This window comes from Bacillus sp. CCNWLW194 (assembly GCF_037120585.1).
Taxonomy (GTDB): domain Bacteria; phylum Bacillota; class Bacilli; order Bacillales; family Bacillaceae_G; genus Bacillus_A; species Bacillus_A basilensis.
The window spans coordinates 57,002-143,490 of the sequence record NZ_JBBBBL010000008.1 but is presented as its reverse complement, the minus strand read 5'-3'; the positions used below and the strand labels follow the sequence as shown (position 1 = coordinate 143,490).

At 33.6% G+C, this 86,489-nt stretch carries 83 protein-coding genes, 5 pseudogenes and 1 other annotated feature (1 of these 89 cut by a window edge); of the genes and pseudogenes, 74 read left to right on the top strand and 14 right to left on the bottom strand.

Annotation, left to right across the window (positions count from 1 at the left end):
- The 19 genes and pseudogenes from V7S50_RS19175 to V7S50_RS19085 all read left to right on the top strand — a co-directional run.
- On the top strand, positions 1 to 2,038 hold a 2,038-nt coding region (locus V7S50_RS19175; protein ID WP_336376434.1), incomplete at its 5' end, for a hypothetical protein.
- A gap of 164 nt (positions 2,039 to 2,202) precedes the next feature.
- A complete protein-coding gene (locus V7S50_RS19170) occupies positions 2,203 to 2,958 on the top strand; it encodes a DUF975 family protein (RefSeq protein ID WP_242251782.1) in 756 nt (251 codons plus the stop codon).
- A gap of 33 nt (positions 2,959 to 2,991) precedes the next feature.
- The gene (locus tag V7S50_RS19165; RefSeq protein WP_063223282.1) at positions 2,992 to 3,429 is read left to right on the top strand and encodes an SseB family protein; all 438 of its coding nucleotides are present in this window, start codon (positions 2,992 to 2,994) and stop codon (positions 3,427 to 3,429) included.
- 56 nt (positions 3,430 to 3,485) lie between these two features.
- A complete protein-coding gene (locus V7S50_RS19160) occupies positions 3,486 to 4,868 on the top strand; it encodes a WXG100 family type VII secretion target (protein ID WP_242251783.1) in 1,383 nt (460 codons plus the stop codon).
- A 19-nt stretch (positions 4,869 to 4,887) separates the two neighbouring features.
- Positions 4,888 to 5,304 (top strand): tetratricopeptide repeat protein, encoded by a 417-nt coding sequence (locus tag V7S50_RS19155; protein WP_242251785.1) that lies wholly within the window; start codon positions 4,888 to 4,890, stop codon positions 5,302 to 5,304.
- Between the two features lie 11 nt (positions 5,305 to 5,315).
- A complete protein-coding gene (locus tag V7S50_RS19150) occupies positions 5,316 to 5,738 on the top strand; it encodes a hypothetical protein (protein ID WP_242251787.1) in 423 nt (140 codons plus the stop codon).
- A 569-nt stretch (positions 5,739 to 6,307) separates the two neighbouring features.
- On the top strand, positions 6,308 to 6,445 hold the full coding sequence (locus tag V7S50_RS19145) for a hypothetical protein (RefSeq protein ID WP_242251789.1): 138 nt from the start codon (positions 6,308 to 6,310) through the stop codon (positions 6,443 to 6,445).
- Positions 6,430 to 7,215, top strand: a pseudogene (locus V7S50_RS19140) (recombinase family protein). The gene V7S50_RS19145 and the pseudogene V7S50_RS19140 overlap by 16 nt, the downstream one beginning before the upstream one ends.
- A gap of 155 nt (positions 7,216 to 7,370) precedes the next feature.
- Positions 7,371 to 8,606, top strand: coding sequence for an IS110 family transposase (locus tag V7S50_RS19135; RefSeq protein WP_242251790.1), 1,236 nt, complete (start codon positions 7,371 to 7,373; stop codon positions 8,604 to 8,606).
- Between the two features lie 107 nt (positions 8,607 to 8,713).
- Positions 8,714 to 9,127 carry a hypothetical protein gene (locus V7S50_RS19130; RefSeq protein ID WP_087095005.1) on the top strand — a complete coding sequence of 138 codons (414 nt, stop codon included), beginning with the start codon at positions 8,714 to 8,716 and terminating at the stop codon, positions 9,125 to 9,127.
- Positions 9,128 to 9,130: 3 nt separating this feature from the next.
- The gene (locus V7S50_RS19125; RefSeq protein ID WP_242251792.1) at positions 9,131 to 9,514 is read left to right on the top strand and encodes an immunity 22 family protein; all 384 of its coding nucleotides are present in this window, start codon (positions 9,131 to 9,133) and stop codon (positions 9,512 to 9,514) included.
- A 455-nt stretch (positions 9,515 to 9,969) separates the two neighbouring features.
- Positions 9,970 to 11,154: a glycerate kinase family protein gene (locus tag V7S50_RS19120; protein ID WP_242251794.1), complete on the top strand. Its 1,185-nt coding sequence runs from the start codon at positions 9,970 to 9,972 to the stop codon at positions 11,152 to 11,154.
- Positions 11,151 to 12,581 carry an SLC13 family permease gene (locus V7S50_RS19115; protein ID WP_242251796.1) on the top strand — a complete coding sequence of 477 codons (1,431 nt, stop codon included), beginning with the start codon at positions 11,151 to 11,153 and terminating at the stop codon, positions 12,579 to 12,581. Before V7S50_RS19120 ends, V7S50_RS19115 begins: the two co-directional genes overlap by 4 nt.
- 127 nt (positions 12,582 to 12,708) lie before the next feature.
- A complete protein-coding gene (locus V7S50_RS19110; protein ID WP_242251798.1) occupies positions 12,709 to 13,392 on the top strand; it encodes a response regulator transcription factor in 684 nt (227 codons plus the stop codon).
- A gap of 3 nt (positions 13,393 to 13,395) precedes the next feature.
- Entirely contained in the window at positions 13,396 to 14,754 is a 1,359-nt protein-coding gene (locus V7S50_RS19105; protein WP_242251800.1) for a sensor histidine kinase, read from the top strand.
- A 19-nt stretch (positions 14,755 to 14,773) separates the two neighbouring features.
- Positions 14,774 to 15,733, top strand: a complete 960-nt coding sequence (locus V7S50_RS19100) for a PepSY domain-containing protein (protein WP_242251802.1) — start codon at positions 14,774 to 14,776, stop codon at positions 15,731 to 15,733.
- Positions 15,734 to 15,841: 108 nt separating this feature from the next.
- Complete coding sequence (locus V7S50_RS19095) at positions 15,842 to 16,231, top strand: PepSY domain-containing protein (RefSeq protein ID WP_242251805.1); 390 nt, start codon at positions 15,842 to 15,844, stop codon at positions 16,229 to 16,231.
- 130 nt (positions 16,232 to 16,361) lie between these two features.
- Positions 16,362 to 16,610 (top strand) — a binding site (T-box leader).
- Between the two features lie 115 nt (positions 16,611 to 16,725).
- Positions 16,726 to 18,066 carry a sodium-dependent transporter gene (locus V7S50_RS19090; protein ID WP_242251806.1) on the top strand — a complete coding sequence of 447 codons (1,341 nt, stop codon included), beginning with the start codon at positions 16,726 to 16,728 and terminating at the stop codon, positions 18,064 to 18,066.
- 36 nt (positions 18,067 to 18,102) lie between these two features.
- The gene (locus V7S50_RS19085) at positions 18,103 to 19,017 is read left to right on the top strand and encodes an alpha/beta fold hydrolase (protein ID WP_242251807.1); all 915 of its coding nucleotides are present in this window, start codon (positions 18,103 to 18,105) and stop codon (positions 19,015 to 19,017) included.
- A 36-nt stretch (positions 19,018 to 19,053) separates the two neighbouring features.
- Here the strand turns inward: V7S50_RS19085 and V7S50_RS19080 are convergent, their stop codons facing one another.
- Entirely contained in the window at positions 19,054 to 19,629 is a 576-nt protein-coding gene (locus V7S50_RS19080) for a nucleotidyltransferase family protein (protein WP_242251808.1), read from the bottom strand.
- Positions 19,630 to 19,653: 24 nt separating this feature from the next.
- The gene (locus V7S50_RS19075) at positions 19,654 to 20,451 is read right to left on the bottom strand and encodes a lipid II flippase Amj family protein (protein WP_063223291.1); all 798 of its coding nucleotides are present in this window, start codon (positions 20,449 to 20,451) and stop codon (positions 19,654 to 19,656) included.
- 192 nt (positions 20,452 to 20,643) lie between these two features.
- Between V7S50_RS19075 and V7S50_RS19070 the strand changes: the two genes are divergently transcribed.
- From V7S50_RS19070 to V7S50_RS19045, 6 genes are all read left to right on the top strand, one after another.
- A complete protein-coding gene (locus V7S50_RS19070) occupies positions 20,644 to 21,309 on the top strand; it encodes an HAD family hydrolase (RefSeq protein ID WP_242251809.1) in 666 nt (221 codons plus the stop codon).
- 207 nt (positions 21,310 to 21,516) lie between these two features.
- Positions 21,517 to 22,956 (top strand): GntP family permease, encoded by a 1,440-nt coding sequence (locus V7S50_RS19065; protein ID WP_242251810.1) that lies wholly within the window; start codon positions 21,517 to 21,519, stop codon positions 22,954 to 22,956.
- Positions 22,957 to 22,995: 39 nt separating this feature from the next.
- Positions 22,996 to 24,198, top strand: coding sequence for an alcohol dehydrogenase EutG (gene eutG / locus V7S50_RS19060; RefSeq protein WP_242251811.1), 1,203 nt, complete (start codon positions 22,996 to 22,998; stop codon positions 24,196 to 24,198).
- A gap of 183 nt (positions 24,199 to 24,381) precedes the next feature.
- On the top strand, positions 24,382 to 25,080 hold the full coding sequence (locus V7S50_RS19055; RefSeq protein WP_060630658.1) for an aspartate/glutamate racemase family protein: 699 nt from the start codon (positions 24,382 to 24,384) through the stop codon (positions 25,078 to 25,080).
- A gap of 87 nt (positions 25,081 to 25,167) precedes the next feature.
- Entirely contained in the window at positions 25,168 to 25,641 is a 474-nt protein-coding gene (locus V7S50_RS19050; RefSeq protein ID WP_063223296.1) for an SAM-dependent methyltransferase, read from the top strand.
- Positions 25,638 to 26,078, top strand: a complete 441-nt coding sequence (locus V7S50_RS19045) for a GNAT family N-acetyltransferase (RefSeq protein WP_242251812.1) — start codon at positions 25,638 to 25,640, stop codon at positions 26,076 to 26,078. Before V7S50_RS19050 ends, V7S50_RS19045 begins: the two co-directional genes overlap by 4 nt.
- Before the next feature lie 56 nt (positions 26,079 to 26,134).
- Here V7S50_RS19045 and V7S50_RS19040 read toward each other — a convergent pair whose 3' ends face one another.
- Complete coding sequence (locus tag V7S50_RS19040; protein ID WP_242251814.1) at positions 26,135 to 26,662, bottom strand: HAD-IIIA family hydrolase; 528 nt, start codon at positions 26,660 to 26,662, stop codon at positions 26,135 to 26,137.
- Positions 26,663 to 26,691: 29 nt separating this feature from the next.
- The gene (locus tag V7S50_RS19035) at positions 26,692 to 27,123 is read right to left on the bottom strand and encodes a GNAT family N-acetyltransferase (RefSeq protein ID WP_242251815.1); all 432 of its coding nucleotides are present in this window, start codon (positions 27,121 to 27,123) and stop codon (positions 26,692 to 26,694) included.
- Between the two features lie 153 nt (positions 27,124 to 27,276).
- On the opposite strand from V7S50_RS19035, the gene V7S50_RS19030 reads away from it, so the two are divergent.
- From V7S50_RS19030 to V7S50_RS19005, 6 genes and pseudogenes are all read left to right on the top strand, one after another.
- Entirely contained in the window at positions 27,277 to 27,987 is a 711-nt protein-coding gene (locus V7S50_RS19030; RefSeq protein ID WP_242251817.1) for an ABC transporter ATP-binding protein, read from the top strand.
- The gene (locus V7S50_RS19025) at positions 27,980 to 29,179 is read left to right on the top strand and encodes an ABC transporter permease (protein ID WP_242251818.1); all 1,200 of its coding nucleotides are present in this window, start codon (positions 27,980 to 27,982) and stop codon (positions 29,177 to 29,179) included. Before V7S50_RS19030 ends, V7S50_RS19025 begins: the two co-directional genes overlap by 8 nt.
- 282 nt (positions 29,180 to 29,461) lie before the next feature.
- Positions 29,462 to 30,049, top strand: a complete 588-nt coding sequence (locus tag V7S50_RS19020; protein ID WP_063223301.1) for a YpjP family protein — start codon at positions 29,462 to 29,464, stop codon at positions 30,047 to 30,049.
- A gap of 105 nt (positions 30,050 to 30,154) precedes the next feature.
- Entirely contained in the window at positions 30,155 to 30,790 is a 636-nt protein-coding gene (locus tag V7S50_RS19015; RefSeq protein WP_242251820.1) for an HAD family hydrolase, read from the top strand.
- A gap of 1 nt (position 30,791) precedes the next feature.
- A pseudogene (locus tag V7S50_RS19010) lies at positions 30,792 to 31,175 on the top strand (VOC family protein).
- Positions 31,176 to 31,186: 11 nt separating this feature from the next.
- Positions 31,187 to 32,119 carry an aminoglycoside phosphotransferase family protein gene (locus tag V7S50_RS19005; RefSeq protein WP_242251822.1) on the top strand — a complete coding sequence of 311 codons (933 nt, stop codon included), beginning with the start codon at positions 31,187 to 31,189 and terminating at the stop codon, positions 32,117 to 32,119.
- A gap of 34 nt (positions 32,120 to 32,153) precedes the next feature.
- Here V7S50_RS19005 and V7S50_RS19000 read toward each other — a convergent pair whose 3' ends face one another.
- On the bottom strand, positions 32,154 to 33,437 hold the full coding sequence (locus V7S50_RS19000) for a S41 family peptidase (RefSeq protein ID WP_242251824.1): 1,284 nt from the start codon (positions 33,435 to 33,437) through the stop codon (positions 32,154 to 32,156).
- A 126-nt stretch (positions 33,438 to 33,563) separates the two neighbouring features.
- Positions 33,564 to 35,021, bottom strand: coding sequence for a serine hydrolase (locus V7S50_RS18995; RefSeq protein ID WP_242251825.1), 1,458 nt, complete (start codon positions 35,019 to 35,021; stop codon positions 33,564 to 33,566).
- Between the two features lie 198 nt (positions 35,022 to 35,219).
- On the opposite strand from V7S50_RS18995, the gene V7S50_RS18990 reads away from it, so the two are divergent.
- The 5 genes from V7S50_RS18990 to V7S50_RS18970 all read left to right on the top strand — a co-directional run bounded on the left by V7S50_RS18990 (position 35,220) and on the right by V7S50_RS18970 (position 40,535).
- Entirely contained in the window at positions 35,220 to 36,176 is a 957-nt protein-coding gene (locus tag V7S50_RS18990; RefSeq protein WP_242251827.1) for a thymidylate synthase, read from the top strand.
- A gap of 19 nt (positions 36,177 to 36,195) precedes the next feature.
- Positions 36,196 to 36,684 carry a dihydrofolate reductase gene (locus tag V7S50_RS18985; protein ID WP_060630671.1) on the top strand — a complete coding sequence of 163 codons (489 nt, stop codon included), beginning with the start codon at positions 36,196 to 36,198 and terminating at the stop codon, positions 36,682 to 36,684.
- Positions 36,685 to 36,841: 157 nt separating this feature from the next.
- Positions 36,842 to 38,827, top strand: a complete 1,986-nt coding sequence (gene pbpC, locus V7S50_RS18980) for a penicillin-binding protein 3 (protein WP_242251828.1) — start codon at positions 36,842 to 36,844, stop codon at positions 38,825 to 38,827.
- A gap of 241 nt (positions 38,828 to 39,068) precedes the next feature.
- Positions 39,069 to 39,704: an FMN-dependent NADH-azoreductase gene (locus V7S50_RS18975; protein ID WP_063223308.1), complete on the top strand. Its 636-nt coding sequence runs from the start codon at positions 39,069 to 39,071 to the stop codon at positions 39,702 to 39,704.
- Positions 39,705 to 39,815: 111 nt separating this feature from the next.
- Entirely contained in the window at positions 39,816 to 40,535 is a 720-nt protein-coding gene (locus tag V7S50_RS18970; RefSeq protein ID WP_242251829.1) for a lysophospholipid acyltransferase family protein, read from the top strand.
- Positions 40,536 to 40,576: 41 nt separating this feature from the next.
- Here the strand turns inward: V7S50_RS18970 and trhA are convergent, their stop codons facing one another.
- Positions 40,577 to 41,233 carry a PAQR family membrane homeostasis protein TrhA gene (gene trhA / locus V7S50_RS18965; protein WP_242251830.1) on the bottom strand — a complete coding sequence of 219 codons (657 nt, stop codon included), beginning with the start codon at positions 41,231 to 41,233 and terminating at the stop codon, positions 40,577 to 40,579.
- 213 nt (positions 41,234 to 41,446) lie between these two features.
- Between trhA and V7S50_RS18960 the strand changes: the two genes are divergently transcribed.
- The 4 genes from V7S50_RS18960 (at position 41,447) to V7S50_RS18945 (ending at position 44,003) form a co-directional block, all read left to right on the top strand.
- Positions 41,447 to 41,632, top strand: coding sequence for a twin-arginine translocase TatA/TatE family subunit (locus V7S50_RS18960; protein ID WP_000492443.1), 186 nt, complete (start codon positions 41,447 to 41,449; stop codon positions 41,630 to 41,632).
- A 42-nt stretch (positions 41,633 to 41,674) separates the two neighbouring features.
- Positions 41,675 to 42,415, top strand: a complete 741-nt coding sequence (tatC, locus tag V7S50_RS18955; protein WP_063223311.1) for a twin-arginine translocase subunit TatC — start codon at positions 41,675 to 41,677, stop codon at positions 42,413 to 42,415.
- A gap of 341 nt (positions 42,416 to 42,756) precedes the next feature.
- A complete protein-coding gene (locus tag V7S50_RS18950; protein ID WP_000629012.1) occupies positions 42,757 to 43,008 on the top strand; it encodes a DUF2535 family protein in 252 nt (83 codons plus the stop codon).
- A 152-nt stretch (positions 43,009 to 43,160) separates the two neighbouring features.
- Positions 43,161 to 44,003, top strand: coding sequence for a DegV family protein (locus V7S50_RS18945; protein ID WP_063223332.1), 843 nt, complete (start codon positions 43,161 to 43,163; stop codon positions 44,001 to 44,003).
- Positions 44,004 to 44,185: 182 nt separating this feature from the next.
- On the opposite strand, the gene V7S50_RS18940 is transcribed toward V7S50_RS18945, so the two are convergent.
- A complete protein-coding gene (locus tag V7S50_RS18940; RefSeq protein WP_242251831.1) occupies positions 44,186 to 45,160 on the bottom strand; it encodes an MBL fold metallo-hydrolase in 975 nt (324 codons plus the stop codon).
- A 335-nt stretch (positions 45,161 to 45,495) separates the two neighbouring features.
- Here V7S50_RS18940 and V7S50_RS18935 point away from each other — a divergent pair, with 335 nt between their 5' ends.
- Positions 45,496 to 46,083: an SCO family protein gene (locus tag V7S50_RS18935; RefSeq protein ID WP_098556191.1), complete on the top strand. Its 588-nt coding sequence runs from the start codon at positions 45,496 to 45,498 to the stop codon at positions 46,081 to 46,083.
- 34 nt (positions 46,084 to 46,117) lie between these two features.
- Here the strand turns inward: V7S50_RS18935 and V7S50_RS18930 are convergent, their stop codons facing one another.
- Positions 46,118 to 46,582: an Hsp20/alpha crystallin family protein gene (locus tag V7S50_RS18930; protein WP_001288083.1), complete on the bottom strand. Its 465-nt coding sequence runs from the start codon at positions 46,580 to 46,582 to the stop codon at positions 46,118 to 46,120.
- 217 nt (positions 46,583 to 46,799) lie between these two features.
- On the opposite strand from V7S50_RS18930, the gene asnB reads away from it, so the two are divergent.
- The 10 genes and pseudogenes from asnB to V7S50_RS18880 all read left to right on the top strand — a co-directional run bounded on the left by asnB (position 46,800) and on the right by V7S50_RS18880 (position 55,196).
- Complete coding sequence (gene asnB, locus V7S50_RS18925) at positions 46,800 to 48,701, top strand: asparagine synthase (glutamine-hydrolyzing) (RefSeq protein ID WP_063223314.1); 1,902 nt, start codon at positions 46,800 to 46,802, stop codon at positions 48,699 to 48,701.
- Positions 48,702 to 48,794: 93 nt separating this feature from the next.
- Entirely contained in the window at positions 48,795 to 49,154 is a 360-nt protein-coding gene (locus V7S50_RS18920) for a GNAT family N-acetyltransferase (protein ID WP_063223315.1), read from the top strand.
- Positions 49,155 to 49,202: 48 nt separating this feature from the next.
- Positions 49,203 to 49,532: a hypothetical protein gene (locus V7S50_RS18915; protein ID WP_242251928.1), complete on the top strand. Its 330-nt coding sequence runs from the start codon at positions 49,203 to 49,205 to the stop codon at positions 49,530 to 49,532.
- 230 nt (positions 49,533 to 49,762) lie between these two features.
- A pseudogene (locus V7S50_RS18910) lies at positions 49,763 to 50,616 on the top strand (phosphatase PAP2 family protein).
- A gap of 135 nt (positions 50,617 to 50,751) precedes the next feature.
- Positions 50,752 to 51,714, top strand: coding sequence for an ABC transporter substrate-binding protein (locus V7S50_RS18905; protein ID WP_242251832.1), 963 nt, complete (start codon positions 50,752 to 50,754; stop codon positions 51,712 to 51,714).
- 131 nt (positions 51,715 to 51,845) lie between these two features.
- The gene (gene dat, locus V7S50_RS18900; RefSeq protein WP_242251833.1) at positions 51,846 to 52,721 is read left to right on the top strand and encodes a D-amino-acid transaminase; all 876 of its coding nucleotides are present in this window, start codon (positions 51,846 to 51,848) and stop codon (positions 52,719 to 52,721) included.
- Positions 52,722 to 52,819: 98 nt separating this feature from the next.
- Positions 52,820 to 53,467: a nitroreductase family protein gene (locus tag V7S50_RS18895; RefSeq protein ID WP_242251834.1), complete on the top strand. Its 648-nt coding sequence runs from the start codon at positions 52,820 to 52,822 to the stop codon at positions 53,465 to 53,467.
- Positions 53,468 to 53,726: 259 nt separating this feature from the next.
- A complete protein-coding gene (locus V7S50_RS18890; RefSeq protein ID WP_242251835.1) occupies positions 53,727 to 54,215 on the top strand; it encodes a hypothetical protein in 489 nt (162 codons plus the stop codon).
- A gap of 66 nt (positions 54,216 to 54,281) precedes the next feature.
- Positions 54,282 to 54,536 carry a hypothetical protein gene (locus V7S50_RS18885; RefSeq protein WP_242251837.1) on the top strand — a complete coding sequence of 85 codons (255 nt, stop codon included), beginning with the start codon at positions 54,282 to 54,284 and terminating at the stop codon, positions 54,534 to 54,536.
- Positions 54,537 to 54,647: 111 nt separating this feature from the next.
- Positions 54,648 to 55,196 (top strand): cysteine hydrolase family protein, encoded by a 549-nt coding sequence (locus V7S50_RS18880; protein ID WP_242251838.1) that lies wholly within the window; start codon positions 54,648 to 54,650, stop codon positions 55,194 to 55,196.
- A gap of 36 nt (positions 55,197 to 55,232) precedes the next feature.
- Here the strand turns inward: V7S50_RS18880 and V7S50_RS18875 are convergent, their stop codons facing one another.
- Positions 55,233 to 55,682, bottom strand: a complete 450-nt coding sequence (locus V7S50_RS18875) for an NUDIX hydrolase (RefSeq protein ID WP_063223323.1) — start codon at positions 55,680 to 55,682, stop codon at positions 55,233 to 55,235.
- Between the two features lie 253 nt (positions 55,683 to 55,935).
- Between V7S50_RS18875 and V7S50_RS18870 the strand changes: the two genes are divergently transcribed.
- The 5 genes from V7S50_RS18870 to adhP all read left to right on the top strand — a co-directional run bounded on the left by V7S50_RS18870 (position 55,936) and on the right by adhP (position 61,174).
- Positions 55,936 to 56,829: a mechanosensitive ion channel family protein gene (locus V7S50_RS18870; RefSeq protein WP_063223324.1), complete on the top strand. Its 894-nt coding sequence runs from the start codon at positions 55,936 to 55,938 to the stop codon at positions 56,827 to 56,829.
- Between the two features lie 179 nt (positions 56,830 to 57,008).
- Positions 57,009 to 58,106, top strand: a complete 1,098-nt coding sequence (locus tag V7S50_RS18865; RefSeq protein WP_180230810.1) for a sensor histidine kinase — start codon at positions 57,009 to 57,011, stop codon at positions 58,104 to 58,106.
- 14 nt (positions 58,107 to 58,120) lie between these two features.
- On the top strand, positions 58,121 to 58,756 hold the full coding sequence (locus V7S50_RS18860) for a response regulator (RefSeq protein WP_242251839.1): 636 nt from the start codon (positions 58,121 to 58,123) through the stop codon (positions 58,754 to 58,756).
- 211 nt (positions 58,757 to 58,967) lie between these two features.
- On the top strand, positions 58,968 to 59,822 hold the full coding sequence (locus V7S50_RS18855) for a MurR/RpiR family transcriptional regulator (RefSeq protein ID WP_242251840.1): 855 nt from the start codon (positions 58,968 to 58,970) through the stop codon (positions 59,820 to 59,822).
- A gap of 314 nt (positions 59,823 to 60,136) precedes the next feature.
- Positions 60,137 to 61,174 (top strand): alcohol dehydrogenase AdhP, encoded by a 1,038-nt coding sequence (gene adhP / locus V7S50_RS18850; protein WP_242251841.1) that lies wholly within the window; start codon positions 60,137 to 60,139, stop codon positions 61,172 to 61,174.
- A gap of 150 nt (positions 61,175 to 61,324) precedes the next feature.
- Here adhP and V7S50_RS18845 read toward each other — a convergent pair whose 3' ends face one another.
- Both V7S50_RS18845 and V7S50_RS18840 read right to left on the bottom strand, forming a co-directional pair.
- Positions 61,325 to 62,344 carry an ABC transporter permease gene (locus V7S50_RS18845; RefSeq protein WP_242251842.1) on the bottom strand — a complete coding sequence of 340 codons (1,020 nt, stop codon included), beginning with the start codon at positions 62,342 to 62,344 and terminating at the stop codon, positions 61,325 to 61,327.
- On the bottom strand, positions 62,341 to 63,243 hold the full coding sequence (locus V7S50_RS18840) for an ABC transporter permease subunit (RefSeq protein WP_063223330.1): 903 nt from the start codon (positions 63,241 to 63,243) through the stop codon (positions 62,341 to 62,343). Before V7S50_RS18840 ends, V7S50_RS18845 begins: the two co-directional genes overlap by 4 nt.
- A gap of 646 nt (positions 63,244 to 63,889) precedes the next feature.
- Here V7S50_RS18840 and V7S50_RS18835 point away from each other — a divergent pair.
- From V7S50_RS18835 to gnd, 4 genes and pseudogenes are all read left to right on the top strand, one after another.
- The gene (locus tag V7S50_RS18835; protein WP_242251843.1) at positions 63,890 to 65,047 is read left to right on the top strand and encodes a serine hydrolase domain-containing protein; all 1,158 of its coding nucleotides are present in this window, start codon (positions 63,890 to 63,892) and stop codon (positions 65,045 to 65,047) included.
- A 153-nt stretch (positions 65,048 to 65,200) separates the two neighbouring features.
- Entirely contained in the window at positions 65,201 to 66,532 is a 1,332-nt protein-coding gene (locus V7S50_RS18830) for an erythromycin esterase family protein (RefSeq protein ID WP_242251844.1), read from the top strand.
- A gap of 386 nt (positions 66,533 to 66,918) precedes the next feature.
- Positions 66,919 to 67,850: pseudogene (locus V7S50_RS18825) on the top strand (gluconokinase); the annotation flags it as partial.
- Between the two features lie 17 nt (positions 67,851 to 67,867).
- On the top strand, positions 67,868 to 68,764 hold the full coding sequence (gene gnd, locus V7S50_RS18820) for a phosphogluconate dehydrogenase (NAD(+)-dependent, decarboxylating) (protein WP_060630697.1): 897 nt from the start codon (positions 67,868 to 67,870) through the stop codon (positions 68,762 to 68,764).
- 71 nt (positions 68,765 to 68,835) lie between these two features.
- Here the strand turns inward: gnd and V7S50_RS18815 are convergent.
- Positions 68,836 to 69,002 (bottom strand): annotated as a pseudogene (locus tag V7S50_RS18815) (DUF2711 family protein); the annotation flags it as partial.
- Between the two features lie 141 nt (positions 69,003 to 69,143).
- Here V7S50_RS18815 and V7S50_RS18810 point away from each other — a divergent pair.
- The 12 genes from V7S50_RS18810 to V7S50_RS18755 all read left to right on the top strand — a co-directional run bounded on the left by V7S50_RS18810 (position 69,144) and on the right by V7S50_RS18755 (position 83,272).
- Positions 69,144 to 70,364: a tetratricopeptide repeat-containing glycosyltransferase gene (locus V7S50_RS18810; RefSeq protein ID WP_060630698.1), complete on the top strand. Its 1,221-nt coding sequence runs from the start codon at positions 69,144 to 69,146 to the stop codon at positions 70,362 to 70,364.
- A 34-nt stretch (positions 70,365 to 70,398) separates the two neighbouring features.
- Positions 70,399 to 71,553 (top strand): glycosyltransferase family 1 protein, encoded by a 1,155-nt coding sequence (locus V7S50_RS18805; protein WP_242251846.1) that lies wholly within the window; start codon positions 70,399 to 70,401, stop codon positions 71,551 to 71,553.
- Positions 71,554 to 71,700: 147 nt separating this feature from the next.
- Positions 71,701 to 72,237: an NADPH-dependent FMN reductase gene (locus tag V7S50_RS18800; RefSeq protein ID WP_016088035.1), complete on the top strand. Its 537-nt coding sequence runs from the start codon at positions 71,701 to 71,703 to the stop codon at positions 72,235 to 72,237.
- A 1-nt stretch (position 72,238) separates the two neighbouring features.
- The gene (locus tag V7S50_RS18795) at positions 72,239 to 73,468 is read left to right on the top strand and encodes an MFS transporter (RefSeq protein ID WP_063223442.1); all 1,230 of its coding nucleotides are present in this window, start codon (positions 72,239 to 72,241) and stop codon (positions 73,466 to 73,468) included.
- 63 nt (positions 73,469 to 73,531) lie between these two features.
- Positions 73,532 to 74,089 carry a YdcF family protein gene (locus V7S50_RS18790; RefSeq protein WP_242251849.1) on the top strand — a complete coding sequence of 186 codons (558 nt, stop codon included), beginning with the start codon at positions 73,532 to 73,534 and terminating at the stop codon, positions 74,087 to 74,089.
- Between the two features lie 102 nt (positions 74,090 to 74,191).
- A complete protein-coding gene (locus V7S50_RS18785; protein WP_063223440.1) occupies positions 74,192 to 75,139 on the top strand; it encodes an ABC transporter ATP-binding protein in 948 nt (315 codons plus the stop codon).
- A 3-nt stretch (positions 75,140 to 75,142) separates the two neighbouring features.
- Entirely contained in the window at positions 75,143 to 76,654 is a 1,512-nt protein-coding gene (locus V7S50_RS18780) for an ABC transporter permease/substrate-binding protein (RefSeq protein ID WP_242251851.1), read from the top strand.
- Between the two features lie 212 nt (positions 76,655 to 76,866).
- Positions 76,867 to 78,294 carry a basic amino acid/polyamine antiporter gene (locus V7S50_RS18775; RefSeq protein WP_242251852.1) on the top strand — a complete coding sequence of 476 codons (1,428 nt, stop codon included), beginning with the start codon at positions 76,867 to 76,869 and terminating at the stop codon, positions 78,292 to 78,294.
- A gap of 76 nt (positions 78,295 to 78,370) precedes the next feature.
- Positions 78,371 to 78,631: a hypothetical protein gene (locus V7S50_RS18770; protein ID WP_063223437.1), complete on the top strand. Its 261-nt coding sequence runs from the start codon at positions 78,371 to 78,373 to the stop codon at positions 78,629 to 78,631.
- A gap of 106 nt (positions 78,632 to 78,737) precedes the next feature.
- The gene (locus V7S50_RS18765; RefSeq protein ID WP_242251853.1) at positions 78,738 to 80,558 is read left to right on the top strand and encodes an AAA family ATPase; all 1,821 of its coding nucleotides are present in this window, start codon (positions 78,738 to 78,740) and stop codon (positions 80,556 to 80,558) included.
- Complete coding sequence (locus V7S50_RS18760) at positions 80,548 to 82,398, top strand: hypothetical protein (protein ID WP_242251929.1); 1,851 nt, start codon at positions 80,548 to 80,550, stop codon at positions 82,396 to 82,398. Before V7S50_RS18765 ends, V7S50_RS18760 begins: the two co-directional genes overlap by 11 nt.
- 277 nt (positions 82,399 to 82,675) lie before the next feature.
- Positions 82,676 to 83,272, top strand: coding sequence for a hypothetical protein (locus V7S50_RS18755; RefSeq protein ID WP_242251854.1), 597 nt, complete (start codon positions 82,676 to 82,678; stop codon positions 83,270 to 83,272).
- A gap of 96 nt (positions 83,273 to 83,368) precedes the next feature.
- Here the strand turns inward: V7S50_RS18755 and racA are convergent, their stop codons facing one another.
- Positions 83,369 to 83,911 carry a chromosome-anchoring protein RacA gene (gene racA, locus V7S50_RS18750; protein WP_063223434.1) on the bottom strand — a complete coding sequence of 181 codons (543 nt, stop codon included), beginning with the start codon at positions 83,909 to 83,911 and terminating at the stop codon, positions 83,369 to 83,371.
- Positions 83,912 to 84,261: 350 nt separating this feature from the next.
- Here racA and V7S50_RS18745 point away from each other — a divergent pair, with 350 nt between their 5' ends.
- Both V7S50_RS18745 and V7S50_RS18740 read left to right on the top strand, forming a co-directional pair.
- Positions 84,262 to 85,617: a hemolysin family protein gene (locus V7S50_RS18745; protein WP_242251855.1), complete on the top strand. Its 1,356-nt coding sequence runs from the start codon at positions 84,262 to 84,264 to the stop codon at positions 85,615 to 85,617.
- A gap of 132 nt (positions 85,618 to 85,749) precedes the next feature.
- Positions 85,750 to 86,489, top strand: partial view of an aldehyde dehydrogenase family protein gene (locus tag V7S50_RS18740; protein ID WP_199677600.1) — the 5' portion only. Its footprint extends 685 nt past the window's final position; only the first 740 of its 1,425 coding nucleotides appear in the window; the start codon lies at positions 85,750 to 85,752; the stop codon falls past the right edge of the window.

Below are 86,489 nucleotides of genomic sequence, written 5' to 3'. Positions count from 1 at the left end.
AAAGCCACCAGAACCAACACACCCAACAATTACAGTATCGCCAAAAACGGGCGATATTTTAGTTGAGTGGTACGCTGGAAATGGAAAATATTACTCATCTGTTTTCTTTAATGATTTTTATACGAGTCAAAAAGAACTAGATGAAAATGCATTAAATAATTTAACGAACTACTATAGTAAAAAGGAAGACTGGACGCTTGTTAGTCAATTGAATACACCATCAAAATCAAAATCGATAGCTGAACATAAGTTAACATTAGATAATGTAGAACAAATTCTTACAAGTGGTAAATATTCAAATGAGAGAGCACTATTCTATTTACGTAATCAAATGAATGTACTAAATGAATCGGTTACTACACCAGAAGAGCTACAAAGATATTTAAGTGAAAATAAGAAGGATTATATTAAATCTGTAGCAGAAAAAGTTTATCAAACAGCAACAGAAGAAAAAAGAGAGTGGTCAAATACAGGGGATGTAGCATCTTTAGAACAAGCATTAAGTAAATTTTATTTAGTTACATCAGTACTTGAAAGCGTAGATCCTGCATTAGTAGAAAAAGCGAATCAAGATGTAGAAGATATTTTCAATAAGCTATTACAAGAAGAATTACAGAACCTTAATATCCAAACATCAGTAGTGATGTCTGCAACTGAGACAAAAGAAAAAGCAAGCGCGGTAAAAGAAAATACTAGTAGTAATGAAGAAAAAGCAGTTACAGAAGAAAATGAGGCAACAAGTATAGCAACTGAGAAAAACCAAAAAGATGCAAAGACTGAAGGTGCCAAAAATAACGAGAAAACAAGTAAAATCGATTCAAGTACTCAAAAAGCACAAGTAAAATCTGAACCATTTAGTCAAGAAATCGATGAAATAGAAACATATTTAAATCCAGCGAATCCACAATATGAAAATGCTTTACTATTAGCAAATAAGTATGTTGACGGGGCAACAGGAGAACAAAAAGAAAAATTAGAGCAGCAATTTAGTGTGGCTGTAGAGGGACTTCGAGGACAAATAAAAGATCCTAAATTTACAGTGGAAGACGCTATAAATAAAGCGAATTTATTAGCAAATACGGCAAGAGTAGAAAAATCTGTTCAAGATGAATCTCATAAGTTATTAATGCCGCTAATGTTTGAAAGAAAAGCAAACGATGCTGCAAATAATGGAGAATATTATACAGCGGTATTAAATATTGCAAATGCAATTCGTACAAAGCACCCATTGGAACGTTCAAGAGAAGAAATGGTGAATTATGCGAATAAATTATGGACAGATACAGAAAATGAATGGAATAAAATGAATGGAACGACAGGATGGCAAAGTGAAGTAGGTAAAACGTTATTACCGTCATACGCATTACTTGCACAGTTAAAAGATATTGATAAAACGATTGGCCAAATTAGCGGTATGAATATGATTGATAATGCATCCAAAAAAATGGAGGGAATTCAACTTATTCAATTAGCAGGTGATGAAGCAAATAAAGAAGGACAAACGAGCCTTTATAATGCTTTACATTATTATGGTCAAGCAGCTTCACGCGGTGTTGTTGACAAAACAGGATTTTCTAATGTTGCTGGTCTTGTAATTAAAGAAGCAAAACAGTTAGAAAAAACGCAATATAAATCAGCGTTAAACAACTATCAAATTTTATATAAAACACCAGGTATCGAAGAATTAGGAATTAAAGATGGGGTAAAAGCGGCAATTGAGTATTTGAGTACATTTGAAGCTGCAAAGGTAAGCGGGAATAAAGATACGATTGAAGATTTAGCTTCAGCAATTGAATTAACTTATCATTCTATGGAACTAGGATATCCAGAAGCAGATGCAAAAGAATGGATGAATACGGTAGCTCTAAAAATGTTTAATAAAGGTGCAGGATATATGTCTGCAACTGATACGAATAATGCATATAAATGTTTTGAATTTTTAAGTCGTGATAAATATGCAAATGCTATTAATGGAGAAATAACGAAACAAGCAAAAGAGAATGTAGAAAAAATTAAAGCTATGAACGTTAAAAAATAATTGGATTTAACATTCGCCATCTTACTTTGCGTAAGATGGCGAAATTATTCCGCATAAGGAGTAAATATTAATGAGTTTAGTAGAAATTTGAATTTTACTAAACTCATTAATTATTCATCATAGTCACGCTATTCGCAATGGAGAATTTGAAAGGTGGAAAAAAGATGATTAGCAATTTAAAAAGGGAAGCATTATCCTCATTGAAAGGCCATTGGGGATTAGGGGTAGGTTCAACGTTTCTTAATTACCTCATTCCCGTAGCAAGTATGTATATCATTGGTATAGTAGTATTTCTAATTTTTGGTTTGTTTATAGACGTTATAGGACCCGAGAACTTTGTATATTATGCATACGGCGAACCTCAAATTAATTTTGGTTTTATTTTATCTCAAATTATTGTATGGGCTATTATTTTTATTCTTTATATTGTTGTACAAAGTGTTATGAGTTACGGCTATTATACAATTACATTACGTTTAGCAAAAAATGAATCTACCACAATAGGTGATTTATTTGCTGGTTTCAATTCAAATAATATATTTAGAGCTATGAAACTAGGTATCTTACAAACAATATTTATTAGCTTATGGAGTCTTTTGTTCATTGTTCCAGGTATTATTAAATTTTTCTCTTATTCTATGGCTTACTACATTATGTTAGAGGATCCAGAATGTACAGCAAGTGAAGCAATTAAAAAAAGTAAAATGATGATGAAAGGACATAAGTTAGATTTATTTATCACTTGGTTAAGTTTCATTGGTTGGTTTATTTTAGGTTCATTGGTGGGAATGTTTACACTAAATCTCCCATACCTTTGGATTTCGCCATATTATACTACTACAGTATCACATTTCTACTTAAATCTAGTGAATAGAACTAATGATTCAAAAGAAGTACCAGTAATCAATATTCAAAAATAACGAATTTAAATTTCGCATAAGGAGTGAAGTTCAATGAGTTTAGTAGAAATTTGTCCATTAGATGAGGCGTTAGTGGAAGCTTTACAGAATGAAGAAAAAAGAGTTCATTTTTATGAGATATTACAGAAATCAAATTTGTACGTTGTTGCTTCTGTAGAGGGAGATACAACTGTAGATGAAGAAGGGAATTTGATTTCAACTGAAAATACACAATTGCAAATTCATTATTTTGAAATGGAAGAAGGATTAATGTTACCACTGTATTCTGATTTGAAACATTTAGAAATGGTTATTCCAGAAGAATGTCCGTATGTTTCTATGAATGCAGTTGAATTATTAAAGACGATAGATTTAGAGGCAAATGTAATATTAAACCCAGGAACAAAATTTCAAAAATTATTTGTAAAGGAAGAAATTGAAGCGATTTGTGATAACAGTATTTTTGATGTTTTTTCTAAAGGGAATAAGTAAAAATTGATGCAGTTCTATTTCTTTTTGGTATAAAATAGAGGAAGGTGGGAGAAGGTTTGGAAATTAAGGTCAAACCTGAACAACTCGAACAAATTGCCAAAAACATATCAGAGATGCAAACACACAGCCAGAACATACAACAAAATCTCAATCAATCTATGTTTAGTATTCAAATGCAATGGCAAGGAGCAACGAGTCAACATTTTTATGGGGAATATATGAGATCAATGAGACTCATGGAATCTTACATACGTAACTTACAAGTTACAGAAAAAGAATTACGGCGTATCGCTCAAAAGTTTCGTCAAGCTGATGAAGAATATCAAAAGAAACAAAATGAAAAATTGAAAGAAGCCCATAAAAAAGAAAAGAAACATGAAAAATCATGGTGGGAAAAGGGAATAGAAGGAGCAGCTGAATTCATCGGAGTAAATGATGCAATTCGTGCAGTTACCGGTAAAGACCCTATTACAGGAAAAGAATTATCAACAAAAGAAAGACTCATCGCCGCAGGATGGACACTCCTAAACTTTGTTCCTGTTGGAAAAGTGGCAAGTCTTGCTGGAAAAGGAATAAAGTATGTCGCTTCTAGCTTTGGGAAGACGATTGTAAAAGCAGGAAAAAGACTAGGCGAAGGCGTAACAATGGTAGCCGGAAAAGCTGGGAAAGCAGCTGTCGATGGTATAAAAACAGCCAGCCACAAAGTAAAAGAGGGTGTAAACTTTGTAGCCTCCACAGCAAAAGGATTTGCCGACAAAATCGGAAGCCTATGGAACAAAGGCGCCACAACCGTAAAAACAACTTTCTTGCAGGGGAATGAAAAAATCCAGCACGCAGTAAAAACATTACTGGAATACAAATGGATCCCAGGTGAGGGAAAAGGCTTCGCCATGGCTGGAGTAGGAAATGTCTCAGGGGGAGGACAGTATTCTCTGAAAGAGGCTTATCAGTATATGGAGAGTAAGGTTGTTAAGGGTACGGGTGAAACTCCTAAAGGTTATTATCAAGATGTAAATGGAAAATGGCACCGACCAGATGGGGGTTACGCAAGTAATAAAGAAGTGGGTTTACCTGAACCAAGTGGCATAACAAAACGCTTGGAATATATGGGGAATACGCCTGGAAAAGGCTCCAAAACGGGTAAAGAAGTAATGGAAAGAATGGAAAATGAAATTCCACCAAAAATCCGTACAACACGTGATGGTGAAATAGAATTTATGGCAAGTGATAATAAATGGTATCCAATAGATCAAGCAGATATGGCTCATTTAACAGATGCAGTTTCATGGTGGAACAGTACAGGTAGATATTATGGAGCGAAGTCCCCAGAAGTTAGAGAATGGATGTTAGACTCCAATAATTATGTATTAGATCATTATAGGTTAAATCGATCCGCAGGTGCAAAGTTAAATGAAACCTACTTGTCACCAAATAAATGATTATTGGGAGGGGTTTATATTGGAACTCAACGATCAAGTGTATGATCGAATTGTAAAATTATGTAACGAGGGAAATGCTTTTATTGAAAAAGGGAAAGATGATAAGGCAATACAGAGTTATATAGCTGCTCTGGATTTGGTTCCGTTGCCGAAGACCGATTGGGAAACAAGTACATGGATTTATACAGCATTAGGAGATACTTATTTTTTAAATCGTGAGTATGAGAAAGCAAAAAGTAATTTATATAATGCACTAAATTGTCCGGATGGTATTTCAAATCCATTTATTTTACTGAGACTTGGAGAGAGTTTATTCGAGTGTGGAGAGCTTGATAAAGCTAAGGAGTATTTGTTAAGAGCTTACATTTTAGAAGGCTATAAACTCTATTATAATGAGGATGAAAAGTATTTTGAATTGATTAAGGATATGATTTGAGGAGGATAAATATGGCTATTTTACAATCACCTATAAAAGAAGAATTTGAAAGTCTTTTGGAAAAAAGTAATGAACAATTTAATAATGGTAACTATAATGGTTCTATTGTGTTATTAGAAGAGGCATGGGATATAATACCTAATCCTAAAGGTATTTATTGTGAAGAGAGTTACCATTTAGTTAAGGATATTATCTCTACTTGTTTTATGGTAAATGATTTAAAAAAAGCAAAGGAGTGGGCAGATAAAATATTTTTAACTGGATTTGCACGTATAGATTCCGGTGACAAGGAATTTATTGCAGGGAAAGTTGCTTTTGAATTAGATGATTTAGAAACCGCAAAAGAATTTTTTAGCATTGCCAATACAAAATCAGAAGGTAGATGTTTTGGGAATCCGAAGAATACTAAGTATCTTAAATTTTTGAAAAGTTAAATGTTTAGCTGCGTAAAAGGAATTTAAAGATAGATTTAGTGACTTATAAAGGTTACAGCATTTGCATACAGGAGTGACAAAGTATTGGCTGTAATTAATTTAAAACATATTATGAAGTGTACAGGAAAATAATAGGCTGTTAGAAAGTACGTACTCCATGATGGTTGTACCATCATAGAGTACTGTGTGCAATGATAGAATAGAAAACGAAGTACGAGCTTAGGCGAGATGGCATTTTACTGTGCGACGTATATAAAGACATGGAATGTATATTAAACTAACAAGCTCGTACAAACTCGTAAGTTTTAACATAATATTTGTCATGACATACAAAAAGTTCCATACGCTTACTATAAAACTTACAAATTTATGTTACTTAAAAACATATGAACTTAAAGCACTTGATTGTCAATTAAAGGCAACAAGTGCTTTTTTGCGTTTTAGTGTAGAAATTTAAAAGAGCGTTATAATTTTATAAGTGCATTAAGTGTTAAATTTTTATTGTTGTTTTATAGACTGTAATGGCTATGTACAGTGTACGACGATAGTAGAGGGAAAAATAAAGGGTTGTGTTATTTTTTGAAGTCATCGTAAAGTACGTTTTAACGGATGAACGTTATGCACATGTTATCCGCAAAAAATGGGTAAACGTTACAGGGATTGTAATTGCTGTAACGGGAGAGGACTCAATATGGAAGAGAAAGTAGTTGGTTATGTACGAGTTTCAACAGAAGGACAAGTACGTGAAGGTTATAGCTTAACGTATTAAGTAGAAGAAATCGAACGTTACTGTATGGAAAATAACTTACAATTGCTTCATGTATATGAAGATAGAGGACTAAGTGGCGCAACTGTTGATGAAAATGGATTAACAGTTGAACGTGAAGGCTTACAAGAACTATTGTCAGATATGGCATATCAACAAGTGAGGCGCGTGATTGTATTAAATACATCTCGGTTATGGCGCTCTGATATGGCAAAAGTATTAATACAACGAGAGCTAAAGAAACATAAGGTTGATGTGAAAGCGATTGAACAACCCAATTATAGTATATACACGCATGACCCAAATGATTTTTTAGTAAATGGCATGTTAGAACTACTAGATCAATATCAACGTCTCGAGATTGCATTGAAGCTGAGTAGAGGCAGAAAGAAGAAAGCGGAACAAGGTGGATATGCGGGTGGCGGTGTGATGTTTGGTTACACAGTCAAGAAAGGACAAAAAGTGTTAGAAGTAGATGCAGAAAAAGCAGTGGTTGTACGTAGACTATTTGAGTTACGACACTTTTTTAGGCAGTGGTCGCTGACTCAATTGGCAGAACGACTGAATGCAGAAGGCTATCGTACAGAGAAAGGGAAACGGTTTACGAAAGTACAAGTGAAACGCATGTTAGACCGGGAGAGCTTTTATCGAGGGATATACACATATGGTCAAATACAGACAAATGGGAAACATTCAGCAATTATTTTATAAACTCACTTAAAAAATTAGCTCATTTTACTATACATACTACTAGAGTGATGAAAATGGATAGGCTTGCGTACCTATGCGCATCGGAAGATGAACGCTCGAACTAAGGTTGCCGACATTTTTATATATGACTAAATCATTGAATAGAGGGATGAGTTATGCATCATAGGCAGAACTATTTGTATGTAGGAGTAGATTTACATAAAGAGCAGCATACGGCTGTTATTATTAATTGTTGGCAAGAGAAACTAGGAGAAATACAATTTGAGAATAAACCATCTGCATTTTCGAAGTTCTTATTAGAAGTAGAGACATATGTGTGTGATGGGATAACTGTTGTATTTGGTTTAGAAGATGTTGGTGGTTACGGAAGAGCGTTAGCGAAATATTTAGTAGATCATGAACGAATAGTGAAAGAAGTAAATCCGGCTTTATCATTTTTAGAACGAAAAAGCCAAGTGATGATACAAAAAAATGATAGTTGGGATGCGGAATGTGTAGCACGCATATTGGTAAACAAATTTAATCAATTGCCAGATGCAAAGCCAAACGATTTATTTTGGTCGATACAACAATTGGTTTCAAGAAGGAATGCATTAGTAAAAGCACAAAGTGCATTAAAGAACCAATTACATATTCAATTAAACCACCATTATCCAAGTTATAAAAAGTTTTTCTCAGAGTTAGATGGAAAAACAGCATTAGCGTTTTGGCAGCAATATCCGTCACCCCCTTGTTTAGAGGGGGCAAATATAAAGCAATTAACAGCTTTTTTATTAGATGTTAGCAACAATACATGTTCAGTAAAGAAAGCAAGCGACATATTAAAACTTGTAAAAGAAGATGGACATACAATGAAGGAGTATCAAGAAACACGAGATTTTTTAGTAAGAAGTATTGTACGGGACATTGAGTTTAAAAAGAAAGAAATGAAATACATCGAGAGAGAATTAAAACAGCTAGTAAATCTACTAGATTATCAATTAGAAACGATGCCGGGAATAGAACTTGTGACGGCATCAGCATTAATAGCTGAAATTGGGGATGTAAGACGATTTCCAAATGCCAATAAATTAGCACGATTTGCGGGGATTGCACCTGTTTACTTTGGTTCTGGTGGGAAAGGTAAGACACATAAAAGTAAACAAGGAAACAGGGCGCTACACGCTTTATTTTATAATTTAGCAGTACAGCAAGTGCAAGTAGCAAAAGGCAGTAAGATGCCACGAAATCCAGTGTTTCATGCGTACTATCAAAAGAAGCTTAAAGAAGGAAAAACAAAAGGACAAGCATTGGTATGTATTATGAGAAGGCTTGTAAACATTGTATATGGCATGATGAAATATAAAACGGCATATGAGTTGCCGATAGTAGAAGAAAAAGAAGTAGTTTAATAAGGTGTACATGGTTTGCTTTTTTATTGTGAGGGTTTAAGATTACAACATAGGGTACGGGTGAAGGTAGTAAGAGTACTAGTGGGAATAGTAAGCATTTAAGTGATGTGAAAATTCCATCAGTAAGAAACAATGAGTTTAATAAATGGTTTGATAATCTATCAGCAAAAGAATTTGAGGAAATGTGGAATAATCCTCAGTTGAGAAGTAAAATAGAAGATAGGATTAGACGCCCAGGAGGATACCATGAGTGGCATCTTGTAGCAAGAACTCCTAAATTTAAGCAGTGGGGAATTAGTATGGATGATATTAAAGAAATGAGGTCTCTGACTAAAGATGTTGAATTTGTAAATCCACCTGGTCGTCATGGAAGAAGAGGCTCGACAAAAGCACATAATGAAATGTTAAAGATTATTGATTCTGCTTCTGACTATGAAAGTTTTGTTAAAGGGCTTAATGAGTGGGCTGAAAATAGAATGAAAAATGGCATTATGGATTTACCAGAAGGTTTGAGGAGGTAAAAAATGAAAAACGATGTTTCTTTATGGTTAGGATGCTTTAGTGATTTTGATGAACTCGAAACGTACACTGAAATAAAATATAATGAAGATGGAGATAGTATTCCCTCTATTTTTGAGAAAGATTTTAAATTAGGTTATTATGATAGGGACTTAGTTGAAAAAGATTGGATTCCTGATGCTGAAGATGACATAGAAAAGCTGTTAGTAGATTTTTCATATGATAATCAATTAATACAACAGTACAATAACATTAAGATAAAGTCTAAATACAATACCATCATTTTAATTTATAATTATGATTATAATAAAGAAGGTAAAATTGTTAACTTCGTAGATAAGACTACCTACAAGTTGGATTTCATTGGTACAGCAGAATATATAGATTAGTGCGAATGAAGTATATTTACAGTGAAAAGAAAAAGAAGTACGAGCTTAGGCAAGATGACATTTTATATGGCGATGAATTTAAATACATGGAATTTATATGAAACTAACGAACTCGTATAAACTCGTAAATTTTAACGTAGTAGTTATCATGATATAAAAAAGTTTTCCTACTGTTACTACAAAACTTACAAAATATAAACTTAAAGCAATTTTGCTTGCTGAGTACAGGAAACGCGAAATCGTACAAGTATTGTCCCGTAATAGAGAAATAAAATTGAATAAAGAGTAAAGGAATGTATCCGTTGCGCTATTCAATAGTGCAACGGATTTTTTGGTTCGCAAAATTCAGCACTTTCTCATCAAATTTTAATGTAAGCTTAATTGTGCTCTCTTTTTTCACCTTTAATATAAGCCGTAGATACGAAAGATATATAAGGTGAAGGGAGAAATAATACATGCGTATTTTAGTTGTACCATCAGGATTTAAAGAAAGTTTAGGGGCGAAGGAAGCTGCTGATGTAATGAAAGAAGGGATTTTAAAAGTTATGCCACTTGCTACTGTAGAGACTTTATCAATGGTTGATGGTGGGGAAGGGTTTACAGAGGCAATTATAAATATTACTGGTGGAAAAATGTATAAAGTACAAGTAACGGGACCTGTTGGAGATGAGATACAATCTTATTTTGGTGTTTTTGAAACGAGAGATGGTGAGCGTACAGCTGTTATTGAAATGGCTGCGGCGGCTGGGTTACGCCTTGTACCAAGAGATTTACGTGATCCTAGAAAAACGACTACTCATGGTGTTGGACAGTTAATCGAATTAGCTTTAAACAAAGGAGTAGATCGTATATTAATAGGTTGTGGTGATTCGGGTACGTCTGATGGAGGTGCTGGTATGGCTGAAGCGTTAGGTGTAAAGTTTTTTAATGAAGATGAGAAGGAAATACAAATTCAAGGTGGCACCTCTTTATTACAAGTTTCAAAAATAGATACGTCACAAGTAGATCCTAGATTAAGACATGTCCAAATTGATGTTGCTTGTAATTGGTTTAATCAATTATGCGGCGAACAGGGAGTAGCTAGAGTGTTCGGTCCGCAAAAAGGTGCTAACGAAGCACAAGTAATAGAACTAGAAAAAGCATTGGAGCGCTATGCTTCTATTATAAAAAAAGATATAGGTATAGATATACATCATACACCAGGAAGTGGTGCATCTGGCGGTCTTGGTGCTGGACTGCAAGCTTTAATAGGGGCAACGCTACATCCGAGATACGACATTATTATGAAGTATATGGATTTAAATAAACTATTGCTAAAGTGTGATCTTGTATTTACCGCGGAAGGAAGTATAGATTTTCAAACACCACGTGGGAAAATTCCAGCTGAGGTGGCTAAATGTGCAAAAAGATATGGATTACCAGTAATAGCGTTAGTAGGGACAGTCGGTAAAGGAGCACGTATTAATTACGATTACGGAATTGATGCATATACAAGCATATTACCAATGCCATCTTCATTAGAAAATGCTTTTTCTAATGCGGAGAAATGGCTTGGTGATTGTACAGAGAGTACGATGCGTACAGTTTTAGTTGGCTATCAAATCGCATCTCGTTTGAATAAAAGTGGGTATGTATCATGATTGAAAAAAATGTAGTGGAATTACATGTGAATAATAATGATACTCCGAAAATTAAGTCATCCTGGGTTCTGCCCATAGCACTTATATTAATGGTAGAAATAGTTCTTTTGCTTCCATCGTCATTAACGCTGGAAGCAAAATGGAGTTTGTTTGGATTTTGTTGCGCAATTATATTATGGACAACAACAACGATAAATTCGGCCTATATTGCACTCGGTTCTGTATTATTTCTAATTATTTCAGGAACAGCAAAGCAAGATCTTTTATTTGATTCGTTAGCTTCAGATGTCATTTGGCTTATGATCGGTTCGTTTATTTTAGGAAGGGCACTTCAAGCTACCGGTTTAGCTGAGAAAATGACGTGCTTTGTTGTAAATCGTGCTCGGAATATTTTGGGCTTGTGCGGGATTTTGACTATGATTATTCAAATACTCGCTTTCTTTATTCCATCAACATCTGGACGCGCAGCGGTTGTATTACCTGTTTTTCAAGCTATATCAAAAGAAATTGGGAGTAGAAGAATTACGAAAGCATTAGCAATTTTAATGCCTACTGTTATTTTAGTTTCAACAAGTTCTACAATTATTGGTGCAGGTTCCCATTTAATTGCCCTAGATATGTTAAAGGAATTTAATAATAAGGATATTACATTTGTAGAGTGGTTAATATGGGGATTTCCATTTGGATTCATAATGAGCTTTATAAGTTGTCGTGTAATATTATTTTTATTTTTAGACAAAGAGGAAGTAAAAACAAAACTAGAACAGAAAAAAGTTAAGTTTGAATTATCGCGAAATGAAAAGTATACAATCAGTATTTTAATAGCGATGGTAGCTTTTTGGTTAACAGAGTGGTTACACGGTTTGGAAATTGCAACAGTAACTATATTAGGAGTGTTTTTATTAACTTTACCAAAACTTGGCGTGATGCAGTGGAAAGAAAGTTTAAAAGGTGTCTCGTGGAATTTAATTTTATTTGTTGGAGCAGCAATTGCATTAGGGAAATCATTAATGGAGAGTGGTGCAGCGCAATGGATTATGCAGAAGTTATTTTCTGTAACAAAATTAATTGATGATCAATCAATTTTCATTGTGCTACTAATAATTGTTCTTCTTTCAGTAACATCACATTTATATATTACATCTCACACTACGAGAGCAGTAATTATCATTCCGCCACTACTATACTTTGCAAGTAGTCTACAATTAAATGAAGTAGCCGTCCTATTTTTAGGTATTGTTGGAATGAATTATTGTTTAACTTTTCCAGTCAGTTCTAAAGCACTACTTTTATTTCAAGAAAGTGATAGAGAAACTTTTCAGCCGCAAGATTTATTAAAATTAAGTAGTTATTTAAGCGTTATTTATATATTTGTAATGGTTATATTTTACTATGTATATTGGCAATGGGTTGGATTGTCACTTTAAAAATCAGGAATATATTTCATTCCTGATTTTTTCATTAAGGAGAAAAGATATTAGGTATTTTTTCTTTTTAAGGAAATTATTACTTGTTATACTGAAATGGTGTAAATATATATTGTAGGAGGTTTTTATGGGAGAAAGGATTTTAATCGTTGAGGATGAAGAAAAAATTGCTCGTGTCGTGCAGTTAGAATTAGAATTTGAAGGATATGAAAGTGAAATTGCAAAAACAGGTACAGAAGCAATGGAAAAGTTCGGCAATGGAAACTGGGATTTAATATTACTTGATGTAATGCTTCCAAATATAAGTGGGTTAGAAGTTCTTCGAAGAATACGTTTAAAAAATGCTGTAATACCTATCATTTTACTAACTGCTCGTGACTCAGTTGTTGACAAAGTGAGTGGTTTAGATCAAGGAGCAAGTGACTATATTACAAAGCCATTTCAAATAGAAGAATTATTAGCGAGGATTCGTGCTTGTTTAAGAATTTCATACGTAATAAAAGAAGAGGAAAATAGTAGTTATCAAATTGCAGATTTATATTTAGATGAGAAAACGAGAGAAGTGAAAAGAGGGAATAATCTAGTTGACTTAACGCCACGTGAATTTAATTTATTACTCTTTTTAATGAAACATGAAAATCAAGTGTTAAATCGTGAGCAAATTGTAACGAATGTTTGGGGATATGATTATTATGGTGATACAAATGTTGTTGATGTGTATATTCGATATTTGCGCAAAAAAGTAGATTGTAATGTGGATGTACCACTTATTCACACTGTTCGAGGTGTTGGGTATGTCTTAAAGGTGTAATGTATGAAAATTAAAAATAAAATATATTTATTCTCAACAGTATGGTTACTACTTATTTTATTAATTATTAATAGTTCAATATATTTTTTGTTTTATAAAGTTACTACGAACGGAGAGTTAGAACGATTGAAACGTGAGGCACTACATATTATTGAAGGAATGAACGCGGATTCAGCAAAAGAAATTGACGCAGTAAATTTGTTGCAACCATACTTACCTTCAAACGGTATGATTAGAATTATTAATGAAAATTCAAAGGTAACGATTAGGCAAGAAGTGGATAGTACAAAACCAATTCCAGTATTAAATACGAAATTTGAAAGAAAAGAATCAGCCGGAGTTTATGAGAAGAACGAGGAGAAATTTGCATATATAAAAATACCAATCATTTGGAATGATGGAAAAATTGTATCGTTAGAAATGACAGAACGTTTAGATAGTTTGCAAGAGAATTTAAAAATGTTAAAAAATGTATTAGTTATTGCGTCACTTTTTGTTTTAATTCCGTCTTTTTTTGCGGGGAGAATGTTAAGTAAACTCATTTTAAAACCTGTAAACTCTTTAATACAAACTATGGAACATATACAGGATAGAGGGATATTCAAAAAAATACCGCTCGAGAAAAAGTCAAAAGATGAATTGTACAAAATGGGAACGACATTTAATAAAATGATTGATTTATTACATCAGAACTTTGAAAAGCAGCAACAGTTCGTTTCAGATGCTTCGCATGAATTAAGAACACCGTTAACAGTTATTGAAAGTTATGCGAAATTATTAAAAAGATGGGGAATGAAAAAACAAGATGTTTTAGAAGAATCTGTAGAAGCGATTTATTCTGAGGCAGTAAGAATGAAAGGTATGACGAATCAAATGCTGCTTCTTGCAAACAGTAGTGCGGAGTGGAATTTGGAGACTAACGCATCAGATTTGGTCCGATTATGTCAGGTGACTGCTGAGCAACTAGAAAAAACATATGCTCGGAATTTTCGTGTTATAACAGAGGAAGAAAAAATTGTTGTAAGTATTGACGAACAAAAAATAAAACAAGTATTAGTAGTTTTATTAGATAATGCAATGAAATACAGTAAAGATTCTATAGATATTATAGTAGGAATACAAAAAGAAAAAGTCTTTTTTTCTATTCAAGATTACGGTATGGGAATTCCTAAGGAAGATATACAGAAAGTGTTTGATCGTTTCTTTCGAGTTGATAAGGCGAGGAGTAGGGAAACTGGGGGGACTGGTTTAGGTTTATCGATTGCCAAACAAATTATTGATGCTCATGAAGGAGATATACAACTTGAAAGTGAAGAAGGAGAATGGACGAAAGTTACAGTAAATTTACCTCATTTTTCATAAAAGGATAGGAGCTTTAAACATGAAAAAGAAATGGAAAATTGCATTGTTAGTTTGCTTTGCGGTTGTAAGTGTAGCGTTTGTATCACAACGTATTGTTTCTAAGCAAGGAGAAACAATATTATCTGAGAAACAAATTCAAAGTATTGTATCTGAACAGTATCCTGGAAAAATTAAAAGTATGAAATTAGTAAATAAAGGGGAACAAGATTTTTATAAGGTAAATCTTTCAAATGAACAAGGCTCATATGAAATAATAGTAGATGCCAAAAATGGAGAGATAAAACGAGCAAAAGAAAAATCATTAAAAAGTAATACAATAACGAAAGAGAAAGCGGAAGAAATGGCGCTACAGAAAGTACAAGGTGAAATTAAACATACTATATTAGAAAAGAGAAAAGAGATAGAAGTGTTTGTAATTACGGTAGAAACAAATGATAAGCAAAGTAAGGTAGTTGAGGTTGAAAAAACAACTGGTCGAATTCAATTGTTAGAGAAACCGATGACAAAAGTTACAGAAGAGCAGGCAAAAGAAATTGCAGTGCAGCAAGTGCCAGGGAATGTAAAGGGAATTAGACTTGAGCAAAAAAATGAAAAAAAAATATATGTAATAGAAATAGAGAAAAGTGCAAATGAGAATGTAATAGTAGAAATTGAAGAAACTACAGGCGCTTTTATTGGTACTTCACAAATACAAAAAGTTATAACAGAAGAACAGGCAAAAGAAGTTGCGTTACAAAAAGTACAAGGTGGATTTATTGAGAAGTTAAGTATAGTTGATATAAATGGTACGGCTACCTACCAAATTATTATAAAAAAACAAACAGAAACGGTTGATGTAAGGGTACATACAATAACAGGAGAAATTATATCAACTACATCGGTAAATAACACTATTCAGCAAAAGGAGTCATTGCAACAACAAGATGACGATGATCAAGAAGAAAGCAACGATGATCAAGATGATGATGACGAAGGATAATCACAACAATAAACGGATTCTCATCAAATTTTAATGTTCCTCACAGATTTCTTTCATTTTAACATTTTAGTATGTAAGTAAGAAAGAAATGAAGAGGAGGAACATGAAATGAAATTATGGATTGGAATCGTAATGGTGCTTTTCATTGCTGGAGGGACAGCATATGGTGTAAATGCAATGGAACATGAAGAAATGCGATATGAAGAGAGAGAAGAAAAAAGTTACGAAAGTAAAGAGCTTAGTCCAGAAATAGCTAAACAAATTGCAATTGAAAAGGTAAATGGAGTTGTAGAGAAAATTGATGTAGAACGTATGGACGATAAGGGCGTATATGAAATAGAGGTAGAAACAAACGAAGATGAGGAAAAAATATATATTAACAAGAAAAATGGAAATATTATAGCGGAAAAGGAATTTGAATTAATAAAAAATGAAAATGAAGATGAAGATGATGACCAAGATGAAGACGATGTGGATCATGATGATCTAGATGATTAATAACATTTCCCGATTGTACAAAGTTACAATGGAACATTCTTTTCGACAAAAAAATAATATATACCTTGACAGTTACTAATATAACAGATATACTTCATATTAATTTCAAAAGAAAATATATTCTAAATATTAAAATGTGTTGAATAGGAGTAGTAAGGTCGTATATTTGTACAGAGAGCTATGGGTTGGTGTGACATAGTCAAATGACATCCTGAACTCGCCTAGGAGCAGTAAGGTGGAACGGAATCACATTCTTAGTAAATCTTAACGGTTAACCTTCGATATTAGGTTTGTAATCAAACGATTACTACTAAGGTGGATTCATAATGGAATCAATAAGGGTGGTACCGCGTTAAGTAAATGGCTTAGCGTCTCTTTATATAGAGACGTTAGGCCATTTTTTTATATTATAGAAATAGAAATGGAGGGTTTATTTGAATTAATTTATAAAATTAATTTATCTATATAAAAGGATGTTATAGGAGGGAAATAAGATGAAACAGACGGAGCAATGGACTTCGAAATTAGGTTTTATAATGGCTGCAGCAGGATCAGCAATTGGACTTGGCGCGATATGGAAGTTTCCTTATATCGCTGGAAAGAGCGGGGGAGGAGCATTCTTTTTAATCTTTATATTATTTACTGTATTAATTGGACTACCACTACTTATAGCTGAATTTATGATTGGACGCAGTACACAAAAACAAGCAGTTGGAGCATTTAAAAGTATTGCACCAAATACAGGGTGGCACTGGATTGGACGCCTTGGCGTTGGAACGTGTTTTATATTACTTTCGTTTTATAGTGTTGTAGGTGGATGGGTATTAATTTATTTATTCAGAGGAGTAACTGGGCAACTTATTACTCCGGGACAGAATTATGGTACATTATTTACTGAAACAATTGGAAATCCCGCTTGGGCGATTATGGGGCATTTCGCTTTTATGTTCATTACGATTTGGGTTGTATCAAAAGGTGTACAAAACGGAATTGAAAAAGCAAGTAAATATATGTTGCCAGCATTGTTTGTTTTATTTGTTGCTCTTATTGTTCGATCACTAACACTTGATAATGCAATGGAAGGTGTGAAGTTTTTCTTACAACCAGACTTCTCAAAGATTACTTCAGAAAGTATTTTATTCGCGATGGGACAATCGTTCTTTGCGATTAGTATCGGGATTTCGATAATGGTTACGTATAGTTCCTATTTAAATAAAAAAGAAAGTTTACCAAAATCAGCAATAACAATTGTTGGATTGAATTTATTTGTTTCATTATTTGCAGGTCTTGCTATTTTTCCAGCTGTATTTTCATTAGGAATGGAGCCAACAGAGGGGCCTGGATTACTATTTATCGTATTACCATCTGTATTTAGTCAAATTCCATTCGGTGGGTTTTTCTTAACAGTATTCCTTGCACTATTTACATTTGCGACATTAACATCAGCATTTTCTTTATTAGAGACTGTTGTTTCAGCATTAGCAAATGGTGAACAAGAAAGAAGAAGAAAATTATCATGGATGATCGGTTTCTGCATTTTCTTAGTAGGTATACCATCAGCGTTATCATTTGGAGTATGGAGTGATATTACGATTTTCGGAAAGAATATATTTGATGCAATAGACTTCTTATCTAGTAATATATTAATGCCACTTGGAGCACTATTTATTAGTATTTTCGTTTCATTCAAAATGGAAAAGAAGGTGCTAGAAGCAGAGTTTTTTGTAGGTGGAAATTATGGAAAGAAAGTATTTACTTGCTGGGCATTTTTACTTCGATTTGTAGCACCGCTCGCAATAATTATTGTCTTTTTAAATGTAATAGGGGTTATTTAACATTGAATGTTATAATATTCAGTAAAAAGGAAGGTGATGATTATAAAGGCACATTTGATAGAAACAGGGAAATATATGAATATTAGAGGGAAAAAGCTATACGTTGAAACGCATGGAAATCCTAAAAAGAATCCAGTCTTATACTTGCATGGTGGACCAGGAGAAAGTTGCTATGATTTTTCATTTCATCAAGCGGAACGTTTAAAAGATTCTCTATATGTAATTATGATTGATCAAAGAGGTGTTTGTCGCTCTGAAGAAATTACTGAGGACGAAGCTTTTGGATTAAAAGATTTGATTGAAGACTGTGAGGGACTAAAAAAAGTATTACAAATTGAGAAGTGGTCTGTAATTGGACATTCTTTCGGTGGATATTTAGCATTGTTATATGCGTCGATATATCCAAGTTCAATAGAGAAAATAATATTTGAAGGACCAACTTTCGATTTTGCATTAACAAGTAGAGCTTTGTTACAAAAGACAGGGGAGTTATTAAAAAAGTATGGAAAAGAAGAAGTAGCAGAAGAGTCCATAGCTTATTCATCTAGCGATGCTAGTTCAGAAGAGTTGCTTGATGCTTATATAAGATTAAGCGAAGAATTAGAAGAAAAAAGAATGGAGATTTACAATAATAAGGAAGATAGGACAGATGAGAGTTTATACAGTGATCAAGAGTGGGAAGTATTTTCAAAACGCTCCAAAATTCATTTTGATAGATTAAAATTAGAAGGAGCATGTCATACGTCATTATTATCTAAAATAAAAGATGTACAGAATCCAATGTTATTAATAGTAGGAAAACATGATGTAGTAACGTGTGAAAAACAAATTGAAATATTTAATAAAGATGCTCGAAACGGCAAGTATATCGTATTTGAAGAGAGCGGTCATTCACCTCATTATGAGGAAGCAGATAGATTCGCAGAAACAGTCATACATTTTTTGAAATGAAGAAAAGGGTGCTTCTCTAAATAAGAAGCATCCTTTCTAAATTTCTGGATATGTGATTGTAATGCTAGGCCACTTACTTTGCCAATTCTTTTTAATAACTCTGTTTTTGTACATATGTAATCGTTCTTTCGATTCAAGAAAATGAGCTGTTGGTCTCACTTGTAAGGAAAGTACATCTTCTATCCCACACGGAGCTGTTAATATAACATTGTTTTTTTCGTCTAATGTAACTCCTAAAGCCGTTGCTGTTTCAGGGAATTTAGAAATAGCATCAACAGAAGAAGAATACGGTGGCATATTATTTACTACATGCATACGAGCTTGATTCTTTACAGACCAAGGGATAGTAGCATCCATATTCATTAATTTCGTTTCTAATGATTGTTCGTATATCTCATCTTCATGTAGACTATCATAATAAATCACATCAACATCAGGCATAGTCGTTTTAGCTTCATAGTTATGTAAAGTATCCCAAATTTTAGAACGAATAAATCCGGCACAAATCCACCAATCAGGTAGTTCTAATGATTTTGCTATTTGTAATACATTCATCATCCATTCGTCGTTTTCTATTAAGCGAACTATATCTTGCTCTGTTTGTATATTCATTAATAAACTCACCTTTCTAGTAAATTAATGTATTAGTTCAATAATCCATAAAATCCAGTAAGCACCTGGTACAAATAGTAGTTGTGCTAATAATGTACCGAAAAGTCTAGAAATCATTAGCCAACCGTACATTTTACTCATAGATTCAGCACCATGCTCTGATTGTAAAGCACGTTCTGTTAAAAGAGCGATGCGTGGATCGAGTAGTACCGTTAATAAAATTGTAGCAAAACCATTTACAAGACCAGAAGCTGTACTTGCGTTTGTTGCATAGTCTGGATTTAGAAAAGAAGCGTAAAGGGCAGCAAGAACACCTGCTGTATAAATAGCAGTAGCAAACATGTTAATAAGCATAATACGTTTTGGAATACCACCGATACGCAGTCTATGAATCATTTCTAACTTTGGAAACCGTACATATTTGTTTGTGTACTTTAATTTTTGAATGTTATTCGTCTTCATCATTCGAATGAATGAACCATCTGTTTCAAAGTTTTGAATGACGTATCCAAATAGTTTTGTCAAAGTTGGATACAGTATAATCGCAAGCAATGTACCAACAGAAGCAGATAATAGAACGAGCCGTATAATATGCTCTAAATCAATAGAAGAATCTAATTTTGCTTCATCGACAATACCACCGATTAAAAAGGCTTGTAGTAAGTTAGATGTTCTTGAAATAAGCAGTACCATTCCTACGACGGATAAGGCAACGGCAATCTTTTTTAAACGTACACCAGCTAATCGAATACTATAAGAGCTAGTTTCAACAGCATGGATGACAATTGTGAAAGCCATTATAAAAATTAATGTAATTGACATTTGTTTCACCAGTTTCTATTAAAATAATTGTAACTTTTTTACTTTATCATATGTATCGTTTTTTGTAACTGAAAGTATGTGACATAGGAAAAGTGATTTTTCAGAAAAAAGATAATGATAGTATAATAGAAGGGGGAATGGGAAAATATGTTATAGGTTACTTATAAAGTAAAATGAGTGGGGGAATGAAACATGTACACAACATTTCTATTTGATTTAGATGGAACATTAACGGATCCGAAAGAAGGGATTATAAATTCAGTATTGTATGCATTAAAAAAGGTTGGCATAGAAGAATTACATATAAGCGAGTTAGATTCATTTATTGGCCCTCCCATTCAGCAATCATTCATAGAGAGATATAATATGAGTGAAGGAGAGGTTGAACGAGCTGTTTTTTATTTCCGTGAATATTTAAAGCAGCGTGGTTTGTTTGAAAATAATGTATATGAAGGTATTCCAGATCTTTTACAACAATTAAAAAGTTCAGCTAATCGTTTATTTGTAGCAACTTCAAAGCCTACAGTATTTGCAAAGCAAGTACTAGAGCACTTTCAATTAACGGATTATTTTGAAGATATTATTGGAAGTAATTTAGATGGTACAAGAATAAAAAAAGAAGAGATTATTGCTCATATTTTACACACAAATGAAGAACTTAATAGAGAAGGGATTGTTATGATTGGAGATAGAAAGCACGATATAATCGGTGCGAACCATAATGGAATTGCTTCAATCGGCGTTTTATATGGCTATGGTAGTGAAACAGAATTGACTGAAGTGGGTGCGACTCATATAGTAAATGATGTAAAAGAACTACATCATTTTTGTTTAGAAAATAGTTTGATAAAGAAGTAAATATAGAGACTGAAAATCCCTTTATAACGTATGACGATGAAATCGTTTTTGTTTAAAGGGATTTTTTATATGTAATCGAATATGTATAATTAGACATTTTTAGCATGAAAAATTTGTATGAATAAGAGGAGTGATGTCAGAATCAAAAGATAGTAGTAGAAGTTTATTAGTAATAGTTTGAATTTTCTGTTTAAAGGAGGGGTATAATTGGAGCTAGTTATTATATTATTAGCACTTAGTTTACTTATGTTTGTAGCATATAGAGGTTTTTCTGTAATTTTATTTGCGCCAATATTTGCGTTATTTGCGGTATTTTTGACAGAACCTAGTTTTGTATTACCTTTCTTTTCGAACATTTTTATGGAGAAAATGGTAGGTTTTATTAAACTATATTTTCCTGTGTTTTTACTTGGAGCAATATTTGGGAAAGTAGTAGAAATGTCAGGGATTGCGGACTCAATTGCAAAGACAATTATAGAGTTAGTTGGTGAAAAACGTACAATATTAGCGATTGTATTAATGGGTGCTATTTTAACGTATAGTGGTGTTAGTGTGTACGTAGTAGTATTTGCTGTATATCCGTTTGCAGCTAAGTTGTTTCGACAAGCGAATATTCCGAAGCGTTTAATTCCTGGAACGATTGTTCTTGGAGCAGTCACGTTTACGATGGATGCGCTACCTGGATCACCACAAATTCAAAACGTAATACCAACAACATTTTTCAAAACAGATATTTATGCTGCACCGGTACTTGGGATTGTAGGAGCAATTTTTGTTCTTACATTAGGTTTACTATATTTAGAGAGTAGACGTAAGAAGGCAAAAGCAGCCGGTGAAGGATATTTTGGTTTTAACGATGGGAATATCGAAATGGCAGCATCTTTGCAAGCAGAACAAAAAGATATGCCGCTACTTAAAAGTATTGAAATTACAAGAACACAGCAAGTAATTGCTTTTATTCCACTTATTTTAGTAGGTGTAATGAATAAAGCTTTTACTATTATGATACCGAAGTGGTATCCGAACGGTTTTGATTTTTCTTCAATTGGTATGAAGACATTTGGAAAAGTAGAATTAAGTGCAGTAGTTGGTATTTGGTCAGTAGAATTGGCACTTATTATAGGTATAGTAACAACGCTATTATTATATTGGAAACGAGTAGTAACAGGGTTTCAAGCTGGATTAAATACAAGTATTGGTGGAGCGCTACTTGCAACGATGAATACAGGAGCTGAGTTTGGATTCGGTGGTGTCATCGCAGCACTTCCAGGCTTTGCGATTATGCGAGATGGCATCTCTGCCACATTCACAAATCCCCTCGTGAATGGAGCAGTCACGACGAATATTTTAGCTGGTATTACAGGCTCTGCATCAGGAGGAATGGGAATCGTTTTAAGTGCAATGGGAGATAAGTTTATTGCAGCAGCTAATCAATTTGATATTCCATTAGAAGTAATGCACCGTATCGTATCAATGGCATCAGGAGGAATGGATACATTGCCACATAACGGGGCTATTATTACTATCCTTACAGTAACGGGATTAACTCATAAACAATCTTATAAAGATATCTTTGCCATCACAGCATTGAAAACGCTTGCTGTATTTTTGGTTATCGCATTCTATACTTCAACAGGAATTTATTAAGATTAGATAATAAATGAATGATAAGAAGGGGTGGAGTACTTGCAAGAAGTTGCTGAGTTTCGTATGCCGAAGTCTGTATTATATGGGAGAAATTCACTTGAAAAACTGGGGGAACAATCAAAGAAATTGGGGAAAAGAGCTTTCATAGTTTCTGATACAATTATGGAGAAATTAGGGTACATTGAAAAGTGTATAAAACAACTAAATGCAAAAGGTATTACTACTATTACATATAATAAAGTGAATGCAGAGCCTACAAATATACACGTGTTAGAAGCATTAACTGTATGTAAAGAAGGAAAATGTGATTTTATTATCGGTCTTGGTGGTGGAAGTTGTATTGATGCTGCGAAAGCAGTTGCGGTGTTATATACAAATGGTGGAGAAGTGGAAGATTATGTTCAAAAGAATTTAGAAATAGACAATGATCCGCTACCACTTATTGCAATTCCAACAACTTCTGGCACTGGATCAGAAGTAACAAGTGTAGCAGTAATAACGAATAAACGAACAGATGTAAAAATGATGATGAAGCATCCAAGTTTTACCCCGCAAGTAGCTATAATTGACCCGATTTTAACACGTTCGGTACCAGCTCATATAACAGCAGCAACAGGGATAGATGCATTATGTCATGCAGTCGAAGCATATATTTCTAAAGTTTCACAATCACTTACAGATGTACTCGCTCTTTCAGCAATTGAAAGTATTATGAAGTATTTACGTATTGCATATGAAGATGGAGAGAATATGGAGGCAAGAGAAGCGATGATGATTGCTTCCTTACAAGCTGGAATTGCATTTTCGAATGCATCTGTTACATTAGTTCATGGAATGTCAAGACCAGTAGGAGCATTATTTCATGTACCACATGGTATATCGAATGCAATACTATTACCTACAGTTTTAGAATATACAAAAGGTAGTGCGGTAAAAAGATTAGCGGAAATTGGCCGCTGTTTAAATAAAGATTTGTATTCAGATTGTGATGAAGAAGTAGCTGACTACACGCTGAGGGAAATAAAAAAACTTTGTTTTGATCTTCGTATTCCAAATTTAAAAGAATATGGAATTTGTGAAGGTGAATTTGAAAAAGCTATTTCTAAAATGGCGTCAGATGCAATTGAAAGTGGTAGCCCAGGAAATAATCCACGAGTACCATCCTATGATGAAATCAAGCAGTTGTATCGAGAATGTTTTCATTATCGATATGAAGATTCTATAAAAACATTGAAGTTTTAATTTCAGAATATTCAATAAAAATTTCCGAGGAAATGAATTTAGAATTAATCTTCATTATTAACATCTTATTTAGTTAAAAACAAGACTTTATATGATAAACGTAAAGTCTTGTTTTATTGTGTATAATGTACATAATAAAATATCATTATTAGTTGTATAAAAATAGTTTAGGTAGGTGTTTGTATGAAAACGATAGGTCTTATTGGTGGGATGAGTTGGGAATCAACTTCTGAATATTACCGAGTCTTAAATGAAGAAATAAAAAGTAGATTAGGTGGGTTACATTCAGCTAAATGTTTAATTAATAGTGTGGATTTTGAAGAGATTGAACGATATCAGTCTAGTGGTGATTGGGATGGTGCAGGAGAAATTCTAGGGAATGCAGCACATTCATTACAAAAGGGAGGAGCAGACTTTATAATTATTTGCACAAATACAATGCATAAAGTAGTTGGAAAAATAAAGGAGTATATTCATATTCCAATCGTACATATTGCTGATGCAACTGCAAAAGAAATTAAAAGAAAAGATATTCAAACAGTTGGTTTGCTTGGAACTAAATATACAATGGAGCAAGATTTCTATAAGTCACGTATTGAAGAGAATCATATAAAAGTAATGGTACCATCAGAAAAGGATAGAGATAAGATAAACGAAGTAATATATACGGAATTGTGTTTAGGAAAGATAACATCTCAATCTAGAGTATATTATAAAAGAGTTATAGAAGAGCTAGTACAAGAAGGAGCACAAGGAATCATATTAGGTTGTACAGAAATAGGATTATTAATAAAGCAGGAAGACGTATCCATTCCGATATTCGACACAACTCATATACATGCAGTTGAAGCAGTTAATTTCGCCTTACAAAATAGAGTATAATTATATTATGTAACCTATTGCGCATGTGTGGAAAACATTCAGAAAATATTTTATAATGTAAGTGGTTACATTTAAGGGGGAATGCGTATGTTTTCAGTTCAACCAATCGCATTTGTACATAATGAAAGAAGGGAAATAAAAGATGATGAGTGGGGAGAAGTAAGATCCTATATTACTTTAACTGAAATGTATACAGAGGAAAGTATACAAGGGATTGAAGATTTTTCTCATATTGAAGTAGTTTTTTATTTTCACAAAGTAACTGATGAACAAATTCAATATGTTGCTAGACATCCTAGAAATAATCATGATTATCCTAAAGTAGGGATTTTTGCACAGCGCGGGAAAAATCGTCCGAATCGCATAGGAGCAACAATTGTAAAGGTAATTAAAAGAGAAGGTAAATCAATCATTGTTGAGGGGTTAGATGCTATTGATGGCACCCCTATATTGGATATAAAGCCAATAATGAAAGAGTTTATGCCGAAAGAAGAAATTCTACAGCCTAAATGGGCAACGGATATAATGAGACAGTATTGGAAGGGGAACGGAGTAAAATGAGAATATATGAGGCAACAATTGCAGATTTAGATGGACTAGCATCAGTTTTTAATAACTATCGTATGTTTTATAGACAAGATTCTGATATAGAAGGAGCAAAAGTATTTTTACAAAATCGAATGGAGAGAAAAGAATCTGTTATTTTCGTGGCAGTTGAAGACGGTGAATATATTGGATTCACGCAATTATATCCATCATTTTCGTCTATTTCGATGAAAGAATTATGGATTTTAAATGATTTATTTGTACAAGCTGCTAAGCGCGGAGCAGGAACAGGAAAAAAATTATTAGAAGCTGCGAAAGAATTTGCCTTAGAAAATGGTGCAAAAGGTGTAAAATTACAAACAGAGATAGACAATCTATCAGCGCAGCGATTATACGCTGAAAATGGATATTTGAGAGATAATCGTTATTTCCATTATGAATTAACGTTTTAAATAATAATAGATTAAAAGAGGCGCTTTCATTTTGAAGGCGTCTCTTTTAATTTGCATTATAGTTGATTTAAAACCCAATTTGTCGCATCTTCAAAGTTTTCTGCAATGTAGTTTGGTTCAATATGTGCCCACTTGTCTCGGTACGTATGTAAAGCGTCGTAGCCAGCGCCTGTTCGTACTAAAATTGTCGTCGCATTCACTTTTGCTCCTGCAACGATATCAGTCCAGCGATCACCAACTACAGCACATTGTGTTAAATCAAGCCCATGTTTTTCCGCTGCTTTAAGAAGCATACCTGTACTTGGTTTCCGGCATTCACAACCATCACCATGTTTATGAGGACATACGTAAATATTATCAAAACCGAAGCCTTCTAATTCTTGTGAAAAATCGGCTATAGTCGCTATTCCATCCGCAATACCTGGTTGATTTGTGAAAGAGAAAATTTTTATATTTTGAGCTTTTAGTTTTTGCAAAGCTGCTTTTGTAAAGGGGAATAAAGTAAAAGATCCAGGGTAATGTATAGTAGTGTCACCGCCAATTGTACCGTCACGATCAATGAAAATTGCTTGAATGTTTGCCATAGTTATAGTCCTTTCCATTAAAAAGTAGTTTAAAAATATTTTACAAATCGATAGCCATTTACTTCATATCCCAATTTTTTATAAAAAGGATGAGCTTCTACTCGTTTTGTTCCACTAACTAGCCATGTGCCAATGCAATTATGCTTCTTTGCTAATTGCTCTGCATAATCCATTAATACTTGTCCAATGCCTTTTCGTCGTATTGTAGAATCAACGCTAATAATTGAAATTTCTCCATACCGAGTTACATCTTCTAAATTTTCACGTATACGAAACCCAAGTAATCCAAATATAGTTTTTTCTTCCTCATAAACATATAAAAAATCAAAAGGGCTCATTTGTACGAATTGTAATCGGTTGTTCATATCTTCATACGAAATAGAGGAACCTTTTAGTTCTGTTGTTAAAGAGCAAAGTGCATCTATATCGTCTATCGTCGCTTCACGAATTTGAAAAGACATATTATCCACTCCCATTAAATGTAATCAAACATTAAGTATTCTGTTAAAAAATATTTATTCCTGCTACGAAAATAAATAATTTATAATGATATATAGATAGTTATATGTTATTCTTTTCCTTGTTTGTATTGGAAATGGAAAGAAGGGGAATGTATGTTAGAAGTAAATATCCGCTCTGCTGGATATGAAATAGGTGAAAAAACAATTCATGATATCGCTTTTTCTATTGAAAAAGGTGAATTAGTTGCTCTTATTGGCGCAAATGGTGCCGGAAAAAGTACGACGATTAAAACAATGCTAGGGTTGCTTGTAAATGTGAATGGTGAAATATCATTCGGTGAAAAGAAAAATCCGTATGCATACGTGCCAGAACATCCAACTTATTATGATTATTTGACGCTCTGGGAACATATTGAATTATTAATGGCTGCTCGAGGAAACGAAGTAGGAAGCTGGGAAAGGAAAGCGGAAGAGTTATTACATCTGTTTCGAATGGATAAGCATAAACATGAGTATTTATCAAAGTTTTCTAAAGGTATGAAACAAAAATCGATGCTTATATTAGCGTTTTTAACAGAACCAGATTTTTATATCATTGACGAACCTTTTATCGGACTAGATCCAGTAGCTACGAAAGAATTTTTAAGTTATTTATATAAAGAAAAAGAACGCGGGGCAGGAATTTTACTTTGTACGCACGTATTAGATACAGCTGAAAGAATTTGCGAAAGATTTTTACTCATTTCGCAAGGAATATTAGTCGCAGATGGACATTTAAAATCTATCCAAACGTTAGCAGAAATGCCGGGTAGTTCATTATTAGACTGTTTTGATGTAATCGTAAGGCGTGAACAGCATGATTAAACAACAATTTTATAAAAGATTGCGCCATGAACTAGGGCGGAAATGGAAATCCATACGTTCTATAACTGATTGGACAGTTGGGCTATATATTATTATTCCAGCACTTATATTTATAGGGATTTATTATCGTTCACTGTGGATAGAAGAACAATCGATGAGAGAGGCGGTTTATTTTGGATTAGGTCTACTGGCATTTTATGTGATTACATATGCAAGAGGAGTTCGTTCATTTTTTAAGCAAGCGGATAGTTTATTTTTAATTTCGTATCCCGCACACATGCAAAAGTTAATCCAGTATGGCATGACATATACGTTTATTCGGATAGCGATAACGAATGTAGTGGTAGTAGTTTCCATGTTACCAGTGTTGATAAAAAGTATTGGAGTGACGAAGGTACAAGTCGTATTATTTTGGCTATTCTTTACTGTATTTCGATTTATGTTGTCGTTGTTAACGAGATTTATTCATGTACGTGTGGGGAAACGATGGCTACTATGGATTATAAAAAATGTTATATTTTCTATAAGTCTATCCTTTTTTGGGGTGAGTCTGTTTCTTATTTATAAAAATCCATTTTATTCTATACTATGTATCGGTCTAGCAGTTTTTCTAATTATCGTATTGATAAAAGAAAAACTAAATTATAAAAATTCATTTTTTAAAGAGGTTGAGAAAGAGAAAGAAGAAATTATGCGCTGGACGAGTGGGATTATGCAAGTTGGTGGTCATGCAGCTAAACCGAGTAGTTCGAATAAAAAACCGTGGATGTTTCCTCGTTCTAAAAAGTTTTTAGGGAAGAAAAACGATTATCGTATTGTTGAATCCTTTTTGAAAGAATTTTTCCGTACAAGTAGTGCACGAATATTTTATATTCAAATTGTATGTATAAGCACAGTAAGTATTATTATGAGTCCGAGGTGGATTGCGGCTATTATTCTCTTATTTGCCTTAGTTGCAATTTCTCGCTATGCACGTGATTATTGGAATGAATTTACGAAAAAAATGTTTCTTCATTTATATTGTGATGAAGGTAAATTACTATTGTTAAGATGGAAGTCAGATCGCTATTTATTACTTCCAGTAATACTTTTGTATGGAATAGTTATACTTTCTCATTTTTATTTATTACCAGCTGTAATTGCTGGGATTATTTTTATAGTATTGATTGTTTGGATTGTATTCTTACCATAGAAAAAGAGCCGGAAAAGGGCTCTTTTTCTAGTCTGTAACACATTGATAAATAAAATATATTAAAACGAGTATACTTGCGGCGGAATACATGACATCTAAAGTCATCTGGTGGCCTCCTCATTGTTGTTGTATTTTATTGTATGAAATCTTACAATTTCATATTCAAGTGAAAAATATGTGAACGTTAACAAAATTGTAAAGTGCAAAAATTACAATCATTTTGTATAATAGAAGAAACAACCGTTATATAAAATATAATGAGTGAAAGGGGAGGGAACATAAATGCCAAATTGGTTTAGAAAAACCTTAGTCGCATTAATTACCGTATTTACATTTGGTTTAGTGACGCCTCCTTCCATATTACTTGATAATGCCAAAGCTGCGGACAAGCCTACGAGCACAGCTGGGCAACCAAATTTGGAGAGCACGTCCTATACATATGAAGAAACGAATGACAGGTTAACCACCGATACTTTTATTACTTATGCGATGCAAGAAGCAGAAAAACAGTCTATGCAAAAGTTTGGTACTAAAATTGGTCCAGTAATTGAAGATGAGTTTAAAGATGTAGTATTACCAAAAATTGAAGAGGCAATTGCTGAACTTGCAAATGATGTACCAGAGGAGTCGTTACAATCATTAGCAATTTCTCAAAGACCGGCTGGTGGAAATAATGAAAAGATTTTTCACGTTTATGATACGAAATCAGGAAATGATTTACTTCGATTTCATGTAAGACGAGATCATCCACCGCAAGATGGTTACTATTTTAATTTCCACTATCATCGTTTTGATGATGGATACTCAGGACATCATGAATTAGGAAATATTTATTGGAATACGAATGTACCACCAAAATGGCTTTCTTAAAAAGAACAAGAGAAAATCTTGTTCTTTTTTATTTTTATAGAAGGGTAAGACAACTATGTTGTTGAATAAGATAGGTTTAGAAAAAGAAGTAAAGGGTGTATGGGAATGCAAAAATATATTGTTTTTGACTTTGATGGCACATTAGTAGATTCACAAAATATATTTGTACCAATTTATAATCAACTTGCTGAAAAGCACGGATATAAAACGGTAAGGGAAGAAGAAATTGAGTATTTACGTAAATTAACGATGCCAGAGAGATGTAAAAAGCTCGATGTACCACTGTATAAACTACCAATTTTAGCGCTGGAGTTTTATAAAATGTACCAACCGGCTATAAAAGACCTCGTTTTATTTCATGGGATGAAGGATGTATTAGATGAACTACATAAAAAAGGCTATGGAATTGCGGTCATATCCTCTAATTCAGAAGAGCATATTCGGGCATTTTTACACAATAATGATATAGAAAATATTCAAGAAGTATATTGCTCTAAAAACTTGTTCGGTAAAGATAAAATGATTAAAAGGTTTTTAAAATCGAAAAAGATAACAGAGAAAGATATGTTATATGTCGGTGATGAACAGCGAGACGTAGCAGCATGTAAAAAGGCTGGGGTGAATGTAATTTGGGTATCTTGGGGATATGATGTCATTGAAACGGTAAAAAAAGATGCGCCAGATTTTATGGTCAATACGCCGATGGAAATTGTCCAAATAGTACAGGGGGCGTATTCTTAATATGAATACACTTCGAGAAGGTATTCATATTATTGAATTTTCGGTAGCAAATTAAGAGGAAGCCATTTCTTTTTATGATATGCTTTTTTCAATAATTTGATGGAGAAAGTTAAATGATGTATATAGTACAGGTGAAAGTAAAATATATTTTAAAGAAGTAGATGGGGAGATTGTAAAGACTTTAGGACCAACACATATTTGTTACCAAGCTATTAAAAGAGAAGGTGTTGATGAGGTAGCAGAGTTTCTTTCTAGTACGAAAGTGAACGTAATACGTGGTCCAATTCAAATGAATCATTATTCGGAAGGGTACTATACGATGGATTTTTATGATCCGAATGGGTTTATTATAGAAATAGCGTATACACCAAATGTAGAAATATAAGGGGAATAAATATGAAGACAATTACAGCAGGGCAAAACAATATAAAAATAATAAAGGATGCAACAAATATTGAAGAAATTTCTAAAGGTTTCTCACCCGATAAGAAATATGTAATTACGAATGCGAATAATGAAAAATATTTATTGCGGACAGGCGATATAAAAGAATATGAAAGAAAGAAAATAGAGTTTCAAATTTTAAATGAAATGCAAAAGCGTAGTGTGCAAGCTCAAAAACCAATTGAAATGGGGGTATTAGCAGAAGATGGCTTATGCTATGGCATTTTTTCATATTTAGAAGGGGAAGATGCGAAGAAGCTATTGCCTACGTATTCACCAAAAGAACAATATGAAATTGGTATAGAGGCAGGAAAAGATTTAGCAAAAATGCATACATATGAAGCTCCTAATGATATACTTCCATGGTATGAAAGAGCAATGAAAAAACATCAAAAATATGTAGAGGCATACAAAACATGCGGAATAAAAATAAAAAATGATGATAAAATCATTAAGTTTATAGATGAAAATGAAATGTATTTACAAAACCGCCCGAATCGATTTCAACACGATGATTTTCATTTAGAAAATATAATTGTAGGGGATGGGAAATATGTAGGTGTTGTTGATTTTAATGGTTATGATTGGGGCGACCCACTCCATGATTTCGTAAAAATTGCACTATTTGCAAGGGACATTAGTATCCCATATGCGATTGGACAAATTACTGGATATTATAACGGAATAATACCTGAGGAGTTCTGGAGATTATATGCGGTGTACGTTGGCATGACGGTTTTCTCTTCAGTTGTCTGGACATTACGAGCAGCACCGCATATGTTAGATGATACGTTAGAACGTCTTACTGTAGTTTTAGAGGATCATAAAGATTTTGAGCTATTAAAGCCCATTTGGTTTCAACCAGAAAAGATTAATATGAAATAGAAAGGTAGGTGTGAGTCACATCTACCTTTATTTTTTACCATTCTTCGTTTTGAAGTAGTTGTAATGCTAACTTTAAATCTACGTCTTCTTGTATATGTTCCGGAGTCCACGAGATATGTATATGTGGTTGAATACCAATTCCGGACATTCCTTCGCCTTTATCTATAATTGAAAGTCGTGAAGTAGGGTAGTAAAGAGCGAATGTATCAGCCCATTCCATTACTGCTAAATTAGAATAATCATTTACACCAGCAGTAGGACGACCTATTACTTTTACTTTCAATGATTTTTTTGCAACTTCTACAAAAGAATCACCGGAACTTCCGCATGTAACATCTGTTAATATAACTACTCTATTAGGTGATTTTCTTCCGTGTATTTTTAATGATTGAAGTTCTTTTGGTAACCCAGAGGTATCAAATGTAACGAATCCTTTTTTATAATTCTTTTTTAAATCTTGAATAAACATATTAGTGAATAATTTGGAAAGTTCGTCTAAAGAATCATAATCTTCCATTTCGATGTCTTTCATACGTAAATGAAAGTTTCGTTCTGTATGATTAAATTGCATTGTATCTGAAGGATCCAAAAGAGAAATTTCTTTGTCTTCAAATAAGTAAGGAAGTAGGTTGAAAAATGCATCATCACTTCCGCCACGATTTAATTGAACATCAATAATTAAGTTTGGAAAAGAATTAAGCTCATTTTTGTGTGAGTCTAATAGTTTATTAATAGCTTCAATATTTGCAAAATCCGTCAAAGTAATTAAGAGTGTATCTTTATTATACTGTTTCAATGAATAAATAGGCGTGTATTCGCTTTGTTTATACTTTTGTAAAGTTATGGTTTTAGTTACTCCATTTTCATCTATAAGTGTACAATTTGATGATTTTAATAAAACATAATCCCATTTTTCACGTTCATATGTATTCTCATTTAAATACTTCTTATATTTTATTAATAGCTCAGGAACTTTCATATTATCTAATGCTAGAATAGACTGTCCCTTTTTCACTCTTATTTCCTGTGAAGTGGATGTAATATATAGGCGGTCTTCGTATCTTTTTACTTGAAAGCCAACACCGTTAAGCGGTTGATTGTTAGAGATCATTTTGAAAAACATATGATTATCTTTAAAGTCTAATAAGTAATCACGTACAATCTCAGTAAATTGTACTGGTGTTAGTTCTCCTTGCTTCTCTAGTTTCTCGATTGTCTGTAAATAAGTAGTAGGATTGTCCCATCCTTTCTTATCTATACAACCTGAATAATCGTGATGAGTAATTGAAACAATTTCTTTAAAAATTCCTATGTACACAGCTTTTCCTCCTGGTAATTTAATTAGTTGAATAATAGAATTCTGTGCCTGTTACGTATTATCCTTTTTTTGATGGGGGATTTAAAAGGAAATAGAGGGAAGTGTTATCATCCCTCTATTTAAAATTTATTTAATTTTCTTAAATGCAAGCGGCTGAGTACTTAACATAGCTGGTACATGTAACTGAAGGGATGGGAATTCACCGTTCACATTCATTTCATATGCAAATAATAGATTCATTTTCATTTGGAATAAGTCAACTTTTGCAGAAAAGATGTCGTAATGATGGTGCCCTAATTGAATGTCCATTTCCATGAATTGTACAAATAATGAATCATCTCGCTTGTATACTTGTAATGTTCCGTATGCCGGATGTTCGAAAGTACCAGTATAATCCTCTAATTTATGAGAAGGTGTAGTTCCTTTTATTTGTTCTGGAATGGATTCAGTTGCTTCTTTCATCATTTCCTTCATTTTTTCAGTATCTTCTACAGCACGTTTATGCCAATCAATGGATTCTAACTCAAGTAGCTCGTCATAAATTTGATTAGCAAGATAAGTAGGAAGTAATGTGCCTCCAGCATTCGTTAAAATGACAAGGCCAATGTTTTCTGTTGGTATGAATGAAACAAGCGCTGAAAATCCATCAATATTACCACCATGATGAATCACCTTATTACCACGATAAGCGCTAATAAACCAACCAAGGCCGTAACTATTTAATGGAGATTCAGGAAGTGATAAAACTGGTTGATCTGGAATGGAATTGTGCGGTGTATACATTTGTTGTAATAATTCAGGAGAAATTAATTCATGCTCTCCAAATTCCCCTTGTTTTAAGTGAAGAAGGACCCAATTGGCCATATCTTCAATTGTAGAATTAATACAACCAGCAGCCCCAACTGTATCGATGTTGCGGAATGGAACTTCTTTTACTTCACCGTTATTTTCGATGTAAGGTAAAGCATAATCATCTGTAGTTTGTGAATCTGTAACAGAGAAGTTTGTATGTCTCATATTTAAAGGTTCTAAAATATGTTCTGTAGCGTATTGCTCCCACGTTTGATTCGTAATGTTTTCTACAATATAACTAATTGTCGCATACATTAAGTTGTTATACAGAAATGATGTGCGGAACGGTGCATCAAGCGGTAAATGTTTTATTTTTTCAACAAGATCTTCTCGAGATAAGGAAGAGCTATACCAAAGAGCCTCATGACGACTTACCCCAGTACGATGAGAAGCTAAATCTCGTCCTGTAACTTGTGAGCTAGCAAGTAGTTCAGATAAAGAGAAGTTTGGTATATAAGACTGGACAGGAGTATCCCAATTAAACTTTTTTTGCTGTGCTAATAAACTTAATGAAAGTGTGCCAAAAGCTTTTGTTGAGGAACCGATTGCGAACCGAGTACTCGGTGTAACAGGCTCTTTTGTCTCTAAATTACGATAGCCGAAACCTTCTGAAATAATAACTTCACCGTCTTTTATAATAGCTACAGCAACTCCAGGAACATTTAAATCCTTCATCATTTTTTCAACTGTCGTTTGTAAAGTAGTCATTACAGGAGTTTCAATTTTAGACATACTTCTAACCTCCAAATATAAATTTTTCCCTACCGCCCTATACTTTCGGTAATAGAAAATGAAAACCTTTTTAATTATGGAAAGTTAATAATTTTGTAAGAATTACTGAAATAAATTTTATTAATCAAGATTATTAAATTTGCTGTTTTTCATGTTATGATAAATTCCATATAAGATTGAAAGAAGGTTTTTCTACATATGAAACATGCTGAAAATGAATACTTAAATTTATGCCGTCATGTAATGGAGCACGGTACGAAGAAAGAAGATCGTACAGGGACAGGAACTGTATCTGTATTTGGTTATCAAATGCGTTTTGATCTAAGTAAAGGTTTTCCTTTATTAACGACAAAGAGAGTGCCGTTTCGCCTTGTAGCAAGTGAATTGCTTTGGTTTATGAAAGGTGATACAAATATTCGCTATTTATTGCAGCATAATAATAACATTTGGAATGAATGGGCATTTAAGAGCTGGGTAGAAAGCGACGAGTATACTGGTCCTGACATGACTGATTTCGGTCTTCGCTCACAACAAGATGAGGAATTTAAAGTGCAGTACGATGAGCAAATGGAATTGTTTAAAAAGAACGTTCTAGAAAATGATGATTTCTCAAATAAATATGGTTATTTAGGTGACGTATACGGAAAGCAGTGGCGTGCTTGGAAAACGACAGCTGGTGAGACGCTTGATCAATTAAAAGATGTAATTGAAATGATTAAAAAAACGCCAGACTCACGTCGCCTAATTGTTTCCGCTTGGAATCCTGAAGATGTACCAAGTATGGCATTACCGCCTTGTCATACGCTATTCCAATTTTATGTAGCAGATGGCAAACTTTCTTGTCAGCTATATCAAAGAAGTGGTGACATATTCCTTGGAATTCCATTTAACATTGCAAGTTATTCATTACTAACACATTTAATTGCACATGAATGTGGTCTTGAAGTGGGTGAATTTGTTCATACAATTGGAGATGCACACATTTATACAAATCATTTTGAGCAAATAGAAAAGCAATTGGCACGTGAACCACGTCCATTCCCGAAACTTACATTAAATCCAGATGTGAAATCTGTGTTCGATTTTGAAATGGAAGACTTAACGATTGAAGGATATGATCCACACCCAGCAATTAAAGCACCGGTTGCAGTGTAATTGTAGAGGAGATGAAAAGATGATAGTTTCATTTATGGTCGCAATGGACGAGAATAGAGTAATTGGTAAAGATAATAATTTACCTTGGCGTTTACCGAGTGAATTACAGTATGTAAAAAAAACAACGATGGGTCATCCGCTTATTATGGGCAGAAAGAACTATGAAGCGATTGGTAGACCACTGCCTGGAAGACGTAATATTATTGTAACTCGTAATGAAGGATATCATGTGGAAGGCTGTGAAGTAGCACATTCTGTAGAAGAAGTGTTTGAGCTATGCAAAAATGAAGAGGAAATTTTTATTTTTGGCGGGGCGCAAATTTATGATCTCTTTTTACCTTACGTAGACAAGTTATATATAACAAAAATCCATCATGCATTTGAAGGAGATACATTCTTCCCAGAAATCGATATGACAAATTGGAAAGAAGTTTTTGTAGAAAAAGGTTTAACAGATGAAAAAAATCCTTATACGTACTATTACCATGTATATGAGAAGCAGCAATAATAATAATAAAGGTTGATGTGAAAATTCACATCAATCTTTTTATTTGTATTCATCAATATGAGTTTATAGATGACATTCGATAGTGCTATAATGAAAGATGCATGTAAAAATGCTAAAATTTTCTAAAGTATTTGTGTAGAAAAAGGAGGAGAATCGATTGAGAAAGATATGGGGGATTCTTTTTCTTTGCTTAACATTCATGTTAGTTGGATGTGGTAAAGAAGAAAAACCACAAGAAGCATTTGATACATATGCAAAAGCATGGAATAAACAAAAATTTGCAGAAATGTATGATCAATTATCAGAAAAGGCAAAAAAAGATATTTCAAAGAAAGAGTTCACTGAGAAATATGAAAAAATTTATTCTGGCATTGAAGTGAAAGATTTAAAAGTAGAAACAGGGGAAGTAAAAGAAGATAAAAAAGATGAAGGTCCTGTCCCTTTTAAAGTAAGCATGGATACAGTGGGTGGTAAAATCACTTTTGGCCATGAAGCAAAAATGGTGAAAGAAAAAGATGGAGATAAAGAATCTTGGAAAGTAGATTGGACTCCTGATTTCATATTCCCAGGCATGACGAAAGATAGTAAAGTGCGCATGCAAACGACGCAACCAAAACGAGGAGAAATATATGACCGTAACGGTAAATATCTTGCGGTAAATGGTAAAGCCTCTGAAATCGGAATGATTCCTGAACAGCTAGGGGATGCTGCTCCGCAAACGAAAGAAACGGTAGCGAAGTTGTTAAATATGTCTGTAGAAGAAATTGATCAAAAACTAGCAGCTAAATGGGTAAAACCAAATTACCTAGTACCAATGGGAATATTGCCTGAAGGAGCAACACAAAATACGTACATAGATTTACCGGGTGTTGCAACAAAACCAGTAAATGTTCGTTCATATCCATTAGGAGAAGCAGCAGCACATCTTACTGGTTATATTGGAAAAGTGAATGCTGAAGATTTAAAAACGCTACAAAAGAAAGGCTATCAAGCTGATGATCCAGTAGGTAAAGCTGGTTTAGAGCAAGTACTGGAAGAAAAGCTACGTGGTAAAAAAGGCGGCCGTGTCTTTGTAGAAGATGCACAAGGAAAAGAAATTAAAAATTTAGCCAAAACAGATGCTGTTGATGGGGAAAATGTAACTTTAACGATTGATAGTGCTGTTCAAGACGAAATTTATAATGAAATGAAAAATGAGGTAGGATCAAGTGCAGCAATTAATCCAAAGACTGGAGAAACACTTGCACTTGTGAGCACGCCAGCGTATAATCCAAATACGATCGCAAGAGGGGCGTCAAAAGCGCAACGTGATGCGGTAAATAGTGATCCGAAGAAACCGATGACGAATCGATTTACACAATTATCAGTTCCAGGATCTGTATTTAAGCCTATTACAGCTGCAATCGGTCTTGAAACGAAAACAATTGATCCAAAAGAAGAGTTGAAAATTGAAGGATTAAAATGGACAAAAGATTCTTCTTGGGGTAATTATTATGTAACGCGTGTAAAAGATGCAAATCCGGTTGATTTTGATAAGGCGATGAAATACTCGGATAATATTTATTTCGCACAAGAAGCTTTGAAAATCGGAAAAGATAAATTTATGAGTGAAGCGAAAAAATTCGGATTCGATGAGAAATTACCAATTGAATATGGATTCCCAGCTTCTAAAATCGCCAATGATGGTATTAAAAATGATATTCAAATGGCAGACACAGGTTATGGACAAGGGCAAGTATTAATGACGCCACTCCATCTAGCATTAACGTACGCACCAATTGTTAATGATGGAAACATACCTTCTCCATACATTATTAAAACAGATAAGCAACCAAAAGTTTGGAAAGAGAATGTCATTTCAAAAGGCAATCAGGATATATTAAAAACTGCTATGACGAAAGTAATTAATGATCCAGATGGTACAGGGAAAATTGCTAAAATTGATGGCATGACTCTTGCTGGGAAAACAGGTACAGCGGAATTAAAAGTATCAAAAGAGACTGAAGGAAAAGAACTAGGTTGGTTCGCTGCATTTGATTTAAATTCACCAGACATGGTCATTACAATGATGATTGAAGATGTAAAAGGTAGAGGTGGAAGTAATATTCCAGCTGAAAAAGTGAAACATGTTTTTCAAAAATAATATGTAATAAAAGGCTATCTCTATAATTTGTAGAGGTAGCCTTTTTGTATGAAAAAATTCTTAATATCTATATAATTAATTTTAAAGAAACAAAATAAATCATTAACTTACGAAAAAAAAGTAGCTATTTTTTATTGACATTAATTAAAACTTTTCGTATTATACTTACATAAGGTAAGTTATTAACTTTTAAAAAAATAATCTTGAATTAAAGGTAAAGAGAGAAAAGGGAGAGAATACAATGACAAAAGTACTATTTATCACAGCAAATCCAAATTCAGCAGAAGGTTCTTTCGGAATGGCAGTAGGAGAAGCTTTCATCGAAGCTTATAAAAACGAGCATCCACAAGACGAAGTTGTAACAGTTGATTTATTCAATACTACTGTACCAGCAATTGATGCAGATGTATTTGCTGCTTGGGGTAAATTTGCAGCAGGTGAAGGATTTGAAACTTTAACTGAAGCTCAACAACAAAAAGTTGCAGCAATGAACACAAACTTAGAAACATTTATGCATGCAGATCGTTATGTATTCGTAACTCCAATGTGGAACTTTAGCTATCCACCAGTAGTAAAAGCATACTTAGATAACTTAGCAATCGCGGGTAAAACATTCAAATATACTGAAAATGGTCCAGTTGGCTTATTAGAAGGTAAAAAAGCACTTCACATTCAAGCTACAGGTGGCGTTTATTCTGAAGGAGCATATGCAGCTGTAGACTTCGGTCGCAATCACTTAAAAACAGTATTAGGATTCATCGGTGTAAACGATACTGAATATATTGCAGTTGAAGGTATGAATGCAAATCCTGAAAAAGCACCAGAAATTAAAGAAGCAGCAATTGCTAATGCTCGTGAATTAGCAAAACGTTTCTAATATAGAATACTTAAAAATGTCCAAACACTTGCTGTTTGGACATTTTTTCTTCTTTTTCCTTCGTTTGTCTAGTATAATGAAGGTCGGAATGATAATAGGTGGGGGTTCTGTATGATTCAAACGTTTTTTAAAATCTTTTATTTAATTTTAATCGTAATAGCGATTACACCGAGAATGTGGCGTCTTAAAAGACAAGTAAATACGATGTCGCCACAAGAAAAAGATAATGCTGTGTACAAAACGACAAATTGGTTTGGTAAGAAAATGGTACGTGTAGCTGGTGGGGCAGTAGAAGTTAAAGGACTTGAAAATGTCCCGAAAGACAAGCCGGTACTAGTTGTAAGTAATCATCAGAGTAATATGGATATCCCTATTTTACTAGGTTACTTAAATAAACCAATTGGATTCGTTTCAAAAGCAGAGATTAAAAAGTTTCCAGTTGTACCAACTTGGATGGAACTTATGAATTGTGTATTTATGGATCGTAGCGATCGTCGTCAATCACTTCAAGCAATTAAAGATGGAATTGAGCTATTAAAGAATGGACATTCTATCGTAATTTTCCCAGAAGGGACAAGAAGTAAGGGTGGCGAAATTGGAGAGTTTAAAGCGGGAAGTTTTCACCTTGCAGTAAAATCTGGTGTAGCAATTTTACCTGTAACATTAGATAGGACATATAAAATGTTTGAAGCGAATGGAAACCGAATGAAACCAGCTCGTGCAACAGTAACAATTTCTAAGCCGATTACACCTGAAGAGTATGCGAATATGGATATTAAAGAGTTAACGAAGCATACACAGGAAGTTATCGCATCACAATTACATAAGTAATAAAAAAGGTTTCAGCTTGATATAAGCTGAAACCTTTTTTATTATGCTGTAGGTAAGACGTAAAAGAGTACGCAGAAGAACATCATCGCACTACCACCTAAGACGAAAAGATGCCAAATGGCATGATTGAAAGGCAACTTTTCCCAAAGGAAGAATATAGCCCCTACAGAATATAAAATTCCGCCCGCTAAAAGTAGTGAAAACCCATGTCCAGTTAGATTTTCATAAAGTGGTTTAATGGCAACGATTATAAGCCATCCCATAATGATATAACATAACGTTGATGCCTTAATAAAGCGACGTACAAAGAAGATTTTGAAGACGATACCCCCGATTGCTAGTGTCCATATAATAGCGAGTAACGTCCAGCCTAATATTCCGCGAAGTGTAATAAGTAAAAAAGGAGTATATGTGCCAGCGATTAATAAGTAAATGGCTGAGTGATCTAGTATAGTAAATAATTTTTCTACTTTTGGATGGTGAATGCTGTGTAGCAATGTTGAAAACAAGTACAGTAAGAACATGCTTACACCATAAACCGTAAATGCAACTACAGCAGATGCGGTACCATGCTTAGAGGCGTGAATAATCAATATAATTAAGGCAGGGATGCTTAAAATGGCACCGATACCATGTGTAATTGCATTTGCAATTTCTTCTTTAACAAACTGCGTCATTCGTGTCATTTTTTCAGTCATAATGCAAATCCTTTCTACTATCATAAAATAATATGTCGTTTCCCTTACCATATCATACACAAGGGCAATAGAAAATGAAATTTGTATAATTGATTATATTTTTGAATTTTTTTGACAAAAGGCAATGGATTTGTTGACGTTTTCAAACTTTTTTGACAAAATAAAATTATGTAATAGTAGGACAAGGAATCTACTAATAAAGGGGATGGAGAAATGTTTTCAAATATTGGCTTTCCAGGGTTAATTTTAATTTTAGTAGCTGTACTCATTTTATTTGGGCCTAAAAAATTGCCGGAGATCGGAAAGGCTTTAGGGGAAACGTTAAAAGAGTTTAAAAAATCAACGAAAGAATTGACAGATGACGCATTTCAAGAGAAGGAAAAGAAGGAGAAAATGTAATGGATTTTCCTTGTAATGGATAAATAAAGTGTGGTGAACGAGATGGAAGATCAAGAAATGAGCGTAGTAGAACACATTGTTGAGCTTCGTAAACGAGTAATATATACAGTCTTATCATTTGTACTATTTTTAATTATTGGATTTACTTTTACGAAGGATATATATTTTTGGCTCGTAAAAGACTTGCCGATGAAGTTAACAGTTCTGGGACCGAGTGATGTATTGTGGATTTTTTTCTCGATTGCTACAGTATTTGCTATCGTTTGTACAATTCCTTTTGCTGCTATACAAATTTGGTTATTTGTAAAACCGGGTTTACATCCAAATGAACAAAAGATGACATTGATGTATATACCAGTATTGTCCATATTATTTATTGCTGGTTTATGTTTTGGATATTTCGTTGTAATGCCGTTTTTATTTCATTTTTTAACTACGATAGGTAACGAAATGTTTAATACGATGTTTACGACAGAAAAGTATTTTCATTTTGTTCTTAATTTAACAGTTCCATTTGCTGTAATTTTTGAATTACCTGTAGTTGTAATGTTTTTAACAAGTATTGGATTGTTGACGGCGGAATTTCTCATAAAAATAAGAAGGTATGCATACGTAGCATTGATTATCATTGCATCGTGTATATCACCTCCTGATTTTTTATCACACAGTTTAGTAGCTGTCCCACTTATTTGTATTTATGAAATTAGTATCGCTCTATCAAAGATTGTTACTAAGCGCAAAAAGAAAAGAGAAGAAATTCAGTCGAAAAGTGCCTCGTTATAAAGGCACTTTTTTTATTTATTTGTTATACTCTAGCTATAAACGTATACAATATATAGAAGAAAAAAATTATAGAATCTCCAAAATTTAGACAAACTTTGCGCTTTTATAAGTTTATACTGAATGTATTAAGTAATTTACGGATAATGAGATTCCTGTCTTAACGGATATTTAGGATGGGGGATGGATTAGGTGGAGATGAATAGAGGATAAATCTTCAAACTATAAGGATTAAAGGGACTGTCTAAGGATACTGTTGTATTCATAGGAGTCTCCACTTTAAACACGTGTTACAGCGTAAAGTAGAGAAAGTTCAAAATCCAATGAAAAAGAGGATTGATATTGTGATTACGAAAAGTTTTTATTTCACTCATTCAACAGGGGATTGTATTAAAATATTTGAAATCCCTGTCCTACAGGCGCAGCATCCATTATCGTTTCTAATTCAGTCTCGTCTTCAATTATTTATTGCAAAAATTCAAAAACAAAAGCACCCAAGATTTTCGTATTCTTTCCGTGAATATTTACAAAATTGTTTGAAGTGGAATGATTATTTAAATGTATATAAAACAAATACTCTTGAAAAAAATGCATGATATAGAGTAGAGACAGGGTTAGAAACTCTGTCTTTTTCGATTTAGATATAAAAATATAATTAATTTGATGAAATTTCGTTCCAAATTGTTGAAAGCAATGGGAATACTAGTATAATAACAGGGAGAGCGTATTGGAAAGGGAAGAATATAATATGCAAAAAATTAAAATTGTAACAGATTCAACGGCAGATTTATCACAAGAGGTAATTGATAAGTATGACATTCATGTTCTACCATTATCAATCTCTGTAAATGGACAAACATATTTAGATCGCGTAGATCTACAACCGGATGAATTTATTGAAGAAATGCTTAAATCAGAGGAACTACCAAAAACATCACAACCAGCAATGGGTACATTTGTAGAAATGTATGACAAGCTAGGTGAAGATGGAAGTGAAGTACTTTCCATTCATATGACAAGTGGAATGAGTGGTACTGTGGCAACTGCAAATAGTGCTGCATCAATGACTGATACAAAAGTAACAGTTGTTGATTCGCAATTTATTACACATGCTTTAGCATATCAAGTAATTGAAGCTGCGAAAATGGCAAATGAAGGACGCTCACTAGAAGAAATTTTAAAACGTGTAGATGAAGTGAGAAAGAATACTCGTTTATATGTAGTAGTAAATACATTGGAGAACTTAGTGAAGGGTGGGCGTATCGGTAAAGGAAAAGCATTTATCGGTTCACTGCTTAATATAAAGCCAATTGCTAGCCTTGAAGATGGTGTTTATAACCCTGTAACGAAAGTGCGTAGCCAAGGCCAAATTGTAAAAACGTTAGCTAAGTTATTTGAGGAAGATACAGCTGGAAAAGTTGTAAAAGCTGTAGCAATTCCACATGCGAAAGCAATTCCTTTAGCTGAAAGTGTAAAAGAGGCGGTTGAAAAAGTGAGTGGGTTTGCTCAATCAGAAATTTTCTATACAACGCCTATTATTAGTACTCATACAGGTCCGGGTGCAATCGGATTTATGTATTTAGCAGAGTAATAAAAAAGCTACTTGAAAATATATTTCAAGTAGCTTTTTTATGTAAATAGAAAGTAAGAAATAAGTAGGGCTATACAGGCACTACCGCTAATGATATAGCGTGTCTGTAAATATTTATTCATAGAAAGCACCCTTTATAATTTTCTATATTATATGTTAGTTATAGAAAATAAGTAGCTCAGTTATACATGTAACGTTTCAATTTTTTCATTCACTTGCGTATCATTTGTTACGCTATTATAAGTGAAAGTTTGACCTAAGAAGAGTACATGCAGTTGCTCCCACGGTAACATACGCAAATTCCAATTATTTCGAAGTCTAGTTATTGCTTCGCGGGGTGTTTCATCGGCGAGTGCAAAAGCTCCGTAATGCATTGGAATAAAATGCGTAGCGTTTAAATCTAAATAAGCTTGCACTGCCTCTTCAGGTGAAACATGAGATACTTTCATAAACCATTCTGGTTCATAAGCACCAATTGGCATAAGAGCAATATCAATGGAAAAGCGTTTACCAATTTCTTTGAAACCTTGGAAATAGCCACTGTCTCCACAAAAATAAATGGTTTCCTCCATATTGTCATTCTTAATAATCCAGCCACCCCAGTGAGAAGTATTCATATCAAATAATGATCTTCTCGTCCAGTGTTGAGCAGGGACGAAGTGAAAGGAAACGTCATCAATAGTCGTACTTTCCCACCATTTATACTCTTCTACATTGTTGAATTTTTTACGAGTAAATAATTTTTTTAGCCCAATGGGTACTAAGTATAATACGTCATCGTTAAGTTGGCGAAGTGTTGAAAAATCTAAATGATCATAATGACCATGTGAAAGAAGGACAATATCAATTTTAGGTAGTTCTTTTATAGAAAGTCCAGGTTCTGTAAGTCTTGGAACTAGCTTTAATTTATTGGCCCATACTGGATCCGTTAATATATTAAGTCCATTCGTTTGGATAAGGAAAGTGGAATGCCCAATCCATGTGACAGTCGTTTTTTCAACATTACTTTGCAAAAATGCACTTTGTTTAACGGGTGATTGTTCTACTAAGAAAGAAAAATCTTTTTTGTTTTGCTTTCGTTCTTTACGCCAGCGTAAAAAAGAGCGAATTGATTTTTTTGTGCTAACATTATCCATATTTTCATAGCGCTTTGCCATGAACATCACCTCATTTAAAATCGTTGTAATTGTATTGTACCGAAATGTTGTTAAGGAATACAGTGTATAACATGGATGAATGTTTAAGTAATTGTAAAAAAATAGGGGTAGGTATTTACAAAAGCACCAATAAAATTAGTTTTGCAACTTCTATGTAGAGAAATAATAGTGAAAAAATATATTTTGTCTAGTAATTCGCTTGAAATAAAGAAGTAACATACGTAAATTCGTACGATTTCGTGAACAAATGTAGTAAACAATTTTCTCGTAGTGTTAACTTTTGTTATGATAAACATAACCTATTTAAATTTAGGATAGAGAAAAGAGGTTTATAAATGAAGCGTTATCAAAAAGTAATTGGTCTTATGGTTGTATTTTGTCTCTTTGTACTTGCTGGATGTAGTGGATCAGGTTCAAAGCTTCGTAAACCATTGAATTGGGATTTAGAAACTTTCCAATTTACAAATCAAGATGGAAAGCCATTTGGCACAAAAGATTTAAAAGGGAAAGTTTGGGTTGCAGATTTTATGTTCACAAACTGTCAAACAGTTTGTCCGCCAATGACTGCTAATATGGCAAAACTGCAAAAGATGGCAAAAGAAGAGAAATTAGACGTTCAGTTTGTTTCGTTTAGTGTAGATCCAGACCTTGATAAGCCGGAGAATTTGAAGGCTTTCATTCAAAAGTTTACAGAGGATACTAGTAACTGGAATTTATTAACGGGCTATTCGTTAGAAGATATTACAAAGTTTTCAAAAGATAATTTCCAATCACTTGTAGATAAACCTGAAAATGGTCAAGTGATACATGGTACGTCATTTTATTTAATTGATCAAAACGGAAAAGTAATGAAAAAGTATAGTGGCATTAGTAATACGCCGTACGAAGACATTATACGTGATATGAAGCGATTAGTGGATTAAAAAGAAGGGTGCAAAGCACCCTTCTTTTTTTACCTTAGTCTATGGATAAAATATCATGTTGCTGTGGAAGTTTTGGTGCTCGAATTTCTAATACGCCATTTTGATACGAAGCTTTCGCTGCTTTTTTATTAATGGAGTACGGTAATTTAATCAATCTTGATGCTTCTGAAATGGAGCGTTCCCGGCGATAATAGTTATGAGATGTTTCTTCTTCAGCTTCTTCTAGTATCTCTTCTTTTACAGAGACTTTTAAGTATTCACTTTGTATTTCAATTTGAATTTGTTCTTTTTGTATACCTGGTAGTTCAGCTGTAACAACGAGTTCTTCACCAACTTCATATAAATCTACAGGGAATGTTAATAAACGGTTTCCTTTTTGGAAAAAATGATTTAAATCAGCGATTACATTACGAAGTGGTGTTTGCTCGAAGAAATCATCAATTTGCTTTAAATAATTGCGAACCGGTGGGCGAGAAGAGTCTTTTTTTTCTTCACTCATGGTATTCCCTCCTAGAAATCAATTTGCAATATCATATGACAAAAGCGGAGAAAGGTGAGTGCCTAGTTTTCATGTTTTCATAAAAAATTGTTAAAAATGTGAAATGGAGTGATTTTTTTATAGTTTTTGGTCGCCATATTCAGTTGATTATGCTAGTATAAATAGGGTTGATATAGTAGTATAGAGACAGAATGAAAACTGAAAGAGGGTAAGAAGTATGTGTGGTTTTGTAGGATGTTTATGTGAAAACCCTAGAGAGTTTTCAGAAGCAGAAAAACATCAATTTGAAAATATGAACACGATGATTTTCCACCGCGGTCCAGATGACGAAGGATATTTTCGTGATGAACATGTACAATTTGGCTTCCGCCGTTTAAGTATCATTGACTTAGAGGCAGGACATCAGCCGCTAACTTATGAAAATGATCGATATGTAATTATTTTTAATGGTGAAATTTACAACTATGTAGAATTACGTGAAATGTTACTTGAAAAAGGTGCAACGTTTGCAACGCAATCTGATACAGAAGTTATCATTGCATTGTATGCACATATGAAAGAAAAATGTGTAGACTATCTTCGTGGTATGTTTGCATTTATGATTTGGGATCGTGAAGAGAAGAAACTTTTCGGTGCACGTGATCACTTCGGTATTAAACCTTTATACATCGCACAACAGGGTGATACTACATTCTTCGCATCTGAGAAGAAAAGTATTATGCATGTGATGGAAGATAAAGGCGTTAATCCAACGTCACTGCAACATTACTTTACGTACCAATATGGTCCAGAGCCAGAAACATTAACAATTGATGTTAACAAAATCGAGCCTGGTCATTATTTCGTAAAAGAAATCGGTAAAGAGATGGAAATCCATCGCTACTGGAAACCTTATTTCAATGCTTCAAGTGCAACGAAAGAGGAGCATATCCAAGCGATTCGTGATGTGCTATATGATTCTGTAAAAGTGCATATGCGTAGTGATGTACCAGTAGGTTCATTCTTATCTGGTGGTATCGATTCATCTATTATCGCTTCTATTGCAAGAGAAATGAATCCGAACCTATTGACATTCTCTGTTGGTTTTGAGCAACGTGGTTTCAGTGAAGTTGATGTTGCGAAAGAAACTGCTGAGAAATTAGGCGTTAAAAACCATAACGTATTCATTTCAGCGAAAGAGTTTATGGATGAGTTCCCAAAAATCATTTGGCATATGGATGATCCTTTAGCAGATCCAGCAGCTGTACCATTGTACTTCGTTGCAAAAGAAGCACGTAAGCATGTAACAGTTGTTCTTTCGGGTGAAGGTGCAGACGAGCTATTTGGTGGATATAACATTTATCGTGAGCCAAACTCACTAAAAATGTTCTCTTACATTCCTAGCCCAGGAAAGAGCGTCCTAAAAGCATTAAGTGGTGCTCTGAAAGAAGGCTTTAAAGGAAAGAGCTTCCTAGAGCGTGGATGTACGCCAATTGAAGAGCGTTACTATGGAAACGCGAAAATCTTCCGTGAAGAAGAGAAAGCGGAATTAATGAAGTATTACAATGAAAGTGTTAACTATATGGATATCACGAAACCATTGTATAACGAAATTAAAGATTATGATGATGTAAGCAAAATGCAGTACATTGACATGTTCACATGGTTACGCGGTGACATTTTATTAAAAGCTGATAAAATGACAATGGCAAACTCATTAGAACTTCGTGTACCGTTCTTAGATAAAGAAGTATTCGATGTTGCATCTAAAATTCCAACTGAATTAAAGATTGCTAACGGAACTACGAAAGCTATTTTACGTGAAGCAGCACGCGGAATCGTTCCAGATCACGTATTAGATCGTAAGAAACTTGGATTCCCAGTACCAATTCGTCACTGGTTAAAAGACGAAATGCATGATTGGGCTATCAATATTATAAACGAGAGTAAAACAGAGCATTTAATCGACAAACAGTATGTATTAAACTTACTGGAAGCACATTGTGCAGATAAAGGCGATTATAGCCGTAAAATTTGGACTGTACTTGCGTTTATGGTATGGCACCAAATTTATGTTGAGCATAAATACGATACGAATAAGTTCCACGAAGAAACGAAACGTGCGTATAGCTTAGTTTAATTAGAAAAACCTTAAGATCGCATATGGTCTTAAGGTTTTTTTCATAAATAGGACGCATTATTGATACAATAATAGTAAAAGGATGGACAACACATGATTACGTTTGAGAAAGTTACTGTAGAAAATGAAAGCGTTGTTAAAGAAATGTTTCGCTCACATAGTTTAAGTGAGAAAGAAGTACAGTATTGTGTGAAAGTCGATGATACATATATTGGTGTAATAGATTATCGTGTTCAAGAGGAGAGTGCGATTCTATCTCAGCTAATTATTCACTTTGATTATCAAAGTTACGGTTATGGAACAAATACGTATTTTACATTTGAAACGATGATGAAAGAAAGAAATGTGAAAGAGATAAAGGTATTACAAACGGAATTAACAGAACAAGCAAAATCTTTCATTGAGAGCTTTGGTTTTAATGAGGAAGATGGAATATATGTGAAGAAAATATAACGATGAGTACTTATGCAGGATAAATATAAGGCAGGTGGATGTATGACGATGACTTCTGGACTTGTATTAATTGGAGTGTGTTTTTTAGCGGCAGAGCTAAGCCATATGTTTATTCGAAAAAGAATGAATAAGAAGAGAAAGCCGTATGAATTACAATATGCGCCTGTGTTTTTCCTTTTATTTTGTATGCTTATTACATTACAAAACATAACGAACTTTCCGCCGCTTTTAAATATTTTTTTAAAGTTCGGTTTGCTGTATAGTACCACTGGAATAGCCCTTTTATTTCTTTTATTTTGCATGCGTTATATTCACTATCAATCGTATATATTTATTTTAAATTGGTTAAAGAAAAATGATAGAAACCGCCTTACATAAGGCGGTTTTTTTATTTGTAATTGTAATGGCTTTGTATATAAAGCTCAAAATTTCATTAAAATTTATAAAAATGATTAGAGGATATAACATATTATCTGTTTTTAGTATGTGGTACTATGTATTCTTAATCTGTAACGTAAATGGGTGTATAAATTTGAAATGTTAATCAACTAGTTTATATTAAGTGCTGACAAATAGTAAAAGGATTTTTTTTGGAGGTATCGTTTTTTATGTATAATATTGATATGTTATTTCTTGAATGGATGACCAGTCTGGAAGAAAGTGTACTTACAACATTTTTTAAACTTATATCCAGTATTGCAAATGAAACGTTGTATTTAGTTGTAATTTCGATTTTATATTGGTGCGTTTCTAAAAGAAAAGCATTTCATATGATTGTTATGCTTTGTTTCTCTGGATATATAGGGATAATGGCAAAAGAATTTATGAAAATCCCAAGACCGTATACATATGACGGAATTCAAGCTTTATATGAAAAATCAGTCGCAAGTTATTCTTTTCCAAGTACGCACGTCCAGTTAGCGACAACATTTTGGGGCTCATTCATGATTTTATGTAAAAAGAGAATCATTTGGATCATTGGAATTATTTTTATTATATTTATTGCTACTTCTCGTCTATATTTACGTGTACATTGGCTCAGTGATATAATAGGTGCCGTTTTAATTAGTGTCATAGTTGTTTATTTATATACGAAAGTAACAGTGGAATTAAGTGATAGGAAATTTATATTGTTACAACGAATTGTATTGGTAGTTTCACTTATTATGTATTTTTTGACGGACCAAATAGATAATTTTAAATTGCTAGGAGTTTTGACAGGTTCTACAATTGGTATCATGCTAGAAAATCATTTTATTAAAATGAATGAAACTAATAATTTAAAAATACAAGTGTCAAAAACAGTATTGGGTCTTAGTATCTTGTTAATGGTACAGCTCCTATTAAAAAAGTAATACCTGATATGTATTATTTACGTTATGTATTGACTGGAATGACAATTACTTTCTTATGTCCACTTATTTTTCACATGTTACGGTTAAATAATATGAGCAGTAAATAAGTGCAAAATATTTTGAATAAAAATGAGGTCTAAATTATATATTGAAAAAGTTTTCTGATATATCTATTGACAATGTATGAGATATACATTACTCTTTAAAAAGTAAATGATAATCAATTTCAACTAGGAGGACTTATGATACGCACTAAAAATATGCTTATATTTTGCATTATGCTACTAACAATCATAATCGCAGGGTGTAGTAAAGAAGAAAAGAAAGAAAATGATACATCAGCTAAAGCAAAAGATTCATATACGATAAAGCATGCAATGGGCGAAACGACAGTAAATGGTACGCCAAAAAGAGTTGTTGTTTTAACAAATGAGGGCGCTGAGGCACTTTTAACTGTTGGAGTAACACCAGTTGGAACGACAAAACCAAGAGCTGGCGATAAATGGTATCCTCATGTAGCGAAAGAGTTAAAAAATACGAAAGTAGTAGGAACTGAGCGTGACATTAATTTAGAAGCAGTAATGAAGCTTCAGCCGGATTTAATTATCGGAAATAAAATGCGTCACGAAAAAATATACGAGCAGTTAAAAGAAATCGCGCCAACAGTATATGCTGAAACATTACGCGGTGATTGGAAAGAAAACTTTACACTTTATACAAAAGCTGTAAATAAAGAAAAAGAAGGACAAAATGCTCTTAATGATTATAAAAAGCGTATTGCAGGAATAAAAGAACAATTAGGCGATAAAATTAATTCTAAAGTTTCAATTATTCGCTTCGTCCCTGGTGATGTTCGTATATATCAAAAAAATTCATTCTCAGGCGTTGTATTAAATGATATTGGATTTAAACGGCCACCATTACAAGATAAAGATGAATTTGCAATTAAAGGAATTACAAAAGAGCAAATTCCAAATATGGACGGGGACTATTTATTCTATTTCACATCGGATAAAGATGCGGATAAAAATAATGAAGGAAACACGTTAGCGAAAGAATGGACAGAAGATCCACTATTTAAGCAGTTACAGGCTTCTAAAGATAATAAAGTATTCCAAGTAGATGAAGTGATTTGGAATACAGCAGGTGGTATTGTAGCTGCAAACCTTATGTTAGATGATATTGAAAAATATTTTCTGAAGTAAATGAATAATCGAGTGCATCACTTTAAATGGGTGATGTACTTTTTTATTTATAAAAATACAGAAAATTCCTTCTTTTGAGTGTGGATAAGTTGTACAATTAAAACAATCATGGAATAAAGGAGTGGGAATAAATGAAAGCTACTCATAAAGATTGGATTTTGTTTAACGGGAGAATTGTAAATACGAAGGAAGAACAACCGATGATTCCATTAGAGGAGAGAGGCTTTCAATTTGGTGACGGTATATACGAGGTATTTAGACTATATGATGGGAAACCACATCTATTAGATTTACATTTGGAACGATTCTTTCATTCTATGGAAGAAATAAAATTAATTCCACCGTTTACGAAGGAAGAGTTGGTGGAAGAGTTACATCAAATGATTGAAAAAAATCAATTTCAAGAAGATGGGAATGTATATTTGCAAATATCAAGAGGGGCTCAACCACGTAATCATGTATATGAGTCAGACTTACAACCGACATATTTTGCAAATCTTGTTTCGTTTCCAAGACCAGTTGCTTCAATGGAAGCGGGAATCAAGGTAACAGTAGAAGAAGATATAAGATGGAAGTTTTGCCATATAAAATCATTAAATCTTCTTCCTAATATCATGATTAAAAATAAAATAAATGAACAAGGCTATCAAGAAGCGATATTAGTACGAGATGGAATTGTAACGGAAGGGTGTCATTCAAATTTCTTTATGGTGAAAAATAATAAATTGATTACACATCCGGCTGACAATTTCATTCTACACGGCATTACACGTCACTACGTTATTACATTAGCGAAAGAGTTACATATTGAAGTAGAAGAAAGAGAATTTTCACTTCAAGAAGTATATGAGGCCGATGAGTGCTTCTTCACAGCGACACCACTTGAAATATTCCCAGTCGTTCAAATTGGTGACGAGCAGTTCGGAAACGGCGAAAGAGGGCCAATTACAAAGAGACTCCAAGTTGCATATGAAGAAAGTATTAGTTTGTTTAAAGTTACGAACTAATATCATGAAAAAAAGCTGGTATTCCTCCAGCTTTTTTTCATGATATAATTCAAGCATAGGACAAGATTTGAAAACGCTGTAAAAAGGGGATTTAATGTATGAATTATGAAGATTTTAAAGAAGTAATTCACGGTAGACGAAGTGTTAGAAAGTTCACAGAACAAGAAATATCCGCTAGTGATATAAAAGAAATTATTGATTGTGCTCGTTATGCACCGAGTGATACGAACTCACAAACTTGGGAGTTCTTGGTCATTATGAATCGAGAAAAAATTAAAGAAATTGAACAAATGACATGGGATGCATTACATAAACTTGCGGCAAAAGCTGCAGAAAACGGAGAAGAGAAAGCAGGGAAATTACTTACACGTTCTTTCGGACCATATGCAACAGCTTTCTCGGAGGCACCAGTATTAATCGTATGTTTGGCAACGCCATATGAATCAAAGTTTCGTGAAAAGATATTTGATCCAATTGCTTTTGTTCCAAATTCAGTTTGGGAAGAAGAAGGAATTAAGAGTAGCTGTTTAGCGGCACAAAACTTAATGTTGGCTGCACATGCGAAGGGGCTTGGTACTTGCCCAATGACAGGACCTGTATTATTAGCTCAAGATGAACTACGACAATATTTACAAATTGAGTCTGAAAAACAAATAAATATGGTTATTTCACTCGGTTTTCCGAAGGATAAACCGAAGAAACTTCCAAGAAAAGAAGTAGATGAGATTACAACGTTTGTTTTTTAAAGCCTAAAATAAAAAGACATTGAATAAACAATGTCTTTTTATTTTGGACAGGTATGTAATTAATCTGTTAGGTTAAAATGATAGATAAGAGGGAATTACTATTTATTTCATAAAAAAAATTAATGTTCTATTAAGGAAAGTATGATACATTAATCGTGAGCAAGATTCTATTTGTTCATGAAAGTGTTAAAAGTAGTCTTAAAATTTAAAAGTTATTTTTGTATAATAAATTATAATGAAATGACAGGGGGGATGAATTTTGAAAAAATTCATAATCACTGGATTGTCTGTATTGTTATTAGTTGGTTGTGGTGCTCCAAAGGAAAAAGAGGGTACACAATCAAAGCCGGAAGAACAAGTTGTAAACGCAAGTAATGAGAATATAGTTGTATTTCCTGAAGGAGCAGTGCCAGTTGGAGAAGGAAAAGTGAAAGTTATTACTCCAGATGGTACTTCTGAGAATGGTAATATACCAACTGTATTCATTAAAAAGGATACTTTAATTCAACACGTTGAATTAGAGCTTTCTAATTTTCAAAATGATAAAGAAACATTCGTATTTGTAGATCAAGTATTTGCAGATAAGCATCAAGTAACTAGTACAACACAGACAACAGTACAATTAAAAGAAAAGACGCTTGAAACAGGTAGTCATACAATTACTGCAGTTCAGTATGAAAATAATGACCCGAAAGGAAAGGTTATTAGTTTTAATCAAGCAACATTTGAGACAAAACCTGCATCTTAATAAGTGTAAAAAGTACATTACTCCAAACAGTAGTGTGCTTTTTTGTTTGGATTAGAGTGTGCAATAGTGAATAACTTGTTTCGTTTTCAAATACGATTAAATAGGAAGAAATCACTTATTACTACTATGCCAGAGAAAGAGGTTGAAGATGTGAATCGGTGTATTCGTATCGTCTTGATTAGTATGGTGATGACAGTATTTTGGTTTACGATACAAGAGGTTATTCAAGTTACGCTCAATTATCAAATTCATGACTTATTAATAGGAGCTCTTTGTTTTACCATTGTGTATCTATTATATGATAAACTCGGACTAAGGTAATTTTCAGAAGAAAAATGTAGGTATTTCATTTGAAATGTCGAATAGTACATACGATGTCGTAATAACAAATTTTCTATTGTTTACTGTGAAACAGGAGAAGGAGAGATAGTAATGAAACGAGCTCTTATAAATATTGATTATACATATGATTTTGTAGCGGAAAACGGTGCTTTAACTTGCGGAAAACCAGGCCAAGAAATTGAAAAAGAAATTGTACATATAACGAAGCATTATATTGAAAATGGAGATTACGTTGTCTTTGCTATTGATAAACATGAAGAGAATGATGTATATCATCCTGAATCAAAATTATTCCCGCCTCATAATATAGCAGGTACAAATGGAAGAGATTTGTTTGGTGAATTACAAGATGTATACGAAACATATAAAAATGATGAGAATGTATATTACATGGATAAAACACGATATAGTGCATTTGCAGGAACAGACTTAGAGATGAAGTTAAGAGAAAGAGGAATTGAAGAGGTTCACCTTGTAGGGGTATGTACTGATATTTGTGTTCTTCATACAGCAGTAGATGCATATAATAAAGGATTTAAAATTGTAGTTTATGAAAAGGCGGTTGCATCTTTTAATGCGCAAGGGCATGAATATGCACTTGGACATTTTAAATCTTGTTTAAACGCAGAAGTGAAGTGAAAAAAGAGGCCGTTAAAAAAGGTCTCTTTTTTACTTTTAAATAGAAACGACATTTTGCTCGATTAGTTTTTTTAGGAACGGACTTATTTTTTCTGGTAACGCATTTATATCAAAAAATTGTACATGTAATGATTCAATTCCATCAGCTTTTAACGTACCGCCTGTAAGGTCTTTGCAAAGATATGCGATCGTTATAGGGTAAAATTCATCCCCGTTCGGTAATTTCACAAAAAATTCTTTTCCAGAAAATACGCTTATTAACTGTAAAGTTCCTATTTCAATCCCTGTTTCTTCGAGCACTTCTCGTCTTCCTGCTTCCTCTGTTGATTCACCTAGTTCAACGAATCCACCAGGGACACCCCAAATTCCATTTCGTCTTTGTTGAAGTAATATTTGTCCTTGTTCATTGAAAACAGCTACAGCAACTCCTGCTAGATTGAGTGGTCTTGATCCAATAACTTCTCTTAGTTCTTCGATATAGCCCATTGTTAGTAACCTCCGCGAATTAAAATATTTTCAAATGAACTATTCGGCGCGGTATTATTATTTCCTTTTTTGTTGATGGAAGTATTGCGGTCATAAAATAAAGTCGTTTATAAAAAATTCTATTGCAATCTCCCTTTAGATTATGAAAAAGGGTATATTTATAGGAGGATGTGTAACAAGTTTTAAGGAAATCAAAAAGTATTACAATAAATCAGTTTTGTATGAAATTTTTATTAGTTAAGGAAGTGGATGGATGAGTTTATTAACGTATACTGAAGAATTTTTTAATTATGTACGGGAGTTTTTGCTTTTAAGATTTTTACTATTTGCTTTAGTTCTGATCATTATTTCTTTTGTAATAAATCGCATTATTGATTGGTTTTTTAGGAAATCAAGCTTTTTTGATGAAGAGGTAGAGCAAACGATTCAAAGTGTGATTCGATCTATTTTTAGATATATTATTATCATCAGTCTAATCATATATTTAATTAGCCAATTTGTAGATATAAAAAGTATCATTGCAGGTGCAGGGATAGCAGGGGTTGTTATCGGTTTTGCTGCACAACAGATGTTGAAAGATGTTATATTAGGCTTTGCGAGATTAGCGGACAAAGAGTTTCGTGTTGGCGATTTTGTTACTTTTAACGGAACAAACTCAGGAACGATTGAGGAAATTAGTATTCGTTTTATGCAAATTCGTGAATGGTCAGGAAAACTCCTTACCATACCACATGGAGAGATTAGAACGATACAAAATTTTAATAAAGGATGGATGCGAGTAATTGAACGGATTACGGTAAGTTATCAGGAAGATCCTACAAGAGTAAAGGAATTGTTAGAAGAAGTTTGTGTTAATTGTAATGAAAAATTGGCTCCAAGTCTTTATAAAGTAGATGATGAAGCTGTTGAACCATTTAAATATGTTGGTGTTACAGATTTAAACCCGAATCTGAAATACGTTGGATATGAATTTTGTATTACAGGTTTAATAAAGCCAGAAGATTATTTTGAAACTTCTAGACAAGTAAGATTTGAATTAATGTCTATGTTCCATAAGAATCAAGTACAAATGCCAGCAGCCAATATGGTTGTTACTACTGAAAGTTTACAGCATATCCACAGTGGGCAATCTTTATCGGACAGCTAAAGTAGAACAGTTTGTTAAAAAAATTCTGCTTCCAACATTGTATAGAATAAAAATAATAAAATGATTTGATATAAAGAAAGAGCTGAAGGAATTCAGTTCTTTCTTTATTTGTAGAATTTAGAAATTTCTTAATGTTATAATGGTAGTTGGTGATGAAAATGAACTTTGAAGAAAAAGAGATGCATCGTTTAGAAGCATTAAAAGCAATTGCTGAATTATTAAATGAAGCAACAGATTTACAAGACATGTTAGAAAAAGTGTTACATACATTGTTACAAGTTATGAATTTACAAACAGGGTGGATCTTTTTTATTGATGAAAGTGGAAAGCACCGTATGCTTGTAGATCAAAACTTACCACCAGCTCTTACGTGGCAAGAGAAAAAGCCGATGTGTGAAGGAGACTGCTGGTGTGTAGAGCGTTTTGTAAATGGCAGATTGGAAAAAGCGACAAATATTATTGAATGTAAGCGAATAGAGGATGCGATTGAATGTAATTGGGGAGATACCGAAGATGTTACGCATCATGCGACAATTCCTCTTAGATCTGGATCGGAGAAGTTTGGTCTATTAAATGTCGCCTCTCCTCAAAAAACACATTTTTCAGAGGAAGAATTAGCATTATTAGAATCGATTGCATTTCAAATAGGAACGACAATACAACGTATTCAGTTAGTGGAAAAAGAACGTAAATACGTAGTGGTAGCTGAAAGAAATCGACTTGCACGTGATTTACATGATTCAGTAAAACAATTGTTATTTTCTATTATGCTAACAGCAAAAGGTACTCTAAATATGACACAAGATAGAGACTTGCAAGAGATGTTGAGCTATATTGGAGAATTATCACAGGAAGCATTACAAGAGATGACACTTTTGATTTGGCAATTAAGACCGGAAGGATTAGAGAAAGGTTTAGCAGAAGCAATTAAAAATTACGGAAAGTTGTTAGGGGTTCACGTGGAAGTTCGAATTGATGGAATGGTTTCAATTGGAGATGAAATAGAAGAAGTTTTATGGCGTATTAGTCAAGAAGCAATACATAATTGTAAAAAACATGCTTCATGTGAAAAGGTAAATGTTCTTTTGAAAATAGAAAATAATCAGCTGTATTTTTACATAGAGGATAACGGAATAGGATTTATACAAGATCACGTAAGAGAGTCAGCGCTCGGCTTAAAAAGTATGAAGGAACGTATTCAGTTAATGAGGGGATCATTTCAAATAAAAACTGAGCTGAAAAAGGGTACGAAAATTGAAATTCAATTGCCGGTTTGAAGGGGAGAAGAAGGTTGAAAATTAAATTACTACTAGTTGAGGATCATCATATCGTTCGAAGAGGACTTGTATTCTTTTTGAAAACGAGAGAAGAATTTGAAATAGTTGGGGAAGCAGAAAATGGTGAAGAGGCATTAACATTTGTCCGAACGGAAAGACCAGATGTAGTATTAATGGATCTATCAATGCCGAAGATGGATGGTATTGAAGCAACAAAACGAATAAAACAATATGATGAAACAATAAAGATACTTATATTAAGTAGTTTTTCAGAGCAAGATTATGTTTTACCAGCACTAGAAGCTGGAGCAGATGGTTATCAATTAAAAGAAGTGCAACCTGAACAACTTGTTACTTCTATTATTGCAGTACACCAAGGAAATACGAATTTTCATCCGAAAGTAACACCAGCACTATTAGGACGGTCAGCAGTTAAGAAGGAAAAAGAAAACCATTTTTCGATGTTAACGAAAAGAGAGCAAGAGGTACTTCGTGAAATTGCGAAAGGAAGAAGTAATAAGGAAATTGCAGCAGAGCTTCATATTACAGAACAAACTGTGAAAACACATGTTTCAAATGTTTTAGCTAAATTGGAAGTAGATGATCGTACGCAAGCTGCATTGTACGCAGTGAAACACGGGGAGAAATAATAAGTGTGAATAATTGTGTCACATATTATGAAACAATACATAGGAACAATTAAAAGTTTATTGTAAAGCTGAATAAAGGTTTTTCTTCTTTCAATAATTAGGTACAATAAAGTGAAACTTTAATTAGTGGAGGGTCTATTCCCGCTAATTATTAGCTCACACCAATTGGGTTTTTACTGGATAAAGCTACGATGGAAGGGGACGATATACTATGCCTGGAACAAGAAGTGGAATTGGAAAGATTCAGGCTTCGTTAAACGGTTTGTCACCGAAATTGCGAAGTATTGCCGAACATATTTTGAAACATCCACAAGATGTTGTACATAAATCTATTACTGAATTAGCAGAAGTTACGAATAGTTCCGAAGCTACGATATTCCGCTTATGTAAACACCTTGGTTTGCAAGGATTTCAAGATTTAAAGATTACATTAGCTCGTGAAATTGTACATACACCGATGCAAAATATTCATGAAGAAGTATCAGCAGAAGATAGTATGGTAACTGTTGCTAAAAAAGTTTTTCATTCGCATATTACAGGACTGCAAGATACATTACATTTGTTAAATGACACAGCATTAGAGCAAGCTGTAAAAGCTTTGCAAGAAGCAAATCGAATCGAGTTTTATGGAAATGGTGGCTCTGGTATTATTGCGATGGATGCGTATCATAAGTTTATGAGGACGGGTATTTCATGTATCGCTCATACTGATTCGCATTTTCAAATTATGGGAGCAGGTTTACTCTCGAAAAATTCAGTTGTTATCGGTATTTCTCATTCTGGTAGCAATAAAGGGTTACTTGAAGCATTAGAAATAGCGAGAGCAAGAGGAGCTAAAATTATTGCGATTACGAGCTATCAGAAATCGGCATTAAGTCAACTTGCTGATATAACGCTCTATACTTCAACACGTGAGACAGAATTCCGCACAGAAGCAAGTTCATCAAGATTAGCACAGTTAAGTTTGTTAGATATTTTATACGTTGGTTTATCGTTACAACGCCAAGAAGAAACATTGCAAAATTTACAAAGTATACGTGAAACAATTTCGATGAAACGAATATAAGAAAAGCTCTTCAAATGAAGGGCTTTTTTTTATTGGTAAATAGTTTGCTGATTTATTTTCTTGTAGAAATATGTGACTTACTTATAGGCAGTGATAGACTCTCATTTTTAAAAATATAAAATAAAAACCGACTTATGCAATAATTCAAATATTGTTCATAATTTCACAATTTGTTTATGAAGTGTCATGTTATGATAAACATGTAATGATGATTGAACACTTAAATTTGGCACGATGATTAGCCAAACTAGTGAAGACAGAAGTTGTGAGATGAACTCATAAAAAATTCTAAAACACTAAAGGGGAGATCACATATGAAAGCGGTAGTAGTTAATAAAAATAGAAAAGCAAATATTGAAGTTATTGAAAAGAAATTACGCTCGTTACACTCAGGTGAAGCACTAGTAGATGTAGAGTATTGTGGGGTTTGTCATACTGATTTACACGTTGCAAATCATGATTTTGGAAACACAGATGGCCGTATTCTTGGTCATGAGGGTGTAGGTATTGTGACGAAAATTGCTGATGATGTTACGTCACTAAAGATAGGAGACCGTGTAAGTATTGCATGGATGTTCCAATCTTGTGGACGTTGTGAATATTGCGTGACTGGTAGAGAAACATTTTGCCGCGAAGTTAAGAATGCTGGTTATTCAGTAGATGGTGGTATGGCTGAGCAATGTATTGTTACAGCTGATTATGCGGTGAAAGTACCAGAAGGATTAGATCCTGCTCAAGCATCATCAATCACATGTGCGGGCGTAACTACATATAAAGCAATAAAAGTATCAGATATTAAACCTGGTCAATCTATCGTAATCTATGGTTGTGGTGGATTAGGTAACTTAGCTATCCAATATGCTAAAAATGTATTTGGTGCAAAGGTAATCGCAGTAGATATTAATGATGATAAACTAGCCTTAGCAAAAGAGTTTGGTGCTGATATGACTATCAATCCAATTTCTCAAGGTCCTGCTGATAAGATTATTCAAGAGGAGTTTGGTGGTGCTTATGCTGCTGTAGTAACAGCTGTTTCAAAAGTAGCCTTCAATTCAGCAGTTGACGCAGTACGTGCTTGTGGTAAAGTCGTTGCAGTAGGTTTACCAGTAGAAACTATGGATTTGAACATTCCGCGTCTTGTACTAGACGGAATTGAAGTGGTTGGCTCTCTAGTCGGTACTCGTAAGGATCTAGAAGAGGCATTTATGTTCGGGGCAGAAGGGAAAGTAGTGCCGGTTGTTCAAACTTGTTCTTTAGATAAAGTACAAAATGTATTCGAAGAAATGGAACAAGGTAGAATTCAAGGGCGTATGGTAATAGATTTTAAACAGCATAATTGTGATTGCAAATAATTCACTTTAAATATAAAAAGTATGAGTCTAACAAAGTACATGTAAAAAAGTTAGACTGCATAAAAAGATGACCCCTGTATTCAATAGGGATCATCTTTTTTATATTCTACTGATATCAATGCCAATTCATACTTGATTAATGAGACATGATTAAAGGTTCACTTTATTTGCAAACGAAAAAGAATCTTTATGTTTAACAAATTTCTTTTGATCTGGAACGGATTGAATTGCTACAGTTTGCGAATCTCTTGCTTTCAGTGTATCTTGAATCCCGATTGTCATAAGCTTAATAAATAGAATCGTAATAAAGAATGAAGAGAGAGTATAAAAAATAATCCACCATGAAAGATTCATTTCAGTACGATTTAATCCAATAAGGCCTGCCCAATCATTAGATAGAGAAACAGGTTTAAGCACTCCGTCATAGAGTTCACGCATTTGTATCCCGCCAATTACAATGTTAAGCAACGCTAAATGGATAACGAGTATGAGTGTTTGGACGATATGTTCCATAAATAATACAAATAAGCGGTCAAGTAATAAGACTCGTAAGTGTTTTTTGATAATATGAAAACGGCTAGCACCCAGTAATTTTGAACTTAAGATGTAATCTCGTTTCATAAATTCATCAACCTCTGATGATATATATAAAGAAAGTGTAGGCAGAGCGACGAAAATAAGTACGAGTACTTGATAAAACGTAAATGAAATATTTGGATCTAACCCATCAGCATTTGATATGATTACAATATTAACGGGCGTGATGAGTATGAATGCGATAAATAGAGTTGGAATATAATAAAAAACTTCGGAGCATGCCTGGAAAAATCTCTTGAGTTTTGGAGCAAATAAACTTAAGAGGATTCCTATACATGTTCCACATAAAATTCGAAAGAAGCTAATTGCGACGGCTAATAAAATAGTGAATTTTGCTCCTTCTACAATTTGTAAGAAAACAGACTCTCCAAAACGATCAGATCCAAAAGGCGGAATTAACGATGGCGGAAAGGGGGCCTTTCCAAGTAATTCGTTATTGTCATTGTAAAGTAACTGAGGAGGTTTTGGGATGTTATCTTTAAAGAACCAACTATAAATAAAACTAGCTGAAATAAGTATGAATAGATAAGTAAAGCCGACTAAAAAGCGTTTTGATTTCCAAATAGATTTCATAATGCTACTCCTTTCAATTGCTTTTGCCATCTACTCATCATGAATGAGATTATTTGGAAAATGGCATAAAACGGTACAATAATCATAACAAGTATGATAAATGCAGCTGGAGGTGAAACAAACGCCTTATTAAATAAAAATTGAATAATGCCTTCCATATTAAAAACAAATTCTAAAATGAATAAATTAGAAAGTAAGAAAACAAAAATCGTTTTTAAATGGTGGAAGAAGTGGATAGATATATTTTTGAATAAATGAATGCATAGTATATAACTTGATGAAAGGCCTTTTCCATAGGCAACCTCTACATAATCTTTTCCATGTTCTTCTTTTATGTATAACACCATCATCCGAAACATTTGTAATGTAGGTAAGACTGCTAAAGATAAAATAGGGAGTAAATAAGCTCGATTTTCATTAAAAGAAATAATGGTGACAGGAGATTCCCCAAATTTCTTAAGTACCCATATGAAAAATATTTGCAAACAAATCATCATCATCATATCAGGGACAGCTTCTAATATGAACACAATTCGGTTTATCCATTTTTTTATATAATCTTTTGCTAAAAAATAAAAAAATGCCATGCTAGATGATAGAAAGAGCGCAAGTAAAAAGGCTAAAAATAATACAGTAAATGAATATAGGTAAGGTTCTAAAACAGTTGGGAATAAGGGTGTTTTTTTGAAACTACCAAATTTCGGGTCTGATCCTATAACCACTAATGATTCAGGGGAGAAAACATCTTTTAACATAGTAACAATCTGATTAAAAAAAAGAATTGGTTGAAAGGTAAATCCATTTTGAGTGATAAATAAATAAGGTAAATTTAATAATAATAAGAGTGATAAGAGAATTGATGAAAGCTTTATTGTGAATTGAGATATTTTATTTAACATTAAATCCCTCCGACATCTTTTTACAACATTATACAATAAATTCCTTGTTATTGTTTCTTATTTTTCTGAAAAATAAGAAATTAATTAAGTTTTATAATTATAATACGTAATTATATGGTTAAAAGGTTATAGTAAGGAGCCGATTCCTATGTCTATTAAGAAAAATGCGCAGTATTTCCATTTTCGAGGCATTTACTTTTCTTCAGTTGATTGGCATTTGGTGCTATTCCATTGCTATTAAGTTAATAGAACTAAGTTTTCTTAAAATAATAACCACCGAAATATAGAAGTAGTTTTGAACGTAAGGAATTTGTAAGAAAGGAGTAAGAAAAAAGAGATTTTCAATGTGTATGATCAAAATATAGAGAAGAACGAGAGGGGGGAATAGTTACTATATATTTTTATAAAAAACAAATTAATAAAACTCTATGGAAGAAAAGAAGAAATTATAGATGTTAACAGACATCTGAAGAAGAGGGATTAATCATTTATTAGGTCAGAGAGTTGCTTGTAGAAATAATTGATCTATAGATGATTGCAAATTCAGTGTTGACTTTTATCATTGGGAGAGTTGATAGCTATGTGGTTAGCATATGACATACCTATCAACCATCAATACAATTTAAATAGAGGAGAGGAATGCTTTATGAAAACACGCAGTAAAATTACATGTGCAAGTCTAGCGCTTTTAATAGCTGGAAGTTCCCTGTTATATATAACACCAAACTCAATTGTAAAAGCAGAACCCACGCAAAATGTATCTAGTTCGTTACAAACAAGTACGCAAAGCGATCGTACTTCCGTTAAGAAAGCAATACGGGATGCACTACAACTTGGATATCCGGGAATACTCGCTAACATTTCTAAGGGTGGTAAAACTTGGAGTTATACCGCTGGGGTAGCAGATGTGAGAACCAAGAAACCAATGAAAGCAGATTTTCGCTTTCGTATTGGCAGTGTAACGAAAACGTTCATTGCAACAGTTCTACTTCAATTATCTGGAGAAAATCGTTTGAATCTAGACGACTCCATTGAAAAATGGTTGCCTGGTGTCATTCAAGGAAACGGATATGATGGTAACCAGATTACGATCCGGCAAATATTGAATCATACAAGTGGTATTGCTGACTATATGAATTCAAAAGACTTCGATATTATGGATACAAAAAAATCGTATACGGCTGAAGAATTTGTAAAGATGGGGATTTCACTTCCCCCAGACTTTGCCCCAGGAAAGGGTTGGTCTTATTCAAACACAGGATACGTATTACTGGGGATCCTTATTGAAAAAGTAACTGGCAACAGCTATGCAGAAGAGGTTGAAAAACGGATTATTGAACCGCTTGATTTGTCAAATACATTTCTACCTGGTAATTCAAGCGTGATTCCAGGCACCAAGCATGCCCGTGGCTATATTCAACTAGACGGAGCAAGTGAGCTAAAAGACGTTACGTATATTAACCCAGGTAGCTCGGATGGAGATATGATTTCTACTGCTGACGATTTAAATAAATTCTTCTCATACTTACTCAGTGGTAAATTGCTGAAGGAACAGCAGCTAAATCAAATGCTTACTACAGTTCCTACAGATAGAGAAGGAACGGGATATGGTCTTGGAATCGTTGAATTTAAGCTTCCGAACAGTGTCTCGGTATGGGGACATAGAGGTAGCGTTCTAGGGTTTTCCACTTTTGTTGGTGGAACACTTGGAGGCAAGCATACATTGGCCGTCAATTTGAACAGCTTTAACTTTAGTAATCCTGATCCTTTTAAAAGTATTTTACTTGCTGAATTTAGGAAGTAGGCAAAAAGGAGAAATGGATAAGTTTTGTCATAGTTTTATAGTTTAAAACATACCATTTTGGTGGAAAAAACAACTTACTCTAAAAAAATTTAATACTCGTAATTAAGTATAAAAGAACGCTATCGTTTTAAGTAAATATTTCAGGAGGGTTTTATGAAAAAGAAAATGATTACTGCACTTGGTGTTTCTGCTATAATACTGACTAATTTTGTAGGAAGTACTTATGCAGACTCGAAAACAGGAGTTTCTGTTACAGCTCCCTACAATAAAAATCAAATAGCGGAATGGTTAGAAATGCACGCGAAGCCTTTAAAAACAACGAATCCAAATGCATCTTTTAATGATTTAAAACCACTTAAGAATATGGTAGGTTCAGCTTCAATTGTAGGTTTAGGTGAAGCTACGCATGGGGCTCATGAAGTTTTTACGATGAAAAACCGTATTGTGAATTATTTAGTATCTGAAAAGGGCTTTACCAACCTAGTTTTAGAAGAGGGGTGGGACAGAGCTTTAGAACTTGATCGATATGTTCTTACTGGTAAGGGAAATCCAAGCCAACATCTATCACCTGTATTTAAGACGAAAGAAATGTTAGATTTACTTGATTGGATTCGGCAATATAATGCTAATCCAAAACATAAATCTAAAGTGCGTATCATCGGGATGGACATTCAATCAGTAAACGAGAATGTTTATAATAATATAATAGAATATGTTAAAAGAACCAATTCAAAACTTGTGCCGAGGGTAGAAGAGAAGATAAAAGGTCTTATTCCTGTAACAAAGGATATGAGTACTTTTGAAAGCCTTACGAAAGAAGAAAAAGAAAAGTATATTTCAGATGCTAAACAAATTAGTGCTTTATTAGAGGAAAATAAAAGTTATTTAAATGGGAAATCTAAAGAGTTCGCATGGATAAAACAAAATGCTCGTATTATTGAACAGTTTACTACAATGTTAGCGTCACCTCCTGATAAACCATCTGATTTATATTTGAAACATGATATTGCAATGTATGAAAATGCGAAGTGGACTGAAGAACATTTAGGAAAAACCATTGTATGGGGGCATAATGGACACGTTTCGAAAACAAATATGCTTCCTTTTGTATACCCTAAAGTAGCTGGGCAGTATTTAGCAGAGTATTATGGAAAACAGTACGTATCTATTGGAACGTCAGTTTATGAAGGACAATACAATGTCAAGAATAGCGATGGTGAATTTGGCCCATATGGAATATTAAAATCGGATGATCCAAACAGTTATAACTACATCTTTGGACAAGTTAAAAAAGATCAATTTTTTATTGATTTACGTAAGGCAAACGGCGTGACAAAAACTTGGTTAAACGAACAACATCCAATTTTCGCTGGAGTAACTACCGAAGGGCCTGATATACCAAAAACTGTTGATATATCATTAGGTAAAGCGTTTGATATACTTGTTCAAATTCAAAAAGTGAGTCCATCTCAACTACATCAATAAATTTAGAATAATATACCTTAATGAAAAAATACGCTATTCTTTCTATAGAATCATAGGAAAGGATAGCGTTTTTGTATCTGATCTATTACAACAATTTGGTTAAGGAATGTAAAACTTTTTATCTCCTAATACCTTATGAAATCTTATTAAAAATGTTAGTTTTGTACAACGAACCACATACCCATCAAGCTAAAGAACTAGTTACCCAAAAACTAGAAAAAGAGTGTGTTTCAAAATTATGTAAATGAAAGGGAATTAGGGGATTTATTTTTCGTTACGAAAAAAATTTTCTTTTTAAAACTTGATTAAAGAAAAATATTTTATACACTAATTCATGTAAACAGTTTACTAGATCGTATTTTGCTAGAAACGAAGGGAAGATTCGCATGGAAACAAGGGGGAGAGTAATCGGGATTGATATCGGTACCACAAGTACAAAAACGGTTGTGTTCACAGAAAAAGGAAAAGCCGTTGCATCACATGCAGTTGATTATCCAATTATTCAACCGAACGTCGGATGGGCTGAGCAAGATCCTGATGTAATATGTGCCGCTGTCTATAAAACTGTAAGCGTTGCCATCGAAAAGGGTAATGTATTACCAGAAGATATTTCTTCAATCGGTATTAGTACAGCAATGCACGCATTAATTGCAGTAGATGAAAATGGTGCGCCGTTAACGCGCTCTATTATTTGGGCAGATAATCGTAGTACGAAACAAGCAGAAAAATTATTACAACATATGAATGGACATGAAATTTATAAACGTAAGGTACACCAATTCATCCAATGTCTCCACTATCTAAGTTGTTATGGATGAAAGAAGAGGAACCAGAATTATATAAAAGTGCTTATAAATTTATTTCTATTAAAGAGTATGTTATTTACCAATTATTTTCACGCTACGTAGTTGATTATTCCATTGCTTCTGCTACAGGGTTATTCAATTTAGAAACGTTAAATTGGGATGTTGATGTGTTGGGAATGTTAAATATTTCTACAGAACAATTATCAACTCCAGTACCAACTACATATATTTTATCGGGTATGAAACCGGAATTAGCACAAAAGATGGGGATTCGTAAAGATACTCCAGTTGTTATTGGTGCAAGTGATGGAGTTCTTGCGAATGTAGGCGTTGGTGCAATATCGCCTGGCTCAGCTGCAATTACGATTGGAACAAGTGGTGCAGTTCGAACGATTTCATCAAGTGTTAATACAGACGAAAAAGGAAGAACGTTTTGTTATGCATTAACAGACGAGCATTGGGTGATCGGCGGACCAACGAATAACGGCGGAATATTATTGAGATTGTATAGAATGGGAGATTGATTAATATGAAACTAGGTTTAATTGGATTAGGAAAAATGGGATTCCCATTAGCGGAACATTTATATGAAGACAAGCATGAAGTAGTTGTATATGACGTAAATAAAGAGCTTGTTGAAAAGGCAGGAAAACTAGGAATTACTGCACGTCATACATTAAAAGAAATGATTGCTGAACTAGAAGCTCCTCGTACAATTTGGGTAATGGTACCTGCTGGAGAAGTTGTAGAGTCAGTACTAAAAGATGTATATCCATTATTAGAGGAAGGCGATATCGTTATTGAAGGCGGAAATTCATTCTATAAAGATACGTTACGCCGTGCAGAAGAAGCGAAAAGCTTTGGTTTACATTACGTAGATATCGGAACATCTGGTGGTGTAGAAGGAGCGAGATACGGTGCTTGCTTAATGGTTGGTGGAGAAAAAGAAATTTATGATCAATTAGAACCTTTATTTAAAGATTTAGCGGTAGAAAATGGGTATTCTTATGCAGGCCGCGTTGGTAGTGGGCATTTCTTAAAAATGGTACATAACGGTATTGAGTACGGCATGATGCAAGCAATCGCTGAAGGGTTTGAAGTGTTAGATAAAAGTGATTTTGATTTCAATTATGAAGATGTTGCAAAAGTATGGGCGAACGGATCAGTTATCCGTGGCTGGTTAATGGACTTAACTGAAAAAGCATTTGCAGAAGATCCGAAACTAGATGGCATTAAAGGTGTAATGAACTCTTCAGGAGAAGGGAAATGGACTGTTGAAACGGCACTTGAACTTCAAGCAGCGGCACCGGTAATCGCGATGTCACTATTTATGCGCTACCGTTCTCAAGAAGATGATACATTCCATGGAAAAGTAGTTTCAGCACTACGTAATCAGTTCGGCGGACATGAAGTTGTAAAAAAATAAGGATGTTTTTGAAAAGAAACTTGTGCATAAGCGCAAGTTTCTTTTTTAGAGCTTAAGAAATCACTAATTTTAAAATAGCAATCAGTCATTGTTTTTTATTACAAATGACAGCTTCAACGTTCATCGATTGAACAATGTATTCTATATTTTCGTCTTTAACTAATAATAAAGTTGTAAAGGATTCATACATACTCATAAATGCTTAATCCTTGTTTTCGTTAGTAATAATTAACTCATTCTAGCTAATGTCTCAATATAAAAATAAGAATAAATAAAATGAAGTTTTCATAAATAGTAAAAGGATGCTTATGTCATCAGTGTAGCTATGAAATGGTGTTACATATGAAAAGAGCGTGTTAATAAAATATGAGGTGGTTAAATGGGAAATGAGCAAGTGAAGAATGTAGGGGAAGAAAAAAAATTATGTCTTTGTATGATTGTTAAAAATGAGTCTAGAATTATGGAAAGATGTTTAAATGCTACAAAATCAATTGTAGATTTTGTTTCTATTTGTGATACTGGATCAACTGATAATACACCTGAAATTATTGAAAATTGGTGTGAAGAAAATGAAATTCCTGGAACAGTTCATCATGAACCATTTAAAAACTTTGGTTATAATAGAAGTTTAGCTGTTTCATTAGCACAAAAAACATATCCAGAAGCAGATTATTTATTAATATTAGATGCAGATATGATATTAGAAGTTGATCCTGAGTTTGATAAGACTAGTTTAACGGAAGACCATTATCTTACACTGCAATATGATATTCATATTAAATATTGGCTTACACGGCTTTTAAAAGCTTCTTTACCATGGAAATCTGTCGGTGTTACTCATGAGTATTGGGATATAGATCGTTCCAAAGTTGGAGCGAATTACAATACGAGAGTAGCTAGGCTAGAGACGCTTGTCGTTAATGATCCTGGGGATGGCGGTAGTAAAGCTGATAAATTTGAAAGAGATGAGAGGTTGTTGTTACAAGGAATAAACGATCCAGAAACAACGCCAGACTTGCATATAAGATATTTATTTTATTTAGCCCAAACTTATTTTCATTTAAGTCAATTTGAAGATTCAATTAAATGGTATAAAAAACGAGTGGAAGCAGGCGGATGGGTTGAAGAGGTATTCTACTCGTTATTGAGAATAGGATTTTGTTATGAACAATTAGCGAACCGTTCAGCAAATAAACAACATGAAGTAACAGAAGCGGATGAAAAAGAAAATGCTAAGAAGCAAGAAGAACAATATACAGCATTAGCTGTTCTTTATTTTCAAAAGGCGTGGGAATATAGACCAACTAGGGCTGAGCCGTTATATCAACTTGCAAGAATGTATCGATTAAAATCTCAAAGCAATATTGCTTTGATGTATGCCCTGCAGGGAAAGGAAGTGCCTTTTCCGAAAGATGATCTTCTATTTGTAGATTATCATGTGTATGATTACTTATTTGATTATGAGATTTCTATAAATGCTTTTTATATACCACATAAAAAACATTTAGGTGCAGTATCACAAAAATATTTAGAATCGAAAAAAGAAGAGTTACCATTGCATATAGCAAATATGGTGGAAAGTAATGCGAAATTTTATTAAATACAATTTCGGTTAAAGGAGTAGTGGAGTAATCATGGAATTAATACGATGGGCGCTAGAACTAGGGGAATCGGTGCATGGAAATACGTATGAAGAATTGATGCCACTACTAGATTACTATTATGATCGTGATCATTTAAAAGCGTATTGTATCGCAAATCTTCTTTTAGACATGGACGTAGCAGATGAACATCGGCAAAGAATTGAATTAAGAAGGTGCATTGCTGCTTATTATGCTGGATTATATAAAGTAGCAAAAAAACATGCAAATGAGCTTTTACTGAAATATCCGGATGTGGATTTATATAAAAATAATTTAAGGTTAATGGAAGCATATTTGAATAAAGGATATGATTATTGTCTGTTTATATGCCCAAAGACGTATGGGAGCTTCATAGATGTCGCGCGAGCTTTGAAATGGCGATTAGAGCAGGAGGGAAATACAGCAATCATATCAGAAACAATACTAGAAAATGTGAAAAATACAATTGTTTTTGGAGCGCATACATATGCACATAACCCGAATCTACTTCCGAAAAATGCAATTATTTATAATCTAGAACAGCTATATGAAGGAAGCCCTTATGCGCACCCACTTTATTTAATGTTATTAAAAGATAAAGAAATTTGGGATTATAGTAAACAAAATATAGAATGGTTAAAACAAAAGGGAGTAGGAAAAGAAATAAAACATGTAGGAATGAACTATGCACCAACTTTAGAAATAAAAAAAGATGTATTTGAAGATGAGATTACGGAAGACATTGATATACTGTTTATAGGTGCTCTTAATCCGAGGCGGCAAGCTATTTTGGATCAATTAAAAGCAGTTGCACCCAATTTAAATATTGTTTTTAAAAATAATGCTTGGGGAATTGCTAGAAATGAGCTAATTGCTAGGTCTAAAATTATTTTAAATATTCATTTTTACCTATCAGGAATTCTTGAGACACCACGTGTTTCTTATGCAGTGGCAAATAAGAAGTTTATTATTTCGGAAAATAGTAATCCCGAAGACGAGATAGAGTGGCCAGGAATTGTATTTACTTCGTACGAAAAAATGATAGACAATATAATGAAATATGTAGCCTTACCAGAAGAACGTATCAAATTAGCAGAAAAAGCGTATAACCATTTTGAAGCTAAAGGTAGTATAGGCATACTGAGTCCTAAAGGGGAGAAAAAATAATTGTGAAGAACTCATACTTTCGTATGAGTTCTTTTTTTTCTTCTATCATACTATTTTATCAAGATAGTTCCCTCTTTATAGTGTGTTTTGTATAGAAATTTCTGATAATATATAAGTGTAACTTGAAAACAAAGGGGAGAAATAATGATGAAACTAGTTGTTATTAACGGTACACCAAGAAAATTCGGTAGAACTCGCGTGGTAGCAAAATATATTGCAGATCAATTTGAAGGGGAATTATATGATTTAGCGATAGAAGAGTTACCGTTATATAACGGGGAAGAATCACAACGCGAATTAGAAGCGGTAAAAAAATTAAAGGCGTTAGTGAAAGCTGCTGATGGGGTAGTATTATGTACACCAGAATATCATAATGCGATGAGCGGCGCGCTGAAAAATTCATTAGATTACTTAAGTAGTAGTGAATTTGTTCATAAACCTGTCGCATTACTTGCGGTTGCAGGAGGCGGTAAAGGTGGAATTAACGCATTAAACAGTATGCGCACTGTTGCTAGAGGGGTATATGCAAATGCAATACCAAAACAAGTGGTGCTTGATGGACTTCATGTACAAGACGGTGAACTCGGAGAAGATGCAAAACCATTAATTCATGATTTAGTTAAAGAATTAAAAGCATATATGAGTGTATATAAAGAGGTGAAAAAGCAACTAGGAGTTGAGTGATATGTCATCTCTATATAAAGATTCACGCTTGTATTTCATTCTGGGGGCCAATAGTCTATCAGCTATTGGTTCCGGAATTGTAATGATAACGATTCCGTGGTTGTTAATTAAAGAAAGTGGAGGGGAGACAACGTTTGGCTATGTTTCCATCATCTCAACTCTAATTATGTTTTTATTAACGCCATTTATCGGGCAAAGTATTGATCGCTTCTCAAGAAAATCTTTATTGTTATGTAACGAAGGAATCGGGATAGCCGTAATCGGAATAATGGTTATATGGGGATTTGCGGGGCAATCCTATCATTCTATTCACTATATTCTTATTTATATAGCAGGGTCTTTTTACTATTTGTTATTTTATCCTACAATTTTTGCATTTAACCAAGAAATTTTTCAAGCAGAACATTATAAAAGTTTAAGTGGGACGATGGAAATACAAGGACAGTTAACACAAGTTATTTCAGGAGCAGCCGCGAGCTTCCTAATTGAAATTGTGTCTTTGAAGTGGATTTTGTTAGTAGATATGTTTACTTTTGTAGGAGCACTTTTCCTGTTCTTATGTATACCATACGTAAAGAAAAAGGAAGTAAAAAAGAAAGTAACATTTAAGAAGCAATTGTTCGAAGGAATTCACTTTATGAAAAAACGTCCCAAGCTCTTTTGGTTCTTACTGGCCACTTATATGCCGTTTATCGGTGTCATGATGGCAAATTATTTAATACCAGTTTATATTTCGGATATACTCAAAGCCAATGCCTCTGTATATGCAATAGAGGGCATGATGTATGGTGTCGGAGCGGTTGTTGCAGGGATCTGTATTCCACTTATAATGAAATATGTGAAAACAGAAGTTTCAATCGTTATGACGATGTTCATTTATGTAATTTCAATTACCGTAATGATTATTGAACCTTCCGTAATTTTGTTATATGGACTTGCGATTTTACATGCGATTGGAAATGCGGGGACAAGAGTGGCGAGAAATGTATTGATGATGGAGGAAATTCCAAACGAAGTAATGGGACGCGTAGACAGCTTATTTCGATTAATTGGTACAGGAATACGAATTGTATTATTAATGCTGTTTACAGCTGGTGTATCTAAAGCTGGGGTAATGCTCCCTTTTTACGTATTAAGCTGCATATTGATCTTTTCATTAGGAATCGCTATTTATTATGTACTTTCACAACGTAAAGTAGGGACGAACGTTTCAAATAAATCAATCGTATAAAAAGTTCTTCTGCCTTCCTATTTTTTTCTATATAATAAAAAGAAAGGGAGTGCAAACTTATTTATGAACAAATGGATCTTGCTTAGCATCTTATTATCACCACCAATATACATTATTTATATGACGTTTCAAATGAAGAAAGTTGCTCGTGAAAAGTTGAGCCAAGACTCTCCGTACGTTCTTATACTGGGTGCAAAGTTATTTGGAGATAGACCGTCTTTATCTCTTCGAAATCGTTTAGATGTAGCGCTGGAATATTTATATTCTCATCCTGATGTAAAAGTAATTGTTTCAGGCGGTCAAGGGGAAGATGAAGATATACCAGAAGCTCACAGTATGAGAAACTATTTAATGGCACATGGTATAGATGAGAGTCGTATTTTAATAGAAGACAGCTCTACAAATACGTATGAAAATTTAAAGTTTAGTATGGATTTATATGATGTGAAACATGCGGTAGTTGTAAGTAATACGTATCATTTATATAGAACGAAAATAATTGCAAAGCGTTTAGGTATGAAGATGGAGGCACTAGCTGCTGAAACACCAATGCGTTCTAAGAGAAAAATGTATGTGCGTGAATATGCTGCTATAATGAAAACAATATTGTTAGACCGTTAGAGCTCAAATGTGAGCTCTTTTTTTGTGGAATAATGCGTATCATTTGAAATGAATTCCATATTCCATCAAAATAAAGAAAACAACGATAAAGGAGTTGTATTTGTGATTCAGTTTAATCAAGTGTCAAAATCATATGAAGATGGCACAAAAGCAGTGGATTCATTGCATTTAGAAATTAAAAAAGGAGAATTTTTTGTTCTCATTGGTCCGAGTGGTTGCGGGAAAACAACGACAATGAAGATGATTAATCGTTTAATTGAAACGACAGAAGGCTCAATTTTAATCGATGGAAAAGATATTCAACAATATAATATTAATGAATTACGTTGGGATATAGGGTACGTGCTGCAGCAAATCGCTTTGTTTCCGCATATGACAATTGCAGAAAATATTGCAGTTGTTCCTGAAATGAGAAAATGGAATAAAGAAAAAATAAAAGCCCGTGTCGATGAGTTGCTACAGATGGTCGGGCTAGAACCAGATGTATATCGTAATCGTATGCCTGATGAATTGTCAGGGGGGCAAAAGCAACGTGTTGGTGTCGTAAGGGCATTAGCCGCAAATCCGAAAATCGTTCTTATGGATGAACCGTTTAGTGCGTTAGATCCGTTAAGTAGGGAACAGCTTCAGAAGGATATTGTACAATTGCAAAAAAAGATTCAAAAAACAATTGTGTTCGTAACGCATGATATGCAAGAAGCGTTATCGCTTGGAGATCGTATTTGTATTATGAAAGAAGGAAAAGTTGTTCAATTAGATACACCAGAAGGTATTATACATAATCCGAAAAATGAATTTGTAGAGGAGTTCATTGGAAATCGTGGACGACCTTGGTATGAGGGGAAAAGTATAGAAGATGTATTACCACTTGATGAAAGCATGCGGGTAGAAGGGGAGGCACTATCATTACATTCTTCTTTACAAGAAGCATTAGTTCGTGTACGAGCTGAAGAAGTCGTTCCAGTTGAAGAAAATGGTCAATATGTTGGTGCTTTAACAAGTCGTCATATTGTCAATTACATTGTTGAACAAATGAAGGAAAGAGGCTAAACAGTGACTGATTTTATACAAACGTTCCAAGAACGAAAAATAGAATTACTAACTGCATTAAGTGAGCATTTACAAATATCGCTTATTTCATTATTTTTTGCAGTAATTATTGCAGTGCCACTTGGCATTTTATTAACGAGAAAAGAACGACTGGCTGAGTTTATAATAGGAACTTCAGCAGTAATGCAGACGGTCCCATCGCTTGCATTACTAGGACTCTTAATTCCGTTAGTAGGAATTGGCAAACTTCCAGCCATTATTGCATTAGTTGTGTATGCACTATTACCTATTTTACGAAATACATATACAGGAATAAGGGGATTAGATGAATCTCTAATAGAAGCAGCGAGAGCTATGGGGATGAATAGTTGGAGAAGACTGTGGAAGGTAGAACTTCCTCTTGCCTTACCAATTATTATGGCCGGTATTCGTACGGCGATGGTATTAATTGTTGGAACAGCTACATTAGCAGCTCTTATAGGTGCTGGTGGGCTCGGTAAACTCATTTTACTTGGTATCGATCGGAATGATCATGCGCTTATCATTTTAGGGGCCGTACCAGCCGCGTTACTCGCTTTATTCTTTGATGTAGTACTTCGCATACTTGAACAACCAAAACGCTCTTCTAAGCGTGTTATATTGACGATATGCATCGCTCTTGTAATGGTCGCCGCTCCATTTCTTTGGAATACGCAAAAGAAAGATATTGTTATTGCGGGGAAACTTGGATCAGAACCTGAAATTTTGATTCAAATGTATAAGCAGCTTATTGAACAAGATACCGATTTACACGTACAATTAAAACCAGGTCTTGGAAAAACAGCGTTTGTATTTGAAGCGTTAAAATCAGGAGAAGTAGATATATACCCAGAGTTTTCAGGAACAGCTTTATCTACTTTCGTGAAGGAAGAACCGAGAAGTACAAATCGTGATGAAGTATATGAACAAGCTCGCATAGGAATGGAAAAGAAATATAATATGGCCATGTTGAAGCCAATGGAGTATAACAATACATATGCATTAGCTATGCCGAAAAAAATAGCAGCTCAAAATAATATAAATACAATTTCTGATTTAGGGAAAATTGCACAGGATGCGAAAGTAGGATTCACATTAGAATTTGCTGATCGTGAAGACGGTTATAAAGGAATGCAAAAATTATATAACTATAAGTTTTCAAATGTGAAAACGATGGAACCGAAACTACGTTATAGTGCAATTCAATCAGGGGATGTTAACGTAATCGATGCATATTCAACAGATAGTGAGCTGGAGCAATACGGACTTAAAGTACTAAAAGATGATAAAGGATTATTCCCACCATACCAAGGTGCACCATTATTAAGAAAAGAGACATTACAGAAATATCCTGAACTTGAAAAAGTGTTAAATAAATTATCTGGGAAGATTACAGATGAAGAAATGCGAAAAATGAATTATGAAGTAAATGTGAATGGGAAAAGAAGTGAAGAGGTTGCGAAACAATTTTTACAAAAGGAGAATTTAATTCGTTAATTTTACAAAAAATATACAAATTTATATGTGTGAAATGACCGTTCATTACAAAATGAACGGTTTTTTTGTGCATACTTATACATTTTTTCAAAAAAGTATTCCATTTTTCTTCATTTTCTTTTAGAATAAGTAATGTTTTCCTGAAAAAATATAAGAGAAACGTCTATTAGAGAAAAGGTGACTTTAATAGTTGAACGAACATAACACCTAGAATGACAGATGGGGTGGTACAAATAGAAAAGAAGTTAGGGTTTTTTCCATTAATTGCATTAGTAGTCGGAACAATGGTTGGTGGCGGTGTTTTTAGTTTACCGCATGATTTAGCAGTAGGAGCGAATAGTGGATCTATAATAATTGGCTGGTGTATTACAGCGATGGGAATGATTCCACTTGCGCTCGTATATCAAACGTTAGCAAGACAAAAACCGGAGCTTGAGGGCGGAATTTATAGTTATGCACGTGCTGGTTTCGGTGAATATATTGGATTTAACAGTGCTTGGGGATACTGGCTAGCAGGAATTTTAGGAAACGTTGCAACAATCATGTTACTGTTTAGTACATTAGGTTATTTCTTCCCCATTTTTAAAGGCGGAAATAATGTTGCGTCTATCGTTGGAGCATCGCTTTTATTATGGACACTTCATTTTCTAATTTTATTTGGAATTCGTGAAGCATCAATTATGAATGTGATCGCAACAATAGGAAAATTGGTTCCAATCGTATTATTCATTGTTGCCATGGTAACAGCGTTTCGATGGGATACATTTACACATGATTTTTGGGGAGAAGGAACTATTTCAGTTTCCTCTATACTTGGTCAAGTGAAAAATACAATGCTTGTAACTCTTTGGGTTTTCATTGGGGTTGAAGGAGCGGTAGTATTATCTGGAAGAGCAAAAAATAGTCGAGATGTAGGTAAAGCGACAGTATTAGGGCTTATTTTAGTAATGTCTATTTATATTTTAATTTCTGTTCTATCAATGGGAGCGATGACAAGGGGAGAGCTTGCTGTTTTAGAAACGCCGTCAATGGGACATGTATTAGAACATGTTGTTGGGACATGGGGCGCAGTTGCGATTAATATCGGATTAGTTGCTTCACTTGTAGGTACATTAATAGGTTGGTTTTTACTTGTTTCTGAAATTTCCCACGTAGCAGGAAAAGATGGCGTGTTTCCGAAAGTCTTTACAAAAACAAATAAAAAACAAACGCCGCATATGGCATTATGGATCTCAAATGGTGTTGCCCAAATTATCTTTATAATTGTTCTGTTTTCAGAATCAACATATCAAATTATGTATTTCATAGCATCAACATCAATTTTAGTACCATATTTATTATCAGCGTTATTCCAATTTAAATTGGTAATTACAAATGAACTAAAAGATGCAAAAGTAAAAAACGGTTTGCTAGCTTTAGCTGCTTCCATTTACTCTGTATGGCTTATTTATGCAGCTGGTTTAAAGAATTTATTACTCGTTTCAATCGTATATGGAATCGGGATTATTGTTTATATGTATGCAAGAAAAGAAAAAAGGAATCGTTGTTTTACTGGCATAGAGAGATATGTAATGTGGGCAATTGTAGTTGCAGCTGTCACATCTCTTTATATGTTATTGACTGGAAATATAAAAATGTAAAAGTCCTTTTCATTTAAAGGGCTTTTTTCTTTGTCTAGAGAATATTTAATACATAAGATATTCAGGAGGGATGAAAATGGAAGAAAAAGAACAGTTGACTAGAATTGCTGATTTAGCGAGTGAAGTAAGGAAAGTATTAGTGCAAGAATCTTTTTTTAATCATCATCCTGAACTGCGAGGAGTGATTGAAAATTTAGCGAGTGCTGTAGAGAATTTGGCGGAATTACAGCAAAATAAAGATGAAAACGCTGAAGATCGATTACGATATGTACTTGCTAAAATAAAAATTGCCCATAATGCCATTTTACAAGAAAAAAAAGCATTTCCATCTCATTAATATACGTTTTCATTTTGAACCTGGCGGATAACGTCAGGTTTTTTGTTTCTAGTTTTGTGTTTCTTTCATACACTAAGAATAGTATGAAAAAAAGAAGGTGACGAAGGTGAAATTACATAAAGCTCTTCAGCCAAGTTTTATAAAACGAATGTACTATATGAGGTTTATCGGAAAGTTTACAAAAGCAGAGAGAGAGAAGAGTGGAGAAAATTTCTTTGTACAATGCCTATCGCCAATACCATTCACGTTACAAGAGCAATTAAAAAATGAAGCATACGTATTTGAAGGTTTATGTAGCAATAAAAAGAATGAAAAAGTCTTTTCGGAATTAAAGAAAAGAAAATTAGAAAAACAATTGGTTATGTTTCGTCTCTATTATGAAAGAGGACATATATACGTGGAGTTAATTTGTGCAGAAGAACCGCGAGAAATGGCAAACGACTATAAAATGATTCCAGTACCTAAAGTTTCCGATTATAGAAAGGGAGAGTCTTTAGAAAGAAAACTTAGTAATGGTTATTTGTCATTTCTAATGCCAAAATATCCGAAAGACTTTGAGCCTCCTGAATTATTGTGGCACGAGGGAAGGTTATATGGAAATATATCTTTAAAGTCATCATCAATTAGTTCAATCGCATATTTTGAACAGCAGCGGGAATGTAAGTATATAGAATTAAATGACTGGATGAAGTATGTAGAAATAGCGGTAGAAGATCAATTATATTTTGTAAGCAATCATGTGTATGAGCAATTAAAAAAACGAATGACTGAAGAAGGTAAGCTTGTAGAGGTAGAGGAAATAAAAGTGCATAAGGATGAATGGGAATGGGATGAGCGTGAATCCGTCTTTTTACAGTATGTAAAAAGTTTTGTGCGTAATAAAGGGATATATTTGGATGAAACGGATATTTATAATTTTCATATAAGCGTAAAAACAAATATGTTGACGATTCTTGGTGGTATACCAGGCGCTGGGAAATCCCGTTTTGTGCAAGCTTATGCAGAAGCACTCGGATTAAAGTATGGGGAAGAATTGGTTTGGATTCCGATTTCACCATCGTACCAAGAACCACATGATTTACTTGGTTACCTTCACCCAAATGGTACTTTTATTGAAAGTGAAACAAAATTAGTTAGGGCATTAATGAAAGCAAAAGAAAATCAAAATCAACTGTATATAATCGTTTTTGATGAAATGAATATGTCACATATTGAGCATTGGTTTACTCCGTTTCTATCTGTTCTTCAACTTGAAAAGCAAAACCGTATTTTAAATTTGTATGAAGGTGTACAAGAAAAAGAAAATCCAATTCCACCAACAATTGAAATTGGAGAAAATATTATATTTGTAGGTACTGTAAATTTTGATGAAACAACGAAAGAGCTCTCAGATCGATTATTAGATCGGACGAATGTAATAACTTTACGAAAGATTCCGTTTTGTGAGATGTGTATGGAACAAGAGAAAGTTGTATTACAACCACCTCTGAAAGTAACTGCAGGAGAATTTCGCATAAATTGGGTCAGGAATAAATCAATGATTGAAGTGTTTTCTGAAGAAGAGTTAGAGCTATTAGATAAGTTACATGGTGTATTGTCATCACACGATGCGTCAAAGGGAATTTCTTTTCGATGTGCAAACGCAATAGCTACTTACTTGCAAAATATACCGTTCCAAAATAATCATTCCTATATGATCAGTAGAGAAGAGGGATTTGATTTACAAATAAAGCAACGTGTATTGACGAAAATAAGAGGGACTGAAATGATGGTGGGTTCTTTACTTTCAGAAGAAGTAAAAAGGGGAGCGACATTAGTACCTCTCTTGCAATCTCCACTTGCAAACAGAGTATCTACATTTGAACACTCTTTAGCATATATAAGAGAAAAGCGTAGAGAACTGGAGTTGTATGGCTATGCAAAATGAAGGGCGATATGAAACAGAAATCGTTGATACGAAAGAAACACTTCCTTTTGTATTAAAGTTAATCATTGGAACAGAGGCAAAAGGGGAATATATTTTATTAAATCGTCTTTGTACATCTACTACAGCATTAGTTCAATGTATTTATAAAGTACAAGAATTAAAACCAATCAGATTGCATTACCATTATGAAAGTCCAATGAATATTACTTTTATATGGAATAAAGTATATGAGGGTCAGAAAAATATAAAAGAGTCAAAGTATGAAATAAATGAAAAAAAACAAAAAGTACTAATATATGAACATGGTAAAACAGAATTCTTTTATCCATGGCGTTGTGGTTTATATCATTTTGAAGTGAATATAGAAGATAGAACGTATTATGGCGCTTTTCAAGTCGTCCCTAAAAATTTTTTTGATGACCAATTTGAAATGATTCAAAACTATGTGAAATCAATTTTAAATGAGTTGATTTTAGATAGAGGTTATTATAAAAAGACTTTCTCTACACTTAGTGATATTGAAGATTCTTCTTATTTAGTGTTACTTAGAAAGTTGCCGCAAAAAATGAAAAAGATAAAGCAAATTTTTAAGAAAATAGAATCGAGTTCAAAATTTATACATGAATATAAATGGGAAGAAAAGGAGCGTAAAGCAACGAGAAAAGGAACCGTAGTAGCGGATAGAAAACCGTATGCAAAATATTATAATCGTAAGTTTATAGAACAAAAAAATAGTAAGGAAAATGCATTTCTTAAATTTAAAGCGATGCAATTTTATCTCTATTTACTTGAAGCTGAAAGTTTTTTGTGCCAAACAATTGAAATATTAGAAAGAGAAAAAAGGAAGAAATCTGAAGAATTTCAAGCTGTAAAAACGATTATACAAACAATTGAGCGTAATGGATCAGTTACCGATAGAGAGAAACAAAAATATAAAAATTTACATTTACTAAAAGAGGCGGATTTACGAAAAAGTTCTATGAAGATACAAGAATATAAAATATTAGCGCATTTTGTACATGAAAGTGTACAATATTTTCAAACTTTAACGCATTCTCCATTTTGGAGAGAAGTTTCTGAAACGGGTAACATGAACACACATAATTTACCGATACCACATCAACAATTACTACAGCATTTAGATATACTTCCACAATATACAGAACAATCCCCATCTTTATTATTTGTTTATAAACCAACATTTTTAGTGTATGAATACTACGCTTTTTTTATCGTTATTTCTATGTTAGAGCAAATTGGTTTTGAGGCTAGAAATTCCATTCGTGAACAAATACAGGAACATTTTTATGTTGATGGATTACAAGATGGAACGACAGTAGTTTTACATCGAGATGATATTAGAGTGAATGTCGCATTTAATGATTTAATTGAAACACATCCACTTATTGCATTAAGTAAAGGGAGTAATTTTTATAATGGAGAAGACACGAAGAAGCCAGATATTCGCTTAGACTGTTATGTAAAGGAAGAAGAGAAATATGTATATCAATCTTCTATTATTATTGAAGTGAAGTATAGCCCAATGTACAATATTTTTCAGCACGTTGGAAATACAAAAGCAACTGAGCAAATGTATAAGTACTGGTCTATAAAATATGTAGAAGAACAGGATGGAAGACGAGTCTATTATCGAAGGGCCATTTATGAAGTCATTTGTGTATATCCAGGAAGTCATATGCACAGTAAAAAAATTGAGTCTGGGTGCGGTATGTTCTTGCAACTATATCCATATAAAACGAAACAAGGAGAAGAGAAATTAGCTGGAAAACATGGAATGGTACAAATTTTTGAGAAGTGGTTAAAAAGCATTAAGAAGTAAAAGAAATCCTTTTTCATAAAGGATTTCTTTTAGATTAAGCAGAATTATATGCAGTATGGAAAGAAGCATAATACGATTTGAATTTGAAAGTAATCTAAATATGTTGTAAGAAGAGCGGTACATGAGGGATAAAAGACAATAAAGGTGGAATTTAATTCATTTTACAGAATATAATAAGTCGTAAATATTTTTAGTTGCATACGAAGATTTGTTCTTATATGATAGGTAGTGAAAGCGTTATCAAAAAACAGAGCGGCGATGGGAAAGGCGGGTATATATGTTCCAGCGTGTTCAAACAAAGGAAGAACATTTTTGGTTCGAGCAACTATGGGGAGATTTTTGTGAAGAAAGAAACTTAATGTTCGTAGAACGTAATTTAAATCCATCACGATTTTTATTAATAGAAGATGAACATCATATCGGTACAGTAGAATGTATTAAGTATACGGTACCAGAACAATCGAATTCTGAGTTTTTCTATCCGTTTTCTAAAAATGAATTAGTGAAAGATTTGAAAAATGTATATGAAATAGGCAAGTTAAGTATTGCGAAAACGTCTCGTGGAAGAGGACACTTCAAAAGATTAACAGCTATTTTATTTATGCATGCATTAGAAACGAAAGCAGAATGGTATATTGCAGCAGTTACAAAAAGAATGTATATGTATTTATTAACACTCGGTTTCCCAATTGAACCGATAGATAATCCATTTCAGTTTCATGATACTTTACAAGGTGTACCAGTACGAATTCATGCCCGAAAAGGGGCTACACATTTGTATTCTTTAAAAGAATTTCGAGATGTGATTCAAGGGAATACTCATGCACAGGCATTAATCGCAGAATACAGTAAAAATATTATGTTAACCAAATAAAACGAAATGAATATGTATAATAAAGAGAATGCTATTTTAATATGAAATCATTCTTCATGAAAAAAGACCCTTATTATTTTAATAAGGGTCTAAAAATTATAATCCAAATATACTAAAAATCATTTTACGGCGCTTCGGTTTTTTTTCTCGTTCATATGTTGGTTTTGTATCAGGAGTAATATATATTGGTTCTTCTTTCTTAAGGGAAACTTCTAGCTTTTGAATTCGCTCTAACATTTCCTCCATTTCACGGCGATGTTGTAAAAGTTGGTATGTAACAACATCATTTGCTTTATCTTGCATTTGTTCTTCCATTCGATCTAGCCTTCTCGTAATAGTGTTTAATTGAGCGGTTAATTGTTCAAAATCATGCGATGATATGTTTTGAACAATTGTGTTTACTTGAGTTTTTAATTCTTCAACATCATTTGATGATGTTTTTTGAGCAGGTTGAGAGCTTTGGGGATGCTCTATTTGTGAAAGATGGTATTCTAACATTTGATCTAAATCATCTTGTGTAAAAATAAAGTGACCATATTTATTTTTTTCTATCGTAAGATTTAATTGTTGTGCAATCCGGACAACAGCTTTTGGGCTAACACCTAATTTTTTTGCGATAAATGGTGTTTTATATTCCAAAATAATCCCTCCTATATATATCCTGTTGAATGATTTCGATCTATGAAGTAAGTTCCCTTCTGGTGTGACAAAAGAAGTGTGGAATCGGCAAAGAAAGTGTTTTTTCACGAAATGAGGCTGTGAAGAATATATCGTGTATATAAAAAACGTTGTAAGATTTAGAATCATTTGACTAAGAGAAATGAATTAGATTATCATAATGATAAATATCTTTTTTATGTATGCATATAATATATAAAAAGGTGGTTGCTAATGTAGAATTTTGTTAAAGTATTAGAATGCTTACTTCACTTGAATAAAATTAAGTAGGAGGTGGCTTCCTTGCTTACAATGTAAGTAAGGAAAAGTATTTGGACATATATAGTATAAGTATAGTGATTGTTTTAATTGCCTTAACGGCATTTTTCGTTGCAGCAGAATTTGCAATTGTTAAAGTGCGAAGTTCACGAATTGACTATTTAATTGCGGAAGGAAATAATCGCGCAACACCTGTCAAAACAGTCATTACAAACTTAGACGAATATTTATCAGCTTGTCAGCTAGGAATAACAGTTACAGCTCTGGGGATTGGGTGGTTTGGTAAACCTGCATTAAAGCAAATGTTTGACACTTTTTTTGTAAATTTGAACATTTCTACTCAACTAGCAGACATTTTTGCTGTAATTTTAGTGTTTTTACTTATTACATTTTTACATGTTGTAATAGGGGAATTGGCCCCAAAAACATTTGCGATTCAAAAAGCTGAACAAGTGAGTTTATTTGTTGCTAAACCGTTAATTTTCTTTTATCGTATGGCGTTTCCGTTTATTTGGCTATTAAATGGATCAGCCCGAATTATTACGAAGTTCCTAGGGTTGAAACCGCCGAAAGGGCACGATGAGGTTCATTCAGAAGAAGAATTACGGTTATTAGTTTCGGAAAGTTACAAAAATGGCGAGATTAATCAGTCTGAATATAAATATGTAAATAAAATCTTTGAATTTGATGATCGTATAGCAAAAGAAATAATGGTACCCCGAACTGAGATGCATATTATAAGTAAAGAAATGCCTGCTGAAGAAGCTTTGCAAAAAATGTCTCGGGAAAAATATACGAGATATCCAGTTGTTGATGGTGATAAAGATCACGTAATAGGTTTTGTAAACTTTAAAGATATTTTCACAGATTTTGTGCAGCATAAGGCGGTTAGTAATAAGAAAGTAGAGCAATATATTAGGCCAATCATTTTAGTTATCGACTCTATCCCAATACACGACTTATTTTTAAAAATGCAAAAAGAAAGAACACATATTGCTATATTGATAGATGAATATGGTGGTACGTCTGGACTTGTTACTGTTGAAGATATTTTAGAAGAAATAGTTGGAGATATTCAAGACGAATTTGATACAGATGAACAGCCAGAAATTCAACAAGTAAGTGAAACGAAAACAATACTAGAGGGAAAAGTGCTAGTTAGTGAAGTAAATACGTTATTAGGTTTAACGATTGATGATAATGGTGTTGATACAATAGGTGGTTGGATTTTAACGAAGAATATAGAAATTGCTGAAGAGGATTTCATTGAAATTGAAAATTATAAGTTTTGTGTGAAAGAATTAGATGGACACTATATTAAGAGATTAGAAGTTACAAAAACTGTAGAATCAATTGTTATGTTAGAAGATGAAAAACAAATTTCATTACAAGAACAAATTAGTTCATAGACTCTGCTATATGGCAGAGTTTTTTTGAGCATAATGTTTTTTGGAGAATAAGGGCTATGATACAATGACATAAGTCAGACCTTTCACTAGGTGAAGTATTGCTGTATACATATATTTGGAAGGGGAAGAATTATGAAAAAGCATTTATATATAAATGGAGATTGGAAGTCTGTAAACACGTATAAACCATTATACGCACCATATGCTGAAGATACATTAGCGGAAATTGCACAAGGAACGGAAGAAGATGTAAAAGAGGCTGTTACTGCTGCAAAAAATGCAATGAAAAAAATGAATACATTATCTGCATATGATCGTGCGACTATTTTAGAGAAGGTTGCACAAAAAATGGATGAAAGAAGAGAAGAATTTGCAGAGATTATTGCAAAAGAGGCCGCAAAACCAATTCGTGCTGCGAGGGGAGAAGTAGATCGTACCGTTCAGACATACAAATTTGCAGCGGAAGAAGCGAAGCGTATATACGGCGAGACACTGCCACTTGATGCAGCGCCTGGTGCAGATGGCCGTATTGCCTATACAATAAGAAAACCGATTGGGGTTATAGGGGCAATTACACCATTTAACTTTCCATTAAATTTAGTAGCACATAAAGTTGGCCCTGCAATTGCTGCCGGAAATACAGTTGTATTAAAACCAGCTGATCAAACACCATTATCGTCTTATGCATTAGTTGAATTATTTGAAGAGGCTGGATTGCCAAAAGGAGCTTTAAATATTATTTCTGGTCCTGGTTCAACTGTAGGTGAGGCGATAGTTACAAATGATGATGTTGCTTCCATTACTTTTACGGGAAGTCCGAAAGTTGGCATTGGAATTAAGGCAAAGGCTGGGTTAAAGCGAGTTACCCTAGA

Coding starts and splice junctions, on each gene's coding strand:
- V7S50_RS19170 (WP_242251782.1), top strand. CDS start 2,203: ATGATTAGCAATTTAAAAAGGGAAGCATTATCCTCATTGAAAGGCCAT.
- V7S50_RS19165 (WP_063223282.1), top strand. CDS start 2,992: ATGAGTTTAGTAGAAATTTGTCCATTAGATGAGGCGTTAGTGGAAGCT.
- V7S50_RS19150 (WP_242251787.1), top strand. CDS start 5,316: ATGGCTATTTTACAATCACCTATAAAAGAAGAATTTGAAAGTCTTTTG.
- V7S50_RS19135 (WP_242251790.1), top strand. CDS start 7,371: ATGCATCATAGGCAGAACTATTTGTATGTAGGAGTAGATTTACATAAA.
- V7S50_RS19125 (WP_242251792.1), top strand. CDS start 9,131: ATGAAAAACGATGTTTCTTTATGGTTAGGATGCTTTAGTGATTTTGAT.
- V7S50_RS19120 (WP_242251794.1), top strand. CDS start 9,970: ATGCGTATTTTAGTTGTACCATCAGGATTTAAAGAAAGTTTAGGGGCG.
- V7S50_RS19115 (WP_242251796.1), top strand. CDS start 11,151: ATGATTGAAAAAAATGTAGTGGAATTACATGTGAATAATAATGATACT.
- V7S50_RS19110 (WP_242251798.1), top strand. CDS start 12,709: ATGGGAGAAAGGATTTTAATCGTTGAGGATGAAGAAAAAATTGCTCGT.
- V7S50_RS19105 (WP_242251800.1), top strand. CDS start 13,396: ATGAAAATTAAAAATAAAATATATTTATTCTCAACAGTATGGTTACTA.
- V7S50_RS19100 (WP_242251802.1), top strand. CDS start 14,774: ATGAAAAAGAAATGGAAAATTGCATTGTTAGTTTGCTTTGCGGTTGTA.
- V7S50_RS19095 (WP_242251805.1), top strand. CDS start 15,842: ATGAAATTATGGATTGGAATCGTAATGGTGCTTTTCATTGCTGGAGGG.
- V7S50_RS19090 (WP_242251806.1), top strand. CDS start 16,726: ATGAAACAGACGGAGCAATGGACTTCGAAATTAGGTTTTATAATGGCT.
- V7S50_RS19085 (WP_242251807.1), top strand. CDS start 18,103: ATGATTATAAAGGCACATTTGATAGAAACAGGGAAATATATGAATATT.
- V7S50_RS19080 (WP_242251808.1), bottom strand. CDS start 19,629: ATGAATATACAAACAGAGCAAGATATAGTTCGCTTAATAGAAAACGAC.
- V7S50_RS19075 (WP_063223291.1), bottom strand. CDS start 20,451: ATGTCAATTACATTAATTTTTATAATGGCTTTCACAATTGTCATCCAT.
- V7S50_RS19070 (WP_242251809.1), top strand. CDS start 20,644: ATGTACACAACATTTCTATTTGATTTAGATGGAACATTAACGGATCCG.
- V7S50_RS19055 (WP_060630658.1), top strand. CDS start 24,382: ATGAAAACGATAGGTCTTATTGGTGGGATGAGTTGGGAATCAACTTCT.
- V7S50_RS19050 (WP_063223296.1), top strand. CDS start 25,168: ATGTTTTCAGTTCAACCAATCGCATTTGTACATAATGAAAGAAGGGAA.
- V7S50_RS19045 (WP_242251812.1), top strand. CDS start 25,638: ATGAGAATATATGAGGCAACAATTGCAGATTTAGATGGACTAGCATCA.
- V7S50_RS19040 (WP_242251814.1), bottom strand. CDS start 26,662: ATGGCAAACATTCAAGCAATTTTCATTGATCGTGACGGTACAATTGGC.
- V7S50_RS19035 (WP_242251815.1), bottom strand. CDS start 27,123: ATGTCTTTTCAAATTCGTGAAGCGACGATAGACGATATAGATGCACTT.
- V7S50_RS19030 (WP_242251817.1), top strand. CDS start 27,277: ATGTTAGAAGTAAATATCCGCTCTGCTGGATATGAAATAGGTGAAAAA.
- V7S50_RS19025 (WP_242251818.1), top strand. CDS start 27,980: ATGATTAAACAACAATTTTATAAAAGATTGCGCCATGAACTAGGGCGG.
- V7S50_RS19020 (WP_063223301.1), top strand. CDS start 29,462: ATGCCAAATTGGTTTAGAAAAACCTTAGTCGCATTAATTACCGTATTT.
- V7S50_RS19015 (WP_242251820.1), top strand. CDS start 30,155: ATGCAAAAATATATTGTTTTTGACTTTGATGGCACATTAGTAGATTCA.
- V7S50_RS19005 (WP_242251822.1), top strand. CDS start 31,187: ATGAAGACAATTACAGCAGGGCAAAACAATATAAAAATAATAAAGGAT.
- V7S50_RS18995 (WP_242251825.1), bottom strand. CDS start 35,021: ATGTCTAAAATTGAAACTCCTGTAATGACTACTTTACAAACGACAGTT.
- V7S50_RS18990 (WP_242251827.1), top strand. CDS start 35,220: ATGAAACATGCTGAAAATGAATACTTAAATTTATGCCGTCATGTAATG.
- V7S50_RS18985 (WP_060630671.1), top strand. CDS start 36,196: ATGATAGTTTCATTTATGGTCGCAATGGACGAGAATAGAGTAATTGGT.
- V7S50_RS18975 (WP_063223308.1), top strand. CDS start 39,069: ATGACAAAAGTACTATTTATCACAGCAAATCCAAATTCAGCAGAAGGT.
- V7S50_RS18970 (WP_242251829.1), top strand. CDS start 39,816: ATGATTCAAACGTTTTTTAAAATCTTTTATTTAATTTTAATCGTAATA.
- trhA (WP_242251830.1), bottom strand. CDS start 41,233: ATGACTGAAAAAATGACACGAATGACGCAGTTTGTTAAAGAAGAAATT.
- V7S50_RS18960 (WP_000492443.1), top strand. CDS start 41,447: ATGTTTTCAAATATTGGCTTTCCAGGGTTAATTTTAATTTTAGTAGCT.
- tatC (WP_063223311.1), top strand. CDS start 41,675: ATGGAAGATCAAGAAATGAGCGTAGTAGAACACATTGTTGAGCTTCGT.
- V7S50_RS18945 (WP_063223332.1), top strand. CDS start 43,161: ATGCAAAAAATTAAAATTGTAACAGATTCAACGGCAGATTTATCACAA.
- V7S50_RS18940 (WP_242251831.1), bottom strand. CDS start 45,160: ATGGCAAAGCGCTATGAAAATATGGATAATGTTAGCACAAAAAAATCA.
- V7S50_RS18935 (WP_098556191.1), top strand. CDS start 45,496: ATGAAGCGTTATCAAAAAGTAATTGGTCTTATGGTTGTATTTTGTCTC.
- V7S50_RS18930 (WP_001288083.1), bottom strand. CDS start 46,582: ATGAGTGAAGAAAAAAAAGACTCTTCTCGCCCACCGGTTCGCAATTAT.
- asnB (WP_063223314.1), top strand. CDS start 46,800: ATGTGTGGTTTTGTAGGATGTTTATGTGAAAACCCTAGAGAGTTTTCA.
- V7S50_RS18920 (WP_063223315.1), top strand. CDS start 48,795: ATGATTACGTTTGAGAAAGTTACTGTAGAAAATGAAAGCGTTGTTAAA.
- V7S50_RS18915 (WP_242251928.1), top strand. CDS start 49,203: ATGACTTCTGGACTTGTATTAATTGGAGTGTGTTTTTTAGCGGCAGAG.
- V7S50_RS18905 (WP_242251832.1), top strand. CDS start 50,752: ATGATACGCACTAAAAATATGCTTATATTTTGCATTATGCTACTAACA.
- dat (WP_242251833.1), top strand. CDS start 51,846: ATGAAAGCTACTCATAAAGATTGGATTTTGTTTAACGGGAGAATTGTA.
- V7S50_RS18895 (WP_242251834.1), top strand. CDS start 52,820: ATGAATTATGAAGATTTTAAAGAAGTAATTCACGGTAGACGAAGTGTT.
- V7S50_RS18880 (WP_242251838.1), top strand. CDS start 54,648: ATGAAACGAGCTCTTATAAATATTGATTATACATATGATTTTGTAGCG.
- V7S50_RS18875 (WP_063223323.1), bottom strand. CDS start 55,682: ATGGGCTATATCGAAGAACTAAGAGAAGTTATTGGATCAAGACCACTC.
- V7S50_RS18870 (WP_063223324.1), top strand. CDS start 55,936: ATGAGTTTATTAACGTATACTGAAGAATTTTTTAATTATGTACGGGAG.
- V7S50_RS18865 (WP_180230810.1), top strand. CDS start 57,009: ATGCATCGTTTAGAAGCATTAAAAGCAATTGCTGAATTATTAAATGAA.
- V7S50_RS18855 (WP_242251840.1), top strand. CDS start 58,968: ATGCCTGGAACAAGAAGTGGAATTGGAAAGATTCAGGCTTCGTTAAAC.
- adhP (WP_242251841.1), top strand. CDS start 60,137: ATGAAAGCGGTAGTAGTTAATAAAAATAGAAAAGCAAATATTGAAGTT.
- V7S50_RS18845 (WP_242251842.1), bottom strand. CDS start 62,344: ATGAAATCTATTTGGAAATCAAAACGCTTTTTAGTCGGCTTTACTTAT.
- V7S50_RS18840 (WP_063223330.1), bottom strand. CDS start 63,243: ATGTTAAATAAAATATCTCAATTCACAATAAAGCTTTCATCAATTCTC.
- V7S50_RS18835 (WP_242251843.1), top strand. CDS start 63,890: ATGAAAACACGCAGTAAAATTACATGTGCAAGTCTAGCGCTTTTAATA.
- V7S50_RS18830 (WP_242251844.1), top strand. CDS start 65,201: ATGAAAAAGAAAATGATTACTGCACTTGGTGTTTCTGCTATAATACTG.
- gnd (WP_060630697.1), top strand. CDS start 67,868: ATGAAACTAGGTTTAATTGGATTAGGAAAAATGGGATTCCCATTAGCG.
- V7S50_RS18810 (WP_060630698.1), top strand. CDS start 69,144: ATGGGAAATGAGCAAGTGAAGAATGTAGGGGAAGAAAAAAAATTATGT.
- V7S50_RS18805 (WP_242251846.1), top strand. CDS start 70,399: ATGGAATTAATACGATGGGCGCTAGAACTAGGGGAATCGGTGCATGGA.
- V7S50_RS18800 (WP_016088035.1), top strand. CDS start 71,701: ATGAAACTAGTTGTTATTAACGGTACACCAAGAAAATTCGGTAGAACT.
- V7S50_RS18795 (WP_063223442.1), top strand. CDS start 72,239: ATGTCATCTCTATATAAAGATTCACGCTTGTATTTCATTCTGGGGGCC.
- V7S50_RS18790 (WP_242251849.1), top strand. CDS start 73,532: ATGAACAAATGGATCTTGCTTAGCATCTTATTATCACCACCAATATAC.
- V7S50_RS18775 (WP_242251852.1), top strand. CDS start 76,867: ATGACAGATGGGGTGGTACAAATAGAAAAGAAGTTAGGGTTTTTTCCA.
- V7S50_RS18770 (WP_063223437.1), top strand. CDS start 78,371: ATGGAAGAAAAAGAACAGTTGACTAGAATTGCTGATTTAGCGAGTGAA.
- V7S50_RS18760 (WP_242251929.1), top strand. CDS start 80,548: ATGCAAAATGAAGGGCGATATGAAACAGAAATCGTTGATACGAAAGAA.
- V7S50_RS18755 (WP_242251854.1), top strand. CDS start 82,676: ATGTTCCAGCGTGTTCAAACAAAGGAAGAACATTTTTGGTTCGAGCAA.